Below are 115343 nucleotides of genomic sequence, written 5' to 3' on the forward strand. Positions count from 1 at the left end.
AGAACGATTATAGAGTTAGAAAAAGGAAACGTTGCGATAATCCATAATGATTCCAATAGAGGTTATAAGATAGCCGCCCTTAGCGAAGCCGCAGAACAAGCAGAGAAAAACAAACAAGTGGCTTAGACTTAGCAATGACAGATAGCAACAGTAACTCTAGCAATTTTTCAGAGCGATTAACTAAAGAAACAGCTCTAGTCTATGATTTTCGGGCAACAATTGATGGTGAGGACAGGTTTTTTATTATCAAAGTTTCACCTACAAAGCGTAAAGCTTTCCTAAAAGCCGTAAAAGACAACGCCACCTTTCAATTAGAGGATTTTGGAGAGATACTGCATCGTGGCTGGGGTGAACCAACAGACGATCTAAAACAACACCTCCAAGAAAAATATGGTATGTATGCGGACGAAATATTTTATGATTAATCTACGAAATTAAAAATGCGTTACAGCACTATCTAGCTGGTATCTGCTGACTCATGCAATGTATAGTTCCAAGCCCCCACACTAAATCCACAGCGTGAATTCCTACTATTTCTCTTTTAGGAAAAATCTCTGAGATTATAGACAAAGCAATCCTATCCGCCGGATCATTAAAAGTCGGAACAAGCACCAAATCATTCGCGATTAAAAAATTAGCGTAAGAAGCGGGAAGCCGCTGCCCCTCAAACACAACCGGCGCAGGCATAGGGATTTCTATTACGTTAATCTGCTTTCCATCCTGATCTCTGGACTTTTGTAATATCTTCAAATTATCTTTAAGAAGCTGATAATTATCATCGTTTTTATTCTTCTCAACTACTGTCACTACAGTATCAGCATTTACAAAACGACTTATATCATCAACATGACCATGTGTATCATCACCAACAATACCTTTTTTCAGCCATATTATATTAGAAACTCCTAGATATTTGGCAAACACTTCCTCATAATCTTTTCTACCAAAACTTGGGTTTCTCTCCTGAATTTTAGAAAGCAAACACTCCTCTGTGGTCAGCATACTACCACAACCATTTACATCAATAGAACCACCTTCCAGAACCACCCTTCTTCCCTTATGCTCTGGTCTTACCGTCTGAAATCCCATCTCGGATGAGAGTAATGATGGTATTTTATCATCTAAACGATAGTTTGGATATTTAGCCCAAGCATTAAAACGGAAATCAAGCCCTACTAAATTTTTATCAACTGACTTACCAGACTTATCCCAACTCCTTACCATTATCGTACCACTATCCCTCACCCAAACCCTATTAGTTGGGATTATATAAAAATCAATCATACTAGCGTCAATACCGCAACGCTCACAAACGTCCACTGCTTGCTGTTTGTCTTTCTCGCTACGCAACAATAGTACTACTCTTTCATTTCTTGTCAGATAACGGATAATCTCACCATAAACCCATATTATTGGCGAAAATTTATCAGGCCAATCAGCACGATTATGCGGCCACGCGAGCAATGTAGCATTGTGTTTTTCCCACTCCGCTGGCATTAAATAATCATAATTTACAGAATTATTCATAATCTTTTAACAAAAACCCAAAATATCTACTTCTATCATAGAAAAATATACCATAACTTAACCAATAGTTATTAATTTAACATAGCAGTAGCAATATAAATAAACCGATAAAAAAACAATAAAAATGAGCAGACAAAAAAAAGAATTAAAAACTATAGCCCTACTTGTCGCCGCTGGAAATAGCGAAAGAATGGATTCAAACCTTCCAAAACCCTATATAAAATTGGGCAACACCACTATATTGGAACGCACCATAAAGGCTTTTTTAGGTCATCCACAGATTGATGGAGTGAAGGTTGTTATCAGACGTGAACACCACCATCTATATCGTAAAGCTACAGAAAACTTGACATTAATACCATGCGTAATTGGCGGAAACGATAGACAAGAATCTGTATTAAGAGGGCTAGAGGCAATCGCTCATCATCATCCGGAAAATGTCTTAATACATGATATAGCAAGACCTTTTGTCAGTGAATCACTTATATCAAATGTTATAGACGAACTTAAAAACCATAAAGCAGTTATCCCCACCCTCGCCCTTACCGATACCATAAAACAAACAAATAATAGAATGGTCGTAAGAACTATAGACAGAAGCCAAACCGTACGTGTCCAAACCCCACAAGCGTTTAATTATGATACCATACTAGAGGCACATAGAAATAATATTGGCAAACAACTTACTGATGATTCAGCTATTTGTGAGAAAAGTGGTATAGATGTTTTCACTATAAATGGAGATACGGAAAACTATAAAATAACCTATCCAAAGGACATAAAGCGCATGGAACAATTACTATCATCACATTTGGAAACCAGAGTCGGAATCGGCTACGATGTCCACAGACTCGCAAGTCATGATCCTGATACTCTGGTATCACAGCAAACAATAAAATTATGCGGTGTTCGTATTCCTTTTGATAAATATCTTGTCGGCCACTCTGACGCTGATGTTGGTCTGCACGCTATAGTAGACGCTATAATAGGCGCTCTTGGTAAAGGTGATATAGGAATACATTTCCCACCTAGTGATATGAAATGGCAGGGCGCTGACTCTGAGCGTTTCCTTCTCCATGCCTATCAGTTGCTCAAAAATAGGGGTGGAGAGCTAGTGAATATAGACATAACTATTATCTGTGAAAAACCTAAAATATCTGAATATCGCGCGGAGATGATTGAACATATAGCGCAAACACTAAAGATACAATCATGCAGGCTTAATATAAAAGCTACAACCACAGAAAAACTTGGATTCACCGGTAGTGGAGAGGGTATAGCTGCACAAGCAGTAGCGACAGTAAGGGTGCCAGCATGAATAAAAAACCTCTATGGTGGTATTTAGCGACATGGTTCGGAAGCGGGCTCGCGCCAATAGCAAGTGGCACATTTGGCTCTCTTGCCGCCTTACCCTTTGCTTTTATTATCCAATATTATTTAGGGAACACCGCCCTTGCTATCTCTGCTGTTGCCATATTTTTCGTTGGCTGGTGGGCAGCAAATGAATATATGAAACATTACCCAGAAAAACATGACCCAAAAGAAATAGTAATAGATGAGGTAGCTGGAATGTGGCTTCTACTTTCCCTATTCCCATTGTCAGCGTTTATATCCTCACATGATAGCGATATAAATATGTTAATTATAGCCTATATAATATGTTTTTTCTTATTTAGAATTTTTGATATAGTAAAGCCATGGCCGGTATCATGGGCTGATAAAAAAATAAAGGGCGGGTTTGGTGTTATGTTTGATGATATACTCGCCGCTATATATCCAGTAATATTCGGCTGGATGTATGCTTATTACGCCCTTGAAAGTACATTACGAGAATTTAACTAATGCGACTGCCAGACAATAAACTAATCACAAATGTTACCAACTTACTTGAAAATTACCGTAATAGAAAACTGAAACTCGCAACCGCCGAGTCCTGCACTGGGGGAATGATTTCCTCTCTTATAACCGAAATATCCGGCTCTTCTGATGTATTTGAGTGTGGGTTTGTTACCTACTCCAATGAGTCAAAAATAAATCTACTGGGAGTAGATGGTGAAATTATAGAAAAATACGGAGCGGTGAGTGAGCAAACAGCGATAGCTATGGCTCTTGGCGCGATTAATAGAACCAGAGCTGATATAGCCGTATCAGTTACAGGAATCGCTGGTCCAAGCGGTGGCAGCAAGGAAAAACCTGTAGGTCTAGTCTACATAGCAACAGCCAAAAAAGATGGAACCAATTGTATAAAAAACATTTTTACCGGTAGCCGTCATGAAATAAGATTAAAGACTGTTATAAAATCTATTGAAATAATGAGCGTAATCTAGTATAGTAATACACACATATGCATTAAAAATCAATATGTTACCAAGAATCGCTATATGAAAATACTAATTAATTTCTTAAAAGATAAAAACGGAGCTACAGCCTTAGAGTACGCTCTTATAATTGTGCTTATATCCATAGCCATTATATTCGCCGCCACTCAGGTCGGCAAGGATGTGTTTAACACATTCAGCACTATCGCCAGCGCCATAGCATCCAGCATAACCCGTTAGGAACTAGGCAAGAGCCACCGCATGCTCCTTACCAATATTCGCAGAAGCGTGAGCCACGTCAGCTACACTACCAGAAGGTGCTTTATCACTAGCCTTAGATAATGTTTTTGCTGACATGTCTGATGCCATAGAAGCCATCTGCTTCATACCATTTTCAATCTCACCCATTTTGCCTTTTAATTGCTGATTCTCAGCGCTAAGCTCATCAAATCTATCCTGTGTCTGCCGTGCTTTCCTACCACCAAACAGTCCAACAACCGCACCGACGGCAGCGGTGACAGCGCCGATTACAATAGCGGCAATACCAGCCTTTCCGGCACGTCCCATAGAATTCCAACGAAATTTAGCTATATCTGCATTTGTAGCCTCTTTGAAAAATTTATCTACACCCTTCTCATCAGTCTGTTTCAAATATTCCACAGCCTCATGCGCTACTTTATCATGAAGAGTCGTACCCAAAACAATCCCGCCAATAGCACCAGCAACACCAGCGTCCCTTGCCACCGAGCCGGTAGTACGCAAACCTTCTAATTTATTTTCATCATCACTCATTATTTCACTCCCTACAAAATTATTTCTGTCCAAGACTATTACGCTAGCGCGACCTGCCCCTTAGCCATACCTTCAGAAAGAGCTTTATTGATCCCATCTACACTAGTTGATGGATGACCAACCATGGATGACGTGCCTGCCACAGACTGAACCCTGTTCATGTTATCACCCATGGTTTCCAATTTGGCTTTTAATACTGTATTTTCAGTCTGTAAATCATTGAACTGTTTATCAGCCTCTTTCTCCTTTTTCCCGCCACGATAAGCACCGGTAAGAGTTGTTATTGTTCCTATAATAGTACCCAAAGCTATAGCAGCGCCCGCAATCTTTTGATTACGATTAAGAGAATGCCACTCGGTCTTAAGCGATTCGTCAAATGATCTTTTAGCCACTATATGTGCTTCCTCATCGTGGAGCTTATCGCGGAGCAACGCGCCAGCGGCGGCACCAGCACCAGCACCGACAATTGTCCCAATCATACCATCAACCATGCCCTGACCAGCAACAGCGACCGACGCACCAACCCCCTTACGTTCTTCATTTTTCTTATCACTATCCATAACTAACACTCATCACCAGTTTAATTCAGCACGTGCCACCAATATAGCAGTCGCGGGCACCAAACCAAAGCAGTGTTTTGTTAAGTTTTTATTACACAGCAATAAGTTACACCCATTTGTATTATTAATAATACAAATGCGGCACCGCCTAAGACTAATGAGCTAACCTGTCGGATAACCACAATTTATAGTCATTAAAGGTAATTTAAACCGCAAATGACTATCAAAATCAATGCTCTTACGCATTGATTTTACACCGCTGAGCTAAGCGAAAAGCACGACCAGCAGGTCGTGCCAGCCCTGAGCAATGTCCCATGTGAAAATCAGTAGATTTTCACGGGGATGATATATAAACAGTTTCCAGCAGGTCGTGCGAGCCTTCAGCTGTGCTCCATGCGAGGAACAGTAGTCCCGTAACGGGAGCGAAATAAGTTTATTTTTATGGGGAAAAATAAAGTTAAACTACTATAATTAATGATTGGCGGGTAATTCCTATACATTTCACTTACTTATCTATTTCTTTAACCATCCACAGTAGAAAATCAATATTTACCCGCTTTTGCTCTAGGCTAGAACGAAACCTGTACCAATTACTTAAATTATACGTTCTCATTCTACTAATAGACTCTTCAACTCATCAATTCTCTGTTTTTATCTTAAAAATCTTAAACTACGAGCATCCACTAAAAATCCATACTCATCTACCACGCGCGCCAGCGTCCTCAGTTCCAGCGAAACGATTCCAGCGATCTTTGCTTACCCTTCTCTTGTCATTAAGACGATTACGGATAGTTCCTACTTTCTCGCTCCACGCCTCTTTCTTACCATCCTTCTTTTTTTTGCGTATTTTCTCTTTTGTTTTAGCTAGCTCTAACCCTTCTTTCTTTTCTTTGGCTTTTCTGGTATCAGCCAGACGGTTACGCACAAAACTGAAAAGATTCTGATTTATCTGATTTTGCCTACGCAAAAACCTTTCTTTTTCTTTTTTTGTCATGCGATGAAAAAAAAACATAATCAATCCTCTTTTGAGTTTTGGATACTGACTGTTTTTCTACGTCGCAAATTGTCACGCAAAGCTATAGCAAGACGATCTTTTTTTAATTTATCATTAGCATCACCAGATTTTAACTTACCTGAGTTATTGCTATTTTTTTCTAAATTATCGCTTTTCATAAGGTTATTCTGCCTAAAATATAGAGTGATTGCAAATATAGAGTTTCAAATTTTTAATTATACATTAAAAATCAATTACTCTTACTATCGCGACAGGAATCAACTATTTCCCACTACTATAGTAACTTGTGGTAAGAATTACCCAAGTTACTATCAAAACCTGCTCTGAAAGAGTCAGTTTTCCGTCGCGACTTGTCTCGTCGTAGCTCTTTAGGGCGAAGACGGAAGCGAGCGAGACGCCTTTATTTTTATAGGTAAAAATAAAGGCAATTTACCATAATTTCATTATCTTTCTATTTTATATAAGATAGAAAAATTGTATTTTATATTTTCTTATAGAATATCTATATAAATCCTTGCACTTAGAAAAATATTATGGCATTTTTTGTGACCCTACAGAATCCTTAATATTTCCTTGTTTTGGATAAATTTTATACAGAGCAAGCGTAAAATTGAATAAAACTACATAATATTTTTATTCATAATAAATTTATATAGGGATTTGAAACACGGATAATACCCGTTTACGCTGCTGTAGCTCAGTGGTAGAGCACGTCATTGGTAATGACGGGGTCGGAAGTTCAATTCTTCTCAGCAGCACCATTTTGTTTTTATGGACAAAAAATTATCCATCACACTGAAACAAAAAGATTTTTTGGCGTTCAAAAAGCCATCTTCCTTGCTGTAACTCAGATGCTCCTAGAATGTCAACCTTAGCACGATTTATTGCGGATAAAATCTGATATGGTAAACGGTAAGCAAATAGTGGATTAACAAGAACGAACAAAATACGCACATTACCATACCACCTACAAGAAGAAGGTGGTATGGACAGATTTTTTATCGCTATTATTGTTAAAAAATAACATGTTAGAACCAATCTCCTAAAATACTTCTTGTCATAAAACCTTCATTTATTTCAGATTGTTATGTGAATATAGGGATGCTACACTCGCTGGATGGAAGAAAATAAAACAGAAGAAAAACCTGGTCTTATAAATAAAGCTGCCGATATATTATCTTATCCGGTATCAGTTGCCGCCGGTATTTTTACTTTTATTTCCTCAGTAAACGACAAACTTTACGATACCTTAAAGAAAAACAAAACCGGACTCGGCGAAGAATTAGATAGAAATAAAGAAGATTTTAGAAGTGAATCTCCGCCAGCTTACGCAGGCGGTTTCACTCTAGTTCAAGCTTCGCTTGGCCACAATCTTCCTGCCCTTGTTTTTCTATATAACGCTGTATAATCTTTTCATTTATCCCCACCGTAGAAACAAAATAACTGCCCGACCATATACTATCTGTACCCCAATACACCTTTTTGAGAAACGGAAACTTTACCTTGATTTTGCGTGCTGTATTCGTCTTAATTATTCGTACAACATCTCCTACGCTCATCTTTGGAGGAATAGACACAAGAATATGTATATGATCTTTATCATCATTATATTCCATAATATCTATTTCTGGATAATGTTCCGTTATTTCATAGAGTCTATTCCTCAAAAATTCGCTAACACCTTCGTTGATAATCTTACGACGGTATTTAGTCGCAAAAACAAGGTGATAGTGACATAGATAGATGCAGTTATTTTGTTTCCTGTAACTCATATATTATTTGTAGCAGGAAGATTGTAGCTGCGCTACATCCGCCAGCTCACGCAGGCGGTCTTAGAACGCGGATAAAATTAATCAAGAACCGTCTAAAACGGCCGACAAACTATCTGATCTACATAAAAAAAACACCAAAACCTATAATGATAAATTAAAAAATTTAGGTTTTACCAGCTTTCGCAAAAAACTGGGTGGTCTTCACAACAATCAGATAGTTGACTCAGCTATAATGGGGTTTACCGCAACTGGTATCGGGCTTGGCGTATTACTTACCGTCGCGAACAATAAAGACCTTATGGACAAAATAAACACTAAAGAAGCAGAAAAAAATCCTGAAGGACAAACTACTTCTCGTTAAATTGGCTAAATTCTCAGTTGTTTAATAAAGCTTGCTCGTCTATAGATGTACCATGAAAAAAACTAAAATAGCTCCTTCTATACTTTCTGCTGACTTCGCACGGCTTGGCGCTGAGGTTTCCGCCATTGATACCGCAGGTGCGGACTATGTACATATTGACGTAATGGATGGACATTTTGTCCCCAACCTTACCTTCGGTCCACCAGTAATTAAATCCGTAAGAGGGTATAGCAAGCTGCCTTTCGATGTTCACCTTATGATAGAGCCAGTTGATCAGTTCATAGAATCTTACGCTTTAGCGGGAGCGGATATTATAACTGTACACGCTGAGGCAACAACACACCTTAACCGCACATTACAACTGATAAAATCATTCGGTAAAAAGTGTGGTGTATCTTTAGTTCCAACCACTCCACCTTCCGCCCTTGAATATGTGATGGATGACGTAGACTTAATACTAGTAATGAGTGTTAATCCGGGTTTCGGTGGTCAATCTTTTATTCCTTCTCAACTGGAAAAGATTCGTCAGATACATAAAATGATTGAATGGACTGGGCGTGAAATTGACCTTGAAGTTGATGGTGGCATCAATTCACAAACAGCGAAACAAGCTATAGAAGCTGGAGCTAACGTGTTGGTCGCTGGATCTGCTGTATTTACTGGCAATGCTGATAATTACGCTGATAATATAGCCACCCTCAGACAATGAAATTATGAGGAATAATAAAAGCGACAAAAAATGCCCAAACTGTGGTAAACAGTCACAGACGTCCACAGCGCCATTCTGTTCAGTACGCTGCCGAGACGTTGACCTCGCTAATTGGTTTAACGGAAACTACACAACTCCAATATTAGAGGAAGATAATATGGATGACGATTATAGCACAGAATAAAAAAAGTTCCTTATTCTATACAGATACCATATCACAAACATAAGGATATAACTCCTTACGAAGAGCTACCAACTCTTTCAGAATAGATGTCGCTTGCTTCTTCTGTTTTTCAGTCAGTTCTCTATCTAATACTGAAATTTCTCTATACTCAATAACATCAGAATCATGCTCAGACTCATCAACCTGCTCTGACTTATCGTTCTTTCTATGCTTAAGCGAGGAAAGAGCCCTCTTAGCTCCCTTTATGGTATATCCTTGAGCGTATAATAAATCTTTCACCTTACCTAGAATATCAATATCCTCAGGTCGGTAATAACGCCTACCACCAGCCATTTTTAGTGGCTTAATCTGCGCGAAACGACTCTCCCAAAAACGCAAAACATGTTGCTGCACACTAAGAATTTCAGCAACCTCGCTTATTGTCTTAAAGGCCTCCTCTGATTTATCACCAGAACTCACGCTACCATCATTATTTGGCTTAAAGGATTCAACTTCAAAATCACCAAACAAATCACCAGAAACGGATGACTGTCCTTTTTTTAATAATTTATCTGGGCTTGATATAGAGGGCTTTTTAGAGTCTTTCCTTGTATCTTCAAGCTTATCACCAAGAAAATCAAGCTGCACGATCCCAAAGCTCCTCAACTATATAATTCAACAACAAAATGATCTAAGCAAGATCAACATTTTTTCCTACTAGACTACTATTAACCTTAGCTTTCAACAAATTTGAAGCGTTAAACGTAAGCACAGTACGCGAGGTTATCGGAACCTCAATACCAGTTTTTGGATTACGTCCCATACGCTGATTCTTTTTACGCAACTTGAATGTTCCAAAGGAAGATAACTTCACGGTATCGCCCTGCTCAAGAGTTTGCGATAGTTCCTCTATAACACCATCAACCAGATTGTTACATTCCTGAAGTGAAAGTCCAATACGCTTATAAACATAATTGCTTAAATCAGCACGGGTCAAAGTTCTTGGCATATATTTTCCCTATAAAAATCATTCTCTACAAAAGTTAAGATTCTACAATCTACCCTATTTTGAGAATAAAATCAAGGATATAGTAAAAAATCAATGTCAATTTTCTTATTTTACCAGCGCAGTATCACGCATCCCCAAGTAAGACCAGCTCCCAAAGCGGGGCAAGCCACCAGATTTCCGGATTTTATCCGCCCATCACCCTCCGCCTGATAAAGAGCAAGCGGGATAGAAGCGGCTGAGGTATTAGCGTGCAAAGGAGCCGTTGCTACAATTTTATCTTTATTTATCTTAAGCTTACTTGCTACACCACTTAAAATCCGCATATTCGCCTGATGAGGCACCAACCAATCAATATCATCACTAGAAAGTGACAATTTATTAATCCCCTCCTCAATAGATTCCGGCATTTTGCTTACTGCATGACGAAATATCTCTCTACCAGCCATAGTAAGAACCCCTGCCGTTTTAGTAGCCGAAACCCCACCAGTGGTGTTCAGTAGTTCGGTATATTGTCCATCCGAATGAATACAGGAAAATAAAATACCTCTATCACTATTAGCGCCGGATGATTCCTGCCCCTCTAAGACTAACGCCGCCGCACCGTCACCAAATAATATACAGGTACTTCTATCTTCCCAATTGAGAATCCGTGAATAAGTCTCCGCTCCAATGAGCAATATCCGTTTTGCCTGTCCTGACACTATAAAGCTATTGGCCGTACTCATCGCGTAAACAAAACCACTACACGCCGCGTTCATATCAAAAGCCGCTCCTTGATTTATTCCAAGCCTGTGCTGAATTTTCGTAGCGGTAGACGGCATGGTATCATCAGGAGTAGTTGTAGCAAGTATTACTAAATCTATCTCATCAGGAGATACCCCAGCTTTCTTTAGTGCCTCATCTCCTGCCTTTACCGCAAGATCTGATGTATTCTCACCATCCGCCGCTATATGCCTTTGCTTAATACCAGTACGCTCAATAATCCACTCATCGTTAGTGCCAAGACTTTCAGGAAAATCATTATTAGTCACTATCTTAGAAGGCAGATAAGCTCCAACCCCCCTTACTACGGCACGAATCATTCTTAACTCCTAACAGTTTAACCCTGCTTTACACTAGACAAATCCATTGCTGGAATAGCGCTTATCTCATCAACAATACGGTCATTTATACGGTGCGCCACCAACTCCACAGCCACACTCACGGCGTTACAAAAACTATAAGAGTCCGCCCCACCATGACTTTTAACCGCGATACCAGCAAGCCCTAAAAACATAGCGCCATTACGTTTCCTATCGTCAAGCTTCTCTTTAACGCCCTTAAGCGCTCCAGAGGCAAGCAATGCTCCGGCTTTAGCGACCGGAGAACTACTGAGAGCGTCACGCAGATATGTTCTTATGAGCCTAGCCGCTCCCTCAGCGGTTTTAAGCGCCACATTACCAGTAAATCCATCAGTTACCACAACATCAACCGTACCTGTTGCTATATCATTACCCTCAACAAATCCATAAAAATTAAGATTGAGTGGAGAGTTTTTGAGTAATGTACAGGCATCTTTTACTTCTGTCTTACCCTTAAGATCCTCAGAGCCAACATTAAGCAAGCCAATACGCGGACGCGGAAGCCCAAGCACCGCTCTTGCGAAAGCATCACCCATTATAGCGAATCTGTAAAGATCTTGCGCTCCAGACTCAACATTAGCCCCAAGATCAAGCATTACACTCTCACCACGCAATGTCGGGAATAAAGCGGCAATCGCTGGACGGGAAATATCAGGAAGAGTCCTAAGCACAAGCTTGGAAATAGCCATAAGAGCACCGGTATTACCAGCGGATACCACCGCGCAAGCCCTTTTTTCTTTCACTGACTGAATAGCAAGCCACATACTGGAGGTACGACCACGCCGCACAGCAATAGAAGGCTTATCCTCACTAGATATAAAATCAGGTGTATGAACTATCTCACAAGCATCTTTAAGTACAGAGCGTTTTTTTATAAGAGGAGAAATACGCTCCTCATCACCAAATATCAAAAATCTGATTCCGGGATGACGCACCAGAGCCATCTCAGCTCCACCTACAACACACTCGGGAGCGTTATCACCGCCCATAGCGTCAAGTGCGATCGGGGTCTGGATTTTGCCAGGTGCCATCGGCTACCTAACGATTTACTTTGTCTGTTGTAACCTGACGACCATTATAATAACCATCAGCGGACACATGATGTGGACGCTTAAGCTCACCGGTAGTCTTATCCTCAACTACGGTAAGCTTACTAAGCGAGTCATGAGAACGACGCTGATTGCGTTTACCTTTACTCGTTTTCTGCTTTGGTACTGCCATTTTCTTACCCCTTCAAAACCTTGTAATTCCTAGAAAACCAAACCCGTACCCATCAGCAAACCATACTCAGATAGATAGGAAAATACCCAGAAATTAATATATATAATCAATACAAGAAGGCTGCTTTATAACAAACTTATAGCTATATGAAAGCGTTTTTTTGCTCTTATAGCTAAAATACTAATAAAAATCAAATAATATCATTATTTATTAGCATGTTAAACTCTCAAACCTCTATTATTTGATTTATTATCAGCTAAACTAGCCGTGTACTTCCCTTTGATAGTAATAAGTGGCATTAGATCATCCGTACTACATCGGAATATCTCGCTTTCCTCACTATTACACAACAAGTCAATATTACTAGTTCCATCCCCCTCTTTGTAAAATCCACCCCTATATTTTGACATACCATTTTCTCTCAGAGCCTTGATACCATTACGAAATGGATGGCTACCACCCAATTTATTACCTGATTTATCAGTATAATAAATAGAAATGCGTGAACTATCGTCACCATACTTAATCTTCACATCCGGAAGATAATATTTTGGAGGATTGTCTTTCTCCAAATCTAGAATATTTGAAGCATAAACACTACGAACCTCTACATTTTGTTTATCAAGCCAACTGCGTAAAGCTTTTATCCTATCCTCGTTATGTATATCAAGTTCTGCGGTAACTATATTTCCATCCTTAGCTAGCTTATGTAGGTATTTATAATTATCTCTTTCTAACAATTCGCTATTTTTTAGCCAATTAATAAGACTGTTCTTCATAGAATCCCTTATGAGAACACCATTTTCATCAACATGCTGATGCCTTAGCTCAATCTTTCCCAAACCTGAAGTGTAATTATTATCCGAAAAAGGACTAATTTTACTGTCTATTTCTTCTAAAAATTTTTTTTCATTATCATTGTCTTTGAATAACTTTATAGCATCTTTCCAAAAATCAATCTGCTTTTTATTACAATCCACTAGTACAATAATGTCATGCCTTCCAGCCACTGCGGCTTGTAAATTAAACAAACCGGCAAATCCTACATGAGCATATTTTTTATCTTTATGCTTTAGCGGCTCTACTGTTCTAGCATTACGCCAATTTAATAAATTCTCTAAAATGATTTTTCTTTGCCCTAACTCCCTTACAGGAATAGTATGCACTTTATCCGAAACAGAAAACCCTATAGAAACTCCATCCATAGTTTCATCTAATGATTTTTGCAGTGACATAAAACCCTATTAAATTATTTATAAAAATTAATACTACACCACCATAAAAAATAATCAAACATTTCCTCTCATTACTGTTAAAATTTGACTTTTTAGAACAGTTATATAAACTCCGCACCTTGATTTTACTATTGCCAGTAAACATATATAATTACTATATTATTATATTAATTTTTAAGGATATTCATGACAGCAAAACCAGAAGTAATGATTATAATGGGTAGCATCTCCGATTGGGAGACCATGCAACATTCAGCGCATATGCTTGGCGCGCTTGGCATAGCTCATGACTCAAAAATAATCTCCGCTCACCGCACACCAGACCGTCTATACGAATTCGCCAAGAACGCCAGAAAATCCGGTATAAAAGTTATTATCGCCGGAGCCGGTGGAGCCGCCCATCTTCCTGGTATGACCGCCGCTATGACCTCTCTTCCCGTGCTTGGAGTTCCCGTACAAAGCGCCGCTCTTAAAGGCATGGACAGCCTCCTTTCCATAGTGCAAATGCCCGCCGGTGTTCCGGTTGGCACACTTGCTATTGGCAAAGCGGGAGCTATAAACTCCGCGATACTCGCCGCCTCTATACTTGGAGTTACTGACGAGAGAATAGCTGGAAACCTTAGAAAATGGCGTGAGGAACAAGCTAACTCCGTGCCGCTCGCGCCAAATGATGTCTAATAACACGGAAAACTCCCCTCTTCCTCCATCTTCAGTCATCGGAATATTAGGAGGTGGTCAACTCGGTAGAATGCTCGCCATCGCCGCCGCCGAAATGGGCTACAAAACCCATATTTACTGCCCAGAAGAAAACTCTCCGGCAAGTGAAGTCGCGTCATTTACTACTATAGGCAGTTATGAAGATGCAGAGCTACTCTCTGAATTCGCCAGCAAAGTTGACGTGATAACCTACGAGTTTGAGAATATACCATTCGCGCCTATAGAAAAAATATCTCATGGGATAAATGTATTTCCATCACCACAAATACTAGCAATATCCCAGCATCGCTTATTGGAAAAACAAACCATCAATGAAATGGGTATAAAAACCGCACCATTTACCGCCGTTACCTCCGCTAATGAATTACAAAAATCCATAGACAAAATAGGTCTTCCCGCCGTGCTTAAAACCTGCCGCATGGGTTATGATGGCAAAGGTCAGATTATGCTTAAAAACTTTGACGATATTAAGAGCGGCATGGATTTTTGCGCCACGAATAGTAAGGATGGGGTATGCGACCTAATATTAGAAGGCTTTGTTAACTTCAAAATGGAAATATCAGTAATTGTAGCCAGCGATGGCAATGATGATATAAAATCATATTGCCCAGTACAAAATATCCATAAAAACCATATATTATCAGAGACAATCGCTCCTGCTCCAATCTCTCCAGAACTTATAGAAAAAGCTGAAAGCATAGCCCACAAAATAGCAAAAGAATTAAAACTTACCGGCTTGCTCGCCATAGAAATGTTCGTAAGTAAAAATGATGATATAATAATCAATGAGCTAGCGCCCCGCCCACACAATTCAGGTCATTGGACTATTGACGCTTGCGTTACTAGCCAGTTTGAGCAGACCATCCGCGCGATATGCGGTCTACCACTCAGCAACCCTTCCAGATTGTGCGACGCGACAATGTTAAATCTTATCGGTGATGATATAAATAACTGGCATGAATATACCAAACAGGTAAACGCAAAACTGCATCTATATGGCAAAAAAGATGTGAAATCAGGACGTAAAATGGGGCATGTGACTTTTCTTAAAATATAGTTGTCAATTCTAGGAAAATGAAATAAGTTAACTATATTTAATAAAACAACTTAATAAAAATCCAATAGTATGAATAATAAAAAAATACCAGTAAGAACTCTACTGTATGATTTGCGATTACGTGGCGGTGAAATTCCTGATCCAATTAGCCCTATGGTAAAGAATCTTCCTTTCTCAATCGCGACTATTGAAGATAACGCGATAAATATACAAAATACTAATATAACCCTACCAGATATAAAACCTAAGGATATAGTAAGACGATTTCTTGATTTTGAAAATTTGGCTATTAAAATCCCATCACGCTACAAAACAGAAAAAATAGAGGGAATATCTAACATAACATCCAGAGATGAATATTCTAAAATAATAACAAATGTATTACAGAAAACCGCTCTCCATAATCACTTAGATCTGGTTTTCAACAGCAAATTATTCAAACTGGCAAGCGAATACAACCCAAAAATAAAAGATGATTTATCATATTTTATACTAGCCGCTCATCTATTGAAAAATAAAAACACTAATGCAGCTATAAAAACATTAAAAAATCCGGCTTTCTCTAAAAATCTTAATGATCTGAAAAACAACAATATAGAAATGATGGCTGAATTTATTAATAATATCACTACTGAACCGGAAAGTTATGGAATAACAAAGGAAGAAGGTAAAAATCTGACGGAATCTATTTTAGCTAATAATAAATTCAGGAAAAACCTTTCCTCATGGGCAAGAGATACAAAAACAAATCCTGATAATACTCCTATTAACAGTATGGATGAAATATCCGAAATTGTAAAAGAAGTTCCCAGAATGGCTCTTAAAGTCTCAATCCAAGAAATAGTAGGAGATTACGAAAAATCATTCCAGACGGCAAAACCAGAAACAGCGGCTCTCTTACAGAAGAAAGTCACAGATGTCGGAAGAAATACATAACAACAAGTAACTACACAAATATCACAAGAACAGACTACTCTGTCTAATCCTCAAACCGCTCCTTAGCCGCCTTATACACGCCAAGCACAGTAACTTTTTTACAATAAAACCCCAACTCTTCCAAAGCACCCTGCACATGTTTTTCATGTGGATGTCCCTCAAAGGTAAGGAAGAACTGCGCCGCCTCTCTCTTCATTCCGCCAGGTATATAGCTTTCCAGCTTTATAATATTTACTCCTTGTGTGGCAAACCCACCAAGTGATTTGTATAAAGCAGCCGGCATATTACGCACGGTAAACAGCAACGTAGTAAGTATCTTTCCATCGCTAGGGCTTAAATCCATCGGTTCACGAGCAATCATAATAAATACGGTTACATTATCCTCACTATCCTGCAAATGCTCACGCAATTTCTCTAGCCCGTAAAGCTCAGCGGCAAGTGGTGAGGCAATGGCTGCTTTGCTTTTATCATTCCACTTAGCGACATCCTCCGCCGCCTGCGCCGTATTTGAATAGGTATGCGTACCCACCTTCATTTGTCGCAAATTTTCCCGACATTGCATAAGAGCCTGCGGATGCGAGTAAACATCTTTTATATCCTCTATCTTAGCTCCTTTAGGCGCAACCAACACATGCTCAATACGCTGAAAATACTCTCCTACTATGTGCATATTGGTCTTAGGAAGCAGGTTATGGATTTCCGCTACTCTTCCCGCCTGTGAGTTCTCTATAGGAATCATCCCCATAGTCGCTTTCCCAGCCGCTACCGCCTCAAACACATCCTCAAATGATGGACAAGGAAGAGTCTGCATATATGGGCACGCCTGACGACAAGCGAGGTCAGCGTTCGCCCCCTCCACTCCCATGAACGCTATAGTATTTTCTGGATCTAAGTTACTCACCATAGTTGTACTGGACATAAGCTTTATATTTCCTATCAATTATTGTAAGATAAATTTCAGGAATGACTTAGTACCTAACCGTAGATCCATATCCATCAAAAAGTAGCACAACAATCCTTGGGTAATCTCATATCTTACATTGTTTTTGTCAATTTATTCGATTCTGTGAATGTAAATTCGTTATTCAGCTGACCTTCATGATCCAAGGTCAGCTTATTTATTCCTTTTCTTCCAGTAGATTTCATTAATGATTCAAACTCTAAAATAAAACCATCCCACTTTATATTTGAGATAATAAATTCTTCTCCATCATAAAGATCTTTTGCTTTTACAACAGGGTCATCAAAAGAACCACTAATCTCATATTCAGACATAAAATCATCAGATCCATCCCATGGCGGACTATATTTCCAAGTTCCTATGAAATAAATAAAATTATCGTAATTCATATTTTTATAACCACAACACATCAAAATGGCTTGCTGCATACTACACACCCATAGACTAAGATAACACAAAAACATTACATTGCAATTATTTGATTAATAGCTTAATATAATTGGCATAAAGCATACATTGTACATAACAAAACATATGTCGGATAATTTCTATTTTGAATTCAACGCACAAAAAAACAACATGCTTAAACATAATAGGGGTATTAGTTTTGAGCATATAATCCTATTGATAGAATCTGGTAAAATTCTCTCTGTGAAATCGCACCATAACCAAAAACAATATCCAAATCAGCATATAATTGAAATTAATGCTGATGAATATATTTACATCGTTCCATGCGTTATAACTGGAAATAAAATTTTTCTAAAAACAATATATCCCAGCAGAAAAGCAAATAAGAGTTACAAAAAAGGAGAGAAAAATGCCTAAAAAGAACTTTATTGATGATGAAGAGGAAAAAATCGTGAAGTCGTATAATAACAATGATTTTGTATCCACGTCAAAATCGGCGAAACTAAAAAAAACTATGGAGAAAGCGGCAAGTAATTATCTAAAAAAAGACGCGCGTATCAACATACGCATCTCAGAGTCAGATTTAGAGGGAATAAAAATCAGAGCCGCAGAAGAAGGAATTCCCTATCAAACTTTAATTGCGAGCGTTTTGCATAAATTTGTAAGTGGACGCTTAATGTAGTAAAGTGTAAATTAAACATATATTGCGACAATGTGGTTGCATAACAATATTTCTAACATTAATCTAAAAAGTAAAACATGAATAATAGCAAATGGACACCGGATAGCTGGCGCAAACTACCAATAAAACAGCAACCTAAATACGGCAATTCACAACATTTATCTGACGTAGAGGAAGCTCTTGCTAGTTTTCCTCCCCTTACCTCACCTTCTGAAATCCGTGCCTTAAAGAAAGAACTATCACAGGTAGCTATAGGAAAAGCATTTCTTTTACAAGGCGGTGATTGCGCGGAAAGTTTCGCCGAATTCAATGAAAGAAACCTGCGGGATTATTTTCGGGTAATGCTCCAGATGACTATGGCTCTTATGTATGGCTCCGCGCATCCCGTAGTAAAAGTCGGTCGTATAGCCGGACAATTCTCCAAACCACGCTCCGCCAACATGGAAACCATAGATGGCAAAGAACTGCCAAGCTATCGGGGCGACATGGTAAACTCTATGGAGTTTGATGAAAAAGGACGAAGAGCCGACCCAGACCGCCTGATACGGGCTTACCATCAAGGAGCGGCGACTCTTAATTTCTTACGCAGTCTCGCGCGTGGTGGTTACGCCTCACTTAATCAGATAAACCGCTGGAATAATGAATTTATCAACTCATCAAATCAAGGTAGTCGCTTTGAGGAATTGGTGAGTCGTATCAATGAATGTGTAAATTTTATTCAGGCCTGTGGCTTGCCGCTTGATGAAGTTGAGGAATTTTCTGAAGCAAGTTTTTTCACCTCTCATGAAGGGCTGCTTCTTGGCTACGAGTCCGCCCTTACCCGCTTTGATAAGTCTGATGAGAAATGGTACGCTTGCTCCGCTCATATGCTGTGGATAGGCGATCGCACTCGTTCACCAGATGAAGCACATGTGGAATTCCTAAGAGGTATCGCTAACCCGATAGGTATGAAGGTAGGACCATCAATTACCGTAGATGATTTACTTAAGGTAATTGACATATTAAATCCCGATAATGAAGCTGGAAGACTTACTCTTATCAGCCGGATGGGAGCGGGTAAGATAAACGATTTTCTACCACCACTGGTGCGAGCGGTAAAAGAAGCAGGTAAAACCGTAATATGGTCGTGTGATCCTATGCATGGCAATACTATAAAATCACCAAATGGCTATAAAACCCGTAAATTCACTGACATACTTACCGAAGTCCGTCATTTCTTTAATATCCACAAAGCAGAGGGTACGATAGCTGGCGGTGTACATTTTGAGATGACCGGGCAAGACGTAACCGAATGTCTTGGCGGCGCGCAAGCTATTTCAGAACTAAATCTTTCTGACCGCTACCACACACATTGTGACCCACGCCTTAATGCCTCACAAGCGTTGGAGCTAGCGTTTTTAATCTCCGAGACTATTAAAAAGCAGAGTAGGTAATGAAAATACAGCTAAGCATTGAATATATCATCAAATGATGCTATTATTGGTGTTGTCTTTAGGGAGATGTAACTATGAGAACTACTATTAATTTTAATGACAAGCTTGTAGATAAGGCACAAAAACTTACTGGTATAAAAGAAAAATCCACATTAGTAAATGAAGCTATTTCAGCGCTTATCGCTCGTGAGTCAGCTCGCAGACTAGCCTTGCTCGGAGGAAGCGAGCATCAGGTAAAACCTGTAAAACGCCGCAAAAGCAAATAGAGATGGTTCTAGTTGACACCTCTGTCTGGATTGATCATTTCCGTTCTTCTAATAATGAGTTACAATCACTCTTAAATGAGTGTCAAGTCTTATCTCATAATTTTATTATAGGAGAACTTTCTTTAGGTAATTTCAAAAAGCGTAATGCTATTTTAGAGTATCTTAATGATTTTCCTAAAGCTATACACGCTGAAGACTCTGAAGTTGCGAACTTTATTAAGAAAAATAAACTATTTGGACGAGGCATTGGTTATATAGACGCTCACCTACTCGCATCAGCGATTATTACAGAAACTCATATCTGGACAAATGATAAAAAATTACGAAACATCACATCAGAATTTGACATAAGCTGGAAATAATTTATGAAAACAACTGTACAACATAAATTTTTGTAGCAAAATTATCTATGCAAACAACAAAAACATTTAAACCATATAGCTCTACAGTAAATTATTATTTCAGAGAACTTTCATCTGTAATTGCAACTGCTGTAGCTTTCCTTATAATTGAAAAATACAATTTAGATAAATACATAAGTAGCTCCAATGATATATCTTTATTCAAAATGGCTATTGTTATTGTTATGATAAAGCTATTGATTACTACGTACCTTAAAAATGTTAGCTTTTATAAAAACTACGAAATACAGCTAGATAATAAATCAATCACTGGTAAAAAAGTAGAAATCATAATACTATAAACGATAATACACCTAGAAAGATGTACAAAGGTCGTTCTACACTAAAGATTATGGATGATAAAAAACTTCCAAAACTATTAAAAATCTTCTTTAATAGGAAAAAATTTATCCATTTTATAAAAAGAACTCAACCAAGATGCACTATCCGCTTTAATGAAATAGACTGGGACAAAAGCTTTAAGGATAAAAAAGACAACTGGAAGGTTGTTTATTCTAAAAATGGCAATGCCATTTACGTGGGATCGCCATTCTCAAAAAACCAAAGAAAAGAAATAAAAGAAGCTTTACTAGAATATAATTATGACAAAAAGTTTATTTATCAATGATAGTGATTACATAAAGTTAGAAAATTTTTCTTTATCATACAGATTTACTGATAATAATTTTGACATCTTACCCAAAAATCACTTAAGCACTATAAAGCCTCTTCCAACAAGTAAAGCAGAAGAAATTCATGAATACAGTAAAAAATTTATTGATGGAAAAACACTATCTTCAAAAAACTTTTCTAAAACAAAACTTATAAAAACTGATGCAAGCGATCCATTAAAGATAGGCAGTATTTTGCATTCTCTTTTTGAAAATTCAGAAATCATATTATCATACGATAACAAAACTGCCCTTGTCACTACATACAATACATTTTATAAATACTGGGATAGTTTCTGCTACCCATCATCTGACGATATAGTAATTTTTCCGTTAGATGAAGAGTGGGTTATGGCTTATTTCCATTACGAAGAATTTGTAGTGAACTACAATTAGAAAACTACTATAATCTATAAAAACTTACCTTCCCCCAAACCTTCCCTCGGAATATTGATAAAATATTGATAGGAGCTATTATCATAAACCTTACCCTTACCACCATTTTGTTGATAAACGAGCTTAGACTCATCTCCATTACTATTTTTCCACAAATTAGACTCAGAAAATAAATCTTTACATCCACGCCAATTATCTACAAATTTTGCCGTCCTCTCTAAGGCTTCGTCTAATGGAAAATGCCTGCTTGTTTCAGCCTCACGTTTTTTAAGTCTTTGCGCAATATTATCAGCATCAGTAAAAACCCCATGAAAGGCTTTCATGTCATAGCCCTTCCCTTTCACTTTTTCCAAAAATTGCTTTGTCCTATCAAAGGAAAAACTCTGAATATAAATAATGTTAGCACGTCGCTTTACTCCATAATCAAGTAATGCTTCGGCAATTTCCAGAGCAGGTTTATCAAACTCCTTCTGCGCTGCTTCCGCCCCTTCATATTTTAGCATATTCTTATAATGAGTGTCAGGTCTTATCTCATAATTTTATTATTGGAGAGCTTTCATTAGGCAACTTCAAGAGACGCAATGTTATTTTAGAGCATCTTAATGATTTGCCTAAAGCTATACACGCCGAAGACTCCGAAGTCGCGAACTTTATTGAGAAAAACAAATTATTCGGACGAGGCATTGGTTATATAGATACTCACCTGCTCGCGTCAGCGATTATTACAGAAACTCATATCTGGACAAATGATAAAAAATTACGAAACATCGCATCAGAATTTGACATAAGCTGGAAATGATTTACAAAAATACAATACCAGTTGCCTCAATAATATTATATATTAAATATAGTAGCATGAATACGGTCAAATAAAGGAGAAATAATATGACAAAATCAACAAGAGTCGGTGGAGTAGCGGTTGATCAATTAAGAAGCGTTATCGCTCGTATTGAAAAACTGGAAGAGGAAAAAGCGGCAATAGCCGATGATATTAAAGATGTATTCGCTGAGGCCAAAGGTAATGGCTTTGACGTAAAAGCTATTCGTAAAATAATCAGAATCCGCAAAATGGACGCTCAAGAACGTGAGGAAGAAGAAACCGTACTTGACACCTATCTGCGCGCGCTTGGCATGTTACCGGAACTTGATGAGGCGGATAGCGAAGAGGAAATGGAAGCGGCGTAAGGTCACTTCAAATTCTTGGGAATATTATTTTTTCTGCTCGATTTTTTTAGGGGGGATCTGTCTGACCTCATCTCCCCATTCTTTAAGAATTCTCTCCTGATAATTCTCAAGATACGCGGTACGCAATTTATATTGTATTTCAAGAATAGAGCGTGCTATCTGCCCTCCAAAATGAATCATAAGCCAACCTATAGCTGAAGCCGCATAAATAAACAGCCAAACACCCGGACTAGCTATAACCGAGCTAACATCATAATTTTTGAGTTTCATTCCTTCTATAAACATCGGCGTTATTGTCGGGAGTGTCGCCGCCAAATTACAACCAAATATGGTACGAAAAGTTATACGATCTCTTTCGTTATCCATGAAATATGCCGCTATAGATGGCAACATAGCTATCAGAAAAAATATAAAACCAAGCTTAAGTATAAGGATAAGCAATATCGTAACTATTATCATCAAAGGCAAGATCAGTTTTTGTCCAATTTTTATTAAAAACATATTAGATTCCCCCTCTTATCGATATTATAAAACTTATGATAAGAGCCGCTATCGCCACGTAATGCGCCATTTTCGCGCCTAATTGTTTGCTATGTATACCGATCATTTCCTTTTTAGTGTAATACTCAATATCCGCCGCGTTTTTCTTAAAAGTCCTGACCGCCTGTTCAAAAGCTACAGACTCAGCATGCGCGTAACCAGAGCTAATAAGAACCTCTTCCATTTTTTGCAAACTGCCACTACGAGCGGCATTTGCCAACATCACCACTAATTTACGCTTTAGAGTACGACTACGTATCACATCAAGCAAAGGTAGTATCCTTATCGCGAACCAGTTAGTAAGACCCGGTAAATGATTAATCCTTGCTCTATGCTGAGCGAGTGCCATCATCTTAAGAGCTATCATAACATTACTTTTAGCAAGTGACGGTTGGTCATCAAGGGAAGTTATATGCAATTCATGTTGTATTGAAAGATGGCTAGCCACAAAAGCTGCTATATGCCTATCTATGGGATCACTATTGTTATACAATTGAGGAGCCATTCTATCCAAAGTTCTAAGCAAGATAGGAAGAGTTGATACATATTTTCCTTTAAGCAAAGGACTTATACATTTTGTTCTTGGGTTGAGATCATAAAAAATTCTCTCTACTCCAAATCCAAGACCATTATTTCTTATTATTCCACGCAATTTTTCCAAACGTGTTACAGCGGTATCTATTGAATATTTTTCATTCTCTTCATATTTGTCTATATATTTATTCTTCTGATCAACTATGAAATTAAACATGCTAAGTTCAATAAACTTCATAATCAAATTTTGGTCACTCTCCACTCCTTTGAGTACCGAGTTTGCCAATAACGAATTTATTCCATCCATATGAAATGAAAGATTCTTGAGTCTTACCGGACCAAACGGGTCAAAAACCGAGATAACCCTCATTATATGCTCATCTATATAAGAGTCCTTATTGCGATTATTACCTATTATTATCTTACTTACACTATTTAGGTACTCATTCAGTTCCTTATTGCGTAACGATATAACTACCCAACTAGAAAGGGTACCGTCTATAAAAACCTCCGGCACCGATTTCCAGTGCCTAAAAAACAAATGAGCTACCTCTTTACGGGTGTAAGCATGACCATCTTCAAAATCAAATGGTCTTATAGCCTCATGCGGAGGAGGAGTAGGCATTACATTATAACGTTTGCCATCAAGCCAAGCTTTAAGATAACGATAATTCCAACGATCATGGGTACTGTAACTAAGCATCCCTCGAAAAAAATCGTAGAATATCTCATTCATATCCTTATTTCTAGCAAGAGCGTCAAAAGCTCCAGCCTTCAGAATATTTCTTATTAATTGTTCTTTAGTAAGACCATCAAAATGATTCATCCCATAAATTATATGTAAAACGACAACCGCTAAAGCATAGTAATCTTGTGCTCCACTACCATTGCCCTTTCCTGCCGGAAGAGCTTGCATGCGTTCAATTGACTCATAATAAAATGGCTGTGACAAGCCACTACTTTCGGTTATGCAAGGACCAAGTACAGCCCCAACCGTATTCTCAGAAGTATCAAAATAAATATTATCACAATTTATCAAGCCATGAGTAACTCCTATATTACTATTTAGGTGCTCTATGGCTGCGGCCAACGGATAAATTATATAGCTACATATAAAGTCAACGCTCGGCGGAGATTTAGAAGCGGAAATAAGCTTTGATAATTTCGTTCCCTTTGGTTTTCTGTACAAAAAAACCATTCTCTCATCACCAGTTCTGGAAAGTTCTACTATACCATGAGAAACCAATACAGTTATATTGTTGTGTGGTGAATTGATAAGAGGAAAAGCTATATCAGTTCTTGGAATGGAATCTGGCTCACAGACTAAAGCGAAATAATCACTTTCATCTGTTTTTATGTTAGTGGCGCCATAAGCTTTTGCTGATTCAAAACTAAAATCAGCAAGAGGAAGGTTCAAGTCAATCTTGAAAGTATTTTCAAGTATGTCCACCCTTGAGGACTTATCATGATCATCACCTGTTCCATATCCTCGTAAGAACCCATTTATGGTTTTTTTTAGGTTTTCCTCTAATTCATTATCGTCAACATCATCTGACCTATTTTCACCTTGTGTCACCAAGTCTTGCGCCATAATTTTAACCTAACTGGCTTTTTACATATAATTAATTATGAATAAAAATATCAGTACAAAAATACAGTTAAATTTTTATTTATCACTTATTATATCACCTAATACACTATCAATAGTGACTTCCTTGTCTTCATCATTGTTCAACGAATCAGGAGTTATAACTTTAGCTTTACTCGTGGAATCTTTCATAACTCTATCATCTAATTTTTTCGTGGTACCACTAATTTTCTTTTCAACCTTATTTTCATTATCTTTTAGTTTTATTGTCTTTGATTTTCCGTCACTACTTTTATCATCTCTCTCATATTGCAAAGATTTTATAGTATCAAGATTCTCCCACGCTTTTGAGTAATAAACTTTGCTTTCAGTAAGCGCCATATTCAAGTATGACTTTGCTAACTCATCGTCCTTAGCCAAATGCGCGTAAAGACCTAAATTATTATTTAACAAAGGTCCGCTAAGATAACTCTCGGCTATCGCTTTTGCTTCCTCTAAATTACCCATACCAGCATATACAAGCGCCATATTAAGATCTATCCTTTTACGCTGCATACTACCTATTGAGCTTATAGAAGATGCTTTTGTTAAATAATCTAATGATTTTTTATAATTCTTATTCAGAGCGTAAGACAACCCAAGATTATTCATGATTGATATATTATTCGGACTCTGTTTAAGAGCACTCTCAAAATACTCAACTGACTCCGGATAAAGCTCCCTTGTCACAAAAAGAATACCCATAGCGTTCAGTGATTTCCATCTTGTTGGATCTTTTTTAATCACTTTATCAAGTATAGATGTCGGTGTCTCAAAATCACCTTTAGCGATTAAAGCAAGAGATTTCCCTTCCATAGCCTCAAGATTACCGGAATCTTTTGCTAAAATACTATCATATACCGATATAGAGTCATCATACTCACCGGCGCGACGCTTACTGTCAGCGAACAACTCTGTTATCTCCAAATTATTCGGTTCTTTCTCTAATATTTGCTGATAAAGCTGGTAAGCCATAACATAATCGCCTCTTTCTTTGGCTTGTTGTGCGCTATCCATCCTTACTTCTTTTATATTCTTTATTTTTGGACCCTCAAGATCTTCTAGTACTTTCTTACCATCAACAGGCAATGCCCCACCGTGATAATCACATGAGGAAACCAGAAAAATTAACGCCAAAAAACTCGCAATACGCACTTTACACCCCCTCTTTACACACCATTTCGCACATCATATTGATTAGCGGATAAGTTTTATCAGGTTACCCTTAAATCATATAATTACAAGTAATTTTACATTTGCTATAAGCTGAAATGATATTTATTATTATTTGTAATATTTATTAACTATGCTACAAATAAGTGACGTATGACAGACAACTCTGAAAAAAACTCTGACAAATTTCCTCATAAACATTTGCTTGGAATAGACGGTCTGTCCCGTAGTGATATTTACACGATAATGGAAATAGCAAAAAGCTATATAGAAAAAAATCGTAATCCTGATAAAAAACACGCCATCCTAAAAGGACGTACTCTTATAAACTTGTTCTTTGAGAATTCCACCCGCACCCGCACCTCGTTTGAGCTTGCCGGAAAAAGACTAGGAGCAGACGTAATAAATATGTCAGTCGCCACCTCCGCCACCAAGAAAGGTGAAACACTAATTGATACGGCGATGACTCTCAACGCTATGCACCCTGATTTTATCGCTGTACGCCATCCTGACAGCGGTGCGGTTCACCTTCTTGCCGAAAAGGTAAAATGCTCGGTTATAAACGCTGGCGATGGCTGCAATGAACATCCAACGCAAGCTCTGCTGGACGCTCTTACCATATATCGCCGTAAAGGAAAATTGGATGGGCTTAACGTCGCTATCTGTGGCGATATATTGCATAGTCGCGTTGCTCGTTCCAATATAAGACTACTTAATTTATTAGGCGCTAAAGTACGCATAATAGCCCCACCTACCCTAATGCCACCCTTTCCTGAATCAATGGGGGTAGAAGTATTTTATGATATGCGCGAAGGTCTTAAAGGTTGCGATATAATTATGATGTTACGCTTGCAGATGGAGAGGATGTCCGGCAACTTCATTCCCAGCATTCGTGAGTTTTTCCATCTTTATGGTCTGGATGAGAACAAACTCTCTTACGCTAAAGAAGACGCTCTTATCATGCACCCCGGACCAATAAATAGAGGTGTGGAAATAGACACAGGTCTTGCTGACGACATTAACCGCAGCGTAATATTAGAACAAGTGGAAACCGGAGTCGCCATCAGACAGGCTGTGCTGGAGGTATTAGCCAGCAACTAATTTTTACGTCAAATATGATTCTTCTCTATTGGATAATCGCTGCTCACTTACGGAGTGTTTTGCTCCTTCCATAGCATTACTTGGTTTCAAACTATTATTTTTTTCCTTCATAGTCTTAATCATTCCCTCAACATGGTTAGCATATTGCAGATTGTTATCATCACCATCTTCTCTAAGTCCACTTAGAGCTGCCTCTATTTTATCTAATTGTGTCTTACCCCCCTTTTCTCCACTAACTGCCTTTTTTACAATAGTTTTCAGCGCTTGCTCAACAGAGCTATCCATTCTAAAGGTTTTCTGACCAGCCACCCGACGAGCAGTATGGTTACTTGGATTTTCTATTTCATCTATTACATTTTTAGTTAACTGCTCAAGAGGAGTGAGTTCTTTTGCCATATGATTGACCTTTCAATTTTACTATTTACTTTTATTACTCTTATTATTAGATTATCTGACGGACATAATAATACATTAAAAATATTTAATCAATAATGTCTTATAAACAAAATTAATTATATTTAACATATGGATAGCAAAAAATTCACCTCGAAAGTAAGTAATGAAGATAAATATCTTTATCGTATTATGGGAGTTGATTCAGAAAGCAAACGTGACGCTTGGTGGCTGGTTAAAGTTTTTCCTGAAAAGGAAGTTATTTTTTCAAGAATAATTAAGAATGGTAATTTGTGCCTTACTGATTACGGAACAATCCTGAGCAGCGGCTTTGGCGATATAATACCACCAGAAACTCTAAAAGAACATGGCTTTCGGGTTGATGAATAGCGCGCTCTAATATAAATTCCATTAAGCGCTGGTATTATCCCAAGAGCAAGTGGATGTCTTAAACTCAAATATAGAGAACAATATATGGCCTTAAAACAAACCTTCACCATGCCAACTCATAAGAATGATGAGAACCAGAAAATCGTTTATATTAACGCCCGCCTATTTGACGCGGAATCAGGGCTTGATACCAAAGGCAATCTGCTTACCATTGGTGATAAGATTGCTGATTTTGGTGAGAGTTTATTTAATGATGGTGTACCAGAAGGGATTAAGGTAATAGACTGCGGTGGTCATCTGCTTTCACCGGGATTAGTTGACATTCATGTCCATTTCCGTGAACCGGGTCAGGAATATAAAGAAACTATTGAAACCGGAAGCAGATCAGCTGCCGCCGGAGGTGTCACCACAGTCGCCTGTATGCCTAACACCAAGCCAGTAATTGATGATATTTCCATAGTCGCCTTCATCCATAAACGAGCAAGAGAAACGGCTTATGTAAATGTCCGCACTTACGCTTCCATCAGCAAAGGTATGAAAGGCGATGAAATCACCGAGATGGGATTATTAAAAGAAGCCGGAGCCGTAGGTTTTACCGATGATGGGCTGCCGGTCATGAACGCCGGTGTTATGCGTAAAGCTCTAACCTACTCACGTGAGCTCGGTATGCCAATCTCTCAGCACGCTGAGGATTGCAACCTGTCGTGTGGCGGCTGCATGAATGAGGGGAAAATCTCAACAAAACTTGGTGTTGCCGGAATCCCTAACGCTTCTGAGGCGGTGATAGTAGAACGTGATATAATTCTCACCGAACTGACTGGCGGACAATATCATGTGATGCATATCTCTACCGCTGAGGCAATTGACGCGGTGCGCCGCGCCAAAGCCAAAGGACTTAAAGTTACCGCCGAAGCAGCTCCTCACCATTTTGTTCTAACCGATGAGGCAGTTCTTGAATATCGTACCTTCAGCAAAATGAACCCGCCGCTCAGAGCGGAAAAAGATCGTGCCGCCGTAATTGAAGGGCTGCGTGATGGCACTATTGATGCAATTGCCACCGACCACGCCCCACACGATCAAGAAAGCAAGCGTGTACCGCTATCAGCAGCAGCTTTCGGTATCGTAGGTCTTGAGACTTTTCTACCTCTTTCACTTGCTCTTTACCACAAAGGAATTATGCCGCTGCGTGATGTGCTGGCGGCAATGACCTATAAACCATCTAACATAGTAGGTATAGATGCCGGAAGAATACGTAAAGGCGGACGCGCTGATTTAACTTTGATTGATCTTGACATGGAGTGGCAAGTTGACCCAAAAAGCTTTGTAAGCAAATCACTCAACTCACCATTTGACGACTGGAAGGTAAAAGGACGTGCCATACGCACCATCATTGGTGGAGATACTGTTTTTAGCTTGGAGTAAATATTATTGACTAAATTAGCTAAATAGTCTAATATGTATATATTAAACAATTATATGAAAGACAGTCTATGCGTACAGAATCAGCAACCAACGCTAAGAACCATTTCGGTGAGATTATGGATGCCGCTCTGCGTGAACCGGTCATGATTCAGCGTTCTGGTCGTAACTCAGTTGTTATGCTTTCTGCCGAAGATTATAAAATGTTAGAAGCCCTTTCTGACAGGTTATGGGGTGAAAAGGCGAAAGAAGCGGAAAAGGAATCACCAATAGGAGTAGAGGAAACGACAAGATTCTTTGAAAGCATTATGAATGCTAAAGATTGATATATACCCTAAGGCTAAAAAATTTATAGCAAAAATTCCTAATAAGCACGCAAGGCAAATACTTACAAAAATATATCAATTACAAACCAATCCAAAACTACAGGATTCTAAGCAACTACAAGGCTATGATAATGTCTATTTACGCACGGATAGCGGCGAATATCGTATTATCTATAGATATACGGAAGACATTTTGTACATAATACTTATTGGAAAAAGAAACGATGATGAAGTCTATAAAAAACTCAAAAGATTATAACCCAATAATTTGTGCTGTTGATACTACTGATATTAATAAAGCGAAGCAGCTTGTGGAAAATATTTCTCCACATGTTGGGACAATTAAGCTGGGACTTGAGTTTTTCACCGCTAATGGCGCTACTGGTGTTCGGCAAATCATAGGTGACAAACCGTTATTTTTAGATCTTAAATTCCATGATATACCAAACACGGTAGCAGGAGCGATAAGAGCGACAAAAGATATAAATTGCTTTATGCTGACGGTACATACGCTCGGCGGTAAAGAAATGATGAAAGCGGCGTCACAAGCAGCAAAAGAACTTGAGCATAAGCCCATGACTATCGGCGTTACTATCCTGACCAGTATGGGAAACACTGATATAGAGGATATAGGAATTAGCCATAGCGTATCAGAACAAGTAAAAAAATTGGCGAGTCTAGCACAAGAAAGCGGACTAGACGGCGTTGTTTGCTCACCACATGAAATAGAAATACTCCGCAAACAGTGTGGTGATAGTTTCAAACTAATAGTACCAGCTATTCGCCCTGAAGGAAGCGAGAACGGAGACCAAAAAAGAGTCATGACACCAAAAGAAGCTATAGAAAAAGGCGCGGATTATTTAGTGATAGGAAGACCAATCACGCAAGCGGAAAACCCAGCGTCAATGGCGAGCGGGCTCTTTGATCTGATCAGGGAATTGTAGCACTTTCATTGGGACAGATGGTGTAGGCAGATTCATTAACTCTTCAACAGCTATATTGCCACTACTATACAGATCCATAATCTTATCCATAAAATCTATACGGTACAGTGTATTAGGATGACTGTGAGAATGTTCTTCCATATACTTATTTTTAATATTATTTAAAGTATTTGATAGACTAGGATCACCAGACACGGATTCCAGTATCACGGCATACATATCAGCTCTAAATTCTTTCTGATGATTAATCGCACCTTTTATTTTACTAATTTTTTCTTTAATTATAAAAAATTCCTCTCTAAAGTTTTTCTCATTACTTGAAAAAAGATAGGATATAATATTCTTACTAGGGTTCCATAAACCCATAATCTCTTTTTTTTCTTCCGCTGACAGTTCTAAATCATTAATAATATATAATATGGGGTGTTCTCTAGTTGCTGCTTCATTAAATTCATCATCACTAACATTATATTTTGCTAGAATATTATCTAGAGCATTATAGAGCTTTGGGTTTTTATCCTTCATATGCTGTCGAAAATTATAAACAACCTCTTTATTGCCATTATTTACATAATCATAGGAGTGACCTATTTCATGCTTTACAACACCTGCAAATTCTTGAGAATCTACGGAGTGTTGTTCTATAAATCCGGTAGTTACTCTTAAATATGTTCCAGCATTTGCATTGCTAAATGCTACCATATGCTGCATTTTTATCTCTAGAGTTTGATATTACTACATTATTTACAGGAGGAACCTCCTTGTCATCAGGAAGTAAATTATTAAAACCTGCAACTATTGAATTGACCTTATCCCAGATTTTCTTAATATCTTCCCACGACAAATACGGTTCTTTATTATTTACTGGATCAAGCTTATGAGCATTACTTTGCGCCTGCCACTCTCCCTCTGTTCTCGGCAGAATATAGGAATCTCCAAACAAATAAGTGTTATTCCTAAACTCTTCCTCAGAATACTCCAATTGAAGCGCATCAACAGTCTTTATAGAAATATATTTACCTAAGTCATTACCCATACCAGCATTATAGATTATCCACACAAAAAGTAAATGTTTATAAATAATTTGCCGTTTTTAGGTTATATTTTTGAATTATTTCCCTCTATAATCCTCTCCAAAGCCTTCTCTATCTGCTTACAAACCACTTTTTGAGAATATTTTATTCTGGTTTTGGCAAAAGCGTTCGCCGCTAGATCATTAGCTTTAGATACATCGTTTATTAATATCTCAACAGAGTCCGCGAGCTGCTCGGCGCTTCCCTTTTCTACAATAAGCGCGTCCGTTCCAGCGGTAATAATATCACGAGGTCCCTCCGAATCAGTCGCCACCACTGGTACTCCATAATTGAACGCTTCCAGAAGGACAATACCAAATGGCTCATGCAGCGACGGTAAACAAAAAATATCTATATTATTATAAAAATCTTTTTTATCTTTTACCCAACCGATAAATTCCAACTCATCATCAAGACCTGCCCTATCCGCCATACCCTTAAGTGACATTTCCTCCTCACCACTACCACCAAGCACAGCTTTGAATTCCACACTACGCTCCTTTAGTATTTTTAAGGACTCTATATATATATCAAAACCTTTTTTAGCGACAAACCGCCCCACAGTACCAATCACCGGTGGATTATTTCGCTCACTACGATGTGGTAGCTCAAGACATTTAATCATATTTGGAATATGGAATATTATATTCTCATCAATCCCTTGCGCGACCAAAGTATTAATTAAATCTCTAGTGGTGGTAAAAACTCCATCTGCCTCATTGTAGCGTCTTGTATTATAATTCTGTACTACACCAACTAGCGGAATCTTGCCTTTAATCGCCTTACGAGCAAGACCAAATGCCCTGTTAGCATGTGCTATAACAATATCAGCCTGCAAAGAAGTGATTAGTTTACGCAAACTACCAGCGGCGAAAATGTCCCATTCACCAAGATTATTTATAGAATGAGTCTCAATGCCAAGCTCCATCAACTCATCATTAACCATAGCCGATGGAACAGTAACCGCGAATACATCATTACCAAGCTCTTTAAGCCCTTCACAATAATCAACAAAAGCTTTTTCTATCCCGCCACCGCCTTTGCTAAACATTATATTAACTATCCGCATGTATAAATTCCTCTCATATTGTAAACATTACACGTTTATTATATAGTCCAATTGTATAATAATTTCGTTCACATAATACAACCACATAACACAACGGATTATATGACCCTACCAATATCTGTATTTATCATAACCAAAAATGAGTCAGACCGCATAGCAACAGCTATTAATAGTGTAATTGACTGGGCAAACGAAGTTGTGGTCATTGATAGCGGCAGCACTGATGACACCGTATCAGTAGCTTCTTTTATAGGAGCTAGAGTTCTCTATAATGAATGGGAGGGATACGGCAAACAAAAACGCTTCGCTGAAGAAGAATGCGAAAATAACTGGCTACTTAATATTGATGCGGACGAGGAAATAACACCAGAACTAGCGGAAGAAATAAAAAAAATATTCGCCAGTGGCGAACCCGATGCTGACGCTTTTATAATAGATGTTCGTGATTTACTACCTAACGAGATAAAACTAGCTCCCCTCGCTCATACTAACCGCTGCTTGCGTCTATACCGCTTTGATAAAGGACGTTTTTCTAAAAGCCCAGTACATGACTCTGTAATAATGAATAAAGGCTGTAAAATTAAAAATCTAAAAAATCCAATATTGCATCGCTCTTTCCGTAGCATATCCCATGCTATTGAAAAAATGAATAGCTATAGTGATATGCAAGCAAAAGAACTAGCCGCTGGCAAAGGTATGTCACTTCCTCGCCTCCGACTTGTGTTTGAGTTCTCAGCCGCCTTTGTTAAGTCATATTTTTTGAGATTATATATACTACGCGGTGTTAAGGGTATAATCCACGCCAATATCTACGCCTTTGGCAGGGTAATGCGAATAGCTAAATATATAGAGATAAAGGAAAGCAAGGGAAATAAGGAGACCAACAATAACTAATGTAGTTGCTCACCATGAGTTATTAAATCCATACCCTTATATTCTACGGTATCACTTACCCTAAGACCCATAGTTTTATCTATAGCTTTGAGAATCACAAAACTCATCACCGCGCAATAAACTACCGTCACAGCTACTCCCTCAATTTGCGCGACAAACTGAGTAAAGCTTCCAGAAACACCACCAACATCCTCGACAGCGAATATACCAACAAGTAACGCTCCAACTATTCCGCCCATACAATGTACTCCAAACACATCGAGCGTATCGTCAAAATTAAATCTGAACTTAATCCGGCATGAATAAAAACACACAACACCAGCAATGGCGCCAATTATAAGCGCGCCACCAATACCAACGAATCCACAAGCGGGGGTTATCGCTATAAGTCCAGATATAGCGCCAGAAATAATGCCTATCACGCTTGGCTTTTTATTACGCATCCATTCTATACTCATCCAAGAAAGTGAGCCCATAGCCGCCGCCACTTGCGTAACTAGCATCGCCATACCAGCGCCACCATCAGCGGCAACCGCCGAGCCAGCGTTAAACCCAAACCAACCAACCCAAAGTAAAGAAGCGCCTATCACGCTAAAAACTATATTATAAGGTTGTGGCATTCTTCTCGGTTTCGCGTCAAAGCTTTTTTGGTTACGTATCATTATAGCGGCAACCAAACCAGCTATACCGGCATTAATATGCACCACCGTACCACCAGCGAAATCAAGTGTAGCCCCATAACCGAACAAACCATTATAACCATCTACTCCAACACCACCAAGCATTCCGGCAGGTCCCCAAACCCAGTGCGCGACCGGTACATATACAAGAGTAAACCATATACCAATAAAAACTAGCGCTGAGGAAAGCTTAATTCTTGTGGCCACCGCTCCCAAAATTAGAGCGCAGGTAATAGCGGCAAACGTCATTTGAAACATAACAAATACTGACTCCGGTATTGATCCGTTTACACTATCCTTGCCAACAGAAGACAATAGCAAATTGCTAAAATCCCCAATAAATCCATTATTTTCAGTAAAAACCAGTGAGTATCCATAAACCACCCACAACACTGATACCAAAGTTACGGAGACAAAACTCTGCATCATCGCTGAAAGCACAGACTCCTTATGCACCATTCCACTATAGAATAAGGCAAGACCAGGAATCGTCATCATAAGCACAAGAAGAGTGGAAGTAATCATCCATGCCGTATCACCAGAGTCAACAACAGCCACCGCATCCTGCGCGAGTACGGAACCAGACACAAAAATCAAAGATGATAAAATAAAAAATATGGAGCCACGAATAAAATTCTTCATGGGCGCTACTTCTTACATAATTATTTTATTTACGCAATAGTTTTTATTTTAACCGCTCAAATCCACGCTCAAGATCTTCTATCAAATCATCAACGTCCTCAAGACCGATATGCAAACGCAGAGCTGTCCCTTCATACTGCCAATTTGTCGCTGTTCTTATCGCTTTCGGCTTAAACGGTATGATAAGGCTCTCAAACCCTCCCCAGCTATAACCCATGCCAAAATTCTCAAGACCATCAATCATCTTCGCCAGCCGATCACTTGAGTAATTTTCTTTAAGCACGATACTAAACAAACTAGTCGCCCCGTCAAAATCACGTTTCCATATTTCATGACCAGCCGATTCCGGTAGTGGCGGATAAAACACCTTTTCCACCTTATCATGTTCTTGAAGCCAGCGAGCTACTTTAAGACCATTTTCGTAATGCTGTTTGAGGCGCACTGCCATAGTCCTAAGCCCACGTAACGCTAGATAACAATTATCACCGCTCGGTGACGCGCCAAAATTACGGAAACTCCGAAGCAACTGCGGATAATGCTTCTCTTTACATGAGATTACCCCCATAACCAAATCCGAGTGCCCACTGATATATTTGGTAGCGGAATGAATTGATATATCAACTCCCATCTCAAAAGGATTGATATACATAGGTGTCGCCCAAGTATTATCAGCTATTACCACTATATCCTTTTCACGCGCTATTTTCGCTATTGCTGGAATATCCTGCATTTCAAATGTAAGCGAGCCAGGACTCTCAACAAATATAACTTTTGTATTTTCCTTTATTAAACCCGCAATACCCGCTCCAACAGTAGGGTCATAATAAGTAACCTCTACTCCAAAACGCTTTAATTCCTGATCACAAAAACGTCGGTTAGGAGCGTAAGCGTTATCTACCATAAGCAAATGATCACCACTACTTACAAAGGCCATAATTGAACTTACTATAGCGGCAAGACCAGAAGCGGTTACTATAGAATGATCCGCCCCTTCCAACTCCGCTATCACATTTTCAAGCGCCTCAGTTGAAGGAGTACCAAAACGAGCATATGTCGGCATCGCACTTTTACCCTGCTCCGCTGCCTCAAAAGCGGCTAAGTTGGGGAATAAAACTGTAGAAGCACGATATGGCGGAATATTTACCGAACCACGATGTATATCAGGACTAGTGCCAATATGGGCAAGCAATGTTTCTTTTTTCACTTTTGAACCTTTAATCATAATGTATTTATTTACGGGGAATTTTTTCAGGAAATAACCTTGTTAATTCGCGATAGATAACAATATTTACATATAAAAGCAATAACAACAGGTTGCAACTAACAAGTAAAAATATTAAAACACGTAAAACGACTATAACAATCTAGTAAAAACATATAAAAATGCCTGAAAAAACAAATAATAAGCACCATTATCCCGAAGTGAATCCTAACCCTGATTTCCCTAAATTAGAGAAAAAAACTCTATCCTTCTGGAAAGAAAACGATATTTTTCAACAATCAGTTGATTCCCGCTCCACAAAAACTGACTATGGTGAGAATAATGAGTTCGTCTTTTATGATGGTCCTCCATTTGCTAATGGCTTGCCACATTATGGGCATTTGCTCACAGGTTTTGTAAAGGACGCCTTCGCTCGCTATCAAACTATGCAAGGTAAGCGGGTAGAGCGCCGTTTCGGTTGGGATTGTCACGGCCTACCCGCCGAGATGGGTAGCGAAAAAGAGCTTGGTATTTCCGGACGTGCCGCCATTCAGAATTTCGGTATAGATAAGTTCAACGACCACTGCCGTGAAAACGTGATGAAATACGCCAGTGAATGGGAAGATTACGTCACGAGACAAGCCCGCTGGGTGGATTTTAAGAATGACTATAAAACTATGGATACCAACTTTATGGAGTCGGTTTTATGGGCATTCAAACAGCTTTATGATAAAGGGCTAATCTATCAAGCTCACCGTGTGATGCCCTATTCATGGGCAGCGGAAACCCCGCTTTCTAACTTTGAGACCAAGCTGGATAACTCCTATCGTGAGAAGGAAGATAAAGCGATTACGGTGGCGTTTGAACTAAACGAAAAGCCAAAGGGCGCACCTGACGCTGATAAATATTATGTTCTCGCATGGACAACCACCCCTTGGACATTACCAAGCAATCTGGCGTTGGGTGTAAATAGAGAAATGGAGTATTCTTACATTGAAGGGGCAAAAGAAAAAATATGCTACATATGTTCTCCACGTGCCGTAGATTCATTAGCTCCATATTTAGGTAGAAAAGATGAAAAAGGTGCTTGGCGAATAAAATATTTAGGCAAAACCACTGGCGAAAATATAATCGGTCTCACTTACAAGCCCCTCTTCCCTTATTTTGCGGATCGCGCGACTGTCATCCCGAGCGAAGCCGAGGGATCTAGAGATCCTTCGACTCCGCTTCGCTTCACTCAGGATGACAAGAGAGCCTTCCGTATTCTTGACGGATCTTCCTTTGTCACTGATGGTGACGGCACAGGGATTGTGCATCTTGCCCCTGCCTTTGGTGAGGAGGATCAAAAATGCTGTGAGGCAAACGGTATAGAGCTAGTCTGCCCAGTGGACGGGCAAGGCAAATACACCGATGAGATTTTTGATATTGGTACGCAGTCCGGTTTTTCATTTGATACTCTTGAAACTGAGCGTTGTACACTACGCCCATTTACCAAAGACGACGCGGAACTAATTATTTCCCTTCATACCAACCAGATAGTCATGGATACAGTCAATGACGGGCTGCAAACAAAAGAGGAAGCACTTGCTGACCTAGAAACGTTTGTCTCACATCAAGAGGAGCATGGCTATAGCCAGTGGGCGGTCTTCAACAAAGAATCCGGTAAGTTCATGGGACGGGCTGGTTTACAGTTCATGGATCAACGTGCGGATGGTGGCAATAAAAATCCAGTGTTCCGTGTCGCACTACTACCTGATTATTGGAGCTCCGGTTATGGAACTGAATTATGTCGCTTTTGCACTGAATTCGGATTTTATAAACTAAATCTTCCAACAATTATAGCAGGCAGTCTGGATCATAATCCCAGCGCCTTGTTGATGCTTAAGAAAATCGGCTATCAGCAAAAAGATAGAGTAATGTACAAAAATCACATGGGACCTTACTTCACTATCAACAAAGAAGATTATGACGCGAAAAACAAGCTCCCTCCTCTATCTCTTAAAGGCTTAAATGTTATAGCGCAAACTGATGGAAAATGCGACGATGAACCGTACAAACCAGAACAGCTAAAAAAATATGGTTTGGTGAACCTTCGTATTATCAACTGGCTAAAACTAACCGGCAAACTGGTAAAACAAGAGGACATAAAACATAACTATCCGCATTGCTGGCGCACCGACAAACCGCTCATTTATCGGGCAATGCCGAGCTGGTATGTAGAAGTAACAAAGTTCCGTGACCGTGCCGCCGAGCTTAATCAGCAAATAAACTGGATTCCTGAACATATCCGTGACGGGCAGATGGGACATATGTTAAAAACCGCACCTGATTGGAGCATCTCCCGCAACCGTTTTTGGGGAACACCTATACCGGTTTGGAAAAACGAAAAAGGTGAAATAAAAGCATTTGGCAGCATCGCTGAATTGGAAGATTTTTTTGGCGTAGAGGTAGAAGATTTACACCGCCCGTTTATTGATACTCTAACTACCGCCAAAGATGGAAGCAAATGGCAAAGAGTTGAAGATGTGTTTGATTGCTGGTTTGAATCCGGCTCAATGCCGTTTGCGCAAGTGCATTACCCATTTGAGAATAAAGAGTATTTTGAGGAACATTTCCCCGCCGACTTCATCACTGAGTATGTCGGGCAAACACGTGGCTGGTTTAACACGCTGATTATGCTTTCAACCGCTTTATTTGATAAAATTCCATTCAAAAATTGTATCTGTCATGGGGTAGTGCTGGATGCTGAAACCGGACTTAAATATTCCAAACGTCTGAAAAACTACAAAGACCCAATGGAGGTGATTGACCAGTTCGGGGCGGACGCACTGCGCTGGCTTATGATCGCTAGTCCCGTGATGCGTGGACAGGATCTTATGGTTGATCCTGAAGGTAAATTTATCCGTGACGTGGTGCGCCTTGCTATAAAACCTATATGGAATGCGTATAACTTTTTTACGCTTTATGCCAATGCGGATGGTATAGAGGCTTCACTTGTCATCCCGAGCGAAGCCGAGGGATCTAAAGATCCTTCAACTACGCTTCGCTCCGTTCAGGATAACAATATAATGGATAAATACATACTTGCCAAATGCAATCAATCAGTCAAAGAAATAGAAAAATCTATGAACGATTACGATACCCCAACAGCTTGCGACGCTGTCTTACAATTTTTTGATACGCTGAATAACTGGTATATCCGTCGCAGCAAGGAGCGTTTCTGGAAGTCCGAGCATGACACTGACAAGCAGGCTGCCTATGACACGCTCTACACAGTGTTAACTACTATGTGCCGCGCCGCCGTGCCTCTGTTGCCACTAACTTGTGAGGAAATTTATAGAGGGCTAACTACTTCTTCTGCACTCTCACCCTCTGGGAGAGGGCAGGGTGAGGGAAAAGCAAATGTCAGCGTGCATCTTGCCACTTTCCCAACCTATCACCCTTTAACAAGCAAGGATGACGAGCTAATAGATAAAATAGATTGGATACAAGATGTTTGTAATACAGTCCATTCAATACGCTCTCAATTAAAAATACGCACTCGTCAACCACTACAATCCATAAAAATCATTCATCATGGATGGACTAAAAGTGATGAGGAATATAGAGAATATAATGCCATAATTATTGATGAAATAAATGTAAAAGAAATAGATGGTAATTCAGAAATTTCCAACTACGCCACCCTCAAACTCTCCATCAACTCAGCCGTTCTTGGTAAACGCTTATCTGCTAAAATGAAGCAAATAATCCCTGCTTCTAAAAAAGGCGAATGGAAAAAATTAGATAGTGGCGATTTAGAAATCTGTGGCGAGAAACTACTTCCCACTGAGTATAATTTACAGCTTGAGCCAAAGCCAGAATATGCGGAACGGGCGCAGGCATTATCCACCAATGATGCTTTAGTAATTCTGGATACAACTATTACTCCAGAGTTGGAAGCGGAAGGCATCGCCCGTGATGTGGTACGGATGATTCAACAAGCCCGTAAAGACGCGAATCTAAATGTCTCTGATAAAATAGACTTATACATAAGGTCAGAGGAAAAAATAATGTCCGCCATTCACTCTAATAAAAACTATATTATGGAGCAGACCCTTTCTGATAATTTATTGGAAGATGAAATAACTTCACCAACCTACTCCGTTGAAAATAAAATTGACAATAGTACAATTTATATTTCATTCTCGGCATCAAAACAATCACTCAAACATTCCATACCCGCATGAGGATATAATACAATGTCACTACAAGAAAATCAGGCACGAAATATGGTTATTGGTCAGCTGGAAACCAACGCTATTACCACACCATCAATCAAGAAGGTGTTGTTTGATGTACCACGCGAATTTTTTGTCCCGATAGAGTTAAAAAACTCAGCGTATATAGATCAAGATATTGAGATATATAAAAACCGTTTTTTGCTCGCTCCGCTTACCTTCGCTAAACTTCTTGAATTGGCTAATATTACCCCGTCATGCCGAGTGTTGGTCATTGGTTGCGGCAATGGTTACTCTACAGTTATATTGTCTGAACTTGCAGGGCACGTCGTATCCATTGACAGCGACAAGGAGTTAATCGCCATAGCTAATGATAATATGATGCGACTTGGCGTAAAAGATGTAAATATAAAGCACGTCAAAAATATGGCTGATGGTTACGCTATGTCCGCGCCATATGATGTTATATTCATAAATGGCGCTGTTGAGTATCTTCCGCATCAACTTGCCACACAGCTAGCCATCGGTGGCAGACTTGTCGCCATCCAGAAAGTCTCTACCGGTCTTGGCAAAGGTATATTAGTAAAACATATGGACGGACAAGTAAACGTACAGTCATATTTTGATAGTTCATCGGCGACACTTGAAGGGTTTGAACAGAAAGAAAAATTTACATTTTAATAACTTGTTACATAGCACAAAAACCATTATAAAACACTATATGAAAAATACTGTACATCCTCTAAATACGAAAATTATCGCGGCTATTCTTTCTATATCCTTAATTACTGGGTGTGATTACCTACCAGAATCCTTAAATACTTCCAACTCAGAAAAAATAGATAGTAAGCAAAATGACAATGCGGCTTCTATCGGACCTAAGAAAGAGTCGGTTAAAAGTGAGGAACATAGTAAAGATGAGACGTCAAAAAACGCTAATCCAAAATCATATGATAAAAAAACATCCAAGCCCGACAGCAATTACCTGAATATTGAAAAAACCGCTATCGCCGGTAAAGACAAAAATGATTACAGCATAATAGATGATGTTTCTCTTAGAAAAACCCTAGAATATGTCTATGATAATCACCCGCAAATAAAAGCGAAGCGTGAAGAGCTAAAAGCGATTGATGAGAATGTAGCGCAGGCTATTTCTGGATTCCGTCCAGATGTGACCGCGAATCTTAGCAAAGGTAGAGAGAGAATCAAAAGTACGACACCTGACTGGAATTATGGCGACTCAAAATCCAAAAATATAGTCGTAAACCAGCCAATATTCAAAGGAGGTAGAACCCTTGCCGACCTAAAAACATCAAAAGAACGAGTAAAAGCGGCAAGAGCGGAACTGCTTTCTACCGAACAAGAGTTATTATTTAACGCGGTAGTGTCCTACACCGATGTGGTAGAAAAATATTATGTGCTGAAATTAAACCAAAAAAATGTTGATGTACTTAAAAGACAGCTTGAGGCGACAAAATCAAGATTCAAAGTTGGCGATCTCACCTTGACTGATGTATCACAGTCAGAAGCACGTCTGGCACGTGCTGTAGCTGACGAAAGACAAGCACTTGGTGATCTGGAAGTGGTAAAAGCTACTTTCAACAGAATAATAGGTTACGAAGCTAATAAAGACATGAAAATGCCTCCTGTTCCATCTGAGATACCAACAAGTCTTGCTAAGGCACAAGAGATAGCGTCAAGCAATAACCCTATTTTAATCGCCGCTCGTCACTTAGAGAAATCAGCCGATAGTGACGTATATAGTAAAGCCTCTAGCCTGTTACCGGACGTATCCTTACAAGGAGTAGCAAGCAGAAGTGACAGCGCGAATAATTTTAGCAGCTTTGATAGCGATAGTATTAAATTAAATGTAACGATACCTATATACAGATCGGGAGCTGAGTGGTCGCGACTAAGACAGGCGAGAAATCTAGCGCAACAAGCTAAATTTAATACCATTGATACTAATAAATCAATTATTGAAAATGTTACTATCGCTTGGGAAGCTTATAATACGAGTAAAGAAATTATTAAATCTAACCAAGCAGCGGTAGAGGCCGCCAAAGTGGCGTTAAATGGTGTCCGCAAAGAAAATGAGTATGGTGTGCGTACCATACTTGACGTGCTTGACGCTGAACAAGAAGCGTTCTTCGCTGAAGTAAGCCTTATTAAAGCTATTCGTAATGAAAAAATACAAGCTTACAGACTACTTGCCACAATAGGAAAATTAACCAATGAAGGTCTAAAAATAAAGACAACAACAGAAAGTCCAAAGAAACATTATGATAGTATAAAATATCAGTTAATTGGATTATGATAATGTTTATTTAATACTTTTTATATAATTATATAAAAATGCTCCAAGTATTGGATAATGGATTATAGTGTTTTTTTATTTTTGACCATACTGGTCAGTCAAAGGAAAATATGTTAATAATACATATGATGAACGATAAACGGTATATATAGTGTTGGAGAATGCCATGGAGGCAAAGAAAAAAGAAGAGACTGTCGGTGATGATGATCTTTCTATGGAGGATATTCTTCAGTCAATACGTCGTATAATAGCCGATGATGAAGATGGTGACGAAGAAGTAAAAGCTGAAGATGCTAAAACTAATGGTGAGGATGTTAAACCAGATGCTGTAAATGACTCTGACATATTGGAACTCACCGATATGATAGAAGACGATGGTTCAATAACAAATCTTAAGGATGGTAATAATGATAATAAAGAGGACTCTTCTGTAGACGTACTGGATAATATTGATGAAGCGCTGAAGCCAGAAGAAAAAATAGAAGGCAAAGAAGAGAAAACAGAAGAAGCCCCAGTGGTTCAAGAAGAAGTAAAAGCTGAGGAAGCGGTTGCTGATTCTACTGAAGAACCTAAACAAGAAGCTACTGATGATAGCCTAATCTCAAAGGAAACAGAAAATACCGCTTCCGCCGCTCTGTCTAAACTCAAAAAACCAGATAAACCAGCCGCTCCTCATGTTCCATCACCCGCTTTCCGCTCTGGTAAAACCGTAGAGGATATGGTAGAGGAAATGCTGCGCCCAATGATGAAAGAATGGCTTGATGATAATCTTCCAGAGATTGTTGAGCGTTTGGTCGCCAAAGAGATAGCAAGACTTAGTCGCGACTAAAAACCAGCCAAATCCCCATTGAAAAACCTATTGATAGATTGAAGTATTTTTGCTTTAATCCCGTCTCTGTCGTCTCCATTAATTACTATACGACGCATGATAGAAAACTTACGATAAAAAGTGACAATAATGACTAAAACTTATGGAAAATCAACTCTGCCCAGCAGACACGTAACTGAAGGAGCCGAGCGCGCCCCTCATCGCTCATATCTTTACGCTATGGGCATAACTGAGGCTGGAATCAATGCTCCGCTTATCGGAGTAGCCACAACTTGGAACGAGGCAGCTCCCTGTAATATAACCCTCGCCCGTCAAGCACAAGTTGTTAAAAAAGGTGTCGCGGCAGCCGGTGGTACTCCTAGAGAATTTACCACTATCACCGTAACTGATGGTATCGCTATGGGGCATGAGGGGATGAAATCATCTCTTATTTCAAGAGAGGTCATCGCTGACTCTGTTGAGCTTACTATGCGTGGTCATTGTTATGACGCTCTTGTTGGTCTTGCCGGATGTGATAAATCATTACCCGGACTCATGATGGCAATGGTAAGACTAAATGTTCCCAGCGTGTTTATTTACGGTGGTTCTATCTTACCAGGAAAATACAAGGACAGGCAGGTAACAGTAGTTGATGTCTTTGAGGGAGTGGGCAAGTATAGCTCTGGAAATATGAGTGAGGAAGAGCTACGCGCGCTTGAACAGGTCGCCTGTCCTTCCGCTGGCTCATGTGGTGGGCAATTTACCGCTAATACTATGGCTTGCGTAAGCGAGGCGATTGGTCTTGCTCTGCCTAACTCCGCGGGCGCTCCAGCACCTTATGAGTCACGTGATTCTTTCGCGTTTGAATCCGGAAAAGTAGTTATGGAATTACTTAAGAATAAGCTGCGTCCCCGTGATATAGTAAGTCGGAAGGCACTTGAGAACGCCGCCGCTGTTGTCGCCGCGACCGGAGGCTCTACTAACGCAGCTCTTCACCTACCGGCTATCGCCAATGAGTGTGGAATAGATTTTGATATACACGCTGTTGGTGAGATATTCAAACGCACTCCATATCTTGCTGATTTAATGCCGGGCGGGAAATATACCGCCAAAGATTTATATGAGGTTGGCGGCGTTCAAATAGTAATGAAAACCCTACTTGCTGGTGGATATTTACATGGTGACTGCATAACAGTTACCGGAAAAACCATCGCTGAGAATCTTGAGAGTATAAAATTCCCAGCCAAGCAAGATGTCGTTTATCCTCACGATAAACCGCTAAGGGACGAAGGTGGTGTCGTTGTGCTTAAAGGTAATCTCGCCCCAGAAGGAGCTATCGTAAAAGTCGCTGGAATGAAAAATCTAGTATTTAGCGGCACAGCTTTATGTTTTGATTGTGAAGAAGACGCTTTCGCAGCGGTTGAATCAAGAAAATACAAGGAAGGTGACGTTATTGTAATTCGTTATGAGGGACCTCGTGGAGGACCAGGTATGCGTGAGATGCTCTCAACAACCGCCGCCATATATGGTCAAGGAATGGGAGACAAGGTAGCGCTCATCACTGATGGTCGTTTTTCAGGAGGAACTAGAGGTTTCTGCATCGGGCACGTTGGTCCGGAAGCGGCACTTGGCGGAGTCATCGCTCTTCTTAGAGATGGCGATAAAATAACGATTGACGCTGCAAATTCTACCATAGACGTAGATATTTCTGACAAAGAACTGGAAGAACGCCGTAAAAATTGGAAACCACGTAGTAATAATCATAATTCTGGCGCTTTATGGAAATACGCGCAAATAGTTGGTTCCGCTGAAAAAGGGGCGGTAACCCATATGGGAGGCAAAGCCGAAAAAGGTAGCTATGCGGATATTTAGCATCTTTTTTATATGCTTACCACTTACAATAGCCTACGCATTATGTGAATTAAGTGATAAATTCCACATAGCGGAGCTTGCCGTTCACTGGCGGATGCACTTTGCCGCTATTGCTCTAATTTTTACCATAATATTTATATTCTCAAAAAATATAATGGTTAGCGTATGGCTTCTAGCGTTAACATTGGCACTTGGCATACCAGCCATGAAAACGCTTGAGTCAGCTAAACCGCCAAGAGGAAAAGAAATTACCAAAATAAAAATACTCCAATATAACATTCTGTATAATAATAAAAACTTTAGGGAAGATATTAAATGGATGGTAAAACAAAAAGCTGATATTATTATTCTGCAAGAAATCAACAGGGATAGAGCAACAGAATTAAGGCCATTAATAAAATATTATCCTTGGTCCAAGATAAAAATTAATAAAAACCGTGATGCTTTTGGTATGGCTATATTCAGTTCCCTGCCAGTAAATAGCTTTCGCTATATAAATATAAATGATGGCTGGAACAAATATAGCGTAACTGATTTTTTTGTATCAGGGCAAAATATACGCATGTACGAACTGCATACTCCTCCGCCTATGTCAAAGGAGTTCTTTGAACAGAGAAACATTAATCTAGAGTTAATGGCTAAATTACTGGAAAAAGATAGATCTACCTACCGTATATTAATTGGCGATTTTAACTCTACAATATATTCACCATATCTACAAAATGTAATAAAACGTGGATATATGAACCATTCCCAACAAGGGTTTAACTTATCTGGAACATGGCCTAAATTTATGCCATCACCATTTAGAATAGCCATAGACCATCTATTTACCTCAAAACAGATTGAAATAGTCAAAAGAAGTGTATTACCATATGGAGATTCCGATCATCTTCCTGTACTTACTGAATTAAAAATATATAAGGAATAAAAGATGCCTAGTAAAATGAGCAGGGATACCGCCCTTAAAATACATTATATACTGGATCAGCTAGTTCCACCAATAATACGTGACTGTAAATGGATTATGTCATTTCCACTATGGGTAATGTTCCGTCACCGTTATAAATCATATCTTAACTTCAAAGAGATAGCATTTGATTTAAGCGAAGAGGAATTTCGTGGTTTTTACCGTATGGTAAGTGATACAGCTATAGAAAGAGATACCGATCTTAATAAAGCTTCAATAGACAAAATAATGATGCATACTAAAGGGGATAAAATACTTGATGTTGGCTGTGGTCGGGGATTTCTAGTAGATATATTAAGCAAAAATCACAACGATGTTTCAGGAGTTGACATCGTAATACCACCAGTAGTCAGAGAAAAATTTCCTAAAGTAAAATTCTTTGAGGATAATGTTGAGTCACTCCCTTTTGATGATAGTGAGTTTGATACTGTAATCTGCACTCATACTCTGGAGCATGTCCGTAATATCCACTTAGCGATATCCGAACTAAGGCGTGTTAGCAAAAGACTAATTATAGTAGTTCCTCGCCAACGTCCTTATAAATTCACATTTGACCTACATCTTAATTTTTTCCCCTACAATTACTCACTGCTCTCGGTTATGGGAAAAATAAAAGGTGAGTCGCTTTGTGAGGATGCTGATGGTGATATTTTCTATATGGAACAAAAATCATCATAATAGCGATATGACCAAGCTGATAAAGCCAATTTACATATTACTCCTCCTAGTATTATTACAATCCACTCTCTCATACTGTTTTTTACTCTCACATTTTTATGAGTTAAAAACATCAGGAGCCGATAGCGCTTCTTTTATCCAGCTATTTCATAATCTAGTTAACGGTTATGGGATGATTTCGTCCACCTCTCCACCATATATATCTCAACATTGGTTTGGCTTTCATTTCTCACCAATACTTTATACTATAGCTCCTATATACTGGCTATTTCCATCGCCGAAAACCTTGTTTTTATTACATACAATTCTCATATCATCTGCCACCATCCCTTTATTTTTTACTTGTAAAAAAATATTTAGCTCTAGCTGGCAATCACTTGTCATCTGTATATTCTACCTAATAAACCCTTTGATAATAAACGCGCAAATCTTTGATTTCCATGAAATGGCGTTTGCTCCTCTGTTCATTACAATTATCCTATGGTCAATTATTAATAATAACAAAATATGGTTTATAATATTCTGCTTTCTACTACTTACGATAAAAGAACATTATGGTCTTAGCGTATTTGGCGCTGGAATACTCTGGGCATATCATAATCGTGACATTAAATTTGGACTTAGCGCGTCACTAATTGGACTCGCCTCATTTTTAATAATAATAAAAATAATAATGCCTTATTTCCACCCAGATACCAGCCTTGCTATGTTAAATAGCAGTGCCAACACTAACTATTTCGGCTGGATATTTACCCCTTTCGCTGACCCAGAACTTCTTGGCAAAAGGTTGGTGGAATCCATATTTTATATATTCCTGATGATATATCCGCTATGGTTCCAGCCATTATTAGCGCCGTTATGGATGCTTCCGGCACTTGCTGATATATTTATCAATAGCGTATCAAATAATGATATGCTACGCCACCCTTCCGCTTATCACTCAGCACCGATAGTTCCCGTATTATTAATCGCTTACTGCGTTGTTATAGCGAAACGTTATAATCAAATCACAAAAATAAAAAGGTGGGAATTCATCGCCGCGACTGCGCTAATGGTTGGTTTTTATTCATATAGCTTAACTTCTCTTCCTCACCTTCCAAATAACATATGGGAGCTTTCATCTATAAAGTCTGACTATTCACAAGGCGATAAAAAATCTATAAGTGATATAAATAATATTATTGGCGGTGACTCTATAATATCAGTCCAAGATAATATAATGCCACATATAGCGACCCGCCGTTATTTGTATATGTTCCCAAACGAGTCCGAGCAAACAGAGGACTACATAATAATAAACACCCGCAATCCGTTCCTGAAACATTTTCATGCTTTTGGAACGCCATATGTGGAAGATGAGTTTATTACTTATCTAAATAAAATACACGAGCTTATAAATAATAGGCACTGGAAGATAAAATATTACAGCGATAATTGGTTATTACTTAAGAGAAATGATAAAAATGATACTGACGATGTTAGCGATACCAATAATCAAGAAATAAAGAATCAATTAGAATCAGATCTAGAGCAGCTAAAAATAAAACAAGACAAGTTGGATAAAATCACAAAACGGAATTAAAAATCAAGCCACCTTCTCATCACTGGTGTTTATCCCTAGCAACTTAAGCTTACGATGCAAAGCGGAACGTTCCATACCAACAAAATTTGACGTTCTTGATATATTACCACCAAAACGCTCAATCTGAGCTACTAAATATTGCTTCTCAAATAATTCCCTCGCCTCTCTTAGAGCCATTGACATAATATCAGCGTTAGTTTCTGGGCGAGCGAGCACTGGGTTAGACGTTAATATCTCCGGTGGCAACTCATCAGCGGATATAATCGCGCTCTTATCCTCTGTCATAATAAGTAGCCATTCCATCATATTACGCAACTGCCGTACATTTCCCGGCCACGAATATGACTGCAACATAACAATAGCTTCTTGTGAAAGCGATCTAACCGACGCGCCAGATATTTCAGCGGCACGCCTGATAAAATAATCACATAATTCCGGTACATCCTCTCTCCTATCTTTAAGAGAAGGCATCCGCACAGGAACCACGTTAAGCCTGTAATATAAATCCTCACGAAATCTGCCGGACGCTATTTCATTTTCCAGAGTGTGATTACTAGCGGCGATAACCCTAACATCTATACCAACCTTATTTTTACCACCCTTACGAGTAAAGCTTCCTTCCTGTAACACTCTGAGTATCTTAGCCTGCGCTTCCAGAGGTATCTCAGCTATCTCATCTATAAATAAAGTCCCATTGTGAGCCTTTTCAAAAACCCCTAGCCTTTCCGCTCCTCCTGTTGGATTTACATCCTCAACCCCAAAAAGCTCTGCCTCAGCTTTTTCCGTTGTAAGCCCCACACTATTCATCACCACGAAATTGCCAGATTTCCTTGAGGATTTATCATGAATAATACGAGCGACCATCTCTTTACCAGTTCCCGGAGCGCCAGTTATCAACACACGACTAGATGTAGAAGAAACTTTATCAACTACATTGCGCAACTGCTGCGCTGCCTGTGATTTACCATCAATCCTCATTTCAAACTTGCCACGCGTCTTAAGCTCGCTATTTTCCATACGTAGCTTAGCGTTCTCGAGCGCTCTTTCCACTACCAACAGAAGCCTATCTTCCTTAAACGGCTTTTCTATAAAGTCATAAGCACCCATTTTTATGGACGAAACAGCGGTTTCAATATTTCCGTGTCCGCTTATCATAACCACTGGAATATGCGGATATTTTTTCTTCACCATCTCTAATATACCAAGCCCATCCAGCTCGCTACCTTGAAGCCATATATCAAGTATAATAGCGGAAGGAACCCGCTCAGCAATCGCCCTAAACGCTGAATCACTACTATGAGCGGTACGCGTACCATACTTAGCGTCCTTCAATATATCGGAAATGAGTTCACGAATATCTTTTTCATCATCAACAATAAGAATATCAGCGGTCATAAACAACTCAGGACTAGAAGTTATAGGCTAAAATTTAAAGATTAACAGCCAGAAAACATGAGGATTTTTACTACAACCAGCCTCGAGCACCCAGCCTTTATTTTGCGTCTTTTATATCACAGTGTTGCAAAAAAGAAAGCGTTACTTTTACACCATTTGGTTTAATATTTTCTATTTTTATCAACCCATTATGATCTTCGACTATTTTCTTAACTATAGAAAGACCAAGACCAGTTCCCTTCTTACGAGTAGTTACATAAGGCTCAAGAAGCTTCTCTGGAGAGTTTTCTTGCAAACCAATTCCATTATCCTCAACAGTTATACTAATTACCCCATCATTATAATCAGCTCCAACCTTAACTACACCATTCTCACTAGACCACTCATCGCCATTTACATTATCATCAATAGCCTCCACAGCGTTTTTAAGCAGATTAGTCATAACCTGCGTCATTTGCCGCTCATCACAATTCATGAATATATGCTCAGCGCTAAAGGAAAGTTGAAAATCATAATTAGGACAAACAACCTTAGCCGAGAACACCGCTTTTTTTATTATAGTGATAATATCTTCTTTAGAAAAACTTGCTGTCGGCATTTTAGCGAATGAAACAAATTCTTCTACCATCTTACCAATATCAGCAACATGCTTAGTTATAGTATCAGTATATTTTATAAAACTATCCTTATCCTCTTCTACAAATTTCAGATATTTACGCTTTATCCGCTCAGCTGAAAGCTGAATCGGGGTAAGCGGATTCTTAATTTCATGCGCTACACGACGCGCCACATCCGCCCATGCCGCGCTGCGTTGAGCGGCTATTAAAGGTGTGATGTCATCAAATGTTATTATAAATCCTTTAATATTACCCTCAATATGCTCAACAGTTACCCTCACATGCAAAGAAAGGGATTTTTTGTCACTATTTATAGTAATGGTACCTTCGGCTATATCCATCGGCTTATCTTCAGCCGCTAGCAAAAGCTCTTCCATTTCAGGAAAAAGATTTACTATATGCTCACCATTTACGATATATTTTCCGACCATACTAAAAATAGACTCAGAGGAACGGTTATGTAGAGTAATTATTTTCTCACGATCCAAGGCGATAACACCAGCGGACACACCGGAAAGAACAGTCTCAATAAATATCCTACGTTCGTCAACACTACGGTTCGCCTCTATCAGATCCTTCCTCTGCGCATCCAATTGCTCGGTCATACGGTTAAAACTACGGCTTAAAGTCCCAAGCTCATCATTACCGATCTCCCCACTAATCCGCGCGCTAAAATCCCCACCTCTTACTCTTTCCGCCGCTTGAACCAGCTTTCTTATCGGACGAGTAAGCCTTGTGGCAAATACCATACCATACCAAGCGGAGCTAAGAAGCAGCAATAAAGCCATAGTAACGAACACTATAGAAAAGGTCATACTAAAACGATTAAGCTGCTTCTTTAGGCTTTCATACTCATTAACCGCCCCTTGCGTATTACGCATATGCTCTATTACCTTGCTATCAATTAACCGACCCACCAGCAAGTATCCATACCTCAAAGACGGTATTTTTATAAGAGCCTGAACCTTATCATAATCAAACGCCAAAATTACTACCTCACCACGCTCCGCCTTTTCCAAAGCATCTTGCGGAATAGTCTCAAAAGACAAAGAGAAACTGAACCTACTCTGCGCTATTATTTTGTTACGCTGTACTACTATAGCTTCCGTAAGCTCCCGAAGAGCCGCCTGTGTGGAAACCGCCCTATCAAAACTCTGTGGATTTGATATTACTAAACTCGCTATCTTATCCAAATCCCCTGCCATAGCTATAGCGTCCGCTCTAATATTTTCCTTGTGCTCCACAAGATAAGCCTCAGCTACTGCCTTTGACTCCTGAACAGTACGCTGCACCCGTTCATTAAACCATGTTTGAATACCAATATTAAAAAATATAGCTGAAAAAATAGAAACTATGAGCGTTGGTATTATTGTAACCAAGCTGAACATAGCCACAATACGCTTTTGTAGCTTGTAATTAGCAGATCCTGATTTCAATGTCTTCCACAACCAGTAAATGCGTACAATTATGATAGATATGACAAAGGAAAATAGAACAACATTAACAGTAAGCAATCTGATTATTCGCTTTGGTTTCATCCCGAAATCAGCGGAATCATCATCTATTATGCCATAAGTAACAGCAAGTGATACGCACACAGAAACTATAGCGATAACTAATATATTACGCTTAAGCCAATGAGCAAAACTAGCTACAGAACTCCTAACCGATAATGTAGTATCATCTGTCATAAAATTGATAATTTATCCGTTATTTTAACTTGCCCTAAATCATAGTTTTATAACCAAGAATCTATAACACAAAACTAAATACTAATCCCAAGCTCAACTATCTTTTTACGCAACGTATTACGATTAATTCCCAGCACCTGCGCGGCCTTTAATTGATTTCCAGCGGTTTCTCTAAGTGTCATTTCTATGAGTGGACGCTCAAAAAGCGGTAACACCCGATAATAAAGCCCAGAAGGTGGCAACTCATCACCACGATGTGATAGAAAATAATTACGCAGATGCTCTTCTATACTTTTTTCCAGACCAGATGACTGCCTCCTTAATTTCCTATCGTCTATTTCTACGGTTTTTAGCATGTCATCACGACCCAATAACTACGTCTTTTTCTGTTTTTTTGCCTCAGGCATAGCAGCCTTTACAAAAGAGGCAAAAAGCGGATGTGGCGCGAACGGTCTGGATTTCAACTCAGGGTGAAACTGAACACCAACAAACCAAGGGTGCTCTTTTATTTCCACTATTTCTGGCAAATGTCCTTCCGGTGAAAGTCCTGAAAATACCATACCTGATTTCTCAAATTGCTCACGATATTCTAAGTTAACCTCATACCTATGACGATGGCGCTCGCTTATCTTGTCACTACCATATACCTTACGAGCTAGACTTCCTTGCTTAAGCAAACAATCATATGCTCCAAGCCGCATTGTCCCACCAAGATCACTATTTGCCGAACGAGTCTCTATCATTCCCCCACGTTGCCATTCTGTCATAAGACCAACTAGAGGTCCTCGTTCATCATTACCCTCATAACGGTTAAATTCCGTAGAAACAGCGTTTTCTATCCCAAGAACATTACGCGCGTACTCTATCACCGCAAGCTGCATACCAAAACATATTCCAAGATATGGTTTTTTATTCACCCGAGCATAGGTAATAGCAGCCATTTTTCCACCAACACCTCTTTCACCAAAACCACCAGGAACCAATATCGCATCCACATCCGACAAAGCTTTCCCAGCATCTTCCAGCTTAAAGCCAGAAGCATCAACCCAACGTATATTTACTTTTACTTGATTAGCTATTCCGGCGTGATCCAAAGCCTCACAAAGCGACTTATAAACATCACCAATACCAGTATATTTGCCAACTATAGCGACCGTAACCTCACTTTTCGGATTATTTACCCTATCAAGAATATCATCCCATTTTTTAAGATTAGGTTCTTTTCCATTTTCTATCCCAAAGGTTTTAAGCACCTGAAGGTCAAAATGCTGTTCATTATAACAGCGCGGCACCTCATATATTGACTCCACATCTTGCCCAACGATAACCGACTCTTCTTTTATATTACAAAATAGCGCTATCTTGCGTCGTTGCGCTATCGGAACTTCCCTCTCCGCCCGACACAGCAATATATCCGGTTGAATACCAATAGTCCTAAGTTCCTTAACACTATGTTGAGTTGGCTTGGTTTTTAGTTCTTTAGCGGCTGCTATATAAGGTATCAGGGTAAGGTGTATATACATAACCCTTTCCTGACCTAATTCCCAGCCAAGTTGTCTTATCGCCTCTAAAAATGGCAAGCCCTCTATATCACCAACAGTTCCACCAATCTCACACAGGACAAAATCCTCATCACTAGTATCTCGCAAAATAAATTCTTTTATTAAATCAGTAACATGTGGGATGACCTGCACAGTTCCACCAAGATAATCCCCTCTACGTTCTTTAGAAAGCAGCATAGAGTAAATCTGTCCGGTACTGACCGAATCAGTCCTTCTCGCACTTACACCAGTAAAACGCTCATAATGCCCAAGATCCAGATCCGTCTCCGCGCCATCATCAGTCACGAAAACCTCACCATGCTGCGTTGGATTCATAGTTCCAGGATCCACATTAAGATAAGGATCTAATTTACGCAGCCTTACCTTATAACCTCTCGCTTGTAACAAAGCACCAAGACTAGCTGAGGCAAGCCCCTTGCCTAAGGACGAAACAACACCCCCTGTTATAAATATAAAACGTGTCGGCATATTTTACTCTGGCTTAGGTATTGCTGGAGCCACAGGTTTTTGTGTATCTTCCAAACTATTATTATCTTTATCACTGCCCTTCTCTATTGCCGTCTTAACAGCTATCTCATCTACTATAGAGCTTGAGGACATACGACTCGCCATAGTCGCAAGAGCAAGGCTAGTGCACATAAAAGCGACAGCAAGGAACGATGTGGTACGAGTCATAAAATTAGCGGTACCACGTCCGGTCATAAACTGATTACCGCCTCCACCACCGAGACCACCAAGACCGCCTCCCTCTGAGCGTTGCAACAAAATAACTACTATCAGAAACAACACTAACACTGTGTGAGCGACTAATAATACCGTATATATACTTTCCATTTTATAGCCTCTTTACTTTATAACCTATTTACTAACATTACGCCTTACCAGCGCCATTTATTAAAACCATCACCGAAATTGGTGGTTTTGCACTGCATAGCGAGTGTTAAAATTATTTTCAATATATTATTGAAAATAAAAAATATTATATTATCCCGCAGCATCTATTATTTTACAAAAATCATCCGATCTCAAACTAGCTCCACCAACCAAAACACCAGCCACCTCATCAAGCGTCATTATATCAGATGAGTTCTCTGGTTTTACCGAACCACCATATAACACCCCAACTTCCTGAGCATCAACCTGATAATTGGTTGTAATATTAGATATAAATTCTCTCTTTATGACATTATGTGCTTCTTTTATATCACTAATTGTCGGCACTTTTCCAGTACCTATAGCCCACACTGGCTCATAAGCGAAAATAAACTTACCTACACCACTGTCTGTAACCATCTCATACGGAAATGATCCATTAACTTGATTTCTTAAAACTTCCTCCGTTTTACCGTTATTTCTCTCCTCCGCAGTCTCACCAACACATATTATTGGTATTATCCCAGATTTTATGGCAATCGCCGCCTTTTGGCTTACCATATTATCACTTTCGTCAAAATAAGATCTTCTTTCAGAATGACCAACTATAACATATTCACACCCCAAATCTTTAAGTAAATTCACACTAGTTTCACCAGTATAAGCGCCCTCATCTTTAACATAGCAATCTTGTCCACCAACACTAATAGCGGAGCCATCAATAAACCCTTTAAGCGGAAATATCAAACCATCAGGAGGACATACTACAACTTTGGTATTATCTTTACTCTTTTTTTTACCAATATGCAGACACACTACACCCGACCATTTCTTCGTGAACTCTATATTTCCGTTCATTTTCCAATTAGCTACTATCAATTTACTCATAAAAACCCCGTATAAATTACCTATTTATAACCAGATTATAATCTGTTAGATATAAAAATCTTAAATCACGTGACTATAACAAACAAAAATTGTTTTACAATACGGATAGCTGTTGTAGTAAATATTTCATAATCATTGGTTGAATTTATTTATAAAATACTCAATATGTAAAAAAACTAACAAGAAAAATGGTATGACAATTAAATTAAAAAATTACGCTCGTAACATAGGAACCAAAATCCTGATGGGATTACTTGTCCTTACCTTCGCCGTATGGGGTGTAGGAGACATGGTAAGAACGTCAAACGCCAACATAGTAGTAGCGACAGTAGGAGATACTGAAATACCATATATAGATTACCAGCGCGATTTATATTACGAGACTGAGAAAATAAAAAGAATACTTGGGAAGAATTTCTCACCAGATATAATAAAAAATTTTGGGGTAAACAGAAAAGTAATTGAGACTCTCATTAACAACAGATTACTCGTACTGGAAACTCAGGCGATAGGGCTTAGAGTGGATGACAAAAAAATAGCCGAGAATATCCAAAAAAATAAGTCCTTTCATGATAAAGACGGTAATTTCAGTAAGGAGAGGTTTATCTATGCTCTTAAGTCAACCGCTCGCAGCGAAAAGAGTTACATAGAGGACCTACGCAATAAAATCACCATAGAGCTACTAATAAAATCTATGGTATCATCTCTACCCGTTCCTGAGAAAGCTGTAGATACTATATACTCCACAAGTAACGAAACCAGAGATATTAGACTATATACGATACCTGTATCTCTTATAAAATCTATAAACGATCCTAATGAAGAGCAGTTAAGAACCTTTTACGAGAGTAATATAGCTAAGTTCACCGCGCCTGAATATAGAAAGATAAGTTACATTAAAATTACCTTAGATGACGCGAAAAATTTGGTAATTAAAAATAACGCTATATCAAACACGGAAATTGAAAAACTATATAGCGAAAGAATTGATGATTTCAAAAAGCCGGAGCGCAGACAAGTGGAGCAATTACTCTTTGGTAACAAGGAAGCGGCGTATAAAGCGTATGATAATCTTAACTCAGGAAAAGATTTTATAAATGTAGCTAAATCATCTAACATACTCAATCCTGATTCTATATCCATCGGAACAGTTGAAGAGTCAAACATACTTGAGGAAGCGGCAAAAAAAGTTTTCTCTTTACAAAAAAATTCCTTCAGTGATCCAATTGAAAGCTCATTTGGCTGGCATATATTTCGTGTGACTGACATTATTCCAGCGTCAGTACAAACATTAAGTGAGGCGACTCCCAAACTTAAAGAAGAGCTCATAAAAGAAAAATCATCCGACACTCTTGTAGAGATTTCAAATCAAGTGGAGGATTTACTAGCTGGAGGAAGTAATCTACATGAAGCCGCGACAGAACTTAAGTTAGAAGTAAAATCATTGGATGGTATTGATAAAAATGGTTTTACTAAAAGTGGCAAAAAGGAAAATACCCTACCTACATATGGCAATTTTTTGGAAGTGGCCTTTAACACCGATGAGAAGTCAGAATCTCAGCTTATAATGGGGAAAAATGGCGATAATTATATATTAAGAGTTGACGAAGTAACACCAGCTTATATCCAACCTATTGAAAAAATTAAAAACAAAGCTACAGAAATGTGGAAGGACAAGGAGCGTGAGATTAGACTTCATAAGTTAGCGAAAGAAGTTGAGAGTAACTTCAAAGATAATAACAAGCGCAATCAAGAAATAGAGAAGTATAATTTAGGTTATAAAAAAATAAGCATAGCTACAAACGGCAATGACCCTGACTTGTTGCCACAATATGTGGTTAATGACCTGTTTATAAAGGAATCTGGAGAATCCAGTAACATATTTCAAAGGGGAGATAACCATAATTATGTTATAGCTGTAATAGACGAAATAATACCGGCAAAACTTGATAAAAACGATGATGGTCTCAAAAAGACGTTAGAAAAAATAAAACAAGAATATAAAGCCTCAATGCAAAATGAAGTTGTTGAACAGTATCTATTACATCTCAGAAAAAAATATCCTGTATCAATAAACGAAGCGGCACTAAATATAAAAAGTAGTTATTAATGACAAAAGCCGAAGAACAAAAACTCTATCCTGATGAGCAGGAATTCTGCAATATATATAATCAGGGAAAATCTCAATTAGTATGGACTTCCCTACCTGCGGATTTGGATACACCAGTAGCCGCCATGTTGCGGCTTATGAAAGATGATGAGCCTTCATTCTTGCTTGAGTCAGTGGAAAAAGGCAAGATACGTGGTCGTTACTCTATAATAGGTCTGATGCCAGACATAATATGGAGATGTACCGGCAACCAAGCGGAAATCTCAGAATTATATGACTCAAATTCAAAATATAGTGATTTTTCTCCTGTTGGTGAAGATAGTCTCACTTCATTTAGAAATTTATATGAGGCGTCTAAAATAGATATACCAGAGGGTTTGCCACCAATGGCAAGTGGTCTAGTTGGCACTATGGGCTATGACATGGTAAAGCTAATGGAGAAACTACCATCAACCAAGAATGATAGCATAAAAATACCTGACAGTCACTTCATGCGACCGCGTATAATGGTAATTTTTGATAATATAACTGATAAGATGTTCATAATCGCCAGTGCCTTTTATGACCTTGATAAAAACTCAAACAGTCTGGCATATGCCAAAGAGGCATATAAGGAAGCAACAGCGTTAATAGATAAAACTATTAAAAAACTCAACTTAAATATCCCAAGATCTGATGGTGAGAGCTACAATTCGGTAAAAATATCTGATTTCGTATCTAACACCAGCCGTGACAAATATGACGAAATGCTAAACAAAGCGAAGGAATACATATATGACGGCGATATTTTTCAAGTGGTGTTATCACAACGTTTTTCCGCTCAATTTAACTTACCACCATTTTCTTTATATCGGGCGTTACGCCAGCTCAACCCATCTCCTTTTTTGTTCTACCTTAATTTCGGGAATTATCAGCTAGTCGGCTCAAGTCCAGAAATACTGGTAAGATTACGTGATGGTGAAGTAACTATCCGTCCAATAGCCGGAACCAGAAAAAGAGGTAAGAACAAAGATGAGGACGCGGCTCTTGCCGCTGATCTGCTTGCCGACCAAAAAGAAATATCTGAGCATCTCATGTTACTTGACTTAGGCAGGAACGATGTTGGCAGAGTAGCGAAAACCGGTAGTGTAAAAACCACTGATAAAATGTCCATAGAAAATTACTCTCATGTCATGCATATAGTATCCAACGTAATTGGAGATATTAATCCTGAATATGACGCTCTTTCCGCTCTTATCGCTGGCTTTCCCGCCGGAACAGTGAGTGGTGCGCCAAAAATACGAGCAATGGAAATAATTGATGAGCTGGAGGTAGAATCAAGAAGCTTTTACGCCGGATGTATCGGCTATTTCTCAGGAAATGGTAATATGGATACTTGCATAACCTTACGCACAGCTCTTATCAAGGACAACATTATTTATATACAAGCTGGAGGTGGTATAGTCGCCGACAGTAATAGCGATGATGAATATCAAGAATCTCTAAACAAAGCCAGAGCACTCATGAAAGCCGCACAGGAGACTATAAATTTTGTATAGTCCCACGCGAATTTATAAAGAATAAACACCCTTGACATTCTGTCCCCTTTAAGAGACAATATATAAATATGAAACAAATATATGATATTGAGGTATACGAAGATAAAAAAGGCAAAATCCCATTTTTGAAGTGGCTTAGCAATATTAAGGATTTTAAGACACGCGCGAAAATACAATCTCGTATCAACCGCATAGAGCTTGGTAACTTTGGAGATACAAAACCTCTTGTGGGGGTAAAGGGAATTTATGAGTTACGAGAACATTATGGACAAGGATTTCGTATTTTTTATGCTAAAATAGGGAGCAGAGTTATTTTATTATTAGCTGGCTCTACAAAGAGCGATCAAAATAAAACAATTGCGAAAGCCAAAGAATATCTTGATGATTACAAAAGGAGAAAATCATGAATAGAGCTAGTAGACCATTTAAGGAAGTGTGTAACGAATTGCTAAAAGATCCAAAATATGCCGCTGTTTATCTGGAAGAATGCCTAGCGAGTGGAGATACAGAACTATTTACGCTCGCCCTAAAACATGTAGCCGACGCTCGTGTTGGTGGAATGACAGAGCTGGCTAAAAAAACCTCTCTGGGACGTCAGAATCTCTATAAAACCCTCTCCGAAAAAGGCAACCCAAGACTCGAGACCTTGACTAAGGTTTTAGAAGCTACAGGTCTGCGTTTATCTATAAGCATCATATAAACGCTGTGCCATGAAAATAACACTTTTAGATAATTACGACAGCTTTACTTACAATCTTGTTCACTATTTAGGTGAGCTAGGAGCTGAGGTTACTGTCTACCGTAACGACACAATCAGTTGTGATGAGCTTATGGCAGCAAAACCTGACGGTATTGTCATCTCACCTGGTCCTGCCACTCCACAAAAATCTGGTATATGCCTTGAGCTTATCAAAAAAGCTTCCGGCAACATACCTATATTCGGTGTCTGTCTTGGTATGCAAGCTATCGGTGAGGCGTTTGGAGGCAAAGTTATCCACGCGCCTAAACCTATGCACGGCAAAATAAGTAAAATAAATCATGATGGCAGAAGTGTGTTTGCCGAACTACCCAATCCCTTTGAGGCAACTAGATACCACTCACTTATCGTAGAGAAAGACACCCTACCATCTTGCCTTGAAATTACCGCAACCACCAATGATGATCTTATAATGGGCTTACAGCATAAGGAGCATAATACAAGCGGTGTACAGTTCCACCCTGAGTCAATCGCCTCTGAATATGGTTATGACATACTAAAAAATTTTCTGGATAATATAAAATAATGATTGAGCCAATAAAACACGCTATATCTTTATTAAAAGATAAGAAAAATCTAAATGAGGACTTAGCCACCCGTATTTTCCAAATAATGATGAATGGCGGAGCTACCCCAGCGCAAATGGCCGCACTGCTCATGGGAATTGTTATAAAAGGAGAAACCGCGGACGAGATTACCGCTGGCGCTATCGCCATGCGCGCAAAGGCAAAAAAATTCAGCTCTATCGCCGGTGCTATTGATACTTGTGGAACCGGAGGTGACAATCGTGGGACATATAATATATCAACCGCAACCGCCTTCGTCTTAGCTGCTTGCGATATACCAACAATAAAACATGGTAACCGTTCAGTTACCTCAAAATCAGGCTCTGCTGATGTACTATCTATGCTTGGCGTTAAAATAGATGCGCAAACCGAAGTCATGGAAGAATGTCTAAAACAATGTAACATGGCTTTCCTATTTGCTCCCAAATACCACACCGCCACGCGTCATGTAGCACCCGTCCGTCAAGAGCTTGGAATCCGTACTATCTTTAATATATTAGGTCCTCTTACTAATCCCGCCTGTCCCGATTTTCAGTTAGTTGGGGTTTATAACAAAGAACTCGCTAAACTCATGACCGAGTCTCTAAAGTCACTCGGCACTAAAGCGGCATGGGTAGTTTGTGGCAGTGACGGGCTTGACGAACTTACCATAAGTGGCACATCCCATGTCGTATCGCTTAGCAACGGCGAAATAGAAGAATTTGAAGTATCACCAGCAGATGCCGGACTTAATGTCTCTCCGCCTGATAGCATCAAAGGCGGAAGCCCTGAACAAAACGCTAACGCTCTTGTTGAAGCTATTTCTGGGCTAGAAAGCCCACATCGTGACTCTATCGTTTATAATGCGGCAGCGGGTCTTGTAATATCAGGCAAAGCAGTTAGTCTAAAAGAAGCGGCACTTATAGCGGCAGAAGCGATAGATTCCGGCAAAGCCCATTCTGTCCTTAAAAAACTGGTTGATATAAGTAATACACCAATGAAATAATAATAGTTAAATGACCAATACCCTTACAAAGATATGCGCTGATAAAAAGCAGCATATAGAAAAACAGAAATCCATAATAAACGAAAGTGAATTATATTCACTGTCAAAAACACAAACCACGCCCAGAGGTTTCAAAAAAGCGTTAGCGGAAAAAATAGCTAATGGTAAACCGGCCCTTATTGCCGAAATTAAAAAGGCATCTCCCAGTAAAGGGCTTATCCGCACAGATTTTAATCCCGAAAAACTTGCGGAAGCCTATGATAAGGGTGGAGCTACCTGCCTTTCAGTGCTTACCGATATTCCTTATTTTCAAGGCAGTGATGAATATCTAAAGGAAGCAAGAAATGCAACAAACCTTCCGCTATTACGCAAGGATTTTATGTTGGAACCTTATCAAATTGTAGAATCCCGCGCTATTGGTGCGGATTGTATCTTGCTTATTATGGCAGCTCTTAGTGACAAACAGGCACAAGAGCTAGAATCACTATCTAGCGAACTTGGTATGGACACGTTAGTTGAGATACATAACAAAAAAGAGCTTGATCGCGCTCTTGCCATTAATCCTGATAATGTGGGAAAAATTATCGGCATCAATAACCGAAACTTGAAAACTCTTAATGTAGACCTTACCACCTCTGAGGAATTAGCTAAATATATTCCTAAAGACTATATTGGTATTTGCGAAAGCGGTATAAGCACTCCGGCGGACATAGCACGTATGCGAGCTTGTGGCTTACACGCCTTCCTTGTTGGTGAATCACTGATGCGGCAGAACGATGTGACAAAAGCAACCAAAGATTTACTGTCATTCCGAACACAGTGAGGAATCTTTACATGTAAACGAGTTAATACCCCAATGAAAACTTATTATATTTACATGCTAACAAACTGGAATAATAAAGTGCTGTATATTGGTGTGACTAATAATCTAGAGCGCAGGATATACGAACATAAACAAAAACTTGTTAAAGGCTTCACTACAAAATACAATCTTACAAAACTTGTCTATATTGAAACTATTAATGACGTAAATGCCGCTATAACCCGTGAGAAACAATTAAAAAAATGGCGTAGAGAAAAGAAGGATAATTTGGTAGAATCTATAAATCCATCATGGGACGATTTATACGCTACAACCAACACGAAGATCTCTCCTTTCGCTACGCTCACTCGAGATGACAGATAATTGTCATTCCAAACACAGTGAGGAATCTTTATAAATATTATTTTGCTTACAATCTACGACAGAAAAATTATGAAACGCAAACCATGGGAAGAATTTACCGGCAAAACCTCGCAAACATTTGTGCGTGAGCTTATTCCTTCAGCCATAACTATTACGCAAGACCAATTGGTAGACATGAAAATACATGAGAGTCCCGCTCTTAATGTTTGCGTTGCCTACGCGCAGGAGGAACTTATATATGACGATAGAAACCGGACCATCAGGGTAGATAAAGAAACCTATGCCAAAGCTTCCCGCCACCAGCGTATAAACAAATTCGGACTAGCCTACCCAAAAAATTACAAATTATACCTACATAAAACACTAGCTGAAATCGTAATTTCCGCCGCTGATTACCTTTATAAAACTTATGGCTGGCAGACTATTTTATACGATGGATTACGCACAGTTGATGGCGCGTTTAGAATTTACAATCTCGCCAGTGATGAGGATCTGGCAAGTGGCATACTCGCCATGCCCGCCGAAAGCGCCCATAACAAAGCGATGGCGATAGATAGTATGATGATAGACAGCGACGGACGTGAAATAGATATGGGTGGACATTTTGACCATTTAGATATGTCCACCAACATGCGTTACTATAATGGTAATAAAATCTCTGAAACAGCAAAAAGAAACCGTATTATTCGTGAAGCTGCCTTCCTACGGGCGGCTTTTGGCAACGGACTGCTTATCGCCCCGCTACGTAATGAGTTCTGGGATGACAGACTACCAGAAAATAGGGAAGATTTATGGAGAGTGCTAGATAGCGCCGCCCGTTGTGTCGGCTTGGAATATACAGCAAAAAATAAAGAAAACTGGATTTATACTTATTTCCTAGAAAACTGGCGGAAAATCTTTACCGGACATGAGGAAAAACTACTAGAGATAATCGGGCATACCACCCCACCACTAGAAGAAAAAATAGAATTCTATCATGGCAACTACAACCCAATTTATGATGAAGCTTTGACGATGAATTGAAGAACTGGGGAATTGAAGAGATAAAGAAAAACAACTAAAACTCACCCTTTCTGAGTGCCTTTATTTTCTTCCTGTTCTTTTTTCTGTCTACGCCGCAATACCGCGTATCCTGCACCGCCGCCAACAACAGCACCAAGTACTAAACCTGTAAACATTTTTTTCTGTCTTTTATTGCTCACCTTATCACGATCTAGACCACGATTCCCTTGTACTGCAGCTTTCCTTTTTTCCATTTCAAAGTTTACTTCAGCCGGACTCATCTTTTCAACATCTGGCATCCCCATAATTTGCTGCGCCGCCTCTACAGCTACAGGACGCCCGTAAACAGGAAACCCCTCACCAACTAAACTATCCATACCAATACCTATAAGTTGCCCTCCCGCTGCGCCCGCTATTGTTGCAGCGGCTAACTTAGCTTTGTCTTCTTTATCCATAAAACCCTCCAATTAAATCATTGATGAAGGGATCTTAACATATGGGGGGGGGCAGACAAGGCGTTTTTTGTGACAGTTTTGTTACATACGCATTTCAAACAAAAGTCTCTTGAACGCACTTTTACTGCTGATTATTGACGACAAAATGATAATAATCCGTGTACACTACATGGTATACTGTATGGCGGACAGGATATATCCGCAAAGAATTTTGTCTATAATAAACAATAAAAACTATGTCTGATAAAAAACCTCGTCCCAGAAAACGCCAATATTTTGTTCCGCATATAGAGAGCGGAAAAGCACCTCCATGCGCCATAAGGGGCTGCTCGCAAGCAGGTGAATATAAAGCTCCCAAATCACGCGATAAAATAAATGAGTATGACTGGTTCTGCCTAGAACATATACGAGAACGTAATAAGATGTGGAATTTTTTCTCTGGTATGAACGAGGATGAAATAGAGGATTTTATCAAAGATTCCGTAACCGGTCATCGCCCAACTTGGAACAGGGAAACTTTAACCAATGACAAAGAAAAATTACTCAAAGATAAATTATATGAGTTTCTCTATAATAAAAAACCATCAACTCCTCAGCCGAAAATACCAACGAAAAAACGTAAAGCTCTGGATATTATGGAACTTAACCACCCATACACATTAAAACAACTAAAAGCCTCATACAAAACTCTAGTAAAAAAATATCATCCTGATAAAAATAGCGGCGATAAACTATCAGAGGAAAAATTTAAGAAAATTACCGTCGCTTATCAGTATTTACTAAAAGAGATAAAATAATGAAAAACGGATTTACATTAATTGAGCTGTCTGTAGTACTAATCATTATAGGCTTAATAGTAAGCGGAGTGTTATTAGGAAATTACCTTATAGAAGCATCAAAAGTCAGTGCTCAAATATCACAAATTACCAAATATAATTTGGCGGTTAGAGCTTTTCAAAGTAAGTATAATTGCCTTCCCGGTGACTGTAAAAACGCACAGAATTTTGGCTTTAAGCCAAGAGGTATAAAAAGAGGACAAGGAGATGGTAATTCTTTCATAGACGGCTATATAACATTCCCACCTGGAAGAGGACCTGGCAATGCCTCTGGATGTTGCCAGCTAGATGTCGCTGAGCTAGCGCTATTTTGGACAGATTTAAGTATGGCACAGTTAATAGATGGAAACTTTAATACCGCAAGCGCCACTGTAGCGACTACAGGAGTCTCATCAGCAAATTTAATAAAATATATGCCAAAGGCAAAACTTGGAAATGAGAATTACATATATGTTATAGGAGGAGGTTATCAAAGCCTAGCTTTGTCAAATATATTCGGAGATAATAATCACTACTTTGGGATACAACAAATGAATTCTATCAACCAATATGGATGGCCTCTATCTAACATTAATATTAAGGTTATAACCGCGTATAATATAGATAAAAAAATAGATGATGGTTTTCCACAATCTGGCGGTGTTATGACCTTAATGAATGAGTTCAGTAGAATGTGGGCAGGAAATTCTACTATGGGTGGTCCATTTACGACAGCTACTCCTTCTAGTAATACTAGCTGTTTTGACAATGGCAACGTAAATGGTGAAAAACAACGATATTCTCTTTCTGTAAATGATGGAAACAATAGTAGCTGTGCTTTATTGATCAAATTCCAATAGCCTTCACTTCCTAAGCACACCAACCACTTCATCGCGCAAATATATCGCCATTTCCTTACGATCCTCAAACTGACTAAGAGTAACCGGCGGCAAAAAACTTACACTAACATCTATCCTATTCATCTTAAATAATTGCCAAATATGAGGGAAAAGATACATATCACCATACCAAGCTATTTTTGGCCATTGAGAGCTGTCTATAGGTAAGCCACCAATCGTATCATAACTTATAACCGCTGGTTGAATAAATATATCACTATCCGCTAGTTTTTCCTCAGCTATACTAAAAAGACTAGACTTAAAAGGCAGAACATACCGACCATTTCCAGTAGTCCCTTCTGGAAAAAGCGAAAGCACATCTCCCCTTTCTAAAGTATCACGCATTTTTTGACGCGCGTCTTTTATGCCGCAAGCGGTACGCTCAATAAAAATACATCCGAGCATACGGCAAAAACTAGATATAACCGGCCATTTAGCCATATCACTTTTTGGGGTAAAACATATTGGCACTTCACTACCAAGCACTGTTATATCAAGATAAGAAATATGGTTGGAAACAATCAATAATGGTCTGTTGTGACTAACCTCACCATTCACACTTACCCGCACACCCGCTATCCGGTTTATACCTGAAAATATAACTTTTGAAAAACCATTAATCCATTTCTTCCTACGTGTTCTGGAAATAATAAAAAGCAATACTATGGAAAAAAATGTCCACAGCATAAGTAATACAAACTTAAAAATAGCCTTAAAAAAATTCAAACCGCTTCCCTACTCCCATATCTTGTAGCGTATTTCTCGGTTATCAAATCGGTTTTAACAACAATACTAACATCAACAGTATTATATTCTATATCAACAACCGCCCCATCACCAATAGAACCACTAAGTCTTAGGTAACCTTTTATCAAAGGTGGAAGACTGGAAAAAGCCTCTTTTTCATCAACCATTTCTTTTGGCATCAAATTCATATCAACATAACGGCTTTCAAGCGCGCGTGGACACATCTCCTTTGGTGTTAGGTGATAATGATAAAGATAGGAAAGCGCCATAGCGTGCTCTTTAGGATCAACACCGTGAAAACTAGCGCAGCCAAACATGAATTTTACTTGAAACTTAACCACATAAGCTCCAATTCCTCTCCATAATAACTGCATAACCGCCCGATTACGGAAATCAGCATGCACACAAGAACGTCCAACCTCTAATATCTCACCATCATAACTTTTAATTAAATTTATATCAAACTCGCCATCCGTATAAAATCTACCGATTTTTTTCATCTGTTGCCTACGCAAAAGACGGTATGTCCCCACAACACGGTACCCTCCATCTTCCTGATGCTCAGCGACTAAAAGATGATCACATACATCATCAAACTCATCCTGATCCATCTGGGTTTTAGCTATAATATCACTAGCTTTTGCTCCCATCTCCTCAAAAAATACCTGATAACGCAGAACTTTTGACGCTTCAATATCCTCTGGTTTTGAGGCAACAAAAACCTCAAGGTTACCAGCGATAATCCTATCCATATCGTATAATGGCTCTATTTTTCCAACAGACATCTGTTAATTATAACTTTCTATTCTTATGATTTTTTATCATCAATAGGTATACCATAAAGCTCTAACCTATGGTCAACCAGCCTGTAGCCAAGCTCTTTAGCTATTTCTTTTTGCAAAATCTCTATTTTCTCATTAGTAAACTCAACTACATCACCAGTTTTAAGATCTATCAAATGATCATGATGATCAACATCGGCTGGCTCATAACGTGCTCTCCCATCGCCAAAATCATGGCGCTGAGTAATACCAGCCTCCTCAAAAAGTTTAACTGTTCTATAAACAGTGGCTATACTAATATTAGGGTCTATTTCTATAGCTCTTTGATACAACATATCAACATCGGGGTGGTCATCAGATTCAGAAATAACCTTAGCGACAACACGGCGTTGCCCCGTCATCTTCAAACCTTTTTCTATACACTTTTCTTCTATATCCGACACAGAAACAAACTATTAATCATTAATACATAAAAATTAATGTAACAACATTCTCATGGAATCTACACATAAACTATAAACAACGCAAGACTTGCCACAAGGATAAAATGATTTATACTTTCAATCAATAATTTAACTTCTATAGGAATGACAATGTCTCGCGAAAAAATAGTGTGCAAAAACAACGGATTTTCATTAATCGAGTTAGCGATAGTTATAGTAATAATAGCATTACTAATAAGTGGAATAATAGCCAGCCAATCATTGATAAAATCCGCTGAAATCAAGGAAGTCATTAGTGAGTATGACCGTTATATTAAATCAATAAAAGAATTTCAGGATAAATATAACGCTCTACCAGGTGATATGAGTAACGCTGAGACAATATGGGGTTCTGATGCTTCATGTCCTAACACTACAGAAAATACCACTCCTAAAACAGCTACCTGCAATGGTGATGGTAATGGTCGCATCGGAAGTAGCGCTACTGATGGTACTTTAAGTGTCCAAACCGAATGGTTCAGAGCATGGCAACAACTAGCTAACTCTGGTTTTATAGAAGGCAGATTTACCGGCGTAAAGGAATCAGCGACTGACGGCGACGCAGGAATTGGTATTAATGTTCCAAAATCAAAATTATCTATAGGAGCTGGATGGACTATATATTACTACCTTCTTACAACGACCGACACCAATTTATGGGGAGATAATTATGGTCATGTCATGGCTTTTGGCGGTGACACCACTTCTGTGACCAACTTACCAGTAATATCAGCTAATGATGCTCTATTAATTGATCAAAAAATTGATGATGGCACACCAGGAGGTGGCACTATTCGCGCCCGCCGCACAGCGTCTGAAGCAAATTGTACAGCGAACGATACCTCACAAAGCGCCGCCACCTATAATTCTGGTACTGTCTTTGAAAGAGCCTGTTCATTATTATTTATATTAGGATTTTAACATGAAAGCCTTAAAATTTAATAGATATAAAAAACACGGCTTTACCTTACTGGAAATGTCCGTAGCAATTATAATAGTAGGATTTATAATAGCCGGAATAGTAATAGGAGGCAGCATTATACGTAATTCACAAATAAAATCGGCTATTTCAGAATTCACTTTCTATAAACAGACGATAAATAATTTTCGTGATAAATACAATGCGCTACCTGGTGATTTTGCTGCCGCCTCTACTGTTTGGAGTGGATTTACAAATGGTGATGGTAATGGTCTTATCACAACTAACATAACCGATACTAGGATTGATGAACAATTCCTAGCATGGCAACAATTAAGAGCGGCCGATATGATTAAAGGCAACTATACGGGAGTCGCCGGTTCTGGTGGAAGCCGTGATAGAATAGTTGATGAAAACATACCAAAATCGGAACTTGATGATGCCGGATGGGGTTTAATAAGCGTAACCTTAACTGATATAGCCGGTGGTTATACAGCAATACCTTATACCGCTCCTGACCAAGCGCCAAACCACGTTTTATGGTTAGGAGGCAATTCTATAAGTGGTACCGCTGATAGCCAAACCCCTGTATTATCAACATCTGAGGCTTTTTCTATTGATGAGAAAATTGACAACGGTCTACCTGGTAGCGGCAAAGTAATAGCCCAAGCAAATGGTGGAAGCGGCACTTGTTCCGTAGATGCCGATAATTATGATACAGCTTCAGAAAGCAAGCTATGCTCTTTAGTGTTCAAGACAGGATTCTGATTATATACCAATACAAGAGATTAAAAGCTCAGAAAAAATAAAGCGTTTCGCCAGCATAGTAGAAAAAAAGCTAAAAGGGTAGTCTGGCTTTAAGCGCCGCGCCCAACGTCCCATCATCCAAATAGTCAAGCTCACCACCCATTGGTATACCTTGCGCAAGACGTGATATATTAACTCCGCTATCACTTAACAATGATGTTATATAATGAGCGGTCGTCTGTCCCTCCATAGTAGCGTTGGTAGCGAGAATAATCTCTGTTACCTCATCACTAGAGGCTCTGGCAAGGAGCGTATCCATATTAAGCTGGGCTGGCCCTCTATCGTCAATCGCCGATAAAGTCCCACCAAGCACATGATATTTTCCACGATAAAGATTACACCTTTCTATTGCCCATAAATCCGCCAAATCCTCCACCACACAAATAGTGGAATTATCTCTCTTCTCATCACCGCATATATTACATGGATCTTTAGTATCAAAATTCCCGCATATATCACAGGTTTTTATATTCTCAAGCGCCCTGCCCATCACGCTATAAAGCGGGGTCATAATTTTATTACGATTGCGGATTAAATGCAGAACCAAACGTCTCGCTGAACGTGGCCCAAGACCCGGCAATTTAGAAAAAAGCCTTATTAACTCATCAATATCAGAAGGCGAATCAATGTTTAACATAACAATACGTATCCCTATTTATACCGACTATCTATAGGGTACCAGAAGCAAGTAAGTCAAGAATTTGCCACCAAATATAATCCTATCATATTGCAAACAAACCAGACCCCGCAATAAATGCGGGGTTACTTTGCCAGAATAAATAACAAACAAAATATTTTTCGCTAGGCTGTGCGAACAAGCGAAATTTTATGAGTGTTTTTACCGCAGCGTAGCTATTCTACGTGAGGATAAAAATATGAGGAAAATAAAGCGTTTCGCCAGCATAGTAGAAAAAAACCTAGATAATGCGTAAAATTCGCTAGAACGTAGCGAGAACAGTATACTACAAGAACCGCAGCGCAGTGTATTGAAATACATGAGCAGCGGAAGCGCGGTAATATGCTGTTTGCAGCAAGCTATAGTAGAATTTAGTGCGCTATCTAAAATGGGAGTTTCATACCGGCAGGCAGATTCATCCCCTTAGTAATAGCGTTCATTTTTTCAGATGACTCATTATCCATTTTAGTCTTAGCGTCATTAAAGGCAGCGATTATTAAATCTTCCAGCATTTCTTTTTCATCCGGTTTAAGCAGACTTTCATCAATATTTACTTCCAGTAAATTACTGCGCCCATTAATTCGTACACTCACCATACCACCGCCAGAAGCACCATCCATCTCTGTAGCCTCTATTTCGGACTGTACGGCGGTCATCTTATTTTGCATTTCCTGCGCCTGCTTCATCATCTTCTGTAAATTCATATTTTTCTCCTAGATTTGACTCTCTCATTGATAATCTGTACAGATAGATTACTAGATGATTAAACAAATTATGCAACTTTTATTCTTGATAAAAAAACATATCCAACATTGCAACCCTATTATCCCATAAGTCCTTTTCTTCTTTATCTTTAGGAGGCTTCGTATTCCACCAACAAGTATCTCTCACACGCTCTACAATTTCACTCCAATATCTATCATAATTCATGTTTGTCTTTTTTATACCAAAATCCTTACACAATTCTTTCTGGTTCTTTCCATTTAGACAAATAAATTGATCAGGTCTTTTCATAGAAATCAAACGAGTAGCCGTACCAATCTTTGTATCAGATTTTGCACCAAATACTTTCTTAAATAACTCTAAATAATTATCATAATCTTCCTTAGTAACCGCACCTTTCAATGGTATTCTATCCAAAGCATCAGAAATATAATCATTATTATTTTTTATCTCAGACATAAATCCACCCGCTCCTCTCATACCACCAAAACAACCGTACGACGTACCGTCACCCTTGTATGGCAATCCAGCTATTTTACACCTCCAAGACTCCCCTATATCTTTAAAATGCTTATTTTTATTAAATTTATCCTTTATCTCGGAAAGAAAACTAAGACGCATACTATATTCCCTCTTATACTGAACTTTATCAATGTAGTCCTTGTAGTCCTTCCATAACATAGACATTACCACAGAGTCCATAGAAGCATGAGTTGCATTACCATCCCCATAATTTTCAGATAATTTACCCAACATTCCTTGTTTCATTTCCCATATATTTCTATACTTATCATAATACTCCTCCTCTACAGTCTTAGCATTTTTCCAGTATCCTTTCATCACAGATAGAGTTTGCTTCTTAATTCTATCGTCAGCGTTTTTTCTAGAAATCAACATCATTGCTTCAGCGTTTTTATTGAATAAGGCAGCTTTAGTTAAATTAGCACTTCCAATCAGTAACTCCCAATTATTTTCATCCCAAAAAATATAAATTTTAGGGTGAAAAACACCGGAAGTTTGTGATTCAAACTTAACTTGCTTTGAATCGATAAACTTCTTAATCACATCAGGGTGTGTTTGATAAAAATGAGTACCTATAGTAGATTTTTTTATTTTCTGTCTATTCTTAAATAATTTTTCTAGCACATCATTATCGGATGCCCAAGCGACAGCAAAAGAAATATTAGAGTATTTATCTATTAAATCATAAAATGTCTTCACCAATTGTTTCTGTTCTGTTATCAATTTCATTTTCTTCTCTACCCACGATTAAAATAAATGATAAAGGTCAATATTTTCTTCTACAGTTATTTAGTTCTTATTGTTTCATCTCAGTCATTTTTATCATCACTATATTCTATAACATAAAATCACCGCACATCAACTAGTTTAGCATCTGGGAATTCCTTTAACATACTCATAATCAGCGGGTGTGACTCCACCTCTTTAATTCGCTTTTCTTTTTCTGCTTTTTCCTGTTCACTAATGCTCAAACCTTTCGCCTTACTTACTATTATTATCTTCCATTTACGCCCTGTCCATTTCTCAAGGCAAGCGGCTATTCTTGCCACAAATTCCCGAGACAACTCATCGGATATTTTTAGTTTAATCTCACCATCAGTAAAATTTTCCAACCACACTTTATCACGAAGCTGGGTATATAGCAGCATCTCACGGTTTTCCTTAAACATCTCCACCGCCTGCCGAAAATTACTTATTTTCTGAACTTCCGGTGCTACAGTCTGCGTTTTGATTGCAACGTCCTCAATTAACGGCTGGTGATTTTTTTTTTCTACCTCCATATTACCTGAAGCCGGAATATCCGATTTTTCTATAGTTTTATCTATAGCCTCTATTTTATGAAGTTTTTTTTTATCAGCCCCCGCTGACAACTCATCATCTTTCATATCGCGGATAATTTCCGCTGGTGTAGGCATCTGCGCCGCGTAAACCACCCGAACTAACAACATTTCCAGCGCTGAAAGCGGAGACGGAGCGTTCTTCACCTCCCCTATTCCTTTCAAAAACATTTGCCATAAGCGAGTAAGTACCGGCATAGACAAAGACTCCGCCATTTTCCTTGCCATATTACGGTCATATTCCGAAAGCGACACATCAGAAAATATGTCAGGAGCTACTTTCACCCTAGTTATCAAGTGAATAAGCCGCAAAATATCCTGCGTTATCATCAGTGGGTCTAACCCTGCCTTGTACTGCTCCTCAATATCAGCGAGCGCGGACGGAGTGTCGCCAGAAAGCAATTTCTCAAGCAACCTAAAACCAGCGGAGTGATCCGCCGCGCCTATCATCTTGCGCACGGTTTCCGCTTTAATATCAACCTTACCATCATCTTCAGCGCTGCGGGCAATCGCCTGATCAAGCAGAGAAAGTGAGTCACGAACCGAGCCTTCAGCAGCGTCAGCGATAAGCTTCAACGCCTCTTCCTCAGCCTCCACTTCTTCCTTAACCAGAATATTAGCCAGATGCTTCTCCAACTCCTGAGAATTTATCCGCCTTAAATCAAACCTCTGGCAGCGAGATAAAATCGTAACCGGAATCTTGCGTGACTCTGTGGTCGCAAAAATAAACTTCACATGCGGCGGTGGCTCTTCCAGCGTTTTAAGCAAAGCGTTAAAAGCGTTGTTGGAAAGCATGTGAACTTCGTCAATGATATATATCTTATAGCGGGCTGTTGTTGGCAGATAACGCACCGTGTCAATTAACTCACGAATCGCGTCAACACCAGTATGGCTCGCCGCGTCCATTTCCAGCACGTCAATATGCCGGTCTTCGGCGATCATCCGGCAATTAGAGCATACACCGCACGGCTTTATGGTAGCCCCACCCTTACCATCCTCACCGATACAATTAAGAGCGCGGGCGATTATCCTCGCTGTTGTGGTTTTACCAATACCACGAATGCCAGTAAGCAGAAAAGCATGAGCGATGCGTCTAGATTTTATAGCGTTAGATAATGTCCGCACCAACACTTCCTGACCAATCATATCATCGAAATTCGTCGGACGGTATTTACGAGCTAAAACACGATATTCCATAAGGATTTAATACACAAAACTGAAACTGACCGCTAGAAACTAATCCTAATGACTAGCTATTAGTTTCTAATCACTAGTATGCGCTGGTGGCGACCCGATGAGTATCCGCTACGGCTGCTTCTTCTCAGACCTGACCGAGTTCACGGGCACACCGCCCGCCACCAGCGAGCGCATTATGTAACAGGAAATAACAGGTAGCAAGAGGTAAATTCCAAGCTTTATGCTGTTTTTTCTTTATTATCGCTAAAACCATCAATAATAGCGTATATTTTATCCATAACCCGCAAAAACCTATTTGATTCCTCAATCAAAGTAATTGGCTTGAAAATTGAAATATCAAAAAATCGTTTCTCAAGGGGAATCCTTATAAGTAGCTTATCATCATAAAAAGCGCAGGAAGCATCCACAGCACCAAATGAGCCTGCTAATTTGTTTATATTCTCAATAAAACTATCGGTTATTAAACTACTCGCCTCTTTAGCGTCATTACTATATATTTGTATGTCACCAGCGAAAGGATGTTCAGTTATCTTACTTAGACCTTTAAGATCTTTGAAATATTTATCACTTATTTTGTTAATTGCAACTACTGTATAACCTGATAGTTTCTCTTCTCTTGTAATTAAGATTAAAAATCCTGAGAATATTTTAGTAGAACCCACCCCCGCAATACTTCCATAAGGGTTTTTGGAAACTGGATAGGATTTTAACGTTGCGTCAACAAACTGGATTTTATTATTTCTATACTCTCCTTCTACATAATCATTATCAAAACCAGAATCTATTATCTGCTTCTCATTTATACGGTTACCCAAGTGAGCACTATTCTTAGTGAAGAAAAATTCCCTTATTTTATCTTTTTTATAAAGAAATCCCCTCCCAAAAAACTTTACGACAGCAGTATAAAGTTCTTGTTTAATCTTTCTTATATATTTTTCTACTAACTTGTTAGAGTAATAAATAGGAAGTAACGCAGTAGTAATTAAAATAATAGCCCAAAATACTTTGACTCTAGGGTTCCCAGAATATTCAGCTACAACATAGCCTAATATAAAAAACACAGAAACAAGTAAGAATACCATTATCCAAAAATGGATACGCAAACCTTTCAATGTATCCACCCGCTGCCGTTCAAAATCCTCAAGCTTGGGCAATATCTCATCGTCATAATATTTCTTGAATTTCTGGAACTTTTCAGATGACTCATCCATCTCATCATTATAATATTTTGGCGGATTTTCTATTCTCTCAATCCGTCCAAACAACATTATCTTCAAAAAAAATCTTATATTTCTAAATGTTAGAGAAACATACTCAAAAGGACTATCTAAAAACATCTCCCCTATTCCAGTAAAAACCGCAAAAACTACTTAATAAAAATCCGTAATTCTTGATGGGTAACGTTATTTGACTTCATAATATCAATATTTATCCGGTCAATAGAAACCCCCATGCGGTTAAGCTCACCAACCACAAGACGAAGATTGTAATTATATCTTCTATATTTTACACCCACATCGTCTTCATCAATAGGTATAACCGATTGAATATTATAAACAGCGTCCGGTTTTACGCCAGCCACCATATCCACCACTTTTTTAAGAGCGGTCTGAAAATAAACCCGCCTTTTATTAAAACGCACGATCATTATCGCGTCTTTTGGGTCAAGCTCACGACCCTCATCATAGCCTTCCACAACGGATGAGCGGTTTGTAAAATCCGTACCAGCGAAAGCCGGAGAATTAGCGGAACACATCAAACATACACTCATAGCCACTAAAACCGCGCGGAAACCCATCAACTTCTTAGCATCGCATGCCATTATCAACATCTCCTGAAAAATATAAAAATATAAGTATAATAGTACAATATTAACAGTTTGACAAAATCCCGCAAAGATTAAAGTAGCGCTATCGTCAAGTCAATAAGCGAATATTAAAACCTCTAAAAATATTTCGGGTAATATAAAGAAATTACTTGTAATTTTCAACAAATTGGCTAAATTTCCGCCTCTTGGCGTAAAAAGACCACTTCGGCGGCTAATATCCGCTTTAAGAATACGCACCCTTAGCTCAGCTGGATAGAGCATTTGACTACGAATCAAAAGGTCGGGCGTTCGAATCGCTCAGGGTGCGCCATTCCTATTTTCCCCTGTTTTAATCCCTCGAAAGCCTTGAATGGCAAGGATAAATTAGGTGTTCGAAACCCCTCAATTCGGTCATAAATTAAACGGTCAGCAAAGACCAATTTTAGCACCAAACGCTTTAGTTCGAGCTTATCAGAAGCCCATAGTTTTTGCGGCTTTGACAGGAAGTTCATGGAGTGTTCGAACATTTTGTCAAAAGCATAGATAGGTTTGCCCGAATTTCGTGCTTTTTCTTGGCAAATGAGCTTTTCTTTTTCCAGTTTGGCAATGCGTTTTTCAAACGCCGCTATTGTCTCTGGACGGGTAGCATCAACAATACGATCCAGCAGTTGCTCAATTTGTTTGTCAATATTTGCCATTTCTTTCTTCGCTGTTTGCTTCATCTTTTCTCCTTGGGTCAGACGATGATTCCAAATGTCTTTGAACATAGCGTGCGCCACATCAAACAGTCCTTTGGTTGGCTGCACAGTAGCGAGTAGCTCTTCAAATTCACCTTCTATTTTTGCACGTGGAATAGATTTACGATAATCCTTACAGGAACGGTTATGGCATAGATAATAAGCATAACTCTTTAACTGCCCCCTTGACCAGCAAGCCGTATAAGGTGTTCCGCATGAGCATACCACTCCACCACGCAAGGGAAAGTCTCTACTTTGATCTTTACGGGCTGGAGCATGTACTTTCTTGCCACTCAGTTTATCTTCAATCTTCTTGAAGGTTTTTAGGTCTATGAGACCTTTATGCTTTCCTATCCGCAGAGGGATACCCCAAGAAGTGGCTTCTACCATTCCAGCATAGACTGGACGCGTTAGAATTTCAGTTACGCGTTGATTACGCACAATTCCCCTTTTATCTTTAGGAAACTCAGAAAAACTCTGAAAGAAACGCATGAGTTCAGCTTGACTGGCAAAACGGTTAGAGGCAAATCCCTCCAAGCCTTCTTGAATAATACTAGCAAGTGGTTCATTGCGCACCAGCATTTTGCCATGCCCCTCTATTTTTTGATATTTATATCCAACTGGGCATTGGAACACGTAGTACCCGTTAAGGACGCGAGCCTGCATGCGATTAAGGGTCTGTTCGGCATTTTTACGGCGTTGATGTTGTGATACTGTTGCTAAAATATATTCCTGTAACTCACTATCCGCGTCATCCCCAAATTCTAACGTGGGAGACTCCAACACTCCACCCGCCATAGAGATAGCAGCCCTAAGTTCTATATGTGATTTTACTGACCGCGAAAGGCGAGACACGTCATCAATGATTACAACATGCGGGACTTTCTGTTGATGTAAAAAAGCAAGCATGGCATCCATGCCCGGACGTTTTGTTGTGCTACCTGATAAATCATCCTCAAAAGACGCTATCACATTGTAATGCTTAAATGAGGCGTATTCTCTACATCGCGTAAGCTGTGAGCTTAAGCCATTTCCGCGTTTAGTTTGAGCAATACTGGACACGCGAGCATATGTTACAGCGTTTTTGATGTTATGTTTTTCTGCGTCAAAAGATTTCATGCTATCTCTCCTTCCTCTTGCTTTGAAGCTATATAAAAATCATCCTGTAATTGGCTATTTGATGATTCTAACGCATTTTTGGTTTCCATCTCAGAATGCAAGGTGTTTTCTATTAGTTTTCCACAAGCAATTTGTGTGGGTTCTACGCCAAATCCCGCATCAACAAAACACATCATGTAATCCCATAATATACGCAAGAATTCAGCATTATCTTCTTCTGAAAGCCCTGAATCTGCTAATAACGTATCATATTTCTTGGCATCAAAAACAAGATTTAATGGTGCTTATTGACCTGTTTTACTTTCTTGTTCAAAAACCATTAGATTATCATTCATCATATATTCCTTTTTACTCTATCATTCATGTTTTTTATGCATCCCATGTATTTATCCTACAGAGCATAAAGCCGAGTTCCCTACTATAAGTTAGTAGGTTATAAAAGATGCCCAACCAAAAATTTTCTATCTCTGGCGTGTTTTTTGTGGTGATTGTGCTTGGCGGTTTTCCATAAATTGCTGCTTTTCTGCCCCTTGCTGAGGAGCTTGTTCAGGCAATTGTCTGTTGTTTTCACGCCGCAACTCACCCACACGATTGTATGCAGAGCGAGCTAATTCGGAGATACGCAGTAGATCATTTTGCGCAAATATGTTTGTATCCCTATAGTTGCCATCCTGATCCTGATAGGTTTTAGCAAGTGTTGTATTATAATATGCACCCTTTTCACCTTCATTTTTCCAGATTGTCGCTTTTAGGTTCGTATCGCGCAACGTATCTGCCGGCATGTTGGATTGTACGTGCTGTGGTATGTTATTCGGTGTGTCATTTGTATTGTTATCGGTCATAAATTTACTCCTTTAGCTGATAAAAGAAGCTTCATTATACGGTTACTATTTTAGCCCATATGGGGGATAAGAAATTTTTCCGCTTATCCCCCAGATGGGAGTAATTGCACCTGCTAGACTTGAGCCATTGTCATAAAAATCAGTGGATAGAGGTCAGCAATGATAGATAATTCTGAATACCGCTATGGAAGCGCACGTCCTGCCGATAGTTCAGATGCGCGGGCAGCAGGGTTGTTCAATAAACAACATAACTCCTTATTCGTAGGGTTCTTGGGTAATCGTCCGCTCTATTATAACGGTATGGGTGGTGTGACGCTGGTTGCTGGAGCAAGAAGCGGTAAATTCACAGATATTCTAGCCTATAGTTTATGTAGTGGTATTTGCGACTCTACCATTGTAGTACTTGACCCTAAAGGCGAAGCTGCCGCTGTTTCACATGGCAAATCCAGCTTGTTCTGGAATCCGACTGGATTGCACGGGCTGCCACAATACCGTATCAATCCTGTAGACTACTTACATATTGATAACCCCACGTTAATTTCCGACATGATGGTGTTTTGTGAAAATGCCATTCCACTTTCAGGCAGTAATAACGGACAGTTCTTCGAGCTGGAAGCTCGCATTTACGCCAAAGCCTTTGCCACCAGTCTCGTAGAGCAAAAAGGTGTGCTGACGTTTCCTGATTTATATCATGCTCTCAATCTCATTCCTGCAAACAATGAGGAATACCTCAACTTTGCTTATGAGATGTCAAAAAGCCGATTTGATTTTGTTAGAAAAGCAGAACAAAAAATCGCCGCAGCACGTAATGATACAAGTGGTGGCTTTATTGGAACCATTGCTCAACTACTACAAGCCTTCGCGCCACTTGCTGATCCAATATTGATGCGATCCGTATCACCACCTTATGACTTTTCACTATCACTACTTTGCAAGAGTGACCAAACCTACCAGCTTTACCTTATGCCGCCTGCACAATTTATCGGTGCGTGGTCATTAGTGATCAAATCAATGTTTGTCGGTGTACGGATATATAAGGAACGCACACCATCTGCGCCACAACAAACCTATATCTTAGATGAAGCCGCAACATTAGGACACTTTCCAATGCTATCTGAGTTATTCACCATTGGCGCTGGTATAAATATACGTCCTGTTGTGGTTTACCAATCCATCAAGCAGATGAACAATACAGTTGATTATGGTGAAAACCTGATCACCTCCAGTGCAGCTTTACAGATATATTTCGCAGCGCGTGATTATGACACCGCCAACATGCTTTCTAAGAGGATTGGTACAGAAACACTGAACTATGATGATGAACGTTACCGCGAAGAGGCACGCCACGCCAAGAGACAAGCGGTGCAAACTTTCTTAAATGGCAATGATCCAATCCATGCTTGCCTCAATTACACGCATCACCGTGAACGTCAGGCAATGGCAGGAAAACAGGCACGGTTATTACGCTCACCAGATGAAGTGCTCAATACACCAAGAAATAAACTCTATTTGTTTGTGGACGGTTTGCCGGGAGTCTTATATGCCGACCGTAAACCATACTACCAGCAACGTTTCATGAAAGGTCGCTATAAACCAAACCCATATTATCAATAAAACAGACGGAGGATGTATGAATGACAGTAAAAACATTACACCAACATTTAATGCTCAAGCAAATGGAACATCTAAATCTGTTTCTGATCCAGTCTCCAAAGCAGAACTGGATGCACGTATAAGCCAGCGTGAAACACCAAAACCACAATATAACCTTACGCCCGATGGCGCGGAATATTCTGACCTGAAGAATAAACTCGCAAAGGAAAACGAGCAGCGCATCCAATTTATTCAGAAACGACTGAATGATCTGGAAAATACCGCCACACGTGATTTTAATCATGCACGGAAACTAGAAAGGTAAATTTGCATTGCTCAGGGGGATTATTTTATAATACCTCTATGACTAAGTTTATGACAGAAAAAGAAATAGAAGAATGGCTGGTGCTGGAGCGGCACGATATTACACTACCAGATGGTACGATCCACAGCATAAATGCTGATCGGGTGTTCTGGAATGCGTTTAATTTTATTCGTGACTATAGCAGTCTTTCAATGGAGGATGTGGTGCGACTAACCCGCCGCACCATGATAAGCAAAAATTGTGATTTTGAAGCTGGGCTAAAATGTATTATCACTGCGGCATATAGAGAGATAATGAAGCCTCTCTCGTAACGGGAGACTGTAAGCCCCCCGTTTTAACGGTGTTATCTGTATTATCGGTGCATGAGCCAAGTAAGGCAAGGATAAAGAATATAGCAATCGCTATTCCTACCCATTCACAAAATGTATCAAATGAGCTTTTTTGTGGGGGTTTCTTTTTGAAATAATGGACTGAACCTTGATAATCATATTCTGGTTTCTTTGGCATAATCATCTCCTTTTGGTTAGTTTGAAATAGTTAAAATTTTGGTTAAGCAAAACGGGTCAGTAGGGCAATAGCCCCAAAGATTAAGGCTGTTCCTATAGTGGCGCGTGCTCCAAAAAATATAACCAAGAAGCATGCAGGCCACAGGGCTAGACTAGCGAGTTCTGCCGCAGATTCTCCACCATAATTGCTAGCAGCATATCCCTTTACGAAATCATTCAGGGCATTGTGCATCGGCCCTGTGCCTATGAAGGTTGCAATAGCAGCCAACGTATCAGCAAGCCCTTGCATGGAACTCATAAAGATATTATGTCCGGCTTGTTTATGTTTTTTCTGTTCTAACATTCTCACCCCCTTTCGTTGAGTAAGTTAATTTATACACGATCCCCAGATGTCCATCTGGGGGATAAGCAGAAAAAGGCGATGCCATATGTGCAGCACCGCCTTTATTCTCATGTTGCTGGTGGATTATTGTCGTTTGCCGCCTTGCCACGCGGCCCCCAGAAAAATGCTTCTGCTGGGAAAGATGCACGTAAGATGGTAGCGAGGACGCGTACTCTTTCCTTAGCTTCCGCCCGCACACGTGGCTTTACACTGGCAGAGCATGGGGTACGGCAAAACTCTCTTATCCAATTATAGATAGTCAGGTTAGCGGCAATTACTTCCTCATCTGTGCCGTTAAAAAGAGTATTCTCATCAATATCAAAGACAGATGTATTCAAAAGAACTTCTTTGCCGTTCTCATCAATGATAGAGCCTTTATAGGCGACATATTCATTGCATATGTAATGAATCCAATCAGCCGCTTCAATATTCTGTTGATAGCAAAAATCACGCACATCACGGATGAATTCAGGATTCTTTAGTTCCTCATCCGTCACCAAATGGCTTGTGATACGATAATCATAGCCGTAGGCGGTGATTAAAAATGCGGTACTTTCTGATTTGTTGGTATATGGCATGGTTTTACTCCTTTTCATTTTCTGAAATTTGGGCAAAGCTTCTCCGTTCACGCCTAAGGCGTGTCTGAAAAAAATGCGGTGATATTTATTGATTAAGTGATTTTAGAACTGCGCCTTTACGGTGGCGAGTTCATGTGAACGATAATGTAGACCACCATCATGACAAGCCATAGCGGAATGCTTAGCTTCAAAGAAAAGCTGAAAGACAATTTTACTGGTTGTTTATGGAATTTTTTCATCTTTAATTTACTCCATGCGTGCAATCTCTGCGTCGGTAAAATTTTCTGGGAAGTAGTTTGGTATTTGTCTTGTCATAGTTTTTTCCTTATCCGATTAACTATGACTTCATTGTATAGGGATAGCGGGAAAGGCTGTACTCGTGCTAAAGTTATCTAATTTTTGTAATTATTATCAATGTATTACGCAATATTTCTGGCTAAAGAATGAGGTTTCGCACGAGAAATCCACTCGCCCAAGGCGAAGAAAGTCTTTTTTTTCATAATGTAGGCACTTATAATACCATTTCAATTACAGTGGAGATTCTTATGTCAGAACAGATTAAACGCGCAGTCATTATTGGAATCGACCATTATCCAGCTCCTTACAGACTTTATGGTTGCGCGTATGATGCTAGAAATCTGTATGATATTTTGTCTTGCCATGACCATAAAAATAACCCTACGAAACGCGGCAAACCTAATTTTGATTGTACCTTGCTAACCAGTGCATCTGACAGTCGCCCTGTGATATCTCAACATATATCTTCTGCCATCAGCGAGTTATTTTCTAAAGAAGCAGATTCAGTCCTGTTTTATTTTTCAGGGCATAGCAAGTATAATCGAGCATTGTCCAAAGGTTATTTTATCCCGCAGGATATTCCCAAAGGCGACACAGGGGTAAGTTTTGATTTTTTGATGGATTTGGCAAATACAGCCTATCCACGCATCAAATCTACCACCATTATCATTGATAGCTGCAATTCTGGTGCAATGGGAGAAGGTTATACGGGTTCCATGGATATTATGCCTTCCACTATCGGTACAGGCGTTACCATTTTAACATCGGCAGATAAAAAGGACGCTGCTAGAGAAGATAATATCTCAGGCGGGTTCTTCTCCAGCATCATTACCGATGGTCTGCGTGGTAGTGCGGCAGACCTGTTAGGGAACGTAACTCCAGCGTCTCTTTACTCACATGCGGATCATTTATTACGCGCCTCTGATCAACGCCCAATTTACAAGGCTAATGTAAAATCTTTTGTGGTATTACGGCAATGCCAGCCAAGAATGGATGTGGATATTTTATATGATCTTCCTGCTCTGTTTCCTGAACCTGATGAAGTATTTCCACTGAATCAAACATTTGAACCAGATAAGAATGCGTATGGTCGTAAACAAGACAGTCAACCTGATCCCCAAAACACTACGATATTTGCAAAACTTCAAGTTTGCAATCGTCATGGGTTGATTGTACCCGTGGATGCAGACCATATGTATTACGCCGCCATGAACGAAACGGGCTGCCGCCTTACACAACTAGGCAAGCATTACCGATTTTTAGCAGAGAAGAACCGCTTATGATGCAGCTATGGAATCAACGTCACGAGATTGCCGAGCGTTTTCATAACAAACTCTTTCAGCTTGCATATAAGAACTCACGGTTTTTGCGCAGGCGCATTTTACGATTGCTGGAAAAAAACGCCTTTTCTGCGTTGGTTGTGTTTCTAGAGATCATTGAGATGCTGTTCTTTTTCGTTCTGTTAATAATCTTATTGCATCTTCCAAATTTTCATGATTATAGCATGGGTACCCAAGCTGTGCTGCTTTCTGTGCTATCCGCAATTTTCTTTTTATGCATGGCTGCGTTCAAGAAAATACCCATTCAGATTGAGCAGAAAATGCGCCGTGATAAACAGGCAAGCAAGATATATGCGTCACTTGATAAGGATATGCCAAAAGATTTTATCTTTTACATACGGCGTTTTTTCTCTGATACAGGCATGTCCGTGCAGCTTGATACGCCTTGGTATATGAGTTTCAGCTTATCAGCAACAATGAGCAGCAATGCCTCGCTTGAGACATTTCTTGTTAAAGCGTCTCCTAAAGATATGCCAATGATTAAAATCGGTGGAAATCGTAACTCCAGAGATTTTGGGATAGGAACGCGTTATTATGAACAGGAAGATGATCATGGCTCGGACGAAGAGACCACCAGAAAACGTGACCGTTGGTTTGAGGCCTTTAAGAAACTGGCCTTAGCTAGCAAACGGATCATTGTGTTGCCTTTTGCACAAAAAGATTCATCACTGCTTGATGAAATTCACTGGCTCAAAACCTATGATTTGTTAGAAAAAACCATCTTTATTATGCCACCTAAAGGCAAGGTTAAGCTATATGACCGTGATATATCGGAATGTTGTCATACCTATACAACAAAAGCGATATGGCAGGAAAGCCAGAAAGCAATCAAGCAGGCAACGGGCATCAACCTGCCAGACTACCGATCATCTGGTGGGTTTATCAGCGTTAAAAATGACATTGGCTATTTAACCACTTCACCAAGCGGAAGAAACTGGAAGTCACCCTCTACTTTGCGGGCGATGATGCAAGGCACATTGCAGTTAAAGCCATTTTATGCCGCCTGTCATTTTACTATGCGACAGTTAAAGTATTTATTTAAGGCCTTTATTATCAGTCTTATTGCAGCGTTTATGGTGTATGATAACCCCACCGATCAAATCGCTCCTCTTCTATGGATGTTAGGCTTGTTTATACTGGCAACATTACACAATGTGATGGCGAGTTTTAACAGAATAGGCACAGTCACAGCTATGATATTGCTAGTACCGTTTTACATTATTTTATTATTCAAACCAGTATCAGATTCAGTGAGAGTCCTGTTTCATATTCTAACATTTATTACTCCCATTTTACTGGCTTATCTACTCTATACATTCGCAGCCAAGAAGCCTATAGCGGCTCAGGAGGTGAAGACTTAGAGCCCAGAGGCGTTAACCCCATTTCTTTTATGCGAGCTTCAATCGGCGCACTGACTAAACTCGGTTCCAAACCTTTACGTTCCAGCGCATCCATCGCCATAAAAAACATGGCGGCGTGGGCATCATGCGACAATTGCACGATTGGATTACAAAAATCTTTATAATTCCGTGCAAGCTGGCATAAATCAGATGCAAACTGATAGTCATGATTCAAAATAGCGGGGTCAAGCTTGGCTTGAGCTTTGCTATAGCGCAATTCAATCTCTTCGACTGATATATTTTCAGCGTCCGCTAATTCCTGAAATAGAGGGACTAAAACATCATGTTTTTCTGCCGTCATCACTTCCATACATAAGTGATTCGCATGACGCGCAATATAATGCAACGATGTCATACCCGTATTGTGATCTTGTGCGTTAATATCTGCCCCATTTACCAGAGCTTTGATCATGTCTAATGGATGCCCATCTTCGGCAGCATTCAGAAGCGCGTTATCATAGTCGTTAGAAATCTGGTTTAACTTTCTCTTTATTATTGCTTTGGTTATGTCTGATGCGATATCATCTATGGCATCATAGTTAAATAACCTACTGTTATTCATTAATATATTGTTTATTTGTCGTTTTGTCAAATTTGCGGTTTCTTCCTGAATATGATCAGGATGTGTAACAATATTAGCAAAAAAACGCTCCACCAGATCCTGTGATCGAACAATGCTAAAACGCTTGTTTGCCTCATCCAGAGCAAGCAGCAGGCTGATACGATCATTATTTTCTGCCCGCATAACTAAGAATAGTGCATCATCTTTGCACTCTAACGCCCCTAAATAGGTGCGTTCGTCATCATGCTTTCCATGATCCAGCCTGTTTTTATAATCAAGAACATTCTCACTTTTTCCTTTATAATATACGCACTCCTGAAAGAGAATATTGAGGTGATGTTTTCTGAATTCCTTGTGTAAAATAACATGGCTGATTAGCGCCTGATTATCAGCGTGACCTTCATGAAAATAAACACCTTCCAACGCTTTGATTTGCTCCAATGCCAAGATGGGGTTACGCTTAGTGCTAGTGTCTACATTGATATTGGTCATATACGCATCTAACTGACCTTGTTGCAAATAGCATGCGTGCTCAAGAAACGCCTGATAAATATCTAAATCTATGTTATTAGGTGTGACAACCTGCTGTATAAAACGCCTAAACCGCTCATATTCAAGAAATGGGCGACTTGAGTCCATGCTGGAGACAGTATCAATCTTATCAAATAGCTGCTGAAGCGTGTTGTGCTCCCTTGTATCAGAGTGACCGAGGCATAGGCGATGCATCAAGCCATGAAGAACTAGCACGCGGATGCGTGTGATGCGGTGATCAGAAGCAGAATGTGACATGCAGACTTACTAATAACCCTTTGTCATAATTGCAATCTTTTTATGCCTGCCTAACTCATTACTCCAATCCCAATCTTTTAAACCCCCGCCGTAGCGTCAGGGGTGATACGCGGCATAATCTGGCAGCATCGTCTATGTGCCTGCCTTTCTGGGTAATCAAGCGGTGAGCGCAACGAATACGACATTCACTGAGCTTAAATGGACGACCTAAATGCTTGCCCGCATTACGTGCCTTATTCAGCCCAAGCATAGTACGCTCTATATTGATGTTGCGTTCAAATTCACCAACAACCCCTAATATTTGCGCCAACATTTTTCCGCTGTTGGTGGATGTATCAATGCCATCAGAAATAGAGACAAAGGAAATATTCTTCGCGGATAATGTATCCAGCACATCGCATAGGTAGGTTAATGACCGTGCCAAACGATCCAGCTTCCACACGACCAGTGTATCATGGGGTTTAAGAGCATTAAGAGCCTGCTCCAAACCTGTTCTTTCCGTGTTAACTGCACTCACACCATCATCGGTAAAAATCTGGTTGCATCCTGCTTGCTGTAATATTTTCACCTGTTGTGCGGTAGATTGCCGCGATGATGAAACACGGGCATAACCGATCTTCTTGCTCATTATTTGTTCCTTGCATTTTCATAAGGGAAGGCTTTTGTTTTTTCATAATTTCAATCCTTTATTGCTAAAGTTGATACCGAAAACCTTTGTATTTGGATTTAGGTTTTACATATTCAATGACTTCTCCTATAGTTTCATAAACCTTCGTTTATGAAGCAAAAAATAGCTCTGCTTACGATAGCAGTAGTGTTGATTTTCTGTGCTTTTCCACAAGAATCAAAAGCGGAGGGATTTACCAGCGCAGAATTTCTAAAATGGCCTAAAAATAAGCAGGACTCTTATATGAGTATATCTATTGGGATGACAGCATTTATCGCTAGTCAAACTGATGTTCATAAGAAAAAAGCATCATGTATTGATAATTGGTATTACTCCGATAAAGCCAAAAAAAACACGTTCATACGTTCTGTTATGCAGGATAATTCAGGATACCATCCGCAAGCAATTATCTTGGGTGTAATTGAGAAGCAATGCGGAGAATTTTAATTACATTTTGAACGCTGTTATTTCATGTGACATATTTTGGTGTGGATTTGCAGCAACGTCAGAAGCATCTAATTTGTTCTTAATAACCTCTGGAGCTTGTTCATAAACATCACGTTTAATCTCTTGTACTTCTTCCTTAGACGGCGGGCTATTTTCATCTTCCAGCCGCAATTTGGCTGCACCCAATATTTCTATCTGGTAACGTGTTAAATCATCAATATTTTGACTGGTCTTATCAATGGCACTGGTGGTGGCTTTATATTCTTCATATGTCGGGGCATCATCTCTCCAGACAATACCATCCAATGCGACCTGATCTGTAATCACCTCATCATTTTCGGCAATTACATCACCGAGCTTATTTCTGAACACCAACCTGCCATCAGCAAGGCGATTGGCATTACACCGTATATTATCACGGTTTTCCGTCAATATTTTAAGCTGTTTATGCTCCCGCTTTAGCTCTTCTTCCGTGATACTCATAACATCGGTAATAAGAGTAGTAGTTTCGTTGTAAAGTGCTAGATATTCAAGGTCTAGTAATAGCAGTTCCAGAGCCGTTAGTGTATGGAATTGTTCGCGTTTTTCTTTCTCTTGCTGGAGAGTAATGCGTTCACCAGATACCATGAAACGCTTTTGACGACCAACATCACGATCTGCAATCTCATTCTGCAAATCATGCTCATTCTGTTCCTGCCGTTTTACTCGGTCAGCATGTTGTTCTGTATCCTCATAAGGCATGTATCACCAAATTTATTATGTCGCTACATTCTAACGCATTTATAGGTTGTGAGTCAAAGTTATGTCAGCATTTTGTCCTTGATTGCAAATATGGTGACATAGGTTAGTGTCGGTATTGGCGTAGGGTAGTTTGTAGTAAGTGATTGGATAGTTGTACTACTGTATAGTTTTTATCCGTTTTTATAGTTTTAAGGCTTACGCAAGATGTGCGGTGGGTAGTACCACCGCATCTTGTCTCACTGCACTGCGTTTGCTCGGCAAAGGAAACCCGCTGCGCGTTTCCTGTTGCATACCTTCCAGCTTAAGTACAGCACGAACATTCGTGAGTAATAAAAATTGGATTTATTGCTCAAATATACGCAAAATATGAGTTATAAAATGGTTGTTTATCACTCATCATCTAAAGGCAATAAGTCAAGAAATGCTTGCTATTCTGTAAATATTACCTTATATCTGTAGTATGGCTACAGAAAAAGAGCAAAAAATAAAGAAATTGTTAGCACTGCATCGGCAAGGTACGGTTAGCCTTGCCGCTTGGCTTGTTGCGTCAGGCATATCAACCGATTTACAAGCCTATTACCGCAAAAGCGGTTGGTTACAGTCCATAGGGCGTGGTGCCTTTATACGCCCGAATGATACTGTAAACTGGCAGGGTGGTCTATATGCGCTACAATCACAAAGTCATCTGCCAGTGCATGTTGGGGCATTAACTGCACTTTCCATGAAGGGAATGGCACATTATGTGCGGGTGGGAGGTGAGCCTGTTTTTCTGTTTTCTTCCCCTAACACTACATTACCCACATGGTTTAGGAATTATGATTGGGGAGTAAGATTACACCATATCTCTACTTCTATATTGCCGAATGAAGTAGGGATAATGGAACATGAAGAAAAAACCTTCACCATCCGTATAGCCAGCCCTGAACGTGCTATCATGGAGTGCCTGCATCTTGCGCCAGATAAACTCGATCTGGTGGAGTGCTATCAAGTGATAGAGGGGCTGACTACATTGCGCCCGAAACTACTGCAATCATTGCTGGAGCAATGCAATTCCATCAAGGTAAAACGCGTGTTCCTCTATATGGCGAAGAAAGCAGGGCATGACTGGTATAAACGTCTGGATAGTAACAAGCTGGATTTAGGCACAGGTAGCCGTACCATCACCAAAGGCGTGTATGATGCCGAATTTGCCATCACTGTACCAGAGGAACTGCATAAGTTATGATTGCTGAGAATTACCGCGCACAGGTCGATCTTTTATTACAGGTAATGCCGCATGTTGCCAAAGAGGGTTGCTTTGCCTTAAAAGGCGGCACAGCGATTAATATGTTCGTTTGGGATATGCCGCGTTTGTCGGTAGATATTGACCTAACCTATCTGCCCTTTGATGACCGTACTACCGCTATGCGCAATATCACAGAAGCCTTGCAGCGAATTAAAGAGCGTGTGGAAAGTACGGTTCTTAATTGCAGGGCGCGGCTTGTTCCGCAAAGTGACGGTCAGGAAGCCAAACTTACCTGTCAAATTCCGAGTGCTCAGATTAAGATTGAAGTCAACACAACCATGCGCGGTCACTTGTTTCCAGCGCAGGAAATGGATGTTGCCGATGCTGTGGAGAACGAGTTTGGTCGTTTTATCAGCATGTCAGTGCTTTCAAAAGCCGAATTATTCGGTGGTAAACTCTGTGCCGCACTAGACCGTCAGCATCCCCGTGATTTATTTGATATATCACGACTCTATGAGGAAAGCGGCATTACCGATTATATTCGACAGGGTTTTATCATGGGCTTGCTCAGTAGCCCACGCCCCATCCATGAAATGATCCGCCCGAACCTGCTAGATCAACGCCAGACATTTGAGACCCAATTTGCAGGTATGACGGAAGTGCCATTCACCTATGTTGATTTTGAAGCCACGCGTGAAAGATTCATTGCTGACCTCAATAATGGCTTCACCGATACACACAAGCAATTCTTACTGAGCTTCAAAAACGCAGAGCCAGATTGGAGCTTATTCCCACATGAGAAGCTCAAAGACCTGCCAGCCGTACAGTGGAAGTTGCAGAACATTGAAACACTGAAATCCAAAAACCCCGCCAAGCATGCGGAACAGTTGAAGGCACTTGAGGAGCGTCTCTAGAACTAATTGGTACTCAAAACTCTAGGATGCAGAAATCTTAATTGTAATTTGCTATAGAGGTTTAAAGGGTTTCTTGATATTTCTTCTTAAGAAAACGACTTGTTTTCGTAAAGCGCGCTCTAACAAAGGAATCTAGGTCTTCAAGACGTGCATTACCCTCAAACTCTAGACGATCAGAGTTTAATGTAAGAATGTATTGAGAGTTGCCAAAGTCAGATTTATTTTCAAGAAACAAAATACTCTTCACAAGCGTATCTTGATCTACATCAAAGATGTTATCGTGAATTAGGAAGCCTGGATGTCTCTCCCTGGTATAATGATTAAGCAAGAGCGCTATGTCATATATGAAGACCTTTTCACGTTCCACACTATGACTGCCATCGCTATCTATCCTCATCGTGATTTCAACGACTTGCTTTTTGATTGAGTGTTTGATTTGGAATGAGGCTTGCTTGTTTCCCTGAATATACTCGTGAATTCCAAGAATTGTTTTCTCAAAATCATCAATCACCTTCTTTTGAGATTGAATTTGAGACTGGAGCTTAAGCAGACTAACTTCTTTCTCACTACGAATTCTTAATTTTTCAGATTCCAGATAATCGTATCTATCGACAAAACTCCTTAGTTGAGAAAATTGATCTGATTTTTCTTTAAATGCTGTATAGGTCTGTTTCAAGTTCTTCAACTCACCTTGCTGGTCTAATACAGCTAGGTTTTCTGCATAACGTTTATCCAAAGAAGATAATTCATTATTTATCTCTACCACTTCCTTAGAAAGTGAATCTCTCCTGCTATGCAACAGTTTGTTTTGGAAGTCATCTATCCGCTGTTTGAAGCTCATTACTTCTGTAAGATCTTTTGCAATTAAAGTGCCCAATCCTTCTTTGAGTTGCTCATAGAATTCAGAGATTTCATCAGGATCAATTTCTACTTTTTGTGATACAGATTTCAGCTTTGATAGCTGTTGCTTGAGAATTGTTTTTTTTCTTCGTCTCAAGTCGATCTCAGACTCCAGTTCAATGATTTCATCTTTTATAAGATCAAATCCCTTGATATTCTCTAGTTTTTCTATGCTTGCTTCTATGGAACTCACTTCATCATTAAGTTCATTAAGATCAGAACGAGCATCATCAATATCTTTTTGCCTTAGCAAATGGACGTTTTCTTTTATTCTTTTGATGTCATTTGTTAGCTCGTCTATTTCTTTGATATGGTTCTTTATCTCTTCGTAGAGGCTTATTTCAATACCAAGCAAATAAAGATGCGCAGTATAATCATCTGGCACTCTGCGCTCGGTGTCATAACATTTCACAAGAGATTTAAACTCTGAACGCTCATCTCTGATAAGCGGCCCTAGCATCACTCGAAACGAAGGATAAAGGGTATCGCTATGAGCAAATAACTTTTCTGTCAAATACTGAGTTGCATCTTCTAATTTAGTAAATTCGATCTGATTATTATTTTCAATGAGGATCGGTTGTTCGGACTCTGCAACAGACCTTTTTATAGTGTAAGTAAGCCCCGCTATCTCAAAGTCAAGACATACAAATGTTTCAGGGGGGAAAACCTCTTTAGGTATGCGAGCAACGCGGCTATCTGCTTTTCTTTTAAGCAGGGCAAAATTTATAAACTCTATGCAGAGAGATTTACCTACACCATTACGCTTGTCGCTTGATTCATCTTTTTCGCCCAAAATAAGGTTTAGCCCCTCCTTAAAATCAATGGGGTCAATTGCTTCTGGTACTGTATATAAGCGATTGATCTTCATGATTTCTCGATACGGGTAATGTATGAATGTTGAAAATCTATGATTTCTAAACTGAAAAGAAACATCATAGCAAAATAAAGATTCTTGGTGCTAAACCAATGCTCTGTTTTGAAGTGATCCGCAATATCAAAGATACTTATACGTCGCAGTTTTGCAGATTCCATATACTCAAGAATTTTATAGCCCAAAATTGGGGGTGAGGTCAGGAGGCTTTCATCTTTCAAAAAAAGGTTAGACATTCACTGCCTCCTTATTAGGAAACACGTTACATCTAATCAGTTGATCAACGAGAAAAAATCTAATTGCATTTTCGTCATATTCAGTTCCATTTTCCGATAGGAGACCTTTGTAAGAAGCAACTAAAGCCTTCAAAGCCTCTGTTGCATCACCATTGTTCTGGTTCAGAACATCATCACTAGATGTTTTTAGGTGTAGCCCAAGACGTCTAATTCTCGTATGCCCAATATCAGCTTGCTCAAGCACATCACTAAGCACCTGACCGTATTCGGCATAAAGGTCTTGATATTCATTCGTAAGGAAATCGGCATGTGCTGCAAACCGTTCGTTGATTTTTCCATCTGGGTCAGGCGCATCAATGAATCCATTACCTGCTGATGGATGGCTTTCATCGCTTAGCACTGAAATCAACGAAATGAAGGTATGTATTTCTTTGGCTAATGTTTGGTCAGGACTGTAAAGTATTTGCTGCTCAAGGAATTCACAAATCTCTTTTACTCGCTCTAAAGAGAGGCCATTAATGTCACTAAGAATCTTGCTTATATCCCAAACATCTTCACTGGTGCTAAGTTGGTAGTCACCATAGTCAACCGATGCTGTTTTGTACTGTTTTTTTGAAGTAATGATGAGAACGACAAGGCGATCATATTTTTTGTTTAATTCCTTACCAACAAAAGATTCAACTGTCTTCTTTATCTTCGATAGATCAGCCGTCGATGTTACTTGAATGGTAATGCTGCGTTCTTCATCACCTAAGTCTATAGCAGTTGCGTTTGGAACAATCGCATTAATATTTTGAAGATTATACCCATACAAAAGGTTTAAAAAGTCTCGGTAAAAATTTTCTGAAACAACGTTTGTATCGGTAAGATTAAGCGAATTGCTCAGCTCTACCTGCGTTTTAAGCATAGAGAGCTTTTCTATAATTTTGTCAATATGCTTTTGGCGTTCTAACATTATCAACTGCGCTTATTTCGATGGAGCCTCTTTCATCCTGAGTGCCGTGTATTTGAAAATAGAAGAATAAGAAATATACCACAAGCAATAAGTCAGCTTTTTTAGTATAGTTCAATTAAATAAACAGATTACTGGTATTTTAGATACATGTAAGATCCCTCAACAACTAGCTTTAACCATTAATAAGACTTAGGGCACCGCCCTCAGCGTACTCCGATAAAAATAGACAAGACCGTGGCTCAGTTCCTTGCGCCCGCACCAATCTTGTCGATTTTTCTCTTCCGTTTGCACACCCGCTGTTCACCACGAGGCAGGGTTACAAGCGAGCCAATTATAGTTTGCGTTACAACCCAACTCAAAGGAGATACAGCAATGACACAGTTTTACGCCCAGCCTTACGATATTAGTGCAACAGGTTTTTATTTTGAAGACATGCAGGAGTATAACGCACGCTATGCAGCTTGCAAAAATGACTTTGGCGGTCAGGTGGAAGAATTTGAAATCCAATTTATTGACGGAGAAACCATAGACGCAGATCTTTTTAAGGCTTTGAGTATTCATCAAGGCAATATTCACCATTTTATAGAAGCAATAGGAGAATGGGAGGAACACGAAAAACAAGCTGTGATTATTGCAGTAGGCGAATGTGGCTATAGCTTTGATTTTGAAAGCAACAGCCCAGACGATTTTGACGTAGATATTTATCATGTGGATAGCATGCGCGACCTTGCAGTGCAATTTGTTGACGATGGGATATATGGTGAAATCCCCGCAAATATTAGCTTTTACATTGATTATGACGCAATGGCACGGGATTTATCCTTAGATTACAACGAAACCATCATTGCTGGTGACAATATCATTTATCGTTGCACATGAGAGAAATCCTGTGGAAGATTAAAAATAATAAAAAGAAACAAATGCTCAAAGATAAGCAAATTTGTATTTTGTAAACAGCATGTGTTACACTTGCTTTGTTTTGAAAAATAATTAGAGAAACCAATAATAAATGATTAAAGAAGCAGGGAAAGAATTAGCCAAATTAGGATTGATTAGTATATTTGGCTTGGCTGTTTTGACTATAGCAAATTATGGCAAAGAGATGCAGGAAAAATTGGAAGAAAAAGATAAGGCGTTACGCGAGTGTCAAAAAAAGAAAAATGATGGATACACAGTATCTAACGAGCATGAGCCATAGTTTTGCAACACGCATATTGCCTATATTGTGTTTATATCAACAGGTTTGTATCTTTTAACAAGTTCGCCTATTTGATTTTCAACAGCTTCTAAAATAATATTGTTTTTACGGTCATTAGAAACTATCAGATTTATAGATTCATCCGTCGTTTTTCCTAGCCAATAGAATCCCATCCATGCTTTGTTGTCTACCTTATAGATAGAGCAGGTAGGCAGGGAACTATAAAGTCTTAATTCTATCCTTTTCATCTCTTTTTTAATTTCTACTTCCGATAAATTTGGCTTTTCAGCTATTAGTTCCTCTTCCATACTTTTATAGAAATTTTTTATGTAATCTATATTCCCGCGAATGCTATTTGGCACTTTATCTGCATCTAGTTTCAAGTCAGCACTTCTTTGTCTTGCATATTCTGTATCAGGATTAAGAAGGAATATTCTAATTTTACCACCGTTTCTAAAAATAGTTTTAGCATGAAAAAAAAGCAAAGGCTGTATATTAGGTGACCATGTTTGCACAAGGTCAAAATTCTTCCCATTTGTAACAGCCTTATATATATCATCATAGGTTAGTCTTTGGACTATATTTGATAGACCATAATCAAAAAGTTGCTGACCTTGTAGGCTATTATTCAATATTTTTATCAGCTCAGCTTTCATGGAAGTCAGAGCGACAGAATCCAGCATAATTGAAATTACTCCCGTTATAACAAGAGGAACACCAAGCTCCCTAAATCCCTGACGTATATTAGTGTAATCATCAGAAAGTAGACTAGGAAAAACAAAAAGAAATAGCATTCCAGCAATGATTAAAGCCATAGCAACAATTATTAGCTTGCTATCAAAAATACGTTTTAGATTCATAGCAATTAACCATATCAAGTGAAATTATTAAGACGGTTAAACTATATTATGAAAAATAATTTACAACAACCACTATTTATATAGTCATTATCTACGGACAGGATATTGACGCTATGCTGGAATAAGAAAAAGGCTATAATACATCACCGTTCCATACTCGGCGCACGAGCATTGTCACGCGTGGTAGCTTTCCGTTGTTCCATAAATTCCTGTTTGCGACGTTCTTCTTCAGATTGCGCTCTTATCTCTTCAAAGCGCTTAGTATCACCTTGTAGTTCTTGCTTTTCCTGCTCTAACCGCTGTTGCACCTGCTTACGATTTTCTATGAAACGCTCACGGTCAGCCTGTTGCTTGGCGAGCAAATCATCTTTTTGTTGCCTGTCACGCGTTGCGGCTTGTTGGCGTTCTTGTTCGTTTTGTTCCAACGTCTTTTTGCGTTTACCTATTATATAATCAACCAGCCCCCACAAACCATGACGGATACGCGCTTGCCGTTCAGTTTCTTCTCGTTGTTGGCGTTGCTGTATAGTCTGCGCCAATGCCTCAGCCTTAGCTTGCTGTTGTGTTTCCAGTGTTTTGTGTTGCTCTTCGGTTTTACGGGCTTTTTCTTGACTTTCACGTTCCACCTTCTGCTGGAAATTCTGCATTTTTTGCAACATTTCCTGTGCAAATTCAGCTTTACTAACCGCTACAGATGGTAATGCTTTAGCATCACCCAAACGTTCTTTAATCTGTTTAGGCTTAATGTCACACCATTTAGATAGGGAATAGACTTCACCGTTATGGTCAATAGCAACAAAGCCACGCCTATCCCCACGCGCTAGCTTATAGCCTCTTTCCTGTAAAGCATGGGTAAAGGCTGCTTTGCTATCCGAAATTGCCCACGCATCCTGAAACTGCGTTTTTACATCACGCGCATCTTTGCCGATCCGTTTTGCTTGTTGCCATTCGGCAAGCGTGAAATTGCGTGGGTCGCGCTCCTCAGAATTGACCAGTCCACGCGGCATTTTCCAACCATGCTCTATATAAAGCTCGCGTGATAATTCCTTCAGCTTGTTCTTGCTGTAGGAAAGTTGCACCGCCCGCATTTCCTCGCTATCAATACGCGACCACACTGCATGGCAATGACGGCGACCTTCTTTCTCATGAAAGACGATAGCGCGTGGTTGTCCGATCAAACCAAGTTTTTCTTCAACCTGTCCAATAGCACTTTCAAAGTCTTTATTACTGACTTCTGTTTCTTTCGGTGGATTGAGCGAAAGAGAAAATAAATGCTGTTTGCACTTGGTGGCACGGCTCATGGCGTAGCTTTCATTGAACGCCCCCATGAGCGTGTCCGAGCAGAAACCTCGTATCTCATGCACTTCAACACGCTCATTTTCCTGCTTCATAAGATGTAAGGCTAAATCTTTAGCATTACCACGCTGATTGCCAACCAAGATCATGTTCTATTCCTCAGCCTTTATCCCAAGAGCGGTAATCAGGTGATAACGGATAAGCCGAATATCAGAGCAAGCGTGCATAATTTCCTGCTGCACATCGGCTGGCACATCGGCACTGCCTTGTTCCAACGCATCCAGAAAATCTGTGAGCTTGGTAAGCATATTCATCTTACCAAGCATCCCAAGTGCCATAGCCAGTTTTCTACTATCCTCAATAGGTGAGCGGCGGCGCGGTGTTTTCTTGCCGCTGAATATCACAGCCTTGATATAGGCACTGAGAGCTTGCCCCGCCGCCATATTTTCCAACCACACACGTTCTTTATCAGTCAGACGGATAGAAAGCGGAGGAGTACGCTTCTTTCTTGTCTTCTTTTTGGGAAGGGCAGCACCCGCATTAAAATCGGCATTAAGCGAAACATCAGTATGAATTGAAGAACCAATCATAGGCTTGGCTCCTCAAGGTCATAATTAATGTAAGAAAGTTGTTTATTCCAATCTTCTAGGGTATCAAAAAGGTCATCGTGCGCATTTGAAGAATCCTCTTCTTGGTGCGCCATATTTTTGCTCATAAAAATACTGGAAAATCAATACTGTATAGCAAGAAAATATTTTTTATAAAGTTAATAAATTTCCGATAATTCTAGTATTTTTTCTGTATTTTTCTCCGAATCTTTGGAAATTCTGTCAAAGTATTTTTAGAGCAAACTACATAAAATATTTATGTATTTTTCTGACGTGTGAAAGCTCTTTAATTGTCCAAACCTTCGGAGTAGTTGCGAAGGTTTGCAAACAATTACATCCCAGCACTATAACTTAAATCTATTTCTTAGCCCCAAACCGAATAAAAATAACAGAACAAACGCAAGTATACTCTGGAAAAAAGTGAAAAGCGAAAGTAATCCCCCTAAATCATATTCTGAAAATAGAACTTCACTAGCCTCATTCATTACATTACGACCTATAGGAACAAATGGAAGCATCTGTGAGGCAGAAAACACCATTGCTACACCTAGATAGTAATACCATAAATCCCATGTCATCCCAGACAAACAAAAATATACTAAACTAAAAGCCAACCAAACAAAAATTATCCACCAAAAAGGCTTTGCTATGCTGCGTCCATAATTACTCAACAAATCATACCAGAATTCTAGGTTGAACCAAAAGAAACAGCGATGTTTGCACGCCGCGCGCATTTCCATAGCGTGAAAATCAAGAGCCTTGTCATGATCTTTATTTGCTCCAGCTAGCTCTTTTAATCGTCTGGCACGGGCAACATCTTCTTTATCTACAGCAATTTTCCTTCTAGTCCAATAGCCGTTAGGAAAGAACCTGCCCAACCAGCCGAGCGGCTTACCATCTTCTAGCTGTAACTCGCATCTAAGACCGCTTAAATCAACATGATTAGTTGTCTTGGTACCAGTAAGGTCAACTATACAACCAAATTTTTCCTCAGAAGAAATATCAAAGACAGAATTAAAAGCGGCGTATTTGAAACTAAATTTTTTAACTTTATCCACACCGATAAGATTAGTAAATACAGCGTCGTCAGAAAATTTACTAGAATAAAAACTTACATCACTATTGGCAAATCTTGCGTTATTAAAATTTATAAAGCCATTGAACTGCGCTTCATCAAAGACCACTTTACCATCACCGAATTTAGTGTTATAAAAATCTACATCAGGAAACTCTGCCTTGAAAAAAATTGCGTTATCTTCAAATTGCGCACATTGAAATTGTGCAGAACCTTTGAATCTAGTATTGGTAAAATCTACCTTTTCAAACCGTGTATTATGAAATGCTACTTTATTACCACTAAATCGTACACCTTGAAAATTTGAATAACCTTTGAATTGTGCCTCCAAAAAACTCACTTCACCATCATAAAATTGGGTGTCGCAAAAATATGCATCAATAAACTTTGTCTTAAAAAAATCAGCTTTCCTACCAAACTTTGAATATTCAAATCTAATATATCCACAAAACTCCGCTTCAGAAAAATTTACATTTGCGTGAAAGCTAGTTTCACAAAACGTTGTATTGTTATGAAATTTAGCATTGCAAAAATGTACATCACTATAAAACTGTACTCCACAAAAACCTGCATGTCCGCTAAACTCGGCTTCATTAAATATTACTCTACCCAAAAATTTAGATCCGCTGAAGATAGCTGTAGCTTCAGTAAATTTAATACCTCTAAAATTTATTTCACCTTCTGGGAAGTTCATCCCATCGAGGGATATATTATTGGCAACAAAATCAATACCTCTAAAATCTATATGAACTGCCCTATTCTTTGCTACCCAATCATTCCACTTATCTTTTCCATTTTTCAATAATTTAAGTAGCTCATCACCAGATAAAATTACTGCTTTACTCTCTCCACTAGACATTAGTTAACCTTAGATAACAATTATTTTTATTGTCATCATAGATTATAACATTAAGCTATAACTCACAAGGCTTAGTCACCTTTTACCAAACACTCTCTCAAGCGGTTAGCTATATTCTCTAATAGCTTAAGATACATATCCTCACCTACCGCCATGTCCGCCCCAATTGGGTCAATCTCAACTACTTTTATATCCATCCCCTCAACCACTGTCCCGATCAAACGGTCAGAAAATTGTGGCTCACGCAAAATACATTTTGTATTTGCTTTACGAATTTTATCACGAATTTCTTTAATACGCTTTGGTGACGATAATTCATGCGGCTCAAACGTAATCGCCCCTACCCCATTCAAACCATAGAATTTCTCAAAATATTGATAAGCGTCATGCGACACAATAAAAGCCTTATCATTAAAACTCGAAACCTCTTCTTTAATTTTCTGGTCAATATTGTTTATTTTTTTGATATATCTCTTGGAGTTTTCCTCATAAACCGCTCTATTCTTGGGATATAGCTTACCTAACTCCCTAGCCACATAGTTGACTATAAGCCGCCCATTCTCCGGTGAAAGCCAAACATGTGTATCATATTGTTTATGAGTTTCCTCATGATTATGTTCGTATAAATGCCAGTCCCATAATCCACCCTTACGCACCGGTAGCAATTTTAGCCCTGAGTCATCACTAACAGAAAATCTTTTCACTTTTATTGGTATAGCCCGCGATATATCGGTCATGAATGTCTCAAAATTCTTATCAACATAAAAAATAACATCCGCCCCTCTTATGAGTTTCATCTGTGATGGTTTGAGCTGAAAATCATGTGGGGAATTACTCTCATCTAACAAAAGCCTCACCTTAGCTTTATCACCCACTACAGCGGATACTAATGAATGCAGAGGCTTGATGGTCACAACAATGTCCCCACCATCACATTGCTCGCCTGCCACCGCACCTAGCAAATAACAATTTGATATTAAATAAAAAAATAGTATATATATAGATCTTCTCATCATCACGTCACTTTTATATTTATCTCTTGCGTAATTAATATTATGTTATAACATAACACTATGTGACATAACTAGATAGTATAGTCACGAGAAATTTTAATCCATCAAATTAATAAAAATGTATAATTGCGATAACCATAGAATATGCGTAAACGAAGCGATACAAAAAGCAAAACAGCTTTGCGACGAAGGCGGACTTCGTTTTACCGAGTTGCGACAAAAAACTTTGGAAATTATCTGGACAAGCCATAGACCAGCCAAAGCGTATGATATACTTGATAGGCTAAAAACTAATGACAGTTCGGCGAAACCTCCCACCGTATATCGCGCCCTTGACTTTCTTATTGAGAATGGTCTCATCCATAAATTAAACAGCCTAAACGCCTATATTGGCTGTTCACACCCTCTTGAGTCACATGAATGTTATTTTCTCATCTGTGATAAATGCCAAGATGTTATGGAATGCTGCGATAATCGCCTAACCGGAGTTATCACCGACACGACCAACAAAAAACAATTCTCCCCTAAACAAATAACTCTGGAAATTTCTGGAAAATGCAAAGAATGTAATAAACAGAAATAAAAATATGACCAAATTAATCCAAGCGAGAAATATAAGCGTTATAAGGCAGGAAAAGCATATTCTAAAAAACGTATCTCTATCAGTTAACGCACAAGATTTCATAACTATTATTGGTCCAAATGGGGCTGGAAAATCCATGTTACTCAAATGTCTTATGGATTTTTACAAACCAGATACTGGAACAATCATCAGAAAGAAAGGCTTAAAGTTAGGCTATGTACCACAACGTATTATTCCAGATAGCACTATCCCGATTACTGTCCATAATTTTCTGAAATTACATAAAAAATACAGTTCAGAGATATTTGAAAGAACAGTACAAGATACTTCTACTGAGCATTTATTAAAAAAACAACTATCTGTATTGTCAGGTGGAGAGCTACAACGTGTTTTATTAGCGCGTGGTTTACTTGGCAATCCTGAATTACTCATACTTGATGAGCCAGCACAAAATCTTGATATTTCTGGACAAATTGCTTTCTATAAGCTGCTAGAGAAAATCTATAAGGAAAATCCTATAAGTATTTTAATGGTATCGCATGATCTACATATGGTCATGGCATCAACCAAACAAGTAGTTTGCCTATTTCATCATATATGCTGTTCTGGCGCGCCTCACATAGTTACAAAAGACCCTGAGTTTATTTCATTATTTGGCAATGACATGGCGAATATGATGGCAGTTTACCAACATAGCCACAACCATAATCACCGCGAGGAATACAATGCTTGAGCCGTTCATAATGCGCGCGATAATAGCTGGTGTTGGCATAGCTATAATAGCTGGAGTTATCGGCTGTTTCGTTGTCTGGCGGCGGATGGCTTATTTTGGCGATTCACTAGCGCACAGCGCTTTACTTGGTGTAGCGCTCGGCTTGGCCACCGGTATAAATGCTAATATTGGAACTATAATAATATGTTCTATATTCGCGCTTCTACTACTATTTCTTCAACAGAAAAAAATAATGGCGACCGACACATTACTTGGGATACTCGCGCACTCAGCGCTTTCTATCGGCATGGTGACCATTAGCATAATTGGACATAAAATAAATCTTCATTCCTACCTATTTGGCGACATTCTAACAGTCACCTCACAGGAAATATGGCTGATATATGGCGGTGGAATAGTAGTGATGGCTATTTTACTGATGAATTGGTCATCTATGGTGTTGATGACTATTAATGAGGATCTAGCGAAAGCTGAGAATATCCGTACCTTTACAGTAAATATTTTACTAATGTTTATAATGACGATTGTAGTCGCTATCTCAATACGTGTGGTTGGTATATTACTTATTACGTCAATGTTGATTATCCCAGCCGCAAGTGCCCGTCATATGGCAAGATCTCCTGAATCTATGGCTATAATCTCCGCGTTGCTTGGAGTTATATCTGTCGTTGGGGGAATGAGCTTCTCAATACAGTTTGATACCCCATCGGCTCCCTCAATAGTAGCCACCTCCGCCGCCATATTTATCATACTATTACCATGCACTGCTTTTATTACAGGAAAAAAACAGCAATAATAAATAACTATTCCTTTGTCACCAGTATCTCTACAAACACCCATATGTAGTAAGCGTTAAATCATCAGTAATGTTATCAAAACATTTTTCCTTAAAATCATCAAGTATACCAGAGAAAGCTTTTCTTCCCTCTCCTTGTTTGATATATTTACAAAATAAATCAGCCCAATACTCAACCTCTATAAAATTACCATCCTTATCACCTGTCTCTACGAGTGAGTCACTATAAAGCATTAAGCAATCTCCAGAATCAAAATCTACTTCTTTCATTTGCCAAGATGTTCTATCAATCGCTCCAAGCAACGTTCCCGTACTTTCAAGCAACTCATACGAACCTTTGTTTTTATTAAACAATATAGCGGAAGGAGAAGCTGCTGAAGCATATGATAATTTGTTATTTTTCTTATCAATTATCCCGTAAAACATGGTTGCGAATTGCCCAGATGGTAACAATGGAGAAAGTATAGCGTTGATATGAGTCAAATAAGCGCTTGGAATATACGCGGTATCAATAGCTGACTGCATGATAGCATGCAGCCTAAAAACATTAAGAGCGGCATTTACACCATGTCCTGAGAAATCCACATTATAAAACGCCAGCTTATCACTTGACATACTCTTTACACCCCAAAAATCACCTCCCAATTCCGAGCATGGCCTATAATAGCTACAAATTCGCATATTATAATTCTCTTCTATTTCTTTTATATTATTCTCATCTGGAATAAGAATTTTATGTGTCTCCTTAGCCATATTTATTTCTTTACTAATCCGTTCATTAAACTCTAACAAACGTCTTGTCATTAAACTCCGCTCCAGATGCACTACAACACGCGCGGTAATCTCATGAGGATCTACTGGTTTTGTTAGGTAATCAGTTGCTCCCGCCTCAAAAAATCTTGCCCGATCAGCAATACCATCTAACGCTGTTTGAAATACAATAGGGACATTACTAATTCTACGGTCATCACTATTTCTTATTCGCTTGCAGCACTCAACACCATCCATCTCCGGCATTACAACATCCATTATTATTATATCAGGAAGTAACTCATTTGCTTTTTCTAGCCCTTCTTTTCCATCCTCAGCTTCATGAATATTAGTAAATCCTTGTTTTTTGAATATTTCTTTAAGTACAGCCCTACCTAAAAAATCATCCTCCACTATTAACACACAACAATCAGAAATTTCTTTTTTTACAATATTCATATCTAAGCCGATTTTTTTAAGTTAGCCTCTTTATTGATAAAGTCTTCTACCAAGCCATATTCAAATTCTAGCTGTTCTATTTTATTCGTAAGCCAGTCATCATCTATACCATCATCATCCACAGATTTTTCTATCTGCTCAGCGATACTAGAGACCTTATAAGCCCCAATCTGCGCGCTTGATGATTTCAGCGTATGCGCTGCATTTGACATTGACCTATAATCACTATTACTAAAAAAATCTTTTACTGATGATATATAATTGTTAGATGTCTCACAATATTTTATCAGTACAAAATTAGTATTATCTCCCATTAAATCCTTAAATGACTTAAATGCCGACAAGTCCATAATAGAGTTAACATCAACTATCTTTTCATCTTCATTATTATTATCTAAGTTATCTTTTGATATAGTAGCAATATTTTTTAACCATCTATTCAATATTGACTGCAACTCTATCTTCTTCACAGGCTTGCTTAGATAATCACTCATTCCACACTCAAGACATTTCTGGCGAGCACCTTGTAAAGCGTTAGCGGTTAAGGCTATTATAGGAATTTCTCCTTTCTTACCATCAATAGCGCGTATAGCTCTGGTAGCCTCATATCCACTCATTTCTGGCATCATACAATCCATAAGGATTAAGTCGTAATCTTTATGTTTTAACATTTCTACGGCCTCAACCCCATTATTGGCGATTTCCGCGATACATCCCAATAACTTAAGCATCTGCATTATCATCATCTGATTTACCAGATTATCTTCCGCGACCAAAACCCTAGAATTAGCTATTATACCGCCATCATCATTTATTCGACGATTTTCTAAAGATTCACCAACCGTATAACGTGTTATCAAAGGTAAGGATTTATTTTCCTGTTTAGCAAGCATCAACATAGCGATTGTGTCAGCAATAATTTTACTATGGAAATGCCTTACCAAATAAGCGGAGAAGCCATATTCTTCTATTTCTTTCGTTTCACCACGAACACCATGTGATGTTATCATAATAAGGATTGTATCTTTTATATAATTGTTGGATTTTATATTTTTAGCGAGCGTTCTTCCATCCATATTCGGCATCTGATGATCTATGATAGTTATCTCATACGGATCATCATATTTTTTCGCCTGCTCTAACATAGTTAGAGACTCCTCCCGTGACATCGCTATATCACAGCGCATCCCATAATATTTCAAATACTCACTGGTAATTTGAGCGTTTATACATGACACGCTTACTACAAGAGCCCTAACACTATCTATATTATACTTTAACTGCCTAGACCCGCTTTGAGTTTTAGATTGAGATAAAGGTAAAGGAATAGAGAAGCTAAATGTTGAGCCTTTACCTTTCGTACTTTCTACCTGTATATCACCACTCATCATTTCCACAAGACGGCGACATATAGCGAGCCCAAGACCAGTTCCTCCATATTTACGAGTAGTAGAAGCGTCAGCTTGGGTAAATTTCTCAAACAGTTTTTCCTGTATATTTTTTGGTATACCTATACCAGTGTCAGAAACCTCAAATCTAACGACCGTATAATCCTCATGAGTCTCCACAGGACGCACATCAAGCAAAACATACCCAAAATCAGTAAACTTTATAGCGTTACCAACCAAATTTATAATTATCTGACGTAACCTTCCACTATCACCTACAACCATTTCCGGCACATCAGGACTATAACGCAATACTAAATCAATGCCTTTTTCAAAACAACGAGTCGTAAACAGATCCATCATCTCTACAACACTGTGCTGTAGATTAAAACTGATCGGTTCCAGCGTCATCTTACCAGCTTCTATCTTTGAAATATCAAGTATATCATTTATAATCTCAAGAAGCGCCTCACCGGACTGTCTAATAACCTCAACACGTTGCTGCTGAATTGCGTTAAGCTCTGATTCTAGCAAAAGACTGGTCATACCAATAACCCCATTCATTGGAGTTCTTATCTCATGACTCATATTGGCCAGAAATTCTGATTTCATTTGTGTAGCGCGTTCCGCTTCCGCGCGGGCGGCCTGAGCTTTTTTATTAGCTTCCAACAATTCCACAGTCATTGTTTCAGCTTTTTCTTTAGCCGCTATTAATTCATCCTCAGCTTTTTTCCTTCTTGATATATCGCTAAGGCTTCCCGCCATCCTAAGCGGTCTTCCATCATCATCCCATATTGCCAGTCCTTTTGTCCTATACCAATTATACTCGCCTGATTTCATTTCCATACGATATTCAATATCAAACGCCCCACTACGAGTGGAAAAATTTTCTCCCAACATTATTGAAAATTTTTGCTGATCTTCCGGGTGTATCTTGTCTTTCCAGTCATTAAAGCCATTCCCCATATCATCTTCTTCGTATCCAAGCATTTTCTTAAATTGAGTTGAGTAATAAACTTCACCAGTTACGACATTCCAATCCCATATGCCGTTATTTGAACCCGCTATAGCCAGCTTAAAGCGCTCTTCATCTTGCTGTAAAGTTTCTTCCAATAATTTTTTATCAGTAATATCACGCACTATAGCGCTAAATAAATGCTCTCCACCATCAAGCTCTATATCGCTTATACCAAGACTTACTATAAACTTACTCCCATCCTCCCGCACCCCTTTTAATTCTTGAGAGATTCCAATATTAGCAAGTATTTTCTCACAGGAAAAATCAGGCAAAAGGGAACTAATGGGTATAGTTTCCATTTCTTGCTTACTTCTTCTAAATATATTATCCGCGGCCGGATTAGAAGAAGTTATAATCCCTAATTTATTAAATGTTATAAGACCGTCTACCGCTTGATCTATTATGTCATGAAGTATTTTTGATTGATTTACAGGAGACGTATTTATATTTTTAGCATGGTCATCATAAACACGATATATTAAAATCATTTCCACAGCGGCAAGCGACCATAACGGCCATTCTAGTTCATTAGAAATCATGGAAACATAACAAATAGCTACTGTAATAATCGCGGACAACAGTAAACAAGTGACGACATATGTCTGGTGATCATACGTGTATGATTTTTTTTTCCCACTACCAGATTCCATTTTTATCTCGCGGTATTTATTTTATTTACCCTATCAGAAGATGTAGGCTGATCTTGCTCATAGATTTTTCTGAGTATCTCAATAATTTGCTGCCTATTATATGGCTTTAATATATAACCAACAGCACCACGTTCTTTAGCTATTTTTATATTATCATGTGAATCACTACCAGTTACTATTATGATTTTTGTATCAGGCTTTATCTCTAACATTTCTTGAATCAAATCTAGCCCATTACCATCAGGTAGAACTATATCAAGCAAAACAGCGTCCGGTAGCTTTTCTCTAAACCTCTCCATCGCTTTCTTCATATCAGAGGCGAAATGTTTCTCAACACGCATACCCTCTATACCGGTCAAGCATTCCTTCAACATAACAGCGAATGTCTCACAATCCTCAACGGCTAGTAGTTTTATAAATCCCTTATTTTTAATTTTATTCCCAGACATAAAAGCTCATTAATTGCAATTTTATATACAAAAATACTTTATAGTTGAATAATTAAAAAATATATAATTTCAGCCAAATATATATTAACAAAATTTCATACATATACTTCGATTATAGAATATAAAACCATTAACAAGCCCATAATGTACAACATCTATACAAATACCTGTAAAAAACACTGGATAAGATAAATGTTAAAGGCTATATATCACAGCCTGTTACGGCTTTACCGAAGATATTATTGCTCGCGTGGCGGAATCGGTAGACGCAAGGGACTTAAAATCCCTCGGGAGTTAATCCCGTGCCAGTTCAAGTCTGGCCGCGAGCACCAAATTTTATCATTCAAATAATAAAACTAAAACACCATATGTACCAAAAAAGACCGTACAAGACAATAGTCCTATACGGTCATGGTATGAATATTTAATTTCCACTGGCTCAAGCCAGTGGCATTTCTTATTGCGCTGGTTACGCTGCTACCTTATTAAGGTTGACCTTTGGAAAATCAACTTCAACATCAAACGCGACGTTCGTATAGTTAGTAAAAATATTAAGTGCGACATGCGCTAAAATTTCAGCTATTTCCTCATCGCTGAACCCAGCATCACGAACTTTCTTAACGTCTTCACTGCTTATCTGCGCGCGATTTTTTACTAACTTTGCCGCGAAGTCAAGAGCGGCTTGTGTTCTTGCGTCAGAAGACTTTCCATTTTGAGCGGATGCCATATCATCAGCGGAAAGACCAGCTTTCTGACCTAGAACGGTATGCGCGGCAAGACAATATTCACAGCGATTAATATCAGCTACCAAAACAGCGATTTGCTCTCCTAGTTGCGCGCCTATTTTACCACCACCAAGAGCACCAAACGAACCAAACATGCTTTGTAGAGCCGCTGGTGAATTACCAATCGCCTTAAACATATTAGGAACCACACCAAACGCTCCTTTAATTTGATCAAAAAGCTCTTTTTGTTTTCCTGATGTCTGCTCAGGGTTGGTAAGTCCGATATAAGCCATAAAAACACTCCTTATAAGAATAATTGATATAATCATTACGCATCCCATACTATACAAATAAAGTATGGTTTTTATATAGTAAGGATTCCTAACTAAAAGTCAATAGTAAAATAATACATTTGTTCAAATACAATTTAACTTTACAATTTATTTATAAAATTCAACGAAAAAAGAAACTTCTCCCAAAGGTCTCACATGATGAATAACCTCAGGCTCAACAACGCCATAATTATCTTTTGTCAGAATATTGGTCTCTTTATCCTCTATAGTATATTCAAGCTTACCACTTTCAATATGAATCAACCCCCATACACCAGCTTTAGTATTATGGTTAGCAAGAAGAGCCGCTGGTACAATTTTCTCTGTAAATAAAGGGGTACGCTTATAGGCGACCACTCCTTCTGGCAATTCCTTCATAAATCCCTCCAACTATGAGCTCTACACAACAGGAAAGTCTGGACGATAATATATACCGAGCTTAAGGCTTTCAGCTATTCTTCTGCTTTTTTCTATATATTCATCCTCAGCTGGTCCAGAATGTATTTCCTTTACTGTCTCAACAAACAATTCAAGCCAGCGATCAAAAAGCTTAATATCAAACGAAGGTATATCTCTATGTTTTTGTAGGGGATTTCCATGATATTTACCGGTAGTAAGCATCACTGATGACCAAAAATCTACCATCTTATCCAGATGCTCTTCCCACTCCTCATCTGTAACGCCTATTACATTATCAAACACCGGTGCCAATTCCACGTCAGCACGAACCTTCCTATAAAAATCATAAACCAGCTTCTTTATAGAATTTTCAGTTACACCTTCCATTGTTTTATCCATAAAACGTCAAACCCCTAAAAATAAAATATATATAAAATATACATATTTATAAATAGATATATAAGATGTATTAAAAAGTCAACAATACTCATTAAAAATATTAGAAAATTAAAATGCAAATCACACGTTTTACAGACTATTCTCTAAGAGCTCTTATGTATCTAGCTATACATGGAGATAGGCTCTGCACAGTAAAGGAAGTAGCTAAATACTACAATATATCACAGAACCATCTGGTAAAGGTAGTACATCGGCTTTCTCAACTGGGGTACATAAAAAGTAGCAAGGGAAAAGGCGGTGGCATTTGCCTTCTTAAAAAGCCAGAAAATATAAATCTTAAAGAGCTTGTTGTTAATCTTGAGCCTAATCTAACGTTGGTTGAGTGTTTCGATGATGCTAACAATAACTGCTTTATTTCTAATGTCTGTGGTCTAAAAAAAATAATGCATGAATCTCTTGACGCTTTTACCGACACTCTTGGCAAATACACAGTAGCCGATACTATTAGTCAGCCAAATATTTTCCCCATAGCAAACAAGGACAGCTAGATATATAGGCATAATTAAAAAAGTGTGATGCTTTTTAGAAAGAATTGAGGAAAGCTTTTATAGCTTTTTTCTTTCTATGGAGTTTCAACCCACGGTGGATATTTATTCTTTCCTTGAGGTGAGAGAAGAAGCCTTCTAGATGGTTGGTTGTTGGCGGAATATTCTGTTCTGGAAATTCCTTGTATGTAAATAGCCTGTGCAGATTTTCTTGCACGGAATTATATGCAGAACGCGTCCTTCCGTGCGTAAATCTTCCACCCTTTTTGGCATTCAGGAATCCTTTGTGCTGCTCTGCCAGAGCGTAAAATTGAGCCACAAAATCTTCTGGTTCGGTATTGCATAATTTTTCCATCAACTCCTTCAAATCCTTTGCAGGACGGAGCTTTGGATTATTTCCAGTATATCGCCTTACAATCGCTTTTTGATGGAAAATACACATTTGAATTGGTACTCCACCAAGTGTTTTTCTGATGTTTTCATAAAACCCTTTGCGCCCATCAATGGTCACTGATTTGAAGCAATATCCTGCCTGCACAAGCTCATGCAAAGCTTCACGCAAATGCTTCACTGATTCGGTTTTGATCTCTTGGTAATAAATGATTCTGCTGCCATCATGCGCACAGAAATAGCCATATTCTCTGCCGAAGAAAGACGCATCCATGAGCAGGTTAATCGCTTCTTTTGAGGCAGGAAAAATTAATCCTTCTGCCCACTCAAGAGCATCAAATTCCTTGGGTGAGCTTGGGGATGGAAATATCAAGAATGCTAGCAATTTCTGCTAGTGTTCGGCGTTTGTGCAGCCAGTCTAAATAGTAACGCTTATAGTCGGTTTTTTTGCCGCGCTTATCAACCCATTGATGTAAGCACAAGTTGCAACGATACCGTTTACGACCACGCAATTTGCCATTGCTTTTTATGCTGCTCAAACCGCATTTTACACAGCGTTTTTAGACACTTTTATAATCCTTTTTTAAAAATACAGTATATCGCATTGTTTTATAAAGCAATTATGCAGATTCTAGCATCACACTTTTTTAATTATGCCGATATATACTAGCCCTGATCACCCAAAAATCTAAAGCATGTGCTGGACTTTATACTTATCGTCATGGAATACATACTGCACACCGGTTTTTTGACTAGAGTCTAATATTAATGGAGCGCGCGCGTTTACTGAAATACGCACATTACTTGGACTACGATGCACTGAGACAATAAGCAATACGACCACATCCTCATGCTCTATCTGCAACTCATCAGCGGCTTTATGAACATCTTCTATCGCGATAACTGATTTATTAATATCAACCGGCAATGTAATGAACGAAAGTTGAAAATCATCAAGTGATTGCAACAACTTAAACTGCCCCATTTTTTCGCTATTAAAATTTGTCAGCACAAAATTTAGTTTGTCAGGCATACCGAGTATGCCGCGTGGAAAGCTTATACCCCTAGAAGGATCTACGGAAATCTCACCAAAACGTGACTGTATTGTTTCAGGAAACTCTATCCCAACCATCTGTTTTCCTGTAGAAATTGACTGATTCAACATATATCCTCCATACACATATCCGCGCTAACAGCAACATGGTAGCACAATTTTATTATTTTATCGTAAAAAATCTGATAATTTTAACGAATTAATTCTAGAAAATGCTTGAAATGACGCTTGCAATATCCCTTGATTAATCGCTACTTGCGTAGATATCGCCACCAAATCAGCGTTACCTATCTCTTCCTTGACCCCTTGAAAATAAAGCTTAAATGACTCATGACGAATATTTATATCAGAAATTGCTACCTTATTTTGATTAACAATTGATTGAACCGCTATAACCCCATCCAAACCTTTCTCAACTAAATCAAACGCCTCCGCCAATTCCTCATCAGATTTATCATCATGTCCACGCTGTGCTAAAGCTATTCCAGCGAATATTTGCTGTATAGCCTCATCATTAGCCCTTACATTATAAACTATATCAGTATTATCATCGGCTCTAAGCACAACATCTTCTTGACTACCATTATAATAATCTTCGTTTATCTCACCATTCTCACCAATAGTGGGAAAGAAGTCACTTTTCACCGGCTGCGCGTCCGTACGCGTCCCACCAAATAAAAAACGCCCCTCCAAACTAGTATTAAGCTGACTTACTAATGATTGCCAAGCACCTCTTAAAGTATCAGGAAACGCCGCGCTATTGGAAGCCGCGTTACGTCTCTGCGAAATAAGACTTTTAAGATTGGCCGCCGTATCTATAACTTGCCCTAGAATATTAGCTGTAGTATTTACCCGTGCCTCAACTATCTTATTATTATCAAGATAACTGTCAGTCCTCGCTATCTTATTTTCCAAAAGCAAAAACTGTTCTGAATTATTCCCACCAAGACCAGCGAAATCTCTTGACTTCAAACCACTTGAGAGCTGTTGCTGCAAATCAGCGAGATTTTCCTGAACCTTACTAGCGTCACGTAAAGTTGACTGGTGCAAAGCCAAAGTACTTATACGACCTACCGACATAATAATCTCCTTACCATTATATTATCCTGTATCAGAAATAAAAATCTAGTTTACCGCCTGTATTAATGTATCAAATAAAGTGCTTACTACTGTTATAATCCTTGCCGAAGCGCTATACGAATTCTGAAAAACTATAGTATTTGCCAACTCCTCATCCAGATTCACCCCACTTATTGAGTCAGAGCGCTGCTCAAAACCATCGAGCAAACTTTGCGCGTTATCTTTTTCCGTATTCGCTATATTAGCTTTTGTCGCCGCCGCGCCGATAATCTGCCCAGCGTAAGCGGTGAAGGATTTACTAGTCTGTCCCAAACCACTTACCGCCTTAAAATCAATCGCGTCAATCCCAAGCTTCGCCAGTTTCTGTATAACACTATTATCACCTATATTACGCTCATAAGTGTATGGTGGCGGCTTGTCGCTAGTAGATGACACAGTAGTCTGCACAAGATTACCCAAAGAGATAAGATTAGGGTTATCAATAAGCCGCTGCTCAACATTTAATGAAAAAGCACTTCCCGAAGTCTTTATCGTCCGCTCATCACCATCATCCACAAAAAAATTATTAAGCCCTAAATAATGAGCAAAACTCCTATTAGTGGCAGCAACCTTTGGAGTATCATTAGGTCTTCCAAGCTCTACGCTATCCATTGAGTCAATCGCTATGTAATTATCACTATCCATCGCCTCAATTTTCAGGAAACCTTCTTTTGAGGTAGTATAAATTCCATTATTCTTCGCAAGCTCTACTCCATCCTTATCAACAAGCAACGCTCTTACTACCGGTTGGAGAGAAGCCGGTGGTACAATTTTACCATCAGCCGTCGCTGCTGTCGCCGCATAGCGCAAATTTCTAATATTAGGAGTATTATTATTTACCCTATAGCTTATTATAGAGTTTGATATGTTGCCCGTTCCATCATCAACAGCTACTTTAACATTCACTGTGTAAAATGATGAAGTCGGATTACTGCTTAAATCAGCGGTAAATGTACCGTCGTTCTTAGTACGAGTAATTTCTCCAGCAGGCACTTCCGAATATTTAGGAATAGCGGTCTGACCAGCGACAACAAAATTTCCTCCGGTAGATGCCGCCGTTGAAACCACAACATCAAAACTTCCCGCCTGCACATTACTTACCGTAAAAAGCTGATCAAAGTTATTAGTAGGAATTCCATCAATAGCGGAAGATGGCGGACTTAAATAAACCTTATCACCATCCTTTAGATTATGAACACCAGTAGTATTTACGGTAAGCACCTTACTTCCCGCTACTGTATTGTAGTTTCCGGCAAGAGCAATTGTCGGAGCGGTTGATATTGGCGCGGCGAGCAGAGTATTAGTGCTATCACGAATTTCAACATTAGTAACAAAAACATCAGCTTTATCTGCCGAGATATTCTCCATACTAAAATCAAAGTTAAATTGTGGTGGGAAACCAGGTAAATCATCTACGTTTGAAACCAAATTAATGTTATTTATATTACCAACCTCAACCTTATTCTGTGGAACACCAAAACTCCTATTTATCTCATCAATAATACCCTGAATTGTTGGTTGTCCTTCTCCTAAACCATAATCAAGAGTAGAAAGATCAATAGTAAGCGGTCTTGTCGCGTCCTCATCACCATAACGCGAGGCAATAGCCCGCCCATCATCACCTAAAACGGCTATTCTAATTTTCCCACCCCACTGTGAGTAATCGTCAGCGACAAGCGAGTGTGTCCCCGTATAGCTATTAGCACCGGGATAACCACTTCCTGAGTTATGCACAGCATTAACCTGATCTCGCAAAACCTGCGATATATTATCTAGCTGCGCGATTATTTCTGGTATCTGCTTATCTCTAATATCAATAAGCCCAGCAAGCTTTCCACTACCAACACCGCTTACTATGGAATCAGGGGTGCCCGATGTCACCAGCTCTCTTGGTGTTCCCAAACGATTTCCAACCTCGTCAAGACGATAAATTTGTATCGGTGCCAAAGAAGCGTTATTTACAAAACTAGTAACCGCTCCCGCCGCGCTATACGATAACTCATACACACTATCATCAAGAATACTAAATCCATTCGCGCTGGAAATATTTATCTCTCCATTACTTTTTTTGAAAATCTGTATTTCCATATATTGCGATAAATCTTTTACCAATAAATCACGCTTATCTTCTAATTCCGCCACAGATCTTCCAAGCGCTGATTCATTGCTTATACTAGTATTTAACTTATCAATCTCAACAATCGCGGAATTTATTGATGAGATCATAAGCGATATATCTTGATCCGCCTGAAAACGTAAGTCATCAAGCCCAAGCGATAAATCGCTCATCCGCCCACTTAAAGTTTTTCCTAAATTAATAGCGTTAATGCGTAAAGACGAATTCTCTGGCGTCTGCGCCAAAGATTGTACTGAGTTAAAAAAACTGCTTATATTAGCGTCAACACTATTCCTCTCACCGGGTTTCCCCAATAAAATTTGTATCCTCTCCGCATAATCACTTAAAGTATCACCTTTTCCTACTTCCGAGGTTTGTTGATTTATTGACCTA

The 115343-nt window shown here is 39.1% G+C and carries 131 protein-coding genes, 3 tRNA genes and 1 other RNA gene (2 of these 135 running past the window's edge); 66 read left to right on the plus strand and 69 right to left on the minus strand.

Going from position 1 to position 115343, the window contains the following annotated elements:
- Together R3D71_07820 and R3D71_07825 are read left to right on the plus strand one after the other, a co-directional pair.
- Positions 1 to 126 carry the end of a hypothetical protein gene (locus R3D71_07820; GenBank protein ID MEZ5691556.1) on the plus strand. Its footprint begins 807 nt before the window's first position, so only the last 126 of its 933 coding nucleotides appear in the window; its start codon lies off the left edge, out of view; the stop codon is at positions 124 to 126.
- 8 nt (positions 127 to 134) lie between these two features.
- A complete protein-coding gene (locus R3D71_07825) occupies positions 135 to 425 on the plus strand; it encodes a hypothetical protein (GenBank protein ID MEZ5691557.1) in 291 nt (96 codons plus the stop codon).
- Positions 426 to 453: 28 nt separating this feature from the next.
- On the opposite strand, the gene R3D71_07830 is transcribed toward R3D71_07825, so the two are convergent.
- On the minus strand, positions 454 to 1527 hold the full coding sequence (locus R3D71_07830; protein MEZ5691558.1) for an agmatine deiminase family protein: 1074 nt from the start codon (positions 1525 to 1527) through the stop codon (positions 454 to 456).
- A 124-nt stretch (positions 1528 to 1651) separates the two neighbouring features.
- Between R3D71_07830 and R3D71_07835 the strand changes: the two genes are divergently transcribed.
- The 4 genes from R3D71_07835 to R3D71_07850 are packed head-to-tail and all read left to right on the plus strand — an operon-like array spanning position 1652 to position 4085.
- A complete protein-coding gene (locus tag R3D71_07835; GenBank protein MEZ5691559.1) occupies positions 1652 to 2845 on the plus strand; it encodes a bifunctional 2-C-methyl-D-erythritol 4-phosphate cytidylyltransferase/2-C-methyl-D-erythritol 2,4-cyclodiphosphate synthase in 1194 nt (397 codons plus the stop codon).
- Positions 2842 to 3369 carry a phosphatidylglycerophosphatase A gene (locus R3D71_07840; protein ID MEZ5691560.1) on the plus strand — a complete coding sequence of 176 codons (528 nt, stop codon included), beginning with the start codon at positions 2842 to 2844 and terminating at the stop codon, positions 3367 to 3369. The genes R3D71_07835 and R3D71_07840 overlap by 4 nt, the downstream gene beginning before the upstream one ends.
- Entirely contained in the window at positions 3369 to 3854 is a 486-nt protein-coding gene (locus R3D71_07845; protein MEZ5691561.1) for a CinA family protein, read from the plus strand. Before R3D71_07840 ends, R3D71_07845 begins: the two co-directional genes overlap by 1 nt.
- Before the next feature lie 54 nt (positions 3855 to 3908).
- Positions 3909 to 4085, plus strand: a complete 177-nt coding sequence (locus tag R3D71_07850) for a Flp family type IVb pilin (protein MEZ5691562.1) — start codon at positions 3909 to 3911, stop codon at positions 4083 to 4085.
- Positions 4086 to 4088: 3 nt separating this feature from the next.
- On the opposite strand, the gene R3D71_07855 is transcribed toward R3D71_07850, so the two are convergent.
- The 4 genes from R3D71_07855 to R3D71_07870 all read right to left on the minus strand — a co-directional run bounded on the left by R3D71_07855 (position 4089) and on the right by R3D71_07870 (position 6370).
- Complete coding sequence (locus R3D71_07855) at positions 4089 to 4637, minus strand: hypothetical protein (protein MEZ5691563.1); 549 nt, start codon at positions 4635 to 4637, stop codon at positions 4089 to 4091.
- A 38-nt stretch (positions 4638 to 4675) separates the two neighbouring features.
- Positions 4676 to 5197, minus strand: coding sequence for a hypothetical protein (locus R3D71_07860; GenBank protein ID MEZ5691564.1), 522 nt, complete (start codon positions 5195 to 5197; stop codon positions 4676 to 4678).
- Positions 5198 to 5894: 697 nt separating this feature from the next.
- Positions 5895 to 6209: a hypothetical protein gene (locus R3D71_07865; GenBank protein ID MEZ5691565.1), complete on the minus strand. Its 315-nt coding sequence runs from the start codon at positions 6207 to 6209 to the stop codon at positions 5895 to 5897.
- A 2-nt stretch (positions 6210 to 6211) separates the two neighbouring features.
- Positions 6212 to 6370, minus strand: coding sequence for a hypothetical protein (locus tag R3D71_07870; GenBank protein ID MEZ5691566.1), 159 nt, complete (start codon positions 6368 to 6370; stop codon positions 6212 to 6214).
- A 528-nt stretch (positions 6371 to 6898) separates the two neighbouring features.
- Between R3D71_07870 and R3D71_07875 the strand changes: the two genes are divergently transcribed.
- Positions 6899 to 6973, plus strand: a tRNA-Thr gene (locus tag R3D71_07875).
- A gap of 356 nt (positions 6974 to 7329) precedes the next feature.
- Entirely contained in the window at positions 7330 to 7620 is a 291-nt protein-coding gene (locus R3D71_07880) for a hypothetical protein (GenBank protein MEZ5691567.1), read from the plus strand.
- On the opposite strand, the gene tnpA is transcribed toward R3D71_07880, so the two are convergent.
- Positions 7553 to 7984: an IS200/IS605 family transposase gene (tnpA, locus tag R3D71_07885; GenBank protein ID MEZ5691568.1), complete on the minus strand. Its 432-nt coding sequence runs from the start codon at positions 7982 to 7984 to the stop codon at positions 7553 to 7555. The genes R3D71_07880 and tnpA overlap by 68 nt on opposite strands.
- 232 nt (positions 7985 to 8216) lie before the next feature.
- On the opposite strand from tnpA, the gene R3D71_07890 reads away from it, so the two are divergent.
- From R3D71_07890 to yacG, 3 genes are read left to right on the plus strand one after another with little or no spacing between them, the layout of a single operon-like run.
- Entirely contained in the window at positions 8217 to 8345 is a 129-nt protein-coding gene (locus R3D71_07890; protein ID MEZ5691569.1) for a hypothetical protein, read from the plus strand.
- 52 nt (positions 8346 to 8397) lie between these two features.
- A complete protein-coding gene (gene rpe / locus R3D71_07895) occupies positions 8398 to 9054 on the plus strand; it encodes a ribulose-phosphate 3-epimerase (protein MEZ5691570.1) in 657 nt (218 codons plus the stop codon).
- Positions 9055 to 9058: 4 nt separating this feature from the next.
- A complete protein-coding gene (yacG, locus tag R3D71_07900) occupies positions 9059 to 9238 on the plus strand; it encodes a DNA gyrase inhibitor YacG (protein ID MEZ5691571.1) in 180 nt (59 codons plus the stop codon).
- 15 nt (positions 9239 to 9253) lie between these two features.
- Here the strand turns inward: yacG and R3D71_07905 are convergent, their stop codons facing one another.
- The 6 genes from R3D71_07905 to R3D71_07930 form a co-directional block, all read right to left on the minus strand.
- Complete coding sequence (locus R3D71_07905) at positions 9254 to 9865, minus strand: MerR family transcriptional regulator (protein ID MEZ5691572.1); 612 nt, start codon at positions 9863 to 9865, stop codon at positions 9254 to 9256.
- A 43-nt stretch (positions 9866 to 9908) separates the two neighbouring features.
- Positions 9909 to 10226, minus strand: coding sequence for an integration host factor subunit alpha (locus R3D71_07910; GenBank protein MEZ5691573.1), 318 nt, complete (start codon positions 10224 to 10226; stop codon positions 9909 to 9911).
- A 110-nt stretch (positions 10227 to 10336) separates the two neighbouring features.
- Complete coding sequence (locus R3D71_07915; protein MEZ5691574.1) at positions 10337 to 11308, minus strand: beta-ketoacyl-ACP synthase III; 972 nt, start codon at positions 11306 to 11308, stop codon at positions 10337 to 10339.
- A 17-nt stretch (positions 11309 to 11325) separates the two neighbouring features.
- Positions 11326 to 12378: a phosphate acyltransferase PlsX gene (gene plsX / locus R3D71_07920; protein ID MEZ5691575.1), complete on the minus strand. Its 1053-nt coding sequence runs from the start codon at positions 12376 to 12378 to the stop codon at positions 11326 to 11328.
- Positions 12379 to 12385: 7 nt separating this feature from the next.
- On the minus strand, positions 12386 to 12568 hold the full coding sequence (gene rpmF, locus R3D71_07925) for a 50S ribosomal protein L32 (protein ID MEZ5691576.1): 183 nt from the start codon (positions 12566 to 12568) through the stop codon (positions 12386 to 12388).
- 218 nt (positions 12569 to 12786) lie between these two features.
- A complete protein-coding gene (locus R3D71_07930) occupies positions 12787 to 13803 on the minus strand; it encodes a hypothetical protein (protein MEZ5691577.1) in 1017 nt (338 codons plus the stop codon).
- Between the two features lie 186 nt (positions 13804 to 13989).
- Here R3D71_07930 and purE point away from each other — a divergent pair, with 186 nt between their 5' ends.
- The 3 genes from purE (at position 13990) to R3D71_07945 (ending at position 16513) form a co-directional block, all read left to right on the plus strand.
- Entirely contained in the window at positions 13990 to 14481 is a 492-nt protein-coding gene (gene purE, locus R3D71_07935) for a 5-(carboxyamino)imidazole ribonucleotide mutase (protein ID MEZ5691578.1), read from the plus strand.
- Entirely contained in the window at positions 14471 to 15577 is a 1107-nt protein-coding gene (locus R3D71_07940) for a 5-(carboxyamino)imidazole ribonucleotide synthase (GenBank protein ID MEZ5691579.1), read from the plus strand. Before purE ends, R3D71_07940 begins: the two co-directional genes overlap by 11 nt.
- A 69-nt stretch (positions 15578 to 15646) precedes the next feature.
- A complete protein-coding gene (locus tag R3D71_07945; protein MEZ5691580.1) occupies positions 15647 to 16513 on the plus strand; it encodes a hypothetical protein in 867 nt (288 codons plus the stop codon).
- A 43-nt stretch (positions 16514 to 16556) separates the two neighbouring features.
- Here R3D71_07945 and R3D71_07950 read toward each other — a convergent pair whose 3' ends face one another.
- Together R3D71_07950 and R3D71_07955 are read right to left on the minus strand one after the other, a co-directional pair.
- Entirely contained in the window at positions 16557 to 17432 is an 876-nt protein-coding gene (locus R3D71_07950) for a prephenate dehydratase (protein MEZ5691581.1), read from the minus strand.
- A gap of 116 nt (positions 17433 to 17548) precedes the next feature.
- Positions 17549 to 17902 carry a hypothetical protein gene (locus R3D71_07955; GenBank protein ID MEZ5691582.1) on the minus strand — a complete coding sequence of 118 codons (354 nt, stop codon included), beginning with the start codon at positions 17900 to 17902 and terminating at the stop codon, positions 17549 to 17551.
- A gap of 392 nt (positions 17903 to 18294) precedes the next feature.
- Between R3D71_07955 and R3D71_07960 the strand changes: the two genes are divergently transcribed.
- From R3D71_07960 to R3D71_07990, 7 genes are all read left to right on the plus strand, one after another.
- Positions 18295 to 18567 (plus strand): CopG family antitoxin, encoded by a 273-nt coding sequence (locus R3D71_07960; GenBank protein ID MEZ5691583.1) that lies wholly within the window; start codon positions 18295 to 18297, stop codon positions 18565 to 18567.
- Positions 18568 to 18644: 77 nt separating this feature from the next.
- On the plus strand, positions 18645 to 20000 hold the full coding sequence (locus R3D71_07965; GenBank protein ID MEZ5691584.1) for a 3-deoxy-7-phosphoheptulonate synthase class II: 1356 nt from the start codon (positions 18645 to 18647) through the stop codon (positions 19998 to 20000).
- A 74-nt stretch (positions 20001 to 20074) separates the two neighbouring features.
- Entirely contained in the window at positions 20075 to 20266 is a 192-nt protein-coding gene (locus R3D71_07970) for a type II toxin-antitoxin system VapB family antitoxin (protein MEZ5691585.1), read from the plus strand.
- A 2-nt stretch (positions 20267 to 20268) separates the two neighbouring features.
- Positions 20269 to 20628 (plus strand): hypothetical protein, encoded by a 360-nt coding sequence (locus R3D71_07975; protein ID MEZ5691586.1) that lies wholly within the window; start codon positions 20269 to 20271, stop codon positions 20626 to 20628.
- Between the two features lie 47 nt (positions 20629 to 20675).
- Complete coding sequence (locus tag R3D71_07980) at positions 20676 to 20969, plus strand: hypothetical protein (protein ID MEZ5691587.1); 294 nt, start codon at positions 20676 to 20678, stop codon at positions 20967 to 20969.
- A 50-nt stretch (positions 20970 to 21019) separates the two neighbouring features.
- The gene (locus R3D71_07985; GenBank protein MEZ5691588.1) at positions 21020 to 21295 is read left to right on the plus strand and encodes a hypothetical protein; all 276 of its coding nucleotides are present in this window, start codon (positions 21020 to 21022) and stop codon (positions 21293 to 21295) included.
- On the plus strand, positions 21270 to 21734 hold the full coding sequence (locus tag R3D71_07990; protein ID MEZ5691589.1) for a hypothetical protein: 465 nt from the start codon (positions 21270 to 21272) through the stop codon (positions 21732 to 21734). Before R3D71_07985 ends, R3D71_07990 begins: the two co-directional genes overlap by 26 nt.
- 14 nt (positions 21735 to 21748) lie before the next feature.
- Here R3D71_07990 and R3D71_07995 read toward each other — a convergent pair whose 3' ends face one another.
- Positions 21749 to 22237: a hypothetical protein gene (locus tag R3D71_07995; GenBank protein MEZ5691590.1), complete on the minus strand. Its 489-nt coding sequence runs from the start codon at positions 22235 to 22237 to the stop codon at positions 21749 to 21751.
- 104 nt (positions 22238 to 22341) lie between these two features.
- Between R3D71_07995 and R3D71_08000 the strand changes: the two genes are divergently transcribed.
- On the plus strand, positions 22342 to 22533 hold the full coding sequence (locus tag R3D71_08000) for a hypothetical protein (GenBank protein ID MEZ5691591.1): 192 nt from the start codon (positions 22342 to 22344) through the stop codon (positions 22531 to 22533).
- 86 nt (positions 22534 to 22619) lie between these two features.
- Positions 22620 to 22919: a DUF2312 domain-containing protein gene (locus R3D71_08005; GenBank protein MEZ5691592.1), complete on the plus strand. Its 300-nt coding sequence runs from the start codon at positions 22620 to 22622 to the stop codon at positions 22917 to 22919.
- Between the two features lie 24 nt (positions 22920 to 22943).
- Here the strand turns inward: R3D71_08005 and R3D71_08010 are convergent, their stop codons facing one another.
- From R3D71_08010 to R3D71_08020, 3 genes are all read right to left on the minus strand, one after another.
- Positions 22944 to 23420 carry a hypothetical protein gene (locus R3D71_08010; protein ID MEZ5691593.1) on the minus strand — a complete coding sequence of 159 codons (477 nt, stop codon included), beginning with the start codon at positions 23418 to 23420 and terminating at the stop codon, positions 22944 to 22946.
- Between the two features lies 1 nt (position 23421).
- A complete protein-coding gene (locus R3D71_08015) occupies positions 23422 to 25584 on the minus strand; it encodes a hypothetical protein (protein ID MEZ5691594.1) in 2163 nt (720 codons plus the stop codon).
- A 75-nt stretch (positions 25585 to 25659) separates the two neighbouring features.
- A complete protein-coding gene (locus R3D71_08020; protein ID MEZ5691595.1) occupies positions 25660 to 26775 on the minus strand; it encodes a tetratricopeptide repeat protein in 1116 nt (371 codons plus the stop codon).
- A gap of 171 nt (positions 26776 to 26946) precedes the next feature.
- On the opposite strand from R3D71_08020, the gene R3D71_08025 reads away from it, so the two are divergent.
- Positions 26947 to 27894, plus strand: a complete 948-nt coding sequence (locus R3D71_08025) for an aspartate carbamoyltransferase catalytic subunit (protein ID MEZ5691596.1) — start codon at positions 26947 to 26949, stop codon at positions 27892 to 27894.
- Positions 27895 to 27897: 3 nt separating this feature from the next.
- Here R3D71_08025 and R3D71_08030 read toward each other — a convergent pair whose 3' ends face one another.
- Positions 27898 to 28290: a hypothetical protein gene (locus tag R3D71_08030; GenBank protein MEZ5691597.1), complete on the minus strand. Its 393-nt coding sequence runs from the start codon at positions 28288 to 28290 to the stop codon at positions 27898 to 27900.
- Positions 28291 to 28419: 129 nt separating this feature from the next.
- On the opposite strand from R3D71_08030, the gene R3D71_08035 reads away from it, so the two are divergent.
- The 5 genes from R3D71_08035 to pyrF all read left to right on the plus strand — a co-directional run bounded on the left by R3D71_08035 (position 28420) and on the right by pyrF (position 31366).
- A complete protein-coding gene (locus R3D71_08035) occupies positions 28420 to 28677 on the plus strand; it encodes a hypothetical protein (GenBank protein ID MEZ5691598.1) in 258 nt (85 codons plus the stop codon).
- Between the two features lie 84 nt (positions 28678 to 28761).
- The gene (locus R3D71_08040) at positions 28762 to 30099 is read left to right on the plus strand and encodes a dihydroorotase (GenBank protein MEZ5691599.1); all 1338 of its coding nucleotides are present in this window, start codon (positions 28762 to 28764) and stop codon (positions 30097 to 30099) included.
- Between the two features lie 68 nt (positions 30100 to 30167).
- Positions 30168 to 30422 (plus strand): type II toxin-antitoxin system Phd/YefM family antitoxin, encoded by a 255-nt coding sequence (locus R3D71_08045; GenBank protein ID MEZ5691600.1) that lies wholly within the window; start codon positions 30168 to 30170, stop codon positions 30420 to 30422.
- Positions 30409 to 30681: a type II toxin-antitoxin system RelE/ParE family toxin gene (locus R3D71_08050; GenBank protein ID MEZ5691601.1), complete on the plus strand. Its 273-nt coding sequence runs from the start codon at positions 30409 to 30411 to the stop codon at positions 30679 to 30681. The genes R3D71_08045 and R3D71_08050 overlap by 14 nt, the downstream gene beginning before the upstream one ends.
- Positions 30650 to 31366: an orotidine-5'-phosphate decarboxylase gene (gene pyrF / locus R3D71_08055; protein MEZ5691602.1), complete on the plus strand. Its 717-nt coding sequence runs from the start codon at positions 30650 to 30652 to the stop codon at positions 31364 to 31366. The genes R3D71_08050 and pyrF overlap by 32 nt, the downstream gene beginning before the upstream one ends.
- On the opposite strand, the gene R3D71_08060 is transcribed toward pyrF, so the two are convergent.
- The 3 genes from R3D71_08060 to R3D71_08070 form a co-directional block, all read right to left on the minus strand.
- A complete protein-coding gene (locus R3D71_08060; GenBank protein ID MEZ5691603.1) occupies positions 31325 to 32077 on the minus strand; it encodes a hypothetical protein in 753 nt (250 codons plus the stop codon). The genes pyrF and R3D71_08060 overlap by 42 nt on opposite strands.
- A complete protein-coding gene (locus tag R3D71_08065) occupies positions 32055 to 32402 on the minus strand; it encodes a hypothetical protein (GenBank protein MEZ5691604.1) in 348 nt (115 codons plus the stop codon). The genes R3D71_08060 and R3D71_08065 overlap by 23 nt, the downstream gene beginning before the upstream one ends.
- A gap of 62 nt (positions 32403 to 32464) precedes the next feature.
- Positions 32465 to 33508, minus strand: a complete 1044-nt coding sequence (locus R3D71_08070; GenBank protein ID MEZ5691605.1) for a glycosyltransferase family 4 protein — start codon at positions 33506 to 33508, stop codon at positions 32465 to 32467.
- 102 nt (positions 33509 to 33610) lie between these two features.
- On the opposite strand from R3D71_08070, the gene R3D71_08075 reads away from it, so the two are divergent.
- The gene (locus R3D71_08075; GenBank protein ID MEZ5691606.1) at positions 33611 to 34402 is read left to right on the plus strand and encodes a glycosyltransferase family 2 protein; all 792 of its coding nucleotides are present in this window, start codon (positions 33611 to 33613) and stop codon (positions 34400 to 34402) included.
- On the opposite strand, the gene R3D71_08080 is transcribed toward R3D71_08075, so the two are convergent.
- Both R3D71_08080 and metC read right to left on the minus strand, forming a co-directional pair.
- Positions 34399 to 35724, minus strand: a complete 1326-nt coding sequence (locus R3D71_08080; GenBank protein ID MEZ5691607.1) for an ammonium transporter — start codon at positions 35722 to 35724, stop codon at positions 34399 to 34401. The two genes, R3D71_08075 and R3D71_08080, sit on opposite strands and share 4 nt — an antisense overlap.
- A gap of 43 nt (positions 35725 to 35767) precedes the next feature.
- Positions 35768 to 36946: a cystathionine beta-lyase gene (gene metC / locus R3D71_08085; GenBank protein ID MEZ5691608.1), complete on the minus strand. Its 1179-nt coding sequence runs from the start codon at positions 36944 to 36946 to the stop codon at positions 35768 to 35770.
- A gap of 161 nt (positions 36947 to 37107) precedes the next feature.
- On the opposite strand from metC, the gene R3D71_08090 reads away from it, so the two are divergent.
- From R3D71_08090 to R3D71_08125, 8 genes are all read left to right on the plus strand, one after another.
- The gene (locus R3D71_08090) at positions 37108 to 41154 is read left to right on the plus strand and encodes a GNAT family N-acetyltransferase (GenBank protein MEZ5691609.1); all 4047 of its coding nucleotides are present in this window, start codon (positions 37108 to 37110) and stop codon (positions 41152 to 41154) included.
- A gap of 12 nt (positions 41155 to 41166) precedes the next feature.
- The gene (locus R3D71_08095; GenBank protein ID MEZ5691610.1) at positions 41167 to 41826 is read left to right on the plus strand and encodes a protein-L-isoaspartate O-methyltransferase; all 660 of its coding nucleotides are present in this window, start codon (positions 41167 to 41169) and stop codon (positions 41824 to 41826) included.
- Between the two features lie 40 nt (positions 41827 to 41866).
- On the plus strand, positions 41867 to 43462 hold the full coding sequence (locus tag R3D71_08100) for a TolC family outer membrane protein (GenBank protein MEZ5691611.1): 1596 nt from the start codon (positions 41867 to 41869) through the stop codon (positions 43460 to 43462).
- A gap of 166 nt (positions 43463 to 43628) precedes the next feature.
- The gene (locus tag R3D71_08105; GenBank protein MEZ5691612.1) at positions 43629 to 44291 is read left to right on the plus strand and encodes a DUF2497 domain-containing protein; all 663 of its coding nucleotides are present in this window, start codon (positions 43629 to 43631) and stop codon (positions 44289 to 44291) included.
- A 129-nt stretch (positions 44292 to 44420) separates the two neighbouring features.
- Entirely contained in the window at positions 44421 to 46142 is a 1722-nt protein-coding gene (gene ilvD / locus R3D71_08110) for a dihydroxy-acid dehydratase (GenBank protein ID MEZ5691613.1), read from the plus strand.
- Positions 46129 to 47073 carry an endonuclease/exonuclease/phosphatase family protein gene (locus R3D71_08115; GenBank protein MEZ5691614.1) on the plus strand — a complete coding sequence of 315 codons (945 nt, stop codon included), beginning with the start codon at positions 46129 to 46131 and terminating at the stop codon, positions 47071 to 47073. The genes ilvD and R3D71_08115 overlap by 14 nt, the downstream gene beginning before the upstream one ends.
- Before the next feature lie 3 nt (positions 47074 to 47076).
- Positions 47077 to 47790, plus strand: a complete 714-nt coding sequence (locus R3D71_08120) for a class I SAM-dependent methyltransferase (GenBank protein MEZ5691615.1) — start codon at positions 47077 to 47079, stop codon at positions 47788 to 47790.
- Complete coding sequence (locus R3D71_08125; protein ID MEZ5691616.1) at positions 47753 to 49372, plus strand: DUF2079 domain-containing protein; 1620 nt, start codon at positions 47753 to 47755, stop codon at positions 49370 to 49372. Before R3D71_08120 ends, R3D71_08125 begins: the two co-directional genes overlap by 38 nt.
- A 3-nt stretch (positions 49373 to 49375) precedes the next feature.
- On the opposite strand, the gene R3D71_08130 is transcribed toward R3D71_08125, so the two are convergent.
- From R3D71_08130 to tpiA, 6 genes are all read right to left on the minus strand, one after another.
- A complete protein-coding gene (locus R3D71_08130) occupies positions 49376 to 50767 on the minus strand; it encodes a sigma-54 dependent transcriptional regulator (protein ID MEZ5691617.1) in 1392 nt (463 codons plus the stop codon).
- Positions 50768 to 50864: 97 nt separating this feature from the next.
- The gene (locus R3D71_08135; GenBank protein ID MEZ5691618.1) at positions 50865 to 53075 is read right to left on the minus strand and encodes a PAS domain-containing sensor histidine kinase; all 2211 of its coding nucleotides are present in this window, start codon (positions 53073 to 53075) and stop codon (positions 50865 to 50867) included.
- Positions 53076 to 53149: 74 nt separating this feature from the next.
- Positions 53150 to 53431 (minus strand): helix-turn-helix domain-containing protein, encoded by a 282-nt coding sequence (locus tag R3D71_08140; protein MEZ5691619.1) that lies wholly within the window; start codon positions 53429 to 53431, stop codon positions 53150 to 53152.
- Positions 53432 to 53449: 18 nt separating this feature from the next.
- Positions 53450 to 55105: a CTP synthase gene (locus R3D71_08145; protein MEZ5691620.1), complete on the minus strand. Its 1656-nt coding sequence runs from the start codon at positions 55103 to 55105 to the stop codon at positions 53450 to 53452.
- 3 nt (positions 55106 to 55108) lie between these two features.
- Entirely contained in the window at positions 55109 to 55471 is a 363-nt protein-coding gene (gene secG, locus R3D71_08150) for a preprotein translocase subunit SecG (protein MEZ5691621.1), read from the minus strand.
- 150 nt (positions 55472 to 55621) lie between these two features.
- Positions 55622 to 56398, minus strand: coding sequence for a triose-phosphate isomerase (tpiA, locus tag R3D71_08155; GenBank protein ID MEZ5691622.1), 777 nt, complete (start codon positions 56396 to 56398; stop codon positions 55622 to 55624).
- A 193-nt stretch (positions 56399 to 56591) separates the two neighbouring features.
- Here tpiA and R3D71_08160 point away from each other — a divergent pair, with 193 nt between their 5' ends.
- From R3D71_08160 to R3D71_08200, 9 genes are all read left to right on the plus strand, one after another.
- Positions 56592 to 58508 carry a SurA N-terminal domain-containing protein gene (locus tag R3D71_08160; protein ID MEZ5691623.1) on the plus strand — a complete coding sequence of 639 codons (1917 nt, stop codon included), beginning with the start codon at positions 56592 to 56594 and terminating at the stop codon, positions 58506 to 58508.
- On the plus strand, positions 58508 to 60046 hold the full coding sequence (trpE, locus tag R3D71_08165; GenBank protein MEZ5691624.1) for an anthranilate synthase component I: 1539 nt from the start codon (positions 58508 to 58510) through the stop codon (positions 60044 to 60046). The genes R3D71_08160 and trpE overlap by 1 nt, the downstream gene beginning before the upstream one ends.
- 68 nt (positions 60047 to 60114) lie before the next feature.
- Complete coding sequence (locus tag R3D71_08170) at positions 60115 to 60453, plus strand: type II toxin-antitoxin system RelE/ParE family toxin (protein ID MEZ5691625.1); 339 nt, start codon at positions 60115 to 60117, stop codon at positions 60451 to 60453.
- A complete protein-coding gene (locus tag R3D71_08175; protein MEZ5691626.1) occupies positions 60450 to 60746 on the plus strand; it encodes a putative addiction module antidote protein in 297 nt (98 codons plus the stop codon). Before R3D71_08170 ends, R3D71_08175 begins: the two co-directional genes overlap by 4 nt.
- A 10-nt stretch (positions 60747 to 60756) precedes the next feature.
- Positions 60757 to 61329 carry an aminodeoxychorismate/anthranilate synthase component II gene (locus R3D71_08180; GenBank protein MEZ5691627.1) on the plus strand — a complete coding sequence of 191 codons (573 nt, stop codon included), beginning with the start codon at positions 60757 to 60759 and terminating at the stop codon, positions 61327 to 61329.
- Positions 61329 to 62354, plus strand: a complete 1026-nt coding sequence (trpD, locus tag R3D71_08185) for an anthranilate phosphoribosyltransferase (protein ID MEZ5691628.1) — start codon at positions 61329 to 61331, stop codon at positions 62352 to 62354. Before R3D71_08180 ends, trpD begins: the two co-directional genes overlap by 1 nt.
- Positions 62355 to 62364: 10 nt before the next feature.
- Entirely contained in the window at positions 62365 to 63177 is an 813-nt protein-coding gene (gene trpC, locus R3D71_08190; GenBank protein ID MEZ5691629.1) for an indole-3-glycerol phosphate synthase TrpC, read from the plus strand.
- A gap of 33 nt (positions 63178 to 63210) precedes the next feature.
- Positions 63211 to 63540 (plus strand): GIY-YIG nuclease family protein, encoded by a 330-nt coding sequence (locus R3D71_08195; GenBank protein MEZ5691630.1) that lies wholly within the window; start codon positions 63211 to 63213, stop codon positions 63538 to 63540.
- Positions 63541 to 63609: 69 nt separating this feature from the next.
- Complete coding sequence (locus R3D71_08200; GenBank protein MEZ5691631.1) at positions 63610 to 64563, plus strand: M15 family metallopeptidase; 954 nt, start codon at positions 63610 to 63612, stop codon at positions 64561 to 64563.
- A gap of 41 nt (positions 64564 to 64604) precedes the next feature.
- Here the strand turns inward: R3D71_08200 and R3D71_08205 are convergent, their stop codons facing one another.
- Positions 64605 to 64997, minus strand: a complete 393-nt coding sequence (locus tag R3D71_08205) for a hypothetical protein (protein ID MEZ5691632.1) — start codon at positions 64995 to 64997, stop codon at positions 64605 to 64607.
- A 236-nt stretch (positions 64998 to 65233) separates the two neighbouring features.
- On the opposite strand from R3D71_08205, the gene R3D71_08210 reads away from it, so the two are divergent.
- Both R3D71_08210 and R3D71_08215 read left to right on the plus strand, forming a co-directional pair.
- Entirely contained in the window at positions 65234 to 65794 is a 561-nt protein-coding gene (locus tag R3D71_08210) for a J domain-containing protein (protein MEZ5691633.1), read from the plus strand.
- Entirely contained in the window at positions 65794 to 66672 is an 879-nt protein-coding gene (locus tag R3D71_08215) for a type II secretion system protein (protein MEZ5691634.1), read from the plus strand. The genes R3D71_08210 and R3D71_08215 overlap by 1 nt, the downstream gene beginning before the upstream one ends.
- Before the next feature lie 3 nt (positions 66673 to 66675).
- Here the strand turns inward: R3D71_08215 and R3D71_08220 are convergent, their stop codons facing one another.
- The 3 genes from R3D71_08220 to R3D71_08230 are packed head-to-tail and all read right to left on the minus strand — an operon-like array spanning position 66676 to position 68683.
- A complete protein-coding gene (locus R3D71_08220) occupies positions 66676 to 67437 on the minus strand; it encodes a 1-acyl-sn-glycerol-3-phosphate acyltransferase (protein MEZ5691635.1) in 762 nt (253 codons plus the stop codon).
- The gene (locus R3D71_08225) at positions 67434 to 68243 is read right to left on the minus strand and encodes a GNAT family N-acyltransferase (protein ID MEZ5691636.1); all 810 of its coding nucleotides are present in this window, start codon (positions 68241 to 68243) and stop codon (positions 67434 to 67436) included. The genes R3D71_08220 and R3D71_08225 overlap by 4 nt, the downstream gene beginning before the upstream one ends.
- Before the next feature lie 23 nt (positions 68244 to 68266).
- Positions 68267 to 68683, minus strand: coding sequence for a Fur family transcriptional regulator (locus R3D71_08230; protein ID MEZ5691637.1), 417 nt, complete (start codon positions 68681 to 68683; stop codon positions 68267 to 68269).
- Positions 68684 to 68833: 150 nt separating this feature from the next.
- On the opposite strand from R3D71_08230, the gene R3D71_08235 reads away from it, so the two are divergent.
- Positions 68834 to 69643: a prepilin-type N-terminal cleavage/methylation domain-containing protein gene (locus R3D71_08235; GenBank protein MEZ5691638.1), complete on the plus strand. Its 810-nt coding sequence runs from the start codon at positions 68834 to 68836 to the stop codon at positions 69641 to 69643.
- 1 nt (position 69644) lies between these two features.
- Positions 69645 to 70409 (plus strand): type II secretion system protein, encoded by a 765-nt coding sequence (locus tag R3D71_08240; protein MEZ5691639.1) that lies wholly within the window; start codon positions 69645 to 69647, stop codon positions 70407 to 70409.
- A 70-nt stretch (positions 70410 to 70479) separates the two neighbouring features.
- Here the strand turns inward: R3D71_08240 and recR are convergent, their stop codons facing one another.
- The 7 genes from recR to R3D71_08275 form a co-directional block, all read right to left on the minus strand.
- On the minus strand, positions 70480 to 71085 hold the full coding sequence (gene recR, locus R3D71_08245; protein MEZ5691640.1) for a recombination mediator RecR: 606 nt from the start codon (positions 71083 to 71085) through the stop codon (positions 70480 to 70482).
- Positions 71086 to 71507: 422 nt separating this feature from the next.
- On the minus strand, positions 71508 to 71828 hold the full coding sequence (locus R3D71_08250; GenBank protein ID MEZ5691641.1) for a YbaB/EbfC family nucleoid-associated protein: 321 nt from the start codon (positions 71826 to 71828) through the stop codon (positions 71508 to 71510).
- 79 nt (positions 71829 to 71907) lie between these two features.
- Positions 71908 to 73098: a phospholipase D family protein gene (locus R3D71_08255; protein ID MEZ5691642.1), complete on the minus strand. Its 1191-nt coding sequence runs from the start codon at positions 73096 to 73098 to the stop codon at positions 71908 to 71910.
- Between the two features lie 119 nt (positions 73099 to 73217).
- Positions 73218 to 74903, minus strand: coding sequence for a DNA polymerase III subunit gamma/tau (locus tag R3D71_08260; GenBank protein MEZ5691643.1), 1686 nt, complete (start codon positions 74901 to 74903; stop codon positions 73218 to 73220).
- A gap of 75 nt (positions 74904 to 74978) precedes the next feature.
- An RNA gene (ffs, locus tag R3D71_08265) (signal recognition particle sRNA small type) lies at positions 74979 to 75073 on the minus strand.
- A 48-nt stretch (positions 75074 to 75121) separates the two neighbouring features.
- Positions 75122 to 76240, minus strand: a complete 1119-nt coding sequence (locus tag R3D71_08270; GenBank protein ID MEZ5691644.1) for a DUF3137 domain-containing protein — start codon at positions 76238 to 76240, stop codon at positions 75122 to 75124.
- 29 nt (positions 76241 to 76269) lie between these two features.
- Positions 76270 to 76725, minus strand: coding sequence for a hypothetical protein (locus tag R3D71_08275; GenBank protein ID MEZ5691645.1), 456 nt, complete (start codon positions 76723 to 76725; stop codon positions 76270 to 76272).
- Between the two features lie 239 nt (positions 76726 to 76964).
- Here R3D71_08275 and R3D71_08280 point away from each other — a divergent pair.
- A tRNA-Arg gene (locus tag R3D71_08280) sits at positions 76965 to 77041 on the plus strand.
- On the opposite strand, the gene R3D71_08285 is transcribed toward R3D71_08280, so the two are convergent.
- From R3D71_08285 to R3D71_08295, 3 genes are all read right to left on the minus strand, one after another.
- Positions 77004 to 78566 carry a recombinase family protein gene (locus R3D71_08285; protein MEZ5691646.1) on the minus strand — a complete coding sequence of 521 codons (1563 nt, stop codon included), beginning with the start codon at positions 78564 to 78566 and terminating at the stop codon, positions 77004 to 77006. The two genes, R3D71_08280 and R3D71_08285, sit on opposite strands and share 38 nt — an antisense overlap.
- Positions 78563 to 78742: a hypothetical protein gene (locus R3D71_08290; GenBank protein MEZ5691647.1), complete on the minus strand. Its 180-nt coding sequence runs from the start codon at positions 78740 to 78742 to the stop codon at positions 78563 to 78565. The genes R3D71_08285 and R3D71_08290 overlap by 4 nt, the downstream gene beginning before the upstream one ends.
- Positions 78743 to 79027: 285 nt before the next feature.
- The gene (locus R3D71_08295) at positions 79028 to 79408 is read right to left on the minus strand and encodes a hypothetical protein (protein MEZ5691648.1); all 381 of its coding nucleotides are present in this window, start codon (positions 79406 to 79408) and stop codon (positions 79028 to 79030) included.
- Positions 79409 to 79567: 159 nt separating this feature from the next.
- On the opposite strand from R3D71_08295, the gene R3D71_08300 reads away from it, so the two are divergent.
- Genes R3D71_08300 through R3D71_08310 form a run of 3 tightly spaced genes read left to right on the plus strand, consistent with a single transcriptional unit; the run spans position 79568 to position 81637 of the window.
- Positions 79568 to 81022: a type IV secretory system conjugative DNA transfer family protein gene (locus R3D71_08300; protein ID MEZ5691649.1), complete on the plus strand. Its 1455-nt coding sequence runs from the start codon at positions 79568 to 79570 to the stop codon at positions 81020 to 81022.
- Between the two features lie 16 nt (positions 81023 to 81038).
- On the plus strand, positions 81039 to 81326 hold the full coding sequence (locus tag R3D71_08305) for a hypothetical protein (GenBank protein ID MEZ5691650.1): 288 nt from the start codon (positions 81039 to 81041) through the stop codon (positions 81324 to 81326).
- Between the two features lie 50 nt (positions 81327 to 81376).
- Positions 81377 to 81637 carry a hypothetical protein gene (locus tag R3D71_08310; protein ID MEZ5691651.1) on the plus strand — a complete coding sequence of 87 codons (261 nt, stop codon included), beginning with the start codon at positions 81377 to 81379 and terminating at the stop codon, positions 81635 to 81637.
- On the opposite strand, the gene R3D71_08315 is transcribed toward R3D71_08310, so the two are convergent.
- The 3 genes from R3D71_08315 to R3D71_08325 all read right to left on the minus strand — a co-directional run bounded on the left by R3D71_08315 (position 81597) and on the right by R3D71_08325 (position 82792).
- Complete coding sequence (locus R3D71_08315; GenBank protein ID MEZ5691652.1) at positions 81597 to 81833, minus strand: hypothetical protein; 237 nt, start codon at positions 81831 to 81833, stop codon at positions 81597 to 81599. The genes R3D71_08310 and R3D71_08315 overlap by 41 nt on opposite strands.
- Positions 81834 to 81875: 42 nt before the next feature.
- Positions 81876 to 82175: a hypothetical protein gene (locus tag R3D71_08320; GenBank protein MEZ5691653.1), complete on the minus strand. Its 300-nt coding sequence runs from the start codon at positions 82173 to 82175 to the stop codon at positions 81876 to 81878.
- Between the two features lie 107 nt (positions 82176 to 82282).
- Positions 82283 to 82792 carry a hypothetical protein gene (locus R3D71_08325; protein ID MEZ5691654.1) on the minus strand — a complete coding sequence of 170 codons (510 nt, stop codon included), beginning with the start codon at positions 82790 to 82792 and terminating at the stop codon, positions 82283 to 82285.
- A gap of 545 nt (positions 82793 to 83337) precedes the next feature.
- On the opposite strand from R3D71_08325, the gene R3D71_08330 reads away from it, so the two are divergent.
- Positions 83338 to 84372 carry a caspase family protein gene (locus R3D71_08330; GenBank protein MEZ5691655.1) on the plus strand — a complete coding sequence of 345 codons (1035 nt, stop codon included), beginning with the start codon at positions 83338 to 83340 and terminating at the stop codon, positions 84370 to 84372.
- 1389 nt (positions 84373 to 85761) lie between these two features.
- Here R3D71_08330 and R3D71_08335 read toward each other — a convergent pair.
- The 3 genes from R3D71_08335 to R3D71_08345 are packed head-to-tail and all read right to left on the minus strand — an operon-like array spanning position 85762 to position 87854.
- Positions 85762 to 87180 (minus strand): hypothetical protein, encoded by a 1419-nt coding sequence (locus R3D71_08335; GenBank protein ID MEZ5691656.1) that lies wholly within the window; start codon positions 87178 to 87180, stop codon positions 85762 to 85764.
- A 58-nt stretch (positions 87181 to 87238) separates the two neighbouring features.
- A complete protein-coding gene (locus R3D71_08340) occupies positions 87239 to 87748 on the minus strand; it encodes a recombinase family protein (protein MEZ5691657.1) in 510 nt (169 codons plus the stop codon).
- Entirely contained in the window at positions 87702 to 87854 is a 153-nt protein-coding gene (locus tag R3D71_08345; GenBank protein MEZ5691658.1) for a hypothetical protein, read from the minus strand. Before R3D71_08345 ends, R3D71_08340 begins: the two co-directional genes overlap by 47 nt.
- Before the next feature lie 104 nt (positions 87855 to 87958).
- On the opposite strand from R3D71_08345, the gene R3D71_08350 reads away from it, so the two are divergent.
- Positions 87959 to 88294 (plus strand): hypothetical protein, encoded by a 336-nt coding sequence (locus R3D71_08350; GenBank protein ID MEZ5691659.1) that lies wholly within the window; start codon positions 87959 to 87961, stop codon positions 88292 to 88294.
- Here the strand turns inward: R3D71_08350 and R3D71_08355 are convergent, their stop codons facing one another.
- Positions 88295 to 89035 carry a hypothetical protein gene (locus tag R3D71_08355; GenBank protein MEZ5691660.1) on the minus strand — a complete coding sequence of 247 codons (741 nt, stop codon included), beginning with the start codon at positions 89033 to 89035 and terminating at the stop codon, positions 88295 to 88297.
- 460 nt (positions 89036 to 89495) lie between these two features.
- Here R3D71_08355 and R3D71_08360 point away from each other — a divergent pair, with 460 nt between their 5' ends.
- Both R3D71_08360 and R3D71_08365 read left to right on the plus strand, forming a co-directional pair.
- Entirely contained in the window at positions 89496 to 90260 is a 765-nt protein-coding gene (locus R3D71_08360) for a type IV toxin-antitoxin system AbiEi family antitoxin (protein ID MEZ5691661.1), read from the plus strand.
- Positions 90257 to 91174, plus strand: coding sequence for a nucleotidyl transferase AbiEii/AbiGii toxin family protein (locus R3D71_08365; protein MEZ5691662.1), 918 nt, complete (start codon positions 90257 to 90259; stop codon positions 91172 to 91174). Before R3D71_08360 ends, R3D71_08365 begins: the two co-directional genes overlap by 4 nt.
- Positions 91175 to 91235: 61 nt before the next feature.
- On the opposite strand, the gene R3D71_08370 is transcribed toward R3D71_08365, so the two are convergent.
- Together R3D71_08370 and R3D71_08375 are read right to left on the minus strand one after the other, a co-directional pair.
- Positions 91236 to 92942 carry a DUF2326 domain-containing protein gene (locus R3D71_08370; protein ID MEZ5691663.1) on the minus strand — a complete coding sequence of 569 codons (1707 nt, stop codon included), beginning with the start codon at positions 92940 to 92942 and terminating at the stop codon, positions 91236 to 91238.
- Between the two features lie 231 nt (positions 92943 to 93173).
- Positions 93174 to 94136 (minus strand): SMEK domain-containing protein, encoded by a 963-nt coding sequence (locus R3D71_08375; GenBank protein MEZ5691664.1) that lies wholly within the window; start codon positions 94134 to 94136, stop codon positions 93174 to 93176.
- Between the two features lie 372 nt (positions 94137 to 94508).
- Between R3D71_08375 and R3D71_08380 the strand changes: the two genes are divergently transcribed.
- Together R3D71_08380 and R3D71_08385 are read left to right on the plus strand one after the other, a co-directional pair.
- Complete coding sequence (locus R3D71_08380; protein MEZ5691665.1) at positions 94509 to 95015, plus strand: antirestriction protein ArdA; 507 nt, start codon at positions 94509 to 94511, stop codon at positions 95013 to 95015.
- 130 nt (positions 95016 to 95145) lie between these two features.
- Complete coding sequence (locus tag R3D71_08385) at positions 95146 to 95334, plus strand: hypothetical protein (protein ID MEZ5691666.1); 189 nt, start codon at positions 95146 to 95148, stop codon at positions 95332 to 95334.
- Positions 95335 to 95354: 20 nt separating this feature from the next.
- On the opposite strand, the gene R3D71_08390 is transcribed toward R3D71_08385, so the two are convergent.
- The 5 genes from R3D71_08390 to R3D71_08410 all read right to left on the minus strand — a co-directional run bounded on the left by R3D71_08390 (position 95355) and on the right by R3D71_08410 (position 100994).
- Positions 95355 to 96194: a hypothetical protein gene (locus tag R3D71_08390; GenBank protein MEZ5691667.1), complete on the minus strand. Its 840-nt coding sequence runs from the start codon at positions 96192 to 96194 to the stop codon at positions 95355 to 95357.
- 143 nt (positions 96195 to 96337) lie between these two features.
- On the minus strand, positions 96338 to 97639 hold the full coding sequence (locus tag R3D71_08395) for a hypothetical protein (GenBank protein MEZ5691668.1): 1302 nt from the start codon (positions 97637 to 97639) through the stop codon (positions 96338 to 96340).
- 3 nt (positions 97640 to 97642) lie between these two features.
- Positions 97643 to 98080, minus strand: a complete 438-nt coding sequence (locus R3D71_08400) for a hypothetical protein (protein ID MEZ5691669.1) — start codon at positions 98078 to 98080, stop codon at positions 97643 to 97645.
- A 362-nt stretch (positions 98081 to 98442) separates the two neighbouring features.
- The gene (locus tag R3D71_08405) at positions 98443 to 100032 is read right to left on the minus strand and encodes a pentapeptide repeat-containing protein (GenBank protein ID MEZ5691670.1); all 1590 of its coding nucleotides are present in this window, start codon (positions 100030 to 100032) and stop codon (positions 98443 to 98445) included.
- Positions 100033 to 100103: 71 nt separating this feature from the next.
- Positions 100104 to 100994, minus strand: a complete 891-nt coding sequence (locus tag R3D71_08410) for a metal ABC transporter substrate-binding protein (GenBank protein ID MEZ5691671.1) — start codon at positions 100992 to 100994, stop codon at positions 100104 to 100106.
- 169 nt (positions 100995 to 101163) lie between these two features.
- Between R3D71_08410 and R3D71_08415 the strand changes: the two genes are divergently transcribed.
- Genes R3D71_08415 through R3D71_08425 form a run of 3 tightly spaced genes read left to right on the plus strand, consistent with a single transcriptional unit; the run spans position 101164 to position 103157 of the window.
- Positions 101164 to 101628 carry a Fur family transcriptional regulator gene (locus tag R3D71_08415; protein ID MEZ5691672.1) on the plus strand — a complete coding sequence of 155 codons (465 nt, stop codon included), beginning with the start codon at positions 101164 to 101166 and terminating at the stop codon, positions 101626 to 101628.
- Positions 101629 to 101632: 4 nt separating this feature from the next.
- The gene (locus R3D71_08420; GenBank protein ID MEZ5691673.1) at positions 101633 to 102361 is read left to right on the plus strand and encodes an ATP-binding cassette domain-containing protein; all 729 of its coding nucleotides are present in this window, start codon (positions 101633 to 101635) and stop codon (positions 102359 to 102361) included.
- A complete protein-coding gene (locus R3D71_08425) occupies positions 102354 to 103157 on the plus strand; it encodes a metal ABC transporter permease (GenBank protein MEZ5691674.1) in 804 nt (267 codons plus the stop codon). The genes R3D71_08420 and R3D71_08425 overlap by 8 nt, the downstream gene beginning before the upstream one ends.
- A gap of 30 nt (positions 103158 to 103187) precedes the next feature.
- On the opposite strand, the gene R3D71_08430 is transcribed toward R3D71_08425, so the two are convergent.
- The 3 genes from R3D71_08430 to R3D71_08440 are packed head-to-tail and all read right to left on the minus strand — an operon-like array spanning position 103188 to position 107871.
- Entirely contained in the window at positions 103188 to 104366 is a 1179-nt protein-coding gene (locus tag R3D71_08430; protein ID MEZ5691675.1) for a fused response regulator/phosphatase, read from the minus strand.
- Positions 104367 to 104368: 2 nt separating this feature from the next.
- The gene (locus tag R3D71_08435; GenBank protein ID MEZ5691676.1) at positions 104369 to 107422 is read right to left on the minus strand and encodes a response regulator; all 3054 of its coding nucleotides are present in this window, start codon (positions 107420 to 107422) and stop codon (positions 104369 to 104371) included.
- Between the two features lie 2 nt (positions 107423 to 107424).
- Positions 107425 to 107871, minus strand: coding sequence for a response regulator (locus R3D71_08440; GenBank protein MEZ5691677.1), 447 nt, complete (start codon positions 107869 to 107871; stop codon positions 107425 to 107427).
- A gap of 244 nt (positions 107872 to 108115) precedes the next feature.
- Between R3D71_08440 and R3D71_08445 the strand changes: the two genes are divergently transcribed.
- A tRNA-Leu gene (locus R3D71_08445) sits at positions 108116 to 108203 on the plus strand.
- A 137-nt stretch (positions 108204 to 108340) separates the two neighbouring features.
- On the opposite strand, the gene R3D71_08450 is transcribed toward R3D71_08445, so the two are convergent.
- The 3 genes from R3D71_08450 to R3D71_08460 form a co-directional block, all read right to left on the minus strand.
- A complete protein-coding gene (locus tag R3D71_08450; protein ID MEZ5691678.1) occupies positions 108341 to 108889 on the minus strand; it encodes a carboxymuconolactone decarboxylase family protein in 549 nt (182 codons plus the stop codon).
- Positions 108890 to 109036: 147 nt separating this feature from the next.
- A complete protein-coding gene (locus R3D71_08455) occupies positions 109037 to 109306 on the minus strand; it encodes a DUF1971 domain-containing protein (protein MEZ5691679.1) in 270 nt (89 codons plus the stop codon).
- 21 nt (positions 109307 to 109327) lie between these two features.
- Positions 109328 to 109726: a group III truncated hemoglobin gene (locus R3D71_08460; GenBank protein ID MEZ5691680.1), complete on the minus strand. Its 399-nt coding sequence runs from the start codon at positions 109724 to 109726 to the stop codon at positions 109328 to 109330.
- 113 nt (positions 109727 to 109839) lie between these two features.
- Between R3D71_08460 and R3D71_08465 the strand changes: the two genes are divergently transcribed.
- Positions 109840 to 110274 carry an Rrf2 family transcriptional regulator gene (locus R3D71_08465; protein ID MEZ5691681.1) on the plus strand — a complete coding sequence of 145 codons (435 nt, stop codon included), beginning with the start codon at positions 109840 to 109842 and terminating at the stop codon, positions 110272 to 110274.
- Positions 110275 to 110308: 34 nt separating this feature from the next.
- On the opposite strand, the gene R3D71_08470 is transcribed toward R3D71_08465, so the two are convergent.
- From R3D71_08470 to flgK, 5 genes are all read right to left on the minus strand, one after another.
- Entirely contained in the window at positions 110309 to 111034 is a 726-nt protein-coding gene (locus R3D71_08470) for a hypothetical protein (protein ID MEZ5691682.1), read from the minus strand.
- Positions 110997 to 111200, minus strand: a complete 204-nt coding sequence (locus R3D71_08475; protein ID MEZ5691683.1) for a hypothetical protein — start codon at positions 111198 to 111200, stop codon at positions 110997 to 110999. The genes R3D71_08470 and R3D71_08475 overlap by 38 nt, the downstream gene beginning before the upstream one ends.
- Before the next feature lie 149 nt (positions 111201 to 111349).
- Complete coding sequence (gene fliW / locus R3D71_08480) at positions 111350 to 111826, minus strand: flagellar assembly protein FliW (GenBank protein ID MEZ5691684.1); 477 nt, start codon at positions 111824 to 111826, stop codon at positions 111350 to 111352.
- Positions 111827 to 111883: 57 nt separating this feature from the next.
- Positions 111884 to 112795: a hypothetical protein gene (locus R3D71_08485; protein ID MEZ5691685.1), complete on the minus strand. Its 912-nt coding sequence runs from the start codon at positions 112793 to 112795 to the stop codon at positions 111884 to 111886.
- Positions 112796 to 112840: 45 nt separating this feature from the next.
- On the minus strand, positions 112841 to 115343 hold the 3' portion of the coding sequence (gene flgK, locus R3D71_08490) for a flagellar hook-associated protein FlgK (protein MEZ5691686.1). It continues 206 nt past the right edge of the window; only the last 2503 of its 2709 coding nucleotides appear in the window; its start codon lies off the right edge, out of view — the gene reads right to left on this strand; the stop codon is at positions 112841 to 112843.

The sequence above is a fragment of the Rickettsiales bacterium genome (assembly GCA_041396965.1).
Lineage (GTDB): Bacteria > Pseudomonadota > Alphaproteobacteria > Rickettsiales > SXRF01 > SXRF01.

Coding starts and splice junctions, on each gene's coding strand:
- R3D71_07960 (MEZ5691583.1), top strand. CDS start 18,295: ATGCCTAAAAAGAACTTTATTGATGATGAAGAGGAAAAAATCGTGAAG.
- rpe (MEZ5691570.1), top strand. CDS start 8,398: ATGAAAAAAACTAAAATAGCTCCTTCTATACTTTCTGCTGACTTCGCA.
- plsX (MEZ5691575.1), bottom strand. CDS start 12,378: ATGGCACCTGGCAAAATCCAGACCCCGATCGCACTTGACGCTATGGGC.
- R3D71_08080 (MEZ5691607.1), bottom strand. CDS start 35,724: ATGAAGAATTTTATTCGTGGCTCCATATTTTTTATTTTATCATCTTTG.
- R3D71_08130 (MEZ5691617.1), bottom strand. CDS start 50,767: ATGACCGCTGATATTCTTATTGTTGATGATGAAAAAGATATTCGTGAA.
- R3D71_08250 (MEZ5691641.1), bottom strand. CDS start 71,828: ATGAATTTACAGAAGATGATGAAGCAGGCGCAGGAAATGCAAAATAAG.
- R3D71_08355 (MEZ5691660.1), bottom strand. CDS start 89,035: ATGCCTTATGAGGATACAGAACAACATGCTGACCGAGTAAAACGGCAG.
- R3D71_07855 (MEZ5691563.1), bottom strand. CDS start 4,637: ATGAGTGATGATGAAAATAAATTAGAAGGTTTGCGTACTACCGGCTCG.
- R3D71_08425 (MEZ5691674.1), top strand. CDS start 102,354: ATGCTTGAGCCGTTCATAATGCGCGCGATAATAGCTGGTGTTGGCATA.
- tnpA (MEZ5691568.1), bottom strand. CDS start 7,984: ATGAGTTACAGGAAACAAAATAACTGCATCTATCTATGTCACTATCAC.
- R3D71_08120 (MEZ5691615.1), top strand. CDS start 47,077: ATGCCTAGTAAAATGAGCAGGGATACCGCCCTTAAAATACATTATATA.
- R3D71_08135 (MEZ5691618.1), bottom strand. CDS start 53,075: ATGACAGATGATACTACATTATCGGTTAGGAGTTCTGTAGCTAGTTTT.
- R3D71_08395 (MEZ5691668.1), bottom strand. CDS start 97,639: ATGATCTTGGTTGGCAATCAGCGTGGTAATGCTAAAGATTTAGCCTTA.
- R3D71_08105 (MEZ5691612.1), top strand. CDS start 43,629: ATGGAGGCAAAGAAAAAAGAAGAGACTGTCGGTGATGATGATCTTTCT.
- yacG (MEZ5691571.1), top strand. CDS start 9,059: ATGAGGAATAATAAAAGCGACAAAAAATGCCCAAACTGTGGTAAACAG.
- R3D71_08420 (MEZ5691673.1), top strand. CDS start 101,633: ATGACCAAATTAATCCAAGCGAGAAATATAAGCGTTATAAGGCAGGAA.
- R3D71_08290 (MEZ5691647.1), bottom strand. CDS start 78,742: ATGATGTGTTTTGTTGATGCGGGATTTGGCGTAGAACCCACACAAATT.
- R3D71_08040 (MEZ5691599.1), top strand. CDS start 28,762: ATGGCCTTAAAACAAACCTTCACCATGCCAACTCATAAGAATGATGAG.
- R3D71_07845 (MEZ5691561.1), top strand. CDS start 3,369: ATGCGACTGCCAGACAATAAACTAATCACAAATGTTACCAACTTACTT.
- R3D71_08255 (MEZ5691642.1), bottom strand. CDS start 73,098: ATGAAATTGATAACAGAACAGAAACAATTGGTGAAGACATTTTATGAT.
- R3D71_08050 (MEZ5691601.1), top strand. CDS start 30,409: ATGCTAAAGATTGATATATACCCTAAGGCTAAAAAATTTATAGCAAAA.
- R3D71_07890 (MEZ5691569.1), top strand. CDS start 8,217: ATGGGGTTTACCGCAACTGGTATCGGGCTTGGCGTATTACTTACCGTC.
- R3D71_07835 (MEZ5691559.1), top strand. CDS start 1,652: ATGAGCAGACAAAAAAAAGAATTAAAAACTATAGCCCTACTTGTCGCC.
- R3D71_08450 (MEZ5691678.1), bottom strand. CDS start 108,889: ATGGCTTATATCGGACTTACCAACCCTGAGCAGACATCAGGAAAACAA.
- recR (MEZ5691640.1), bottom strand. CDS start 71,085: ATGTTAAACATTGATTCGCCTTCTGATATTGATGAGTTAATAAGGCTT.
- R3D71_08320 (MEZ5691653.1), bottom strand. CDS start 82,175: ATGTTAGAACAGAAAAAACATAAACAAGCCGGACATAATATCTTTATG.
- R3D71_08090 (MEZ5691609.1), top strand. CDS start 37,108: ATGCCTGAAAAAACAAATAATAAGCACCATTATCCCGAAGTGAATCCT.
- R3D71_08260 (MEZ5691643.1), bottom strand. CDS start 74,903: ATGGAATATCGTGTTTTAGCTCGTAAATACCGTCCGACGAATTTCGAT.
- R3D71_07840 (MEZ5691560.1), top strand. CDS start 2,842: ATGAATAAAAAACCTCTATGGTGGTATTTAGCGACATGGTTCGGAAGC.
- R3D71_07880 (MEZ5691567.1), top strand. CDS start 7,330: ATGGAAGAAAATAAAACAGAAGAAAAACCTGGTCTTATAAATAAAGCT.
- R3D71_08025 (MEZ5691596.1), top strand. CDS start 26,947: ATGACAGACAACTCTGAAAAAAACTCTGACAAATTTCCTCATAAACAT.
- R3D71_07825 (MEZ5691557.1), top strand. CDS start 135: ATGACAGATAGCAACAGTAACTCTAGCAATTTTTCAGAGCGATTAACT.
- R3D71_07955 (MEZ5691582.1), bottom strand. CDS start 17,902: ATGCAGCAAGCCATTTTGATGTGTTGTGGTTATAAAAATATGAATTAC.
- R3D71_08350 (MEZ5691659.1), top strand. CDS start 87,959: ATGAAGCAAAAAATAGCTCTGCTTACGATAGCAGTAGTGTTGATTTTC.
- R3D71_08115 (MEZ5691614.1), top strand. CDS start 46,129: ATGCGGATATTTAGCATCTTTTTTATATGCTTACCACTTACAATAGCC.
- R3D71_08400 (MEZ5691669.1), bottom strand. CDS start 98,080: ATGATTGGTTCTTCAATTCATACTGATGTTTCGCTTAATGCCGATTTT.
- R3D71_07830 (MEZ5691558.1), bottom strand. CDS start 1,527: ATGAATAATTCTGTAAATTATGATTATTTAATGCCAGCGGAGTGGGAA.
- R3D71_07870 (MEZ5691566.1), bottom strand. CDS start 6,370: ATGAAAAGCGATAATTTAGAAAAAAATAGCAATAACTCAGGTAAGTTA.
- R3D71_08125 (MEZ5691616.1), top strand. CDS start 47,753: ATGGTGATATTTTCTATATGGAACAAAAATCATCATAATAGCGATATG.
- R3D71_08275 (MEZ5691645.1), bottom strand. CDS start 76,725: ATGGCATGCGATGCTAAGAAGTTGATGGGTTTCCGCGCGGTTTTAGTG.
- R3D71_08335 (MEZ5691656.1), bottom strand. CDS start 87,180: ATGTCACATTCTGCTTCTGATCACCGCATCACACGCATCCGCGTGCTA.
- R3D71_08030 (MEZ5691597.1), bottom strand. CDS start 28,290: ATGGCAAAAGAACTCACTCCTCTTGAGCAGTTAACTAAAAATGTAATA.
- R3D71_08315 (MEZ5691652.1), bottom strand. CDS start 81,833: ATGCCAAAGAAACCAGAATATGATTATCAAGGTTCAGTCCATTATTTC.
- R3D71_08375 (MEZ5691664.1), bottom strand. CDS start 94,136: ATGTTAGAACGCCAAAAGCATATTGACAAAATTATAGAAAAGCTCTCT.
- R3D71_08035 (MEZ5691598.1), top strand. CDS start 28,420: ATGGATAGCAAAAAATTCACCTCGAAAGTAAGTAATGAAGATAAATAT.
- R3D71_07945 (MEZ5691580.1), top strand. CDS start 15,647: ATGAATAATAAAAAAATACCAGTAAGAACTCTACTGTATGATTTGCGA.
- R3D71_08180 (MEZ5691627.1), top strand. CDS start 60,757: ATGAAAATAACACTTTTAGATAATTACGACAGCTTTACTTACAATCTT.
- R3D71_08240 (MEZ5691639.1), top strand. CDS start 69,645: ATGAAAGCCTTAAAATTTAATAGATATAAAAAACACGGCTTTACCTTA.
- R3D71_08310 (MEZ5691651.1), top strand. CDS start 81,377: ATGACAGAAAAAGAAATAGAAGAATGGCTGGTGCTGGAGCGGCACGAT.
- R3D71_08170 (MEZ5691625.1), top strand. CDS start 60,115: ATGAAACAAATATATGATATTGAGGTATACGAAGATAAAAAAGGCAAA.
- R3D71_08210 (MEZ5691633.1), top strand. CDS start 65,234: ATGTCTGATAAAAAACCTCGTCCCAGAAAACGCCAATATTTTGTTCCG.
- R3D71_08405 (MEZ5691670.1), bottom strand. CDS start 100,032: ATGTCTAGTGGAGAGAGTAAAGCAGTAATTTTATCTGGTGATGAGCTA.
- R3D71_08010 (MEZ5691593.1), bottom strand. CDS start 23,420: ATGTTTTTAATAAAAATTGGACAAAAACTGATCTTGCCTTTGATGATA.
- R3D71_08430 (MEZ5691675.1), bottom strand. CDS start 104,366: ATGAATATTGTAAAAAAAGAAATTTCTGATTGTTGTGTGTTAATAGTG.
- tpiA (MEZ5691622.1), bottom strand. CDS start 56,398: ATGAGTAAATTGATAGTAGCTAATTGGAAAATGAACGGAAATATAGAG.
- R3D71_07990 (MEZ5691589.1), top strand. CDS start 21,270: ATGACAAAAAGTTTATTTATCAATGATAGTGATTACATAAAGTTAGAA.
- R3D71_08325 (MEZ5691654.1), bottom strand. CDS start 82,792: ATGCCATATACCAACAAATCAGAAAGTACCGCATTTTTAATCACCGCC.
- R3D71_07970 (MEZ5691585.1), top strand. CDS start 20,075: ATGAGAACTACTATTAATTTTAATGACAAGCTTGTAGATAAGGCACAA.
- fliW (MEZ5691684.1), bottom strand. CDS start 111,826: ATGTTGAATCAGTCAATTTCTACAGGAAAACAGATGGTTGGGATAGAG.
- R3D71_08435 (MEZ5691676.1), bottom strand. CDS start 107,422: ATGGAATCTGGTAGTGGGAAAAAAAAATCATACACGTATGATCACCAG.
- ilvD (MEZ5691613.1), top strand. CDS start 44,421: ATGACTAAAACTTATGGAAAATCAACTCTGCCCAGCAGACACGTAACT.
- R3D71_08075 (MEZ5691606.1), top strand. CDS start 33,611: ATGACCCTACCAATATCTGTATTTATCATAACCAAAAATGAGTCAGAC.
- R3D71_08485 (MEZ5691685.1), bottom strand. CDS start 112,795: ATGTCGGTAGGTCGTATAAGTACTTTGGCTTTGCACCAGTCAACTTTA.
- R3D71_08100 (MEZ5691611.1), top strand. CDS start 41,867: ATGAAAAATACTGTACATCCTCTAAATACGAAAATTATCGCGGCTATT.
- rpmF (MEZ5691576.1), bottom strand. CDS start 12,568: ATGGCAGTACCAAAGCAGAAAACGAGTAAAGGTAAACGCAATCAGCGT.
- trpD (MEZ5691628.1), top strand. CDS start 61,329: ATGATTGAGCCAATAAAACACGCTATATCTTTATTAAAAGATAAGAAA.
- R3D71_07965 (MEZ5691584.1), top strand. CDS start 18,645: ATGAATAATAGCAAATGGACACCGGATAGCTGGCGCAAACTACCAATA.
- R3D71_07950 (MEZ5691581.1), bottom strand. CDS start 17,432: ATGTCCAGTACAACTATGGTGAGTAACTTAGATCCAGAAAATACTATA.
- R3D71_08380 (MEZ5691665.1), top strand. CDS start 94,509: ATGACACAGTTTTACGCCCAGCCTTACGATATTAGTGCAACAGGTTTT.
- R3D71_07850 (MEZ5691562.1), top strand. CDS start 3,909: ATGAAAATACTAATTAATTTCTTAAAAGATAAAAACGGAGCTACAGCC.
- trpC (MEZ5691629.1), top strand. CDS start 62,365: ATGACCAATACCCTTACAAAGATATGCGCTGATAAAAAGCAGCATATA.
- R3D71_08200 (MEZ5691631.1), top strand. CDS start 63,610: ATGAAACGCAAACCATGGGAAGAATTTACCGGCAAAACCTCGCAAACA.
- R3D71_08385 (MEZ5691666.1), top strand. CDS start 95,146: ATGATTAAAGAAGCAGGGAAAGAATTAGCCAAATTAGGATTGATTAGT.
- R3D71_08345 (MEZ5691658.1), bottom strand. CDS start 87,854: ATGAAAAAACAAAAGCCTTCCCTTATGAAAATGCAAGGAACAAATAAT.
- R3D71_08440 (MEZ5691677.1), bottom strand. CDS start 107,871: ATGTCTGGGAATAAAATTAAAAATAAGGGATTTATAAAACTACTAGCC.
- R3D71_07930 (MEZ5691577.1), bottom strand. CDS start 13,803: ATGTCACTGCAAAAATCATTAGATGAAACTATGGATGGAGTTTCTATA.
- R3D71_07980 (MEZ5691587.1), top strand. CDS start 20,676: ATGCAAACAACAAAAACATTTAAACCATATAGCTCTACAGTAAATTAT.
- R3D71_07915 (MEZ5691574.1), bottom strand. CDS start 11,308: ATGATTCGTGCCGTAGTAAGGGGGGTTGGAGCTTATCTGCCTTCTAAG.
- R3D71_08215 (MEZ5691634.1), top strand. CDS start 65,794: ATGAAAAACGGATTTACATTAATTGAGCTGTCTGTAGTACTAATCATT.
- R3D71_08235 (MEZ5691638.1), top strand. CDS start 68,834: ATGTCTCGCGAAAAAATAGTGTGCAAAAACAACGGATTTTCATTAATC.
- R3D71_08460 (MEZ5691680.1), bottom strand. CDS start 109,726: ATGGATAAAACAATGGAAGGTGTAACTGAAAATTCTATAAAGAAGCTG.
- secG (MEZ5691621.1), bottom strand. CDS start 55,471: ATGGAAAGTATATATACGGTATTATTAGTCGCTCACACAGTGTTAGTG.
- R3D71_08465 (MEZ5691681.1), top strand. CDS start 109,840: ATGCAAATCACACGTTTTACAGACTATTCTCTAAGAGCTCTTATGTAT.
- R3D71_08370 (MEZ5691663.1), bottom strand. CDS start 92,942: ATGAAGATCAATCGCTTATATACAGTACCAGAAGCAATTGACCCCATT.
- R3D71_08095 (MEZ5691610.1), top strand. CDS start 41,167: ATGTCACTACAAGAAAATCAGGCACGAAATATGGTTATTGGTCAGCTG.
- trpE (MEZ5691624.1), top strand. CDS start 58,508: ATGACAAAAGCCGAAGAACAAAAACTCTATCCTGATGAGCAGGAATTC.
- pyrF (MEZ5691602.1), top strand. CDS start 30,650: ATGAAGTCTATAAAAAACTCAAAAGATTATAACCCAATAATTTGTGCT.
- R3D71_08360 (MEZ5691661.1), top strand. CDS start 89,496: ATGGCTACAGAAAAAGAGCAAAAAATAAAGAAATTGTTAGCACTGCAT.
- R3D71_08225 (MEZ5691636.1), bottom strand. CDS start 68,243: ATGTCTGTTGGAAAAATAGAGCCATTATACGATATGGATAGGATTATC.
- R3D71_08015 (MEZ5691594.1), bottom strand. CDS start 25,584: ATGGCGCAAGACTTGGTGACACAAGGTGAAAATAGGTCAGATGATGTT.
- R3D71_08390 (MEZ5691667.1), bottom strand. CDS start 96,194: ATGAATCTAAAACGTATTTTTGATAGCAAGCTAATAATTGTTGCTATG.
- R3D71_08285 (MEZ5691646.1), bottom strand. CDS start 78,566: ATGAAATCTTTTGACGCAGAAAAACATAACATCAAAAACGCTGTAACA.
- R3D71_08045 (MEZ5691600.1), top strand. CDS start 30,168: ATGCGTACAGAATCAGCAACCAACGCTAAGAACCATTTCGGTGAGATT.
- metC (MEZ5691608.1), bottom strand. CDS start 36,946: ATGATTAAAGGTTCAAAAGTGAAAAAAGAAACATTGCTTGCCCATATT.
- R3D71_08065 (MEZ5691604.1), bottom strand. CDS start 32,402: ATGGGTAATGACTTAGGTAAATATATTTCTATAAAGACTGTTGATGCG.
- R3D71_08415 (MEZ5691672.1), top strand. CDS start 101,164: ATGTATAATTGCGATAACCATAGAATATGCGTAAACGAAGCGATACAA.
- R3D71_08060 (MEZ5691603.1), bottom strand. CDS start 32,077: ATGCAGCATATGGTAGCATTTAGCAATGCAAATGCTGGAACATATTTA.
- R3D71_08175 (MEZ5691626.1), top strand. CDS start 60,450: ATGAATAGAGCTAGTAGACCATTTAAGGAAGTGTGTAACGAATTGCTA.
- R3D71_08145 (MEZ5691620.1), bottom strand. CDS start 55,105: ATGCCGACACGTTTTATATTTATAACAGGGGGTGTTGTTTCGTCCTTA.
- R3D71_08160 (MEZ5691623.1), top strand. CDS start 56,592: ATGACAATTAAATTAAAAAATTACGCTCGTAACATAGGAACCAAAATC.
- R3D71_07995 (MEZ5691590.1), bottom strand. CDS start 22,237: ATGCTAAAATATGAAGGGGCGGAAGCAGCGCAGAAGGAGTTTGATAAA.
- R3D71_07985 (MEZ5691588.1), top strand. CDS start 21,020: ATGGATGATAAAAAACTTCCAAAACTATTAAAAATCTTCTTTAATAGG.
- R3D71_08070 (MEZ5691605.1), bottom strand. CDS start 33,508: ATGCGGATAGTTAATATAATGTTTAGCAAAGGCGGTGGCGGGATAGAA.
- R3D71_08455 (MEZ5691679.1), bottom strand. CDS start 109,306: ATGAAGGAATTGCCAGAAGGAGTGGTCGCCTATAAGCGTACCCCTTTA.
- R3D71_08300 (MEZ5691649.1), top strand. CDS start 79,568: ATGATAGATAATTCTGAATACCGCTATGGAAGCGCACGTCCTGCCGAT.
- R3D71_08330 (MEZ5691655.1), top strand. CDS start 83,338: ATGTCAGAACAGATTAAACGCGCAGTCATTATTGGAATCGACCATTAT.
- R3D71_08295 (MEZ5691648.1), bottom strand. CDS start 79,408: ATGACCGATAACAATACAAATGACACACCGAATAACATACCACAGCAC.
- purE (MEZ5691578.1), top strand. CDS start 13,990: ATGACAGCAAAACCAGAAGTAATGATTATAATGGGTAGCATCTCCGAT.
- R3D71_08005 (MEZ5691592.1), top strand. CDS start 22,620: ATGACAAAATCAACAAGAGTCGGTGGAGTAGCGGTTGATCAATTAAGA.
- R3D71_08270 (MEZ5691644.1), bottom strand. CDS start 76,240: ATGTTTTTAGATAGTCCTTTTGAGTATGTTTCTCTAACATTTAGAAAT.
- R3D71_08305 (MEZ5691650.1), top strand. CDS start 81,039: ATGAATGACAGTAAAAACATTACACCAACATTTAATGCTCAAGCAAAT.
- R3D71_08205 (MEZ5691632.1), bottom strand. CDS start 64,997: ATGGATAAAGAAGACAAAGCTAAGTTAGCCGCTGCAACAATAGCGGGC.
- R3D71_07975 (MEZ5691586.1), top strand. CDS start 20,269: ATGGTTCTAGTTGACACCTCTGTCTGGATTGATCATTTCCGTTCTTCT.
- R3D71_07860 (MEZ5691564.1), bottom strand. CDS start 5,197: ATGGATAGTGATAAGAAAAATGAAGAACGTAAGGGGGTTGGTGCGTCG.
- R3D71_08140 (MEZ5691619.1), bottom strand. CDS start 53,431: ATGCTAAAAACCGTAGAAATAGACGATAGGAAATTAAGGAGGCAGTCA.
- R3D71_08365 (MEZ5691662.1), top strand. CDS start 90,257: ATGATTGCTGAGAATTACCGCGCACAGGTCGATCTTTTATTACAGGTA.
- R3D71_08195 (MEZ5691630.1), top strand. CDS start 63,211: ATGAAAACTTATTATATTTACATGCTAACAAACTGGAATAATAAAGTG.
- R3D71_07910 (MEZ5691573.1), bottom strand. CDS start 10,226: ATGCCAAGAACTTTGACCCGTGCTGATTTAAGCAATTATGTTTATAAG.
- R3D71_07865 (MEZ5691565.1), bottom strand. CDS start 6,209: ATGTTTTTTTTTCATCGCATGACAAAAAAAGAAAAAGAAAGGTTTTTG.
- R3D71_07940 (MEZ5691579.1), top strand. CDS start 14,471: ATGATGTCTAATAACACGGAAAACTCCCCTCTTCCTCCATCTTCAGTC.